Origin of the sequence: Acinetobacter sp. YZS-X1-1, from assembly GCF_000804305.1 — a bacterium.
Classification (GTDB): Bacteria; Pseudomonadota; Gammaproteobacteria; order Pseudomonadales; family Moraxellaceae; genus Acinetobacter; species Acinetobacter variabilis.
The window spans coordinates 1-115,343 of sequence record NZ_JWHB01000002.1; the positions used below are offsets into that span (position 1 = coordinate 1).

The 115,343-nt window shown below is 43.9% G+C and carries 110 protein-coding genes, 3 tRNA genes and 3 pseudogenes (1 of these 116 running past the window's edge); 62 read left to right on the forward strand and 54 right to left on the reverse strand.

The features are described 5' to 3' along the window. The first annotated feature begins 195 nt into the window (after positions 1-195). From RJ01_RS01285 to RJ01_RS01295, 3 genes are read left to right on the forward strand one after another with little or no spacing between them, the layout of a single operon-like run. The gene (locus tag RJ01_RS01285; RefSeq protein ID WP_034169816.1) at positions 196-2,985 is read left to right on the forward strand and encodes a type VI secretion system Vgr family protein; all 2,790 of its coding nucleotides are present in this window, start codon (positions 196-198) and stop codon (positions 2,983-2,985) included. Then, entirely contained in the window at positions 2,982-4,100 is a 1,119-nt protein-coding gene (locus RJ01_RS01290) for a hypothetical protein (protein WP_034169817.1), read from the forward strand. Before RJ01_RS01285 ends, RJ01_RS01290 begins: the two co-directional genes overlap by 4 nt. A gap of 18 nt (positions 4,101-4,118) precedes the next feature. Beyond that, positions 4,119-4,547 carry a hypothetical protein gene (locus RJ01_RS01295; protein ID WP_004781752.1) on the forward strand — a complete coding sequence of 143 codons (429 nt, stop codon included), beginning with the start codon at positions 4,119-4,121 and terminating at the stop codon, positions 4,545-4,547. A 111-nt stretch (positions 4,548-4,658) separates the two neighbouring features. On the opposite strand, the gene RJ01_RS01300 is transcribed toward RJ01_RS01295, so the two are convergent. Then, entirely contained in the window at positions 4,659-6,371 is a 1,713-nt protein-coding gene (locus RJ01_RS01300) for an electron transfer flavoprotein-ubiquinone oxidoreductase (protein ID WP_004781753.1), read from the reverse strand. Positions 6,372-6,558: 187 nt separating this feature from the next. Between RJ01_RS01300 and RJ01_RS01305 the strand changes: the two genes are divergently transcribed. From RJ01_RS01305 to RJ01_RS01325, 5 genes are all read left to right on the forward strand, one after another. Next, on the forward strand, positions 6,559-7,170 hold the full coding sequence (locus RJ01_RS01305; protein ID WP_004781755.1) for a DUF1285 domain-containing protein: 612 nt from the start codon (positions 6,559-6,561) through the stop codon (positions 7,168-7,170). Between the two features lie 49 nt (positions 7,171-7,219). After that, the gene (gene murI / locus RJ01_RS01310) at positions 7,220-8,098 is read left to right on the forward strand and encodes a glutamate racemase (RefSeq protein ID WP_034169818.1); all 879 of its coding nucleotides are present in this window, start codon (positions 7,220-7,222) and stop codon (positions 8,096-8,098) included. Between the two features lie 115 nt (positions 8,099-8,213). Continuing rightward, a complete protein-coding gene (locus tag RJ01_RS01315) occupies positions 8,214-9,242 on the forward strand; it encodes a DUF4062 domain-containing protein (RefSeq protein ID WP_004781759.1) in 1,029 nt (342 codons plus the stop codon). Between the two features lie 65 nt (positions 9,243-9,307). Then, a complete protein-coding gene (gene hemH / locus RJ01_RS01320; protein ID WP_004781761.1) occupies positions 9,308-10,321 on the forward strand; it encodes a ferrochelatase in 1,014 nt (337 codons plus the stop codon). A 21-nt stretch (positions 10,322-10,342) separates the two neighbouring features. Next, complete coding sequence (locus RJ01_RS01325; RefSeq protein ID WP_004781763.1) at positions 10,343-10,987, forward strand: MBL fold metallo-hydrolase; 645 nt, start codon at positions 10,343-10,345, stop codon at positions 10,985-10,987. Positions 10,988-11,019: 32 nt separating this feature from the next. Here RJ01_RS01325 and RJ01_RS01330 read toward each other — a convergent pair whose 3' ends face one another. Further along, positions 11,020-11,202, reverse strand: a complete 183-nt coding sequence (locus tag RJ01_RS01330) for a hypothetical protein (RefSeq protein WP_004781764.1) — start codon at positions 11,200-11,202, stop codon at positions 11,020-11,022. 154 nt (positions 11,203-11,356) lie between these two features. Continuing rightward, positions 11,357-11,533 carry a DNA gyrase inhibitor YacG gene (locus RJ01_RS01335; RefSeq protein ID WP_004781766.1) on the reverse strand — a complete coding sequence of 59 codons (177 nt, stop codon included), beginning with the start codon at positions 11,531-11,533 and terminating at the stop codon, positions 11,357-11,359. Between the two features lie 84 nt (positions 11,534-11,617). On the opposite strand from RJ01_RS01335, the gene RJ01_RS01340 reads away from it, so the two are divergent. Next, positions 11,618-12,262, forward strand: coding sequence for an SAM-dependent methyltransferase (locus tag RJ01_RS01340; protein ID WP_171248445.1), 645 nt, complete (start codon positions 11,618-11,620; stop codon positions 12,260-12,262). A 3-nt stretch (positions 12,263-12,265) separates the two neighbouring features. Further along, positions 12,266-13,468, forward strand: coding sequence for a TIGR03862 family flavoprotein (locus RJ01_RS01345; RefSeq protein WP_034169820.1), 1,203 nt, complete (start codon positions 12,266-12,268; stop codon positions 13,466-13,468). Positions 13,469-13,551: 83 nt separating this feature from the next. Here the strand turns inward: RJ01_RS01345 and RJ01_RS01350 are convergent, their stop codons facing one another. Continuing rightward, complete coding sequence (locus RJ01_RS01350) at positions 13,552-14,130, reverse strand: hypothetical protein (RefSeq protein ID WP_034169821.1); 579 nt, start codon at positions 14,128-14,130, stop codon at positions 13,552-13,554. A 15-nt stretch (positions 14,131-14,145) separates the two neighbouring features. Beyond that, positions 14,146-14,922: a class I SAM-dependent methyltransferase gene (locus RJ01_RS01355; protein ID WP_034169822.1), complete on the reverse strand. Its 777-nt coding sequence runs from the start codon at positions 14,920-14,922 to the stop codon at positions 14,146-14,148. 113 nt (positions 14,923-15,035) lie between these two features. On the opposite strand from RJ01_RS01355, the gene RJ01_RS01360 reads away from it, so the two are divergent. The 3 genes from RJ01_RS01360 to RJ01_RS01370 all read left to right on the forward strand — a co-directional run bounded on the left by RJ01_RS01360 (position 15,036) and on the right by RJ01_RS01370 (position 17,668). Continuing rightward, positions 15,036-16,307, forward strand: a complete 1,272-nt coding sequence (locus tag RJ01_RS01360) for a hypothetical protein (protein WP_034169823.1) — start codon at positions 15,036-15,038, stop codon at positions 16,305-16,307. A 120-nt stretch (positions 16,308-16,427) separates the two neighbouring features. After that, positions 16,428-16,622: a hypothetical protein gene (locus tag RJ01_RS01365; protein WP_034169824.1), complete on the forward strand. Its 195-nt coding sequence runs from the start codon at positions 16,428-16,430 to the stop codon at positions 16,620-16,622. A 92-nt stretch (positions 16,623-16,714) separates the two neighbouring features. Next, positions 16,715-17,668: a 2-hydroxyacid dehydrogenase gene (locus tag RJ01_RS01370; RefSeq protein ID WP_034169825.1), complete on the forward strand. Its 954-nt coding sequence runs from the start codon at positions 16,715-16,717 to the stop codon at positions 17,666-17,668. A 37-nt stretch (positions 17,669-17,705) separates the two neighbouring features. Here the strand turns inward: RJ01_RS01370 and RJ01_RS01375 are convergent, their stop codons facing one another. The 6 genes from RJ01_RS01375 to glyQ form a co-directional block, all read right to left on the reverse strand. Further along, positions 17,706-18,224 (reverse strand): hypothetical protein, encoded by a 519-nt coding sequence (locus tag RJ01_RS01375; RefSeq protein WP_034169826.1) that lies wholly within the window; start codon positions 18,222-18,224, stop codon positions 17,706-17,708. 108 nt (positions 18,225-18,332) lie between these two features. Then, positions 18,333-18,812: a hypothetical protein gene (locus RJ01_RS01380; protein ID WP_034169827.1), complete on the reverse strand. Its 480-nt coding sequence runs from the start codon at positions 18,810-18,812 to the stop codon at positions 18,333-18,335. 233 nt (positions 18,813-19,045) lie between these two features. After that, complete coding sequence (locus RJ01_RS01385; RefSeq protein ID WP_034169828.1) at positions 19,046-19,435, reverse strand: hypothetical protein; 390 nt, start codon at positions 19,433-19,435, stop codon at positions 19,046-19,048. Positions 19,436-19,507: 72 nt separating this feature from the next. Continuing rightward, on the reverse strand, positions 19,508-20,461 hold the full coding sequence (locus RJ01_RS01390; protein WP_171248446.1) for an HrgA protein: 954 nt from the start codon (positions 20,459-20,461) through the stop codon (positions 19,508-19,510). A gap of 65 nt (positions 20,462-20,526) precedes the next feature. Beyond that, positions 20,527-22,596 (reverse strand): glycine--tRNA ligase subunit beta, encoded by a 2,070-nt coding sequence (gene glyS, locus RJ01_RS01395; protein WP_034169830.1) that lies wholly within the window; start codon positions 22,594-22,596, stop codon positions 20,527-20,529. Next, complete coding sequence (glyQ, locus tag RJ01_RS01400) at positions 22,596-23,585, reverse strand: glycine--tRNA ligase subunit alpha (RefSeq protein ID WP_005232423.1); 990 nt, start codon at positions 23,583-23,585, stop codon at positions 22,596-22,598. The genes glyS and glyQ overlap by 1 nt, the downstream gene beginning before the upstream one ends. Positions 23,586-23,899: 314 nt before the next feature. On the opposite strand from glyQ, the gene RJ01_RS01405 reads away from it, so the two are divergent. Together RJ01_RS01405 and RJ01_RS01410 are read left to right on the forward strand one after the other, a co-directional pair. Then, the gene (locus RJ01_RS01405) at positions 23,900-24,727 is read left to right on the forward strand and encodes a transglutaminase family protein (protein WP_034169831.1); all 828 of its coding nucleotides are present in this window, start codon (positions 23,900-23,902) and stop codon (positions 24,725-24,727) included. A 198-nt stretch (positions 24,728-24,925) separates the two neighbouring features. Further along, positions 24,926-26,035, forward strand: coding sequence for an HPP family protein (locus tag RJ01_RS01410; RefSeq protein WP_034169832.1), 1,110 nt, complete (start codon positions 24,926-24,928; stop codon positions 26,033-26,035). A gap of 74 nt (positions 26,036-26,109) precedes the next feature. Here the strand turns inward: RJ01_RS01410 and RJ01_RS01415 are convergent, their stop codons facing one another. The 3 genes from RJ01_RS01415 to RJ01_RS01425 form a co-directional block, all read right to left on the reverse strand. Next, complete coding sequence (locus tag RJ01_RS01415; protein ID WP_034169833.1) at positions 26,110-27,519, reverse strand: DASS family sodium-coupled anion symporter; 1,410 nt, start codon at positions 27,517-27,519, stop codon at positions 26,110-26,112. An 84-nt stretch (positions 27,520-27,603) separates the two neighbouring features. Further along, positions 27,604-28,386 (reverse strand): sulfite exporter TauE/SafE family protein, encoded by a 783-nt coding sequence (locus tag RJ01_RS01420; RefSeq protein ID WP_034169834.1) that lies wholly within the window; start codon positions 28,384-28,386, stop codon positions 27,604-27,606. Between the two features lie 181 nt (positions 28,387-28,567). Beyond that, positions 28,568-28,840, reverse strand: coding sequence for a PspC domain-containing protein (locus tag RJ01_RS01425; protein WP_034169835.1), 273 nt, complete (start codon positions 28,838-28,840; stop codon positions 28,568-28,570). 251 nt (positions 28,841-29,091) lie between these two features. On the opposite strand from RJ01_RS01425, the gene RJ01_RS01430 reads away from it, so the two are divergent. After that, complete coding sequence (locus RJ01_RS01430) at positions 29,092-29,778, forward strand: hypothetical protein (RefSeq protein WP_034169836.1); 687 nt, start codon at positions 29,092-29,094, stop codon at positions 29,776-29,778. Between the two features lie 157 nt (positions 29,779-29,935). Here the strand turns inward: RJ01_RS01430 and RJ01_RS01435 are convergent. The 5 genes from RJ01_RS01435 to RJ01_RS01455 form a co-directional block, all read right to left on the reverse strand. Next, a tRNA-Lys gene (locus tag RJ01_RS01435) sits at positions 29,936-30,011 on the reverse strand. A 57-nt stretch (positions 30,012-30,068) separates the two neighbouring features. Then, positions 30,069-30,144, reverse strand: a tRNA-Lys gene (locus RJ01_RS01440). Positions 30,145-30,165: 21 nt separating this feature from the next. Next, positions 30,166-30,241: transfer RNA gene (locus RJ01_RS01445), tRNA-Lys, on the reverse strand. Positions 30,242-30,439: 198 nt separating this feature from the next. Next, a complete protein-coding gene (locus tag RJ01_RS01450) occupies positions 30,440-32,281 on the reverse strand; it encodes a long-chain-acyl-CoA synthetase (RefSeq protein WP_034169837.1) in 1,842 nt (613 codons plus the stop codon). A gap of 174 nt (positions 32,282-32,455) precedes the next feature. After that, a complete protein-coding gene (locus tag RJ01_RS01455) occupies positions 32,456-35,881 on the reverse strand; it encodes an Rne/Rng family ribonuclease (protein WP_034169838.1) in 3,426 nt (1,141 codons plus the stop codon). Between the two features lie 768 nt (positions 35,882-36,649). Between RJ01_RS01455 and RJ01_RS01460 the strand changes: the two genes are divergently transcribed. The 7 genes from RJ01_RS01460 (at position 36,650) to RJ01_RS01490 (ending at position 44,769) form a co-directional block, all read left to right on the forward strand. Continuing rightward, positions 36,650-37,618, forward strand: coding sequence for an RluA family pseudouridine synthase (locus RJ01_RS01460; RefSeq protein ID WP_005232406.1), 969 nt, complete (start codon positions 36,650-36,652; stop codon positions 37,616-37,618). Between the two features lie 507 nt (positions 37,619-38,125). Next, positions 38,126-38,794: an HAD-IA family hydrolase gene (locus tag RJ01_RS01465; protein ID WP_034169839.1), complete on the forward strand. Its 669-nt coding sequence runs from the start codon at positions 38,126-38,128 to the stop codon at positions 38,792-38,794. Positions 38,795-39,202: 408 nt separating this feature from the next. Beyond that, entirely contained in the window at positions 39,203-40,000 is a 798-nt protein-coding gene (locus RJ01_RS01470) for a 2-keto-4-pentenoate hydratase (protein WP_034169840.1), read from the forward strand. A gap of 22 nt (positions 40,001-40,022) precedes the next feature. Continuing rightward, positions 40,023-40,919, forward strand: a complete 897-nt coding sequence (locus RJ01_RS01475) for an acetaldehyde dehydrogenase (acetylating) (RefSeq protein ID WP_034169841.1) — start codon at positions 40,023-40,025, stop codon at positions 40,917-40,919. 11 nt (positions 40,920-40,930) lie between these two features. Next, positions 40,931-41,950, forward strand: coding sequence for a 4-hydroxy-2-oxovalerate aldolase (gene dmpG, locus RJ01_RS01480; RefSeq protein ID WP_034169842.1), 1,020 nt, complete (start codon positions 40,931-40,933; stop codon positions 41,948-41,950). 415 nt (positions 41,951-42,365) lie between these two features. After that, on the forward strand, positions 42,366-43,625 hold the full coding sequence (locus tag RJ01_RS01485; RefSeq protein WP_034169843.1) for an OprD family outer membrane porin: 1,260 nt from the start codon (positions 42,366-42,368) through the stop codon (positions 43,623-43,625). A 283-nt stretch (positions 43,626-43,908) separates the two neighbouring features. After that, entirely contained in the window at positions 43,909-44,769 is an 861-nt protein-coding gene (locus RJ01_RS01490; protein WP_034169844.1) for an alpha/beta fold hydrolase, read from the forward strand. A gap of 378 nt (positions 44,770-45,147) precedes the next feature. Here the strand turns inward: RJ01_RS01490 and hcaR are convergent, their stop codons facing one another. Further along, entirely contained in the window at positions 45,148-46,056 is a 909-nt protein-coding gene (gene hcaR / locus RJ01_RS01495; RefSeq protein WP_034169845.1) for a DNA-binding transcriptional regulator HcaR, read from the reverse strand. A gap of 280 nt (positions 46,057-46,336) precedes the next feature. On the opposite strand from hcaR, the gene hcaE reads away from it, so the two are divergent. The 7 genes and pseudogenes from hcaE to RJ01_RS01530 all read left to right on the forward strand — a co-directional run bounded on the left by hcaE (position 46,337) and on the right by RJ01_RS01530 (position 52,820). After that, entirely contained in the window at positions 46,337-47,704 is a 1,368-nt protein-coding gene (hcaE, locus tag RJ01_RS01500) for a 3-phenylpropionate/cinnamic acid dioxygenase subunit alpha (protein WP_034169846.1), read from the forward strand. Continuing rightward, positions 47,701-48,219, forward strand: coding sequence for a 3-phenylpropionate/cinnamic acid dioxygenase subunit beta (hcaF, locus tag RJ01_RS01505; protein WP_034169847.1), 519 nt, complete (start codon positions 47,701-47,703; stop codon positions 48,217-48,219). Before hcaE ends, hcaF begins: the two co-directional genes overlap by 4 nt. Continuing rightward, positions 48,219-48,545: a 3-phenylpropionate/cinnamic acid dioxygenase ferredoxin subunit gene (gene hcaC, locus RJ01_RS01510; protein ID WP_034169848.1), complete on the forward strand. Its 327-nt coding sequence runs from the start codon at positions 48,219-48,221 to the stop codon at positions 48,543-48,545. Before hcaF ends, hcaC begins: the two co-directional genes overlap by 1 nt. A gap of 2 nt (positions 48,546-48,547) precedes the next feature. Continuing rightward, positions 48,548-49,363, forward strand: a complete 816-nt coding sequence (gene hcaB, locus RJ01_RS01515) for a 3-phenylpropionate-dihydrodiol/cinnamic acid-dihydrodiol dehydrogenase (RefSeq protein WP_034169849.1) — start codon at positions 48,548-48,550, stop codon at positions 49,361-49,363. A 66-nt stretch (positions 49,364-49,429) separates the two neighbouring features. Beyond that, positions 49,430-50,395: a 3-carboxyethylcatechol 2,3-dioxygenase gene (locus RJ01_RS01520; RefSeq protein WP_034169850.1), complete on the forward strand. Its 966-nt coding sequence runs from the start codon at positions 49,430-49,432 to the stop codon at positions 50,393-50,395. A 4-nt stretch (positions 50,396-50,399) separates the two neighbouring features. Next, positions 50,400-51,644, forward strand: a complete 1,245-nt coding sequence (hcaD, locus tag RJ01_RS01525; protein WP_034169851.1) for a 3-phenylpropionate/cinnamic acid dioxygenase ferredoxin--NAD(+) reductase subunit — start codon at positions 50,400-50,402, stop codon at positions 51,642-51,644. A gap of 286 nt (positions 51,645-51,930) precedes the next feature. After that, positions 51,931-52,820 (forward strand): annotated as a pseudogene (locus RJ01_RS01530) (DMT family transporter). 70 nt (positions 52,821-52,890) lie between these two features. Here the strand turns inward: RJ01_RS01530 and RJ01_RS01535 are convergent. Beyond that, complete coding sequence (locus RJ01_RS01535; RefSeq protein ID WP_034169852.1) at positions 52,891-53,328, reverse strand: GNAT family N-acetyltransferase; 438 nt, start codon at positions 53,326-53,328, stop codon at positions 52,891-52,893. A gap of 131 nt (positions 53,329-53,459) precedes the next feature. Here RJ01_RS01535 and RJ01_RS01540 point away from each other — a divergent pair, with 131 nt between their 5' ends. Both RJ01_RS01540 and RJ01_RS01545 read left to right on the forward strand, forming a co-directional pair. Further along, positions 53,460-54,398, forward strand: a complete 939-nt coding sequence (locus RJ01_RS01540; RefSeq protein ID WP_034169853.1) for a cation diffusion facilitator family transporter — start codon at positions 53,460-53,462, stop codon at positions 54,396-54,398. A 411-nt stretch (positions 54,399-54,809) separates the two neighbouring features. Further along, entirely contained in the window at positions 54,810-55,865 is a 1,056-nt protein-coding gene (locus RJ01_RS01545; RefSeq protein WP_034169854.1) for an MBL fold metallo-hydrolase, read from the forward strand. Here the strand turns inward: RJ01_RS01545 and RJ01_RS01550 are convergent. Further along, a pseudogene (locus RJ01_RS01550) lies at positions 55,855-56,244 on the reverse strand (DoxX-like family protein). The gene RJ01_RS01545 and the pseudogene RJ01_RS01550 sit on opposite strands and share 11 nt — an antisense overlap. A 10-nt stretch (positions 56,245-56,254) precedes the next feature. After that, positions 56,255-56,698, reverse strand: a complete 444-nt coding sequence (locus RJ01_RS01555; protein WP_034169855.1) for a thiol-disulfide oxidoreductase DCC family protein — start codon at positions 56,696-56,698, stop codon at positions 56,255-56,257. 298 nt (positions 56,699-56,996) lie between these two features. Between RJ01_RS01555 and katG the strand changes: the two are divergent. After that, a pseudogene (gene katG / locus RJ01_RS01560) lies at positions 56,997-59,186 on the forward strand (catalase/peroxidase HPI). Positions 59,187-59,283: 97 nt separating this feature from the next. Here katG and RJ01_RS01565 read toward each other — a convergent pair. After that, positions 59,284-60,804, reverse strand: a complete 1,521-nt coding sequence (locus RJ01_RS01565; RefSeq protein ID WP_034169856.1) for a catalase — start codon at positions 60,802-60,804, stop codon at positions 59,284-59,286. A gap of 621 nt (positions 60,805-61,425) precedes the next feature. Between RJ01_RS01565 and RJ01_RS01570 the strand changes: the two genes are divergently transcribed. Next, the gene (locus tag RJ01_RS01570; protein ID WP_005232372.1) at positions 61,426-61,605 is read left to right on the forward strand and encodes a hypothetical protein; all 180 of its coding nucleotides are present in this window, start codon (positions 61,426-61,428) and stop codon (positions 61,603-61,605) included. Between the two features lie 56 nt (positions 61,606-61,661). On the opposite strand, the gene RJ01_RS01575 is transcribed toward RJ01_RS01570, so the two are convergent. The 3 genes from RJ01_RS01575 to RJ01_RS01585 all read right to left on the reverse strand — a co-directional run bounded on the left by RJ01_RS01575 (position 61,662) and on the right by RJ01_RS01585 (position 65,013). Further along, positions 61,662-62,099: a hypothetical protein gene (locus RJ01_RS01575; protein ID WP_005232370.1), complete on the reverse strand. Its 438-nt coding sequence runs from the start codon at positions 62,097-62,099 to the stop codon at positions 61,662-61,664. Positions 62,100-62,141: 42 nt separating this feature from the next. Beyond that, on the reverse strand, positions 62,142-64,439 hold the full coding sequence (gene ptsP, locus RJ01_RS01580; RefSeq protein ID WP_005232368.1) for a phosphoenolpyruvate--protein phosphotransferase: 2,298 nt from the start codon (positions 64,437-64,439) through the stop codon (positions 62,142-62,144). Between the two features lie 91 nt (positions 64,440-64,530). Next, positions 64,531-65,013 (reverse strand): RNA pyrophosphohydrolase, encoded by a 483-nt coding sequence (locus RJ01_RS01585; protein WP_004781838.1) that lies wholly within the window; start codon positions 65,011-65,013, stop codon positions 64,531-64,533. A 182-nt stretch (positions 65,014-65,195) separates the two neighbouring features. On the opposite strand from RJ01_RS01585, the gene RJ01_RS01590 reads away from it, so the two are divergent. Together RJ01_RS01590 and RJ01_RS01595 are read left to right on the forward strand one after the other, a co-directional pair. Then, complete coding sequence (locus tag RJ01_RS01590) at positions 65,196-65,846, forward strand: HAD family phosphatase (RefSeq protein WP_005232364.1); 651 nt, start codon at positions 65,196-65,198, stop codon at positions 65,844-65,846. Positions 65,847-66,002: 156 nt separating this feature from the next. After that, entirely contained in the window at positions 66,003-66,254 is a 252-nt protein-coding gene (locus tag RJ01_RS01595) for a DUF2789 domain-containing protein (RefSeq protein WP_005232362.1), read from the forward strand. Positions 66,255-66,297: 43 nt separating this feature from the next. On the opposite strand, the gene ovoA is transcribed toward RJ01_RS01595, so the two are convergent. The 3 genes from ovoA to RJ01_RS01610 all read right to left on the reverse strand — a co-directional run bounded on the left by ovoA (position 66,298) and on the right by RJ01_RS01610 (position 69,930). Beyond that, entirely contained in the window at positions 66,298-68,421 is a 2,124-nt protein-coding gene (gene ovoA, locus RJ01_RS01600) for a 5-histidylcysteine sulfoxide synthase (RefSeq protein WP_104427024.1), read from the reverse strand. A 217-nt stretch (positions 68,422-68,638) separates the two neighbouring features. Continuing rightward, positions 68,639-69,508: a LysR family transcriptional regulator gene (locus RJ01_RS01605; protein ID WP_004781845.1), complete on the reverse strand. Its 870-nt coding sequence runs from the start codon at positions 69,506-69,508 to the stop codon at positions 68,639-68,641. 185 nt (positions 69,509-69,693) lie between these two features. Then, the gene (locus tag RJ01_RS01610; protein WP_005232356.1) at positions 69,694-69,930 is read right to left on the reverse strand and encodes a DUF2061 domain-containing protein; all 237 of its coding nucleotides are present in this window, start codon (positions 69,928-69,930) and stop codon (positions 69,694-69,696) included. Positions 69,931-70,192: 262 nt separating this feature from the next. On the opposite strand from RJ01_RS01610, the gene leuC reads away from it, so the two are divergent. The 4 genes from leuC to leuB all read left to right on the forward strand — a co-directional run bounded on the left by leuC (position 70,193) and on the right by leuB (position 74,070). Continuing rightward, positions 70,193-71,626 (forward strand): 3-isopropylmalate dehydratase large subunit, encoded by a 1,434-nt coding sequence (gene leuC / locus RJ01_RS01615; protein ID WP_005232354.1) that lies wholly within the window; start codon positions 70,193-70,195, stop codon positions 71,624-71,626. A 21-nt stretch (positions 71,627-71,647) separates the two neighbouring features. Continuing rightward, entirely contained in the window at positions 71,648-72,298 is a 651-nt protein-coding gene (gene leuD / locus RJ01_RS01620; RefSeq protein WP_005232352.1) for a 3-isopropylmalate dehydratase small subunit, read from the forward strand. Between the two features lie 87 nt (positions 72,299-72,385). Beyond that, the gene (locus tag RJ01_RS01625) at positions 72,386-72,949 is read left to right on the forward strand and encodes a hypothetical protein (protein WP_005232350.1); all 564 of its coding nucleotides are present in this window, start codon (positions 72,386-72,388) and stop codon (positions 72,947-72,949) included. 41 nt (positions 72,950-72,990) lie between these two features. Beyond that, on the forward strand, positions 72,991-74,070 hold the full coding sequence (gene leuB / locus RJ01_RS01630; protein WP_005232348.1) for a 3-isopropylmalate dehydrogenase: 1,080 nt from the start codon (positions 72,991-72,993) through the stop codon (positions 74,068-74,070). 64 nt (positions 74,071-74,134) lie between these two features. Here leuB and RJ01_RS01635 read toward each other — a convergent pair whose 3' ends face one another. From RJ01_RS01635 to infA, 4 genes are all read right to left on the reverse strand, one after another. Next, positions 74,135-74,548: a hypothetical protein gene (locus RJ01_RS01635; protein WP_005232345.1), complete on the reverse strand. Its 414-nt coding sequence runs from the start codon at positions 74,546-74,548 to the stop codon at positions 74,135-74,137. A gap of 189 nt (positions 74,549-74,737) precedes the next feature. Continuing rightward, positions 74,738-74,899, reverse strand: a complete 162-nt coding sequence (locus RJ01_RS16265; protein ID WP_158651681.1) for a hypothetical protein — start codon at positions 74,897-74,899, stop codon at positions 74,738-74,740. A 32-nt stretch (positions 74,900-74,931) separates the two neighbouring features. Further along, positions 74,932-75,132, reverse strand: a complete 201-nt coding sequence (locus RJ01_RS16080) for a hypothetical protein (protein ID WP_005232343.1) — start codon at positions 75,130-75,132, stop codon at positions 74,932-74,934. Positions 75,133-75,272: 140 nt separating this feature from the next. Beyond that, positions 75,273-75,494, reverse strand: a complete 222-nt coding sequence (gene infA, locus RJ01_RS01645; RefSeq protein ID WP_001284370.1) for a translation initiation factor IF-1 — start codon at positions 75,492-75,494, stop codon at positions 75,273-75,275. 232 nt (positions 75,495-75,726) lie between these two features. Between infA and RJ01_RS01650 the strand changes: the two genes are divergently transcribed. After that, complete coding sequence (locus RJ01_RS01650; protein ID WP_004781856.1) at positions 75,727-76,734, forward strand: AraC family transcriptional regulator; 1,008 nt, start codon at positions 75,727-75,729, stop codon at positions 76,732-76,734. A gap of 126 nt (positions 76,735-76,860) precedes the next feature. Here the strand turns inward: RJ01_RS01650 and truA are convergent, their stop codons facing one another. The 5 genes from truA to asd form a co-directional block, all read right to left on the reverse strand. Further along, positions 76,861-77,658 (reverse strand): tRNA pseudouridine(38-40) synthase TruA, encoded by a 798-nt coding sequence (gene truA / locus RJ01_RS01655; protein WP_005232340.1) that lies wholly within the window; start codon positions 77,656-77,658, stop codon positions 76,861-76,863. An 18-nt stretch (positions 77,659-77,676) separates the two neighbouring features. Then, positions 77,677-78,648 (reverse strand): asparaginase domain-containing protein, encoded by a 972-nt coding sequence (locus tag RJ01_RS01660; RefSeq protein WP_034169948.1) that lies wholly within the window; start codon positions 78,646-78,648, stop codon positions 77,677-77,679. Between the two features lie 46 nt (positions 78,649-78,694). Further along, positions 78,695-80,023: a fimbrial protein FimV gene (locus tag RJ01_RS01665; RefSeq protein WP_034169857.1), complete on the reverse strand. Its 1,329-nt coding sequence runs from the start codon at positions 80,021-80,023 to the stop codon at positions 78,695-78,697. A 65-nt stretch (positions 80,024-80,088) separates the two neighbouring features. Then, entirely contained in the window at positions 80,089-81,693 is a 1,605-nt protein-coding gene (locus RJ01_RS01670) for a hypothetical protein (RefSeq protein ID WP_034169858.1), read from the reverse strand. Between the two features lie 138 nt (positions 81,694-81,831). Further along, positions 81,832-82,950, reverse strand: coding sequence for an aspartate-semialdehyde dehydrogenase (gene asd, locus RJ01_RS01675; protein WP_034169859.1), 1,119 nt, complete (start codon positions 82,948-82,950; stop codon positions 81,832-81,834). A 188-nt stretch (positions 82,951-83,138) separates the two neighbouring features. Here asd and RJ01_RS01680 point away from each other — a divergent pair, with 188 nt between their 5' ends. Then, positions 83,139-84,269, forward strand: a complete 1,131-nt coding sequence (locus RJ01_RS01680; protein ID WP_034169860.1) for an endonuclease/exonuclease/phosphatase family protein — start codon at positions 83,139-83,141, stop codon at positions 84,267-84,269. Between the two features lie 336 nt (positions 84,270-84,605). Continuing rightward, entirely contained in the window at positions 84,606-85,013 is a 408-nt protein-coding gene (locus RJ01_RS01685; protein ID WP_034169861.1) for a GNAT family N-acetyltransferase, read from the forward strand. Between the two features lie 40 nt (positions 85,014-85,053). Here RJ01_RS01685 and RJ01_RS01690 read toward each other — a convergent pair whose 3' ends face one another. Next, positions 85,054-85,989 carry a lauroyl acyltransferase gene (locus RJ01_RS01690; RefSeq protein ID WP_034169949.1) on the reverse strand — a complete coding sequence of 312 codons (936 nt, stop codon included), beginning with the start codon at positions 85,987-85,989 and terminating at the stop codon, positions 85,054-85,056. A gap of 123 nt (positions 85,990-86,112) precedes the next feature. Then, positions 86,113-88,020 carry an ATP-binding cassette domain-containing protein gene (locus RJ01_RS01695; protein ID WP_034169862.1) on the reverse strand — a complete coding sequence of 636 codons (1,908 nt, stop codon included), beginning with the start codon at positions 88,018-88,020 and terminating at the stop codon, positions 86,113-86,115. A 39-nt stretch (positions 88,021-88,059) separates the two neighbouring features. Between RJ01_RS01695 and RJ01_RS01700 the strand changes: the two genes are divergently transcribed. The 13 genes from RJ01_RS01700 to RJ01_RS01760 all read left to right on the forward strand — a co-directional run bounded on the left by RJ01_RS01700 (position 88,060) and on the right by RJ01_RS01760 (position 100,928). Then, entirely contained in the window at positions 88,060-88,305 is a 246-nt protein-coding gene (locus tag RJ01_RS01700) for a SlyX family protein (RefSeq protein WP_034169863.1), read from the forward strand. Positions 88,306-88,530: 225 nt separating this feature from the next. Continuing rightward, complete coding sequence (locus RJ01_RS01705; protein WP_034169864.1) at positions 88,531-89,532, forward strand: hypothetical protein; 1,002 nt, start codon at positions 88,531-88,533, stop codon at positions 89,530-89,532. A 19-nt stretch (positions 89,533-89,551) separates the two neighbouring features. After that, the gene (locus tag RJ01_RS16270) at positions 89,552-90,949 is read left to right on the forward strand and encodes a DUF4573 domain-containing protein (protein WP_052209060.1); all 1,398 of its coding nucleotides are present in this window, start codon (positions 89,552-89,554) and stop codon (positions 90,947-90,949) included. A gap of 71 nt (positions 90,950-91,020) precedes the next feature. Further along, positions 91,021-91,470 carry an ammonium transporter gene (locus RJ01_RS01715; protein WP_034169865.1) on the forward strand — a complete coding sequence of 150 codons (450 nt, stop codon included), beginning with the start codon at positions 91,021-91,023 and terminating at the stop codon, positions 91,468-91,470. Positions 91,471-91,501: 31 nt separating this feature from the next. Further along, the gene (gene topA, locus RJ01_RS01720) at positions 91,502-94,144 is read left to right on the forward strand and encodes a type I DNA topoisomerase (protein WP_034169866.1); all 2,643 of its coding nucleotides are present in this window, start codon (positions 91,502-91,504) and stop codon (positions 94,142-94,144) included. A gap of 124 nt (positions 94,145-94,268) precedes the next feature. Continuing rightward, positions 94,269-94,466 carry a hypothetical protein gene (locus RJ01_RS01725; protein WP_034169867.1) on the forward strand — a complete coding sequence of 66 codons (198 nt, stop codon included), beginning with the start codon at positions 94,269-94,271 and terminating at the stop codon, positions 94,464-94,466. A 32-nt stretch (positions 94,467-94,498) separates the two neighbouring features. Then, a complete protein-coding gene (locus RJ01_RS01730; RefSeq protein ID WP_005232308.1) occupies positions 94,499-95,257 on the forward strand; it encodes a hypothetical protein in 759 nt (252 codons plus the stop codon). Positions 95,258-95,382: 125 nt separating this feature from the next. Next, positions 95,383-95,955: an HdeD family acid-resistance protein gene (locus RJ01_RS01735; RefSeq protein ID WP_005232306.1), complete on the forward strand. Its 573-nt coding sequence runs from the start codon at positions 95,383-95,385 to the stop codon at positions 95,953-95,955. Between the two features lie 123 nt (positions 95,956-96,078). After that, complete coding sequence (locus tag RJ01_RS01740; protein WP_034169868.1) at positions 96,079-97,212, forward strand: glycerate kinase; 1,134 nt, start codon at positions 96,079-96,081, stop codon at positions 97,210-97,212. A gap of 297 nt (positions 97,213-97,509) precedes the next feature. Continuing rightward, complete coding sequence (locus RJ01_RS01745; protein WP_034169869.1) at positions 97,510-99,498, forward strand: ATP-dependent helicase; 1,989 nt, start codon at positions 97,510-97,512, stop codon at positions 99,496-99,498. A gap of 83 nt (positions 99,499-99,581) precedes the next feature. Beyond that, positions 99,582-99,833 carry an RNA-binding protein gene (locus tag RJ01_RS01750; protein WP_005232301.1) on the forward strand — a complete coding sequence of 84 codons (252 nt, stop codon included), beginning with the start codon at positions 99,582-99,584 and terminating at the stop codon, positions 99,831-99,833. A gap of 208 nt (positions 99,834-100,041) precedes the next feature. Then, positions 100,042-100,545 carry a DUF6586 family protein gene (locus RJ01_RS01755; protein WP_034169870.1) on the forward strand — a complete coding sequence of 168 codons (504 nt, stop codon included), beginning with the start codon at positions 100,042-100,044 and terminating at the stop codon, positions 100,543-100,545. A gap of 104 nt (positions 100,546-100,649) precedes the next feature. Continuing rightward, on the forward strand, positions 100,650-100,928 hold the full coding sequence (locus RJ01_RS01760) for a hypothetical protein (protein ID WP_004781893.1): 279 nt from the start codon (positions 100,650-100,652) through the stop codon (positions 100,926-100,928). 201 nt (positions 100,929-101,129) lie between these two features. Here RJ01_RS01760 and RJ01_RS01765 read toward each other — a convergent pair whose 3' ends face one another. The 4 genes from RJ01_RS01765 to RJ01_RS01780 form a co-directional block, all read right to left on the reverse strand. Next, complete coding sequence (locus RJ01_RS01765; protein WP_034169871.1) at positions 101,130-102,857, reverse strand: cation:proton antiporter; 1,728 nt, start codon at positions 102,855-102,857, stop codon at positions 101,130-101,132. A 153-nt stretch (positions 102,858-103,010) separates the two neighbouring features. Beyond that, positions 103,011-103,166: a 50S ribosomal protein L33 gene (gene rpmG, locus RJ01_RS01770; protein ID WP_001205031.1), complete on the reverse strand. Its 156-nt coding sequence runs from the start codon at positions 103,164-103,166 to the stop codon at positions 103,011-103,013. 16 nt (positions 103,167-103,182) lie between these two features. Beyond that, complete coding sequence (rpmB, locus tag RJ01_RS01775; RefSeq protein ID WP_000048256.1) at positions 103,183-103,419, reverse strand: 50S ribosomal protein L28; 237 nt, start codon at positions 103,417-103,419, stop codon at positions 103,183-103,185. Positions 103,420-103,584: 165 nt separating this feature from the next. Next, positions 103,585-105,033, reverse strand: coding sequence for a coniferyl aldehyde dehydrogenase (locus tag RJ01_RS01780; protein ID WP_034169872.1), 1,449 nt, complete (start codon positions 105,031-105,033; stop codon positions 103,585-103,587). Positions 105,034-105,148: 115 nt separating this feature from the next. Between RJ01_RS01780 and RJ01_RS01785 the strand changes: the two genes are divergently transcribed. The 5 genes from RJ01_RS01785 to RJ01_RS01805 all read left to right on the forward strand — a co-directional run bounded on the left by RJ01_RS01785 (position 105,149) and on the right by RJ01_RS01805 (position 108,813). Further along, positions 105,149-105,880, forward strand: coding sequence for a TetR/AcrR family transcriptional regulator (locus RJ01_RS01785; protein ID WP_034169873.1), 732 nt, complete (start codon positions 105,149-105,151; stop codon positions 105,878-105,880). 49 nt (positions 105,881-105,929) lie between these two features. Then, positions 105,930-106,796, forward strand: a complete 867-nt coding sequence (gene purU, locus RJ01_RS01790) for a formyltetrahydrofolate deformylase (RefSeq protein WP_034169874.1) — start codon at positions 105,930-105,932, stop codon at positions 106,794-106,796. A 193-nt stretch (positions 106,797-106,989) separates the two neighbouring features. Next, positions 106,990-107,760, forward strand: coding sequence for a TonB-dependent receptor (locus tag RJ01_RS01795; RefSeq protein ID WP_034169875.1), 771 nt, complete (start codon positions 106,990-106,992; stop codon positions 107,758-107,760). A 25-nt stretch (positions 107,761-107,785) separates the two neighbouring features. After that, entirely contained in the window at positions 107,786-108,409 is a 624-nt protein-coding gene (locus RJ01_RS01800) for a MotA/TolQ/ExbB proton channel family protein (protein ID WP_004781903.1), read from the forward strand. Then, on the forward strand, positions 108,409-108,813 hold the full coding sequence (locus RJ01_RS01805) for a biopolymer transporter ExbD (RefSeq protein ID WP_004781905.1): 405 nt from the start codon (positions 108,409-108,411) through the stop codon (positions 108,811-108,813). The genes RJ01_RS01800 and RJ01_RS01805 overlap by 1 nt, the downstream gene beginning before the upstream one ends. Before the next feature lie 88 nt (positions 108,814-108,901). Here the strand turns inward: RJ01_RS01805 and msrA are convergent, their stop codons facing one another. The 6 genes from msrA to RJ01_RS01835 form a co-directional block, all read right to left on the reverse strand. Further along, complete coding sequence (gene msrA / locus RJ01_RS01810; RefSeq protein WP_004781907.1) at positions 108,902-109,426, reverse strand: peptide-methionine (S)-S-oxide reductase MsrA; 525 nt, start codon at positions 109,424-109,426, stop codon at positions 108,902-108,904. A gap of 98 nt (positions 109,427-109,524) precedes the next feature. After that, positions 109,525-109,986, reverse strand: coding sequence for an META domain-containing protein (locus tag RJ01_RS01815; RefSeq protein ID WP_034169876.1), 462 nt, complete (start codon positions 109,984-109,986; stop codon positions 109,525-109,527). Between the two features lie 103 nt (positions 109,987-110,089). Beyond that, a complete protein-coding gene (locus RJ01_RS01820) occupies positions 110,090-111,136 on the reverse strand; it encodes a DUF4105 domain-containing protein (protein ID WP_034169877.1) in 1,047 nt (348 codons plus the stop codon). 26 nt (positions 111,137-111,162) lie between these two features. Further along, positions 111,163-111,675: a trimethoprim-resistant dihydrofolate reductase DfrA40 gene (gene dfrA40, locus RJ01_RS01825; protein ID WP_005232285.1), complete on the reverse strand. Its 513-nt coding sequence runs from the start codon at positions 111,673-111,675 to the stop codon at positions 111,163-111,165. Positions 111,676-111,773: 98 nt separating this feature from the next. Further along, on the reverse strand, positions 111,774-112,616 hold the full coding sequence (gene thyA, locus RJ01_RS01830; protein ID WP_034169878.1) for a thymidylate synthase: 843 nt from the start codon (positions 112,614-112,616) through the stop codon (positions 111,774-111,776). 171 nt (positions 112,617-112,787) lie between these two features. Then, positions 112,788-113,279 (reverse strand): lipocalin family protein, encoded by a 492-nt coding sequence (locus RJ01_RS01835; RefSeq protein WP_005232256.1) that lies wholly within the window; start codon positions 113,277-113,279, stop codon positions 112,788-112,790. A gap of 388 nt (positions 113,280-113,667) precedes the next feature. Between RJ01_RS01835 and RJ01_RS01840 the strand changes: the two genes are divergently transcribed. After that, the gene (locus RJ01_RS01840; RefSeq protein ID WP_004781961.1) at positions 113,668-114,213 is read left to right on the forward strand and encodes a CHAP domain-containing protein; all 546 of its coding nucleotides are present in this window, start codon (positions 113,668-113,670) and stop codon (positions 114,211-114,213) included. Positions 114,214-114,262: 49 nt separating this feature from the next. Here RJ01_RS01840 and RJ01_RS01845 read toward each other — a convergent pair whose 3' ends face one another. The 3 genes from RJ01_RS01845 to lgt form a co-directional block, all read right to left on the reverse strand. Then, positions 114,263-114,649 (reverse strand): hypothetical protein, encoded by a 387-nt coding sequence (locus RJ01_RS01845; protein ID WP_034169879.1) that lies wholly within the window; start codon positions 114,647-114,649, stop codon positions 114,263-114,265. Next, the gene (locus tag RJ01_RS01850; RefSeq protein ID WP_034169880.1) at positions 114,642-115,034 is read right to left on the reverse strand and encodes a hypothetical protein; all 393 of its coding nucleotides are present in this window, start codon (positions 115,032-115,034) and stop codon (positions 114,642-114,644) included. The genes RJ01_RS01845 and RJ01_RS01850 overlap by 8 nt, the downstream gene beginning before the upstream one ends. An 89-nt stretch (positions 115,035-115,123) precedes the next feature. Then, positions 115,124-115,343, reverse strand: the 3' portion of a protein-coding gene (gene lgt / locus RJ01_RS01855) for a prolipoprotein diacylglyceryl transferase (RefSeq protein ID WP_034169881.1). It continues 593 nt past the right edge of the window; 220 of the gene's 813 nt are visible here — the last part of the coding sequence; its start codon lies off the right edge, out of view; its stop codon occupies positions 115,124-115,126.

Here is a 115,343-nt window from a genome sequence, read left to right on the forward strand (position 1 = left end):
CCCTAAAATTAAAAAAACTATTTTTTTGAATACTTGATCGGCTTGAAATTCCTGACTTTCAGAAAATAAAAAATTTGATATTCAAGCCTCTTCCAGAATTACAGTGATGAATCGGAACCATGGCCAGACCAATGAACCTAGGCTGGATATAAATAATTCACTATAATGCCGTAAAAATATTTATAACAATTAAAAATGATAAAAAATCATATCGCTCAAGTATTAGAGCAATTGGGTTTTAGTGCACAGAAGCGTGCTTTGCTTGTTCAGTTTTCCCATCAAAAACTTAATTCCGAAGTTTTTCTGCAACGTATTGATGGCCAACATGCCCTGAATCAGGGACTAAAGATTGAGCTGATTTGTGTGTCGACTAATGCCTTGATTCCCCTTAAAGAATTTATTGGAACTCAAGTAGCGATAGATCAGGTTACGGATCAAAGACAGTTATTTCGCAGTTCCGGAATTATTACTGCAGCAACTCAGGGACAGAGTGATGGCGCATTAACGCTTTATAAACTCATCCTAGAAGATGCAACGTCGCTATGGCATAAACGCCGTAATAGTCGTGTGTTCATGGACAAAAGTGTTCGAGAGATTACTGAAATCTTATTCAAAGAATGGCAGCGTAAGAGTCCATTGTTTGCGGCTGCACTCAAGCTGGATTTATCCGGTTTGCAGCAAACTTATGATGTGCGTCCTTTTACTATGCAATTGAATGAAAGCGACTATGACTTTTTAACCCGTTTATGGCGTAGTGAAGGGATTAACTGGTTGATTGATGAGTCTGAGTTTATAGTCGTGCATTCATCTGCACAGATTGCAGCGCAAAAGCTTAGATTAGTTGATGATAATAGCCACTACCAAGCTTTAAGCCGCAGGGCGATCCGTTTCCATCGTTCCAGTGCTACTGAACAAGAAGATAGCATTACCAGTATTATTGCAAAACGACAGTTGCAGCCGACCGCTGTACATATCCAGCGCTGGCATGCCGATCACTTGAATCAGGAAGAAGGCGTTGGTTCAGTACAAAGCAAGCACCAGCAGAGTCAGGTTCAGGATAATGCCAGCCTGGCATTGGAACAGGCCTGGAACATCAGTCCGGCATGGCTCACTGATCTCAGGCATGCAGATCAGGCAACTCCAGCCTCAGATGCACAAATCGAAAAAATAAACCAAAATTTGCAGCATTTCTATGCTGCACAGGCCAAACAATTTTTAGCAACATCCACAGTACGTGATGCCCAAGTGGGTTACTGGTTTCGGCTGGATCAGCATCCTGAAATTGACCAGCATCCAGCAGTAGATAAAGAATTTTTAATCATCTCCAAGAAATTTTATAACCAGAATAATTTGCCTAAAGACTTAAATGAGCAGGTCCATGCTTTAATTCAGCAAAGCTGCTGGAAGATGACAGAATTCAAGGACGCAGGTGAGCGTCAGGCCAACCAGCTAGTCTTACAACGTCGCCATATCCACTTGGTCCCTGAATACCAGCCTTTATTGCAGCGGCCACAGGCCTATCCGCAACGCGCCAAGGTAGTCGGGCCAGAAGATGAAGAAATTTATGTGGATGAATGGGGGCGGATCAAAATCCGTTTTCTGTTCACTCGTCCGAATGACCATGCTCACGATGGTGGCGCAGGCAGCAATGACAGTGATACAGATTCAGCCTGGGTAGATGTTCTGACCCCGTGGGCAAGTATAGGTTATGGGGTCCGTTTCTTGCCACGCATTGGTGAAATTGTGGCCGTCGACTTTTTCGATGGCAATATTGATCGGCCTTTTGTGGTAGGTCGGATTCATGAAGGCCAGCGTTCTCCGACGAAGTTTGATCAAAAAGGACAACTACCAGACACCAAAAAACTCAGTGGTATTCGCTCGCAAGAAGTACAGGGGCAAGGCTTTAACCAGCTACGTTTTGATGATACGACTGGCCAGATCAGTATACAGTTATATAGTAATCAAGCTGCCAGTCAGCTCAATCTGGGTAACTTGAGTCATCCGAAAGAACAGGCGGAAAGTGAAGGACGGGGTGAAGGTTTTGAACTTAGAACTGATCAATCAGGTGCAGTCCGTGCAGGTGAAGGGTTATTGATTTCGGCTCATAAACAGCAAGCTGCAGATGGTTCACATATGGATGCTGAACCAGCGAAAAGCCAGCTTGAATCAGGCTTGCAGATGAGCCAAGCACTGAGTGATGTTGCTAAAAACCAGCAAACTGATCCGCTTGAAATCTTTGAGACCCTAAAAAGCTTTATTGAGCAAATTGAACAGCAAGATCAAGACAAAGCAGCTGCCTTTAAACAGGCAATCATGATTCTGACAGCACCAAAATCCATTGCGCTGAGTACTCAGCAGGATATTCATTTGTTTGCGGAAGGTCAAATTAGCCACCAGGCAGCGGACAGTATTAACCTAAGTTCGCAGAAAAAGATTATTGGTCATGCCTCTTCTAAAGTGAGTCTGTTTGCAGCCCAACAAGGCTTAAGAGCTTATGCCGCAAAAGGCAAAGTTGAACTACAGGCGCAAAATGATGGGATGGATATTAATGCGCGTAAAGGTATCAAAGTTGTTTCTACTGAAGATCAGATCGAAATTACAGCAGCGAAGGAAATTGTTTTAACTGCGGGCGGTTCTCAAATTGAAATCAGTAGTGCCGGAATTTTGCCGACGACAGGTGGTCAGTTTGAGATGAAGGCAGGACAACATCAATTTTTATCAGGGGAAAAGGTAATAAATGATATTCCCTATCTCCCTGCCTCACATAATAGTTCCTATGTTTTAGAGTTCGATGTGCGACATAAAATAAACAATAAATTATTAGAAAGCTCTCCAATTTTTAGTCTTATCGATTCTAAGGAGAATGTACGAACAGGAGAGATTCCCAAAGATGGAATTATTAGAGTTACTTCAGAAAATAAGGAAGAAAAATATACGGTTATGGTGCATAAATATGATGCAGAGATATCGGAGTTAGAAGAATGACTTATACGGCTCGTTTAAAAGTATTCTGTGATAATAAAGACCTTTTATCAAAATTAAGCTATACCTTACTAAATACGACAACTCAAAAAAGTTATGGAGGAAAAATTGATCCGAATGGTTGTACCAAAATCTATAATTGCAATAAATTAGATTTAATCTTTATAGAGTTAATTTTAAATAATTCAAAAATCGCCAGAGTGCGTGTTCCCGCACTAGAAAATGGCGAATTTAATAAATCGATATATAAATTAAAATCAACTACAGGTACAACAAAACAAGCAGAATCAAATAAAGTACCTGTTAAAGTTAAAAATGAATTAGAAATAGCACTTGAAGCTTTACATGGTACAGCACTTTACTTTAGTAATAACTTTTTAGATCATGATAGCTCCTTAAGAATTGCTTATATGAAAGCAATTAAAAAAATGAGTCATGATTACTTAAAGGATGTCGAAAATGGAAGAATGACTGTAAAAGACGCTTCGAAAGAGGCTCATACATTAAGAAATGATATTTTAGAACAGACTAGGAAAAAGAATTCTCCAATCGCGTTAGCAGTATCACAAAAAGAAAAAATAGCGGCTAAAAGTTTAGATCAATTCTTAGAATATTATGCATTGAAATTAAAAGATCCTGATAAATGGAAAAAACTGAAAGATCAGTCAAGACAAACCTTGGATAATTATGTAAAAGCATCAATAGGTACAAGAAATTCATATTTTCAGGCGCTTTCAACAGCAGATAAAAATAAAGTTTTTTATAGTGTAGTTAAAGGATCAGGGTCATCCCATGGAACCTTTGATAAAGCAGCAAAGTATATGAAACCACTAGGCAGAGTAATTGTAGTTATTTCAATTTCCTATGCTTGGTATGAGATTTATTCAGCTGAGAATAAAGAAAAGGAATTTTATAAAGAAGTCGCAACCATAGGCTCAGGAGTGGCAGCTGGCGCTGTGAGCGGCGCTATTGCAGGAGGAATTTGTGGCCCCGGGTCTCCCATATGTTCAACAGTAGGTGTAATAATTGGCAGTCTAGCGGGAGGGTATGGAGCATATAAATTAGTTGAAGCTTATGATGAAGAGTTGGAAGCTTTTACAGAATGGACTTTATTTTAATTCCAGTAGGTAGCCTGTATGTTTAAGTTTTTTAAAAGGTTAGTAAGAAAAGAAGCTAATAAAAATTTAGATGCGAATAATTATAAAACTAAAATTAAAAATTTTAGCCTAGAGCATGATCAGATTGTGGGTGTAAATATAGATGATGTAATAATAAAAATACCTTATATAGACATAGTAAGGATATCTATTATGGTTTATGAGGAAGATTTACTCCCTCAACCAATCTGGACTGTGCAAACAATAAAAGACATTATTGATATACCAAATGAATTAAATAATACAGATAAATTATTTTTTGAGGTTCTTAATAAAAAAATAGAAGGTTACAACTCAGTTCAAACCCAAGCAGAAATATTAAAAGCTATGAATGGTACCCATAACAGCCTATTTCATATTTGGCAGCGCCATGATGCAGATAAAATATTTAAATCTATTAAATACTAATTTTTTCTTGCACAAAAAAATTTAATGATGTTTATTTCATAATCTTATAAATATAAAAAAAGCCTCTAAAGTAATTAATTATTTTAGAGGCTTATGCAAGCTAACTAAGTATTACATATTCGGGTAGTTCGGACCACCGCCACCTTCCGGTGTTACCCAGGTGATATTCTGAGATGGATCTTTGATGTCACAGGTCTTGCAGTGCACACAGTTCGCTGCATTGATCTGGAAACGTTTTGAACCGTCATCATTCTCCATGATTTCGTAAACACCCGCCGGGCAGTAGCGCTGTGCAGGCTCATCCCATTTTGGCAAGTTGACATCTACTGGAATCGAAGCATCGGTCAGTTTTAAATGCGCAGGCTGGTTTTCTTCATGCACCGTATTCGATACAAACACAGAAGACAGACGGTCAAAGGTCAGCTTGCCATCCGGTTTTGGATAGTTCGGCTTGAAGTTCACTGCATCAACCGTTTTCAGAGTTTTAAAGTCTGGCACCAGATCATGCAGGGTGAATGGCACTTTAAACACGTTCTGGTCGATGAAGTTGAATGCACCACCCATCCATTGACCGAACTTGTGCATTGCCGGGCCAAAGTTACGTGCGCTATATAACTCTTCTTTCAGCCAGCTGTTGTTGAACTTGTCTGGATAAGCAGTCAACTCTTTTACAAAGAAGTCTTCACCTTCAGTCACACGTGCAATCGCCAGGTCACCACCTTTTTCCACACCGGCAGCAATCGCTTCAAATACCGCTTCACCGCAGAGCATGCCGGATTTCATGGCAGTATGTGAGCCTTTGATCTTGGCAAAGTTCAGGAAGCCCGCATCATCACCAATGAGTGAACCACCCGGGAAGGTGAATTTCGGCAGAGAGTTAAAGCCACCTTTAGTTACCGCACGCGCACCATAAGAAATACGCTTACCGCCTTCCAAGTACTGTTTAATCAGAGGATGGGTTTTCCAGCGCTGCATTTCCATGAATGGATACATGTGTGGATTTTCATAAGAAAGATCCACAATCATGCCTAACGTCACCTGGTTATTTTCAGCATGGTATAACCACCAGCCACCTGAAGAACCAGTTTCAGATAAAGGCCAGCCAGCACCGTGCATTACCAGGCCTGGTTTATGCTTGGCAGGATCAATTTCCCAGAGTTCTTTAATGCCGATACCGTAGTGCTGTGGATCAGCATCTTTGTCCAGATTGAATTTCTGGATTAGACGTTTGCCTAAGTGACCGCGACAGCCTTCAGCAAAAATGGTGTATTTGGCATGCAACTCATAACCTGGCGCAAAGTTATGTGTTGGTTCGCCATCTTTACCAATCCCCATGTCACCGGTTTGGATACCTTTCACCGTACCATCTTCATGATACAGAATTTCTGAAGCAGCAAAGCCCGGGAAGATCGATACTTCCAGCTCTTCAGCTTTCTGGCCTAACCAGCGCACCACGTTGCCCAGAGAGATGACATAGTTGCCATCATTGTGCATGGTTTTCGGCACCATCCAGTGCGGGGCTTCTTGTGATTTTTCATCTGAAAGAAGGAAGAAAGTTTTATCTTCTGTGACTGGCACATTTAAAGGCGCACCTTCTTCTTTCCAGTTCGGGAACAGCTCGTTCATGGCACGTGGTTCAAGCACAGCACCTGAAAGAATATGTGCACCGACTTCGGAGCCTTTTTCTACGACACAAACGGACAGATCATTTAAATTGTTTTCAATTGCAAGTTGACGGATCTTGATTGCAGCAGACAGGCCGGCAGGACCCGCACCTACGATCACAACGTCAAACTCCATCGATTCACGTTCGATGTGTTCCATGTAGGACTCCTCATATTTCTATTCGGTGGCAACCATAATCGGATGATTGGGTGCTGCCATGAGTGTTCTGAATTCCTAGACACAAAAATAGTAGTGTCTTTAAGCATCTGGGCTAGTATAGTTTTAAACCCAGGTTAAGCCAATTGGCTGAAACATATTATTTTTCCGTCATCAAGGTCTTCTTTATATGAATAAGTCAGCACCCGAGAAAAATCCGACGAAAAAAGTAGCTTCTAGCGATGATAAAAATTTAATGGATATCGCACAATACTTAAAAGATGCACAGGGCAGTCACAAAAGGTCAATCCCGCCTTTGGATCAATGGCAGCCAAAGCATTGTGGGGCAATGGATCTCAAGGTTTTGGCCAATGGAGAATGGTGGCACGAAGGTCAATTGATTAAGCGTCAGCCGATGATAGACCTGTTTTCAACGGTACTCTGGAAAGAAGAAGGAAAATTCTATCTAAAAACGCCGGTTGAAATGATTGAAATCGAGGTCGAAGATGAACCTTTGTTTGTGAATCAGGTGGATCAGGTCGAGATTGAAGGCAAGACTTACCTGCAATTAACCACCACAACTCAGGACATCATTATTGTCGATAGCGAACATCCTATCTTTATGCGTCAGTATCAGGATGAATTGCGTCCTTATGTGCATGTCCGTTTTGGAATCAATGCGCTGATTCAGCGGGCTGCTTTTTTACATCTGGTGGAGATGGGCGAACTCGGTGAAAATGCTGCTGGAGAGACGGTTTTAAGCTTGAAAAGTGGTGATTTAGACTTGCATTTAAGCACCTGAGGTTTAAGCTTTGTCGCAAGGTCATTTGAAACAAGCAACTAGCAACGTTATGAGCGCTATCCAACCGATTTATCCCTTAGTAGATCCCATGCCTAAAGCCAGTGCTGATGCACCTATCGGGATCTTTGATTCTGGTGTAGGAGGGTTATCGGTTGCTTTGGAAATTGCCCGGTATTTGCCCAATGAGCGCTTTGTTTATTATGCCGACACGGCTTACGTACCTTACGGACCGCGTAAAGATCAGGAAATCCGTGACCTGACTGCGCGAGCGATTGAATGGCTGTATCGTGAAGGCTGTAAAGTTGCAGTCGTCGCCTGTAATACCGCTTCTGCTTTTAGCCTGGATTATTTACGTGAGCATTACGGTGAAAACTTTCCGATCATTGGTCTGGTGCCAGCGCTAAAACCTGCAGTCCTCAATACCCAATCCAAAACGGTGGCCGTTCTGGCCACACCTGCAACCTTTCGTGGCCAGCTGATTAAGGATGTCATGACCCGTTTTGCCGAGCCGGCAAAGGTCAAAGTGATTCCGGTGACCTGTCTGGATCTGGTGCCTTTTGTAGAAGCCGGCCAACAGATGAGTCCTGAGTGTCTAGCGACATTAACTCAGATTTTACAACCGGTTGTTGATCAGGGTGCTGATTATTTGGTGCTAGGATGTACACATTACCCCTTCCTAAAATCGTCAATTCAGTATATTTTTGGTCAAAAGCTGACATTAATTGACTCAGGATTCGCGGTTGCGAGACAAACGGCCCGAATTTTGATTAAAAATGGGTTATTATTTGAACATGAGTGCAAGGACAGTCTGAAAATCCGACTTGTGGTTAGTGGTCAAAATGCTGAACAGCTCCAGCCGATTTTAGGGCATCTGATTCCAGCCGATATTAAATGGCAGGTCAGCAATATGGAGACAGAAGTCAGCTAGGCGACCATCACTCATCTTATAATTTTCAAAGATATATTTTTATACTGGGGTCGTCATATTGTGTCAGGGCAGGGTGTAGCCGGCCAGATCAATGCGCAGTAAAAGAGGATAATCAATGCTCGATAAACGTTATCAGGTGTTTATCTCCACCTCTGGTGCAGAAATGCAGCCAGAGCGGATCATCTTGTCACAAACTTTGGTCGGCATGGGTTTCTTTTCCTGGGGGCTGGAACAACGCACTCCTTTAAATACTGCATTTGCGCGTCGCCAGATTGATGACTGTGATTATGTGGTGATTCTGCTGGGTAGCCAGTATGGTGAGCAGTCGGTTTCCGGTGTGGGTTATATGCACCTGGAATATATTTATGCTGTGACCAAGCAGAAACCGATTATTGTATTTATGCATGAAGATCCGGCTTCACGTGATCCTTCATTGCACGATACGAAACCTGAATTACAAGAAAAATTTAAAGAATTTCGTCAGTTATTGCAGCAGGAAGCTGATCAGGTCTTTTGCTATCGCACCTTGCGTGATCTGGAAATGGCGGTACGTTTGAACATGCCGCAAATGCTGGAACGCTATCCGGTAAGTGGCTGGGTACGTCCGCAGAATACTCAAGCCTTGCATGACGAGATTGACCAGCTCAAAGCCAAAGTGGCCCAACTGGAACGCGATGGGGGGACACGTGAAGTGGATCCTTTCCTGAGCCTGCCGAAAGTGTCTATGCATGAAGTTTTCTCTTTCGAATACCGTATGCATGCTTATCAGGATGGTAACTTTAAAGAGCTGAAAGTTGAGAAAAGACTGACCTGGGCACAATTGCTGGCTATTCTTGGTTCTACATTCATTAATCCAACGCCGGAGGAATTTTTCTCCAAGCGTATGAATGAGTATTTGAATGAAACCGGTCTGGCAGATGCACGAGCGGAAATGCCGCGCGCGCATGCTGTAGCCCGTGCCCAGATTAATATCCGTGCCCTGCATAGCCTGAAATTGCAAATGCGCCAGAATGACTGGATTATACCGTCGGGCCGTGATGACCGCCAACGTCTGCTTTGGCAGATTACGCCTAAGGCACAGAAGCTGCTAGACAGTAACTTGCTGGATAAAGATCGTACTTTTCAATATAAGTCAGTGTATTAATCCATATAGAGAATAAGTAAAAAGCTGTTAAAGTAAGCAGGTTGATACTACGACGGGCGTACTGCATGTTTTCTACAGCTAAACCGAAAGTTACGATTATATTGGCAAATTTAGGCACACCTGATGCACCGACTGTGCCGGCAGTACGCGATTTCCTGAAGCAGTTTTTATCTGATCAGCGTGTCATTGAAATTCCCAAGCCAATCTGGCAACTCATCCTGCGTTTATTTATTTTACCGTTCCGTCCTAAGCGGGTTTCCCGTGCCTATGCACAGGTCTGGGGCCAGGATTCACCGATGCGTGAGATTCTGCTGCAGCAGGTAAGTCAAGTAAAGGCTAAGCTCATTGAACAATATCCGCAATTTGAACTGAATGTGGTACCTGCCATGACCTATGGCAATCCCAATATTCAGGCTGTTCTTGATCAGATTTCGGCTCAACCGCAAGATCATATTATTCTGTTTCCGTTATTCCCCCAGTATTCAGCGACTTCTACCGCACCTCTGTATGATGCGGTCGCAAAATGGGTGCTGAAACAGCGCAATCTACCTGGTCTGTCGATTATCCGCGATTATTATCAGCATCCTTTATTTATCCAGTCACTGGCACAAAGTGTTCGGGATTATCAGGCGATTCATGGGCAGCCAGAAAAACTGTTGATGTCATTTCATGGTATCCCGCAGCCCTATGCCGATAAAGGTGATCCTTATGCGGATCGTTGCCGGATCACAGGCAAACTGGTTGCAGAAGCTTTAGGTCTATCTGAAGATCAATATGCAATTAGTTTCCAGTCCCGGTTTGGTAAACAGGAGTGGGTTAAGCCTTATACGGATGCCTTAATTGAAGAGTGGGGCAAACAGGGCGTGAAATCAATTCAGGTGATGAGTCCGGCTTTTTCGGCTGACTGTCTGGAAACACTGGAAGAGCTGGCCATGGAAAATGGGGAGACCTTCAAGGCTAATGGCGGGGAAAGCTACAGTTATATTCCGGCCTTGAACAACCGTGAAGATCATGTGCAATTGCTCAATACGCTGTTACAGGCTAATCTTGAAGCATTAAATCAGACGCTTGCCCATTAATCTTTTGAGGTTTCTTATCCTATGTTACAAGTCAAAATTGTTCCTGTGACTGCATTTCAGCAAAACTGCTCGATTCTTTGGGATAGTGACAGTAAAGAGGCTGTTTTGATTGATGCAGGGGGCGAACCTGAGAAATTAAAAGCGGAAATAGAAGCACTGGGCTTAACAGTCAAGGCTTTATGGCTGACTCATGGTCATCTCGATCATGCTGGAGCAGTTGGTGCTTTAAAAAAAGTTTGGGATGTGCCGGTGATTGGTCCGCATAAGGACGATGCATTCTGGCTGGATATGATTCAGGAAGTGTCTGCCCGTTATGGCTTTCCGATTCCGGAAAAAGTAGAAGTCACGCAATGGCTGGAAGGTGGAGAAGTTCTCAAGCTGGGTGATGAAGAGTTTGAAGTACGTTTTGCCCCAGGCCATACTCCAGGTCATGTAATGTTCTATAACAAGAATCATGCTTTGTTATGGACAGGGGATGTACTGTTTAAAGGTTCAATTGGGCGGACAGATTTCCCGCGTGGCGATCACCAGCAGTTACTCGATTCAATCCAGCGCGAATGTTTTAGCCTGCCGGATGAAACCCAATTTATTTCAGGACATGGTCCGATCAGCAATATTGGTTTTGAAAAGCAGCATAACCCTTTCGTTGCAGGAAAAGCGGGTTAAAGTAGATAAAAAGATCAGCCTAGCTGGTCTTTTTATTTGCTAAAAGGATTATTTAAAGACTGACGGGTTTGTGCGTAGATCAGCCAAGTCATAATGGCAAGGAGAATTCCAACAACAATAAATAAGCCATCCTGTTGGAAAATGCCTATTCCTAATGACAATATCGCAAGTATTCCTACCCCAATTAAAATGATCTTTAGAATAATGTAGCCCATGTTCTTGCTCTAAAATAATGTGATATTTCTGCGTAAGAACATAGTATTAAACTGGCATATGTGCTGTTAACTTGTGTTGGTTTTCTACAAGCCTTTTATAAAAATCATGTAATTATTTAGGATGTGCTTAATGATATGGGATATTTTAAAAAATTCAGTCCTCTTCAGAAGATTCAGCCGCTGGAGCATCTTGGGTTGGCAGTTTGTATTCTTCGCTGGCCCAAGCGCCAAGATCAATCATTTTGCATCGTTCCGAGCAGAAAGGACGAAATTCATTATGTTCCCAAGTGGTCAGTTTGCCACAGCGTGGACATTTTAAAGTGGTCGACATCAGCGCACTCCCTAGAAAAATAAAGCTTCGATTAGGCAAATATAACTGCACTTGTTAGACTTATACAGTTTTTATTAGTTTGATCTGATTATGTCGATTCGTCAATTTCAAGCACAGCGTATGCATGCGCCTCGTGATTTCCAAAGTATCAGTTCTGAACCGGTTTGTGTGGAAATCGGTGCGGGCAAAGGTAAACATGCTTTGCTCTTCACTCAGACCAATCCGAACAGCAAGCTGATTGCGATCGAGCGAACTCGAGAAAAATTTTTAGCCATGCAAAAACAGCATGCACTGGAAGGACAACCGAATTTACAGACGGTTCATGCTGATGCCTTGCCTTGGATTGTGCATGCACTCTATCCAGCGCAAGTCGAACAGTTCTTTATTTTATATCCGAACCCTGAGCCGCATAACCCGGCACAGCGCTGGCTGAATATGCCATTTTTTGAGTTTTTATTATCGCGTTTAAAAACTGGTGGCACGATCACTTTAGCGAGTAATATTCCTGAATATATTGAGGAGGCAGAGCAGCAGGTTCAAAATCTGTGGAAACTGCCTTTCGTTAAAGAAGTCATTGGCCAAGACTCGGCAAGAACTCATTTTGAAATTAAATATCTAGAACGTGGTGAGTTGTGCCAGCAATTGATTATTAGTAAACCGGAAGGCTATACAACGCGTTTTGATGAGTTTCAGCCGCTACAAGGGCAGAATGCGAGTCCAGCGGAATAAGCCATGACGAAGCGCATTGCAATTGTGGGTGCTGGCCCGGCAGGCTTGATGGCTGCAGAAGTTCTGAGTCAGTCTGATTATGAGGTGCATGTTTTTGAACAAAAGCCTTCGGCTGCACGCAAATTTCTGATGGCTGGGAAAACTGGTCTAAATATTTCCCATGCCGAGCTAGTCGAACAGTTTGTGCAGCGTTATGATCAAGTGGACTGGTTAGCGCCATGGATCAAACGCTGGGATGCGATATGGATTCAAAACTGGATGAGAGATCTTGGTATTGAACCTTATATTGGTTCTTCAGGTCGAGTTTTTCCTACGGAAATGAAGGCCGCTCCACTATTGCGTGCCTGGCTAAAACGTCTGACCGAGCATGACATCCAGTTTCATTATCGCCATCAAATTCTAGATCTAAAAAATCATCAGCTACAGATCCATGATTTAAAAAATGATTGCGCATTCACAGAAAACTTTGATGCGCTTGTTTTAGCATGTGGTGCAGTTTCATGGTCAAAACTCGGCAGTGATGGAAAATGGCAAGCATGGCTTGATTGCAGCGAGATTGAACCTTTCCAAGCCAGTAATGCGGGTGTGGAATATCCATGGTCCAAGTTTATGCAGCCGATCTTTGGCCAGCCCCTAAAACGGGTCGAGGCTTGGGTTGATGGCGGCGACAAGACTATGGGTGATATTGTGATCAGTCACTATGGTCTGGAAAGTGGTCTGATCTATAAACAAGGCCGGGGGCTGCGTCAACAGCTGAAACAGGGGCAGCCAATGCAGCTGAATATGGATCTTTTTCCAGATCAAACAGTTGAGCAGCTGGCTAAAAAATTACAGCCAAGTAAAAAGCAGTCTTTGAATAATATCTGGCGGAAAGCAGGTTTAGAGGGTGCAAAAGCTGCTTTGGTGCGTGAACTGGTACCAAAACCACTTTGGCAAGAAGCAGCTGAGCTAGCACAGCAAGTGAAGCATCTAAAAATATTATTAACAGGTTTCCGTCCTATACAGGAAGCGATTAGCTGTGCAGGTGGGGTTAAACGCGAGGTTCTGTCAGAGCAACTTCAGCTTAAATCCAATCCCCATGTGTTCTTATGTGGTGAGATGCTGGACTGGGATGCGCCTACAGGAGGCTATTTACTCACTGCCTGTTTTGCCACTGGACGTGCAGCCGCAGAAGGGGTGCAGCACTATCTGGTTCAAGCTCAATAATACGAATTCTTCAGAAAGTGAAAATTAAATCTTAGTGCTGCTTATAAAATTTCAGGAAGTGCCTGCTTCCTGAACTGTATTATTTATTGTGCTGGGACTTTATTTGCAGTGGTCATCTCTGGATATTGTGAACGCCAACGTTCCAGTTGCTCCTGGGCATGTAGATATTTGCCCAGACCTTTTACATTTTCACTGGCTTCATTTACGGTAGTGGCCTGAGATTTCGGACTATTCACCAGTTTTTCCTGATGTTCCCAGTATTGATACATCAAACCCTGAATATAACGGCCCTGTTCAGTTTTAAGCTCCAGATCTTTGAGCATATTTAGCGAAGACTGGACATGATCGCGTTGACGTTGCTGGACAAATTCCGGAGTCAGATTGTCATCATTGCGCATGCCATTGAGCTCAGCTTCCAGATCCGCGCTCATTTCCTGAAAACGTTCTTCATAGTCATTCAAGACAGCAATATCATGGGGATCATCTTCCGTTTTAGGGAAGTTTTTCACGGGTCCAGTTTTCAATTCCTGCATGATTTCCTCTGATGCAGAGTCTTCTGTTGCTTGCTGTTCTACAGATTGTGAACTTTTCTGGTCACAGGCCATCAAAAACATGGCAGCAGTGAAAAGTGCAGTTCGTGACATCAATTGAATGGTGTGCATGATTGAATCCTGTTCCTAATTATTTTTCTTGAATACATAAACATAGGTGATATAAGGGAAATTAATCATATCTTCTGCACCCTTGTCCGTATAGTTTTTGATAATTTGTTCGAATTGCTGCTTGAGCTGTTGTTGCTGTTCTTTTTGTAGTGCGGCAATAAAGCTGGTTGACAATAAGCGTTTGGAGACTACCTGCTCGACAGGGCCATGCTGCAGCTGGCGCATTTGCGTTTCAGCATAAGGCTGAAAGAGATTCTGTTCTTCAAATACTTTACGCCAGGCACCACTATGATAGCGTGGTGTATCGCCTTCCAGTGGTGCAATATAATCTGCCAGGGCTTTGACCCAGTCGACTGTGATATCACGCTGGTTCCAGACCAGTACCAGAAAGCCTTGAGGTTTAAGTACCCGATCCAGCTCCTTTAAGGTTTCCAGATTGGCAAACCAGTGAAATGACTGTGCACAAAACACGGCATTCACGCTATGATCGGGCAGGGGAAGCTGGTGGCTCATCCCTTCAAGGGTATGAATATCCGGATGTGCCAGTTTTAACTGGGCCAGCATTTCAGGGACAGGATCAATGGCGGTGATGTGGCTGCTGAGCGGACGCAAATAGGGAATAAATTTACCAGTTCCAGTTCCCAAATCGACAAGATTTGCATCTACAGGCAATGACAGTGTCTCGGCGAGCCACGGACTAAGATCTGCCGGATAGTCAGGACGTACCTGCTGATAAAGCTCAGCCGCTGCACTAAACCCCTGTTGAGCTGCAGGATGCAGTGATTGTGTCATATTTTGCGCTTTTTAATCTTTTTCATCGATATAAAATAGCATATTCACTTTTTCGGCCCTATTCATTGAGTGAATTGTTGCCGAAAAGTTAGATTCACCAGCACGGGAAAGTTATGGATAAGCAGATTGTTTTTGAAGATGAGCATATACGCGCAATTTTTATGCCGGGGGCATCTTCAGAATTGATTTTTTCATTTGGAGATTTGATTACCCGTGCCAAGGGCTTGAGCATCAATGCCGAAAAATCATTAGCGAAATTTGAATTTAATGTTTTGGGAATCATGCCCAAACATAAATCCTGGTTTCCAAAAAGTTCCATGTGGAACATGTTGCAAGCCATTGCCGAGCTGATTGCGCCGTTTCAGCAGCGCATTGCCTATGGTGGCTCCATGGGGGGCTATGCCGCGATTAAATATTCCAATCTGCTGAATGTTCAGCGTGTGGTCGCGATGGTGCCGCAATATTCGATCGATCCGGAAGATGTCGAAGATGCCCGCTACAACATGTTTTATCAGCCCGAGCTAAATGAGGGCATGCGGATCGAGGCAGAAGATGTCAGTCCGGAACGGGAATATATTCTGGTTTATGACCCTTATTGTACCGAAGACCGGGCACATTACCTGAAACTGGAAGCCGTACTTCCGCAGCATCATGTACTGCATCTGCCATTTACTGGCCATGATGCCATCGCTGTTCTGGCCAGCTCCGAGCTGCTGTATGACTTTTTATTGCATGAATATGATGAAAGTTATTTCTACCAGAAAATGCGTCGGGTCAAGAAAAACAGCAAGTTCTATTATCGCAAGGTGATTGAGAATATCTTGCCGAGGCATCGTTTTGCTTTAGGACGTATCCTGAAAAATAATGATCTGCTGCTGGATACCCAGTTTTTTGATGCAGCGCAAAAACAGGTGATTTTGCGTGAATTGCTGAGTAATAAACAGGTCGATCAGCAGGATCTGCTCAAGCTTGGGATTCACGTCAATCTGCCGCAGGAAAAGCGTCAGTTATTGCTGGATGCCTATGGTCATGCGCTGGTCTTTAATGTCATCAGCAACAAGATCGAAAGCTATACCGGTGATGCGATTGCACTGAACCATAAATTCCTGATTCCGATTTATGCCAAAGGTAATGGCTTGCTGACCATTAACCTAAATGATGAGCGTTATCTGGTAGTGATGAATGACCGGCATATCATGAAACTGGTCAAGGAGCAGGATGAATTAAATGTAGGCATGCATCCGATTATCATGAAACGCTATGCTGATTTTTATATGTTCAGCTATAAGCATCTAAATTTGCATACAGATGAATACGGCGCTTCCGGTTTCGTTGACGCAAGTGACAAAAATACACAGTTTGTGACACGAAGTGAAATGAACTAACGAAAAATTTTTCTAAAAACAAATACTTGACTTATGTTTGCTAAGGCCTAATATGGTCTTAGGCGGTATGAAAAATAGTCACACCGCTCCTGGTTGTTTATATGACAAGGGAGTAAATATATGCAATCCATACGAGTTACGAGTATTTGTTTTATTCTTGGACTGATGCTGCCTAATTTTGCACACGCGGAAAGTGTGCATCCTGCAATGATCTTGCTCAGTTCTTCTCTTATTTTTCTGATCTTTCTCAGTGTATATGTGATTTATAAGGTGCGCCGTTCTTTGCGTAACCATATTGATAAGTCTGTAGATTAACCACTTCTGACAGTAAGTTGCTTGAAAACCCTGCAGGACTTGTTTTAAATGACAATCAAAATAAATTGCCAAACAAGGTTGAGGGTAGCGCCATGAAAGCCGCTTATTTAGATTATGCTTCTTTAGACCAACAGGATTTGGACTTTCAGGCACTTCATGCAGTATTTGATCAGCTGGTCTTATACCCGGCCACATCGGCTACACAGATTCAGTCCCGTGTGGCCGATGTCGATGTCATCATTACCAACAAAGTCATGATTGACGCGGCAACCATCCAGCAATGTCCTCAACTGAAACTGATCCTGATTTCTGCCACAGGCACCAATAATGTCGATCTGGCTGCGGCCAAGGAACGTGGTATTGTGGTGTGTAACTGTCAGGCTTATGGTACCTCTGCTGTCGCTCAGCATACCCTTATGCTGATGCTCACTCTGGCCACTTCATTTCTGACTTATCAGCGTGCAGTACAGCAGGGTGAATGGCAAAAGGCCAGCCAGTTCTGTCTATTGGGCGCACCTATTGTGGAACTGGCAGGTAAGACCTTAGGCATTGTCGGTTATGGCGAGCTAGGCCATGCAGTTGCCAGACTGGCAGAAGCCTTTGGCATGAAAGTACTGATTGCCGCTTTGCCTAACCGTCCGGCAGATGACTCACGTATTCCATTTGTCGATTTATTGCCACAAGTGGATTTTTTAAGCCTACATTGCCCTTTAACGGAAGATACCCGTCATTTAATTAGTCATGCTGAACTGGATGCGATGAAACCAAGCGCATTTTTAATTAACTGTGCACGTGGCGGAATCGTCGATGAACAGGCCTTGGCTCAGGCCTTATGCGAAGGCAAAATTGCCGGTGCTGCGACGGATGTGCTTACCGTGGAGCCACCGAAAGAGGGTAATGTATTGCTTGATGCCTCAATTCCTAACCTGATTGTCACACCGCACAATGCCTGGGGCAGTGTCGATGCACGTCAACGCATTGTGGATCAGATGGTGGAAAATGTAGCAGCCTTTAAGCAAGGTCAGCTCATCCGTCAGGTAAATTAAAACTACCAAATAAAAACAAAATGCTGATCGAATTCGATCAGCATTTTTTTAGGTTTTCTGGCGTGATGTATTTATCCAACAGTTTTAAAAATTCACTCTGAACCAGTGCAGACCGGGGGTTAAATATAATTTCCTGATAGACGCGCTTAAATTCGGGTACCCGTTCATCGGGACGCTTGTCATAAGATGTTCGATAATGGGTTTCAAACATATAAATCAGATGATTCTGCGAAAAATAAGCGGTTCGATAACTATAAATGTCATCTCCTTGAGTCTCGATTCTTAATTCACACATATCCTTGATCCGATACAGGTCGGCATTATTGCCAGAGGCGGGTCTAAATTCTGCTTCATCAAGGTTTTGAATATGCTGGATTTTTTCGCCTTCGGTTTTATGGTTATAAGAGGCAGCACTAGACAGGCTCGGGATGGAAGATAATTCATCATCAATGGCGGCAAGTGAGGTCACGGTTTCACCTGAAACCAGTAAAGTGATGTACAGGATGGCTACGTCACACAGAATGCCGGCAATAAAGCTGAGGAGAATTTTTTTCATTTTTATTATCTTCTCATGATTTTATTTGAGCTCAGTCTAAAGAAAGACTCAACTATCTTCAATGCTTAAAAGAAAAAGCCCATAATGGGCTTTTTTCAATGCGATGGTTTAAAGATCATCTACTGCATAACTGGTCGCTGTACCGGAACCTGACTGGGGTGGTGATACCGATGAATTTTGAGTTGCGGTAGATGGCTGACTCAAAGGTTGCTGCACGATCGGCGCCTGTTGTGAATTGCCGCGCCAGACTTCTCGGGTTTGCTGAATTTTCTGACCCGTTTGCTGTGCTGCCTGAGTCGCACCCTCATCTACTTTCTGGATGGTATCCGATGCCACAGACTTGGTATTGCCCCAGGCACGGTCTACACCCGGTTTGATTTTGGCAATGCCTTTTTCAGTGACTTCACCTACTTTTTCAGCGGTATTGATAACACCTTCCTGCGCTTTATAGGCAAACACATGCAGCAGGTTCGGATTCTCACCATAAGGCGCAATCGGTTTGGTGGTTTGAGTGGTTTCGGTCTGTGCAAATACAGGTGCGCAGAACATTAAAGCTGTCGTTAAAATAATTGGGGTTTTGATATTCATTATGGATCGACCTCGAATTCGTCAAAGAGCGGTCTGAGTTTGGTTTTCAGTGTAACGGATAATCAGCCAAAAACAATGAATAAGCTGTGAAGAGAGTATAGGTTCAGCGTAGTTTGATGCGAGGATTTATAGTTTTTAAGAAGAAGAAAGGGCAGTTCAAATCGGGCGAAAGATTAAATTCTATTCATTCAAATAAATAGCCCCATTTTCATGATAAAAACAGGGCGATTTGTTTAGTCACATTGAGTCAGGGCATCTTTGGCAAAATGATTGCGCAGAGTTACAAAATTCTTTTGTACCGCCGCATCGTGCAGGTCAAATTTTTGTGCCGTGCTGGTTCCATCGCGCTGGAAAGTTGCTGAGCCGGCATCAATCAGGGTCATGCCCTTAAATGACCATTGTTCAATTGAACGGTTGTTGCCAATGTCGCCAGTAAATTCAATCACGCATTTGTCGAGGAATTTAGTCAGTTTCGCTTTATTGTTGGTTGTTTCTGGAATAACTTCGAGATTTTGTACTTCCTGTAATACACCCAGTTCCAGTTGTGGAATGGTGGGTTGAGATGTACATGCTGTAAGTGCGATACCCGCAAGAGTCGTCATAATGAGTGTTTGAAATTTCATGCGCTTCTTTCTTGTTGAGTGTTGTTGAGATGAGTATATGAAATATATAGGGATATGCCTATAGCAATAAAACTATCGATTCCAGTCTTGAGTTCGAATACGGCCAGTCTGGTAGTAAATCGATACTAGTTCTATAAAATTTTTGAAATCTGAGTTTTCATTTAGAATTCTATTAATTGATTGCCAGTCAACTTCTTGTCGACGTCGTGCAGGCAATAAAATTTCACTTTCAGTTGGATTCTCAGGAATTAAAATTATTACACCAATTCCATGAAGTGCAGAAAGCATCCGAAGTTCTTCTTCAACCTCACTTGTTGATATTGAGGTCGCGACTAAATATCCTTCATTAGCCCAACTTGAATTACTCACAGCTTGGAAAAAGCTACTACGGATATTTGAACTATTTAATTCTTTTTTGACTTCAAAAGACCACAGACAAACATTTTGTCCAGAACTATGTTTTACACAAGTTTTAACAAGGTCATTCCAACGATTATCTAATGCTTGCATGGCAACAATATCAGGGTGTAACCACTGATTTCCATTCTGTCCACGAGTGTTTCTTGAACGTTTTTCATCAATTCTAAGACAATATAGATTAAGTTCCGAATTTAAAAACTCAGTAAGAATTGGATAAAGATCGTGCTCTGATAAGTGATCTAATTTAATTATTGGTAAGTGGACTGCAGTGTCAGTACTTTCAGAAATAACTAAATTATCAATATCTTGTTCTACTTCATAGGTTGAATTAGGATCAAACCAAAATTGTCTTGGTCGAGGTTGATCACGTATATGAATATGTGGTGAAACTTTTAGAATATTGGTTTTTGCGCCACTACTAATTTCACGAACAATTTGTTGTACAAAATCTGCGTCTGATTCAAATCGATCATTTAATCTTTTGAATTCATAATCTTCAGGAAATAATTGGATAATTGCTTCTGCTATTTCTCTTGAAGTAAATTTTTGATTCGGATGTGATTTTAAAAACTCTGCAACTTTCTGTGTCTGTGATAATTTCATTATATTCAAAAAATAAAAACCCCACTAATTTATAGCGGGGTCTTATATGCTTTACAACTAATTAAGACTTAGTGTTGAAGCACTGAAATATCTGCAACTTTAGTGAACAGGTCACGAAGCTGAGCAAGCAGACGTAAACGGTTTGCTTTCAGTTCAGCATCATCAGCCATCACCATGACACCGTCAAAGAACGCATCTACTGGCGCACGTAGGGCAGCCAATGCAGACAACGCAGCAGTGTAATCTTTAGAAGCAAACAGTGGCTCAACCGCTGGTGTGATTTTTTGCAGTTCAGCGAACAATGCTTTTTCAGCATCTTCCACCAGATTGGCTTCAACCACAGCACCTTCAGGTGCAGCTTCTTTGGCAAGAATGTTGGCAACACGTTTGTTCGCAGCAGCAAGTGCAGCAGCTTCAGGCAATGCACGGAAGTGATTTACCGCATTTACACGTTTGTCAAAATCAAGTGGAGATTTTGGTGATAACGCTTGAACTGCTTGAATCACGTCAACATCAACGCCTTGGTCTTCGTATTTCGCACGGTAACGACCTTCAAGGAAGGTAACCGCATCTGCCAAAGTCTTGTCGTGGTCTTTCAATACATCGCCATACGCAGCTAGAGCAAGCTTAATTAGATCTTCAATTGATACATCAAGTTCGTTTTCAGTGACCAGACGCAGAATACCAATTGCAGAACGACGTAGCGCAAACGGGTCTTTAGAACCTGTAGGTGCCTGACCAATACCGAAAATACCAGTTAAAGTATCTAGACGGTCAGCAAGCGCAATCGTTGTACCAGTTTTGGTTTTAGGCAGAACGTCACCTGCGAATTTAGGTAAGTATTGCTCACCTAAAGATTCAGCCACTTCATCATTTTCGCCTTCAAGACGTGCGTAGTAAGTACCCGCGATACCTTGAAGTTCTGGGAATTCACCCACCAGCTCAGAAGTTAAGTCACATTTAGCGAGAAGAGCCGCTTTTTCAGCATCTTCATCTTTTGCTCCCGTAATCGGAGCAAGTGCGACAGCCAGTTTGGCAATACGTTCAGACTTGTTCCACAAAGTACCCAGTTGTGCCTGGAATACCATGTTTGCCAGTTTCTCTTTACGAGAAGCTAATGGCTGTTTCTGATCTTGCAGGAAGAAGAACTCAGCATCTGACAGACGCGGACGAACCACTTTCTCGTTACCTTCAATAATTTGAGTTGGATCTTTAGACTCAATATTTGAAACGGTAATGAAGTAAGGTTGTAATTTGTTTTCGGCATTTACCAAGCAGAAGTATTTCTGGTTATCCTGCATAGTCGTGATTAACGCTTCTTGAGGAACGGCAAGGAAGCGTTCTTCGAAGCTGGCACGTAATGCTACCGGCCATTCAACCAGAGCAGTAACCTCGTCGCGAAGATCAGCAGGAACAATCGCAATCGCATTCACTTCATCAGCCAGCGCTTTGACTTGCTGATCAATGATCGCTTGACGCTCCTCAAAAGATGCAATCACTTTCGCAGCGCGAAGGGCATCCAGATACGCATCTGCATTGGCCAGGATAATCGCTTCAGGCGCATGGAAACGGTGACCATAAGTGACATTGCCTGCTTTGTGATCCTGAATGGTTGCATCAATCACATTGCTGTCTTTTAACAACACAACCCATTTCACCGGACGAACAAATTCGGTACGGCTAGCAGCAGAACGCATGCGTTTTGCGATTGGCAATTGATCCAGAGCATGTTGCAGGATTTGTGGCAGTAAAACGTCCAGACTTTGGCCTTTGACATCTTTCAGGTAGCAGACTTTTTCAACTTTACCGGCTTGGAAAGTAGATACCTGATCAACCGTAATGCCTTGACCGCGCATAAAGCCTTCAAGCGCTTTGGTCGGTTTGCCTTCAGCATCATAAGCCGCTTGCACAGCAGGACCGTCAAAACGTTTTTGCGTATCGGCCTGAGCAGCATCAACGTTGATGATTTTAAGTGCCAGACGACGTGGCGCGGTATAAGCTTCGATTGCATCGAAAGCCAGACCGGCATCTTTTAAGCCTTTCTCAGTTTCAGCTTTTAATGCATCACGTAATTTTTTCAAGCTTTTTGGTGGAAGTTCTTCACAGCCAAGTTCAAATAAAACTGTATGTTTAGACATTATTTGTTCTCCGCTGATTTTTCTGCTTGAGCTGCTTCTGCTTCTACCTGAGCTTTAAGCTGAGCCAGGACTTCGTCACGTAGGTGTGGTTCTGCCATTGGGAAACCAAGTTTCGCACGTGCAGCCACATAGCTGGTCGCGATTGAACGTGCCAGAGTACGCACACGTAAAATATAACGCTGACGTTCAGTCACAGAGATCGCACCACGCGCATCCAGCAGGTTAAAGCTATGAGATGCTTTAATTACTTGCTCATAAGCAGGCAATGGCAGTTCAGCTTCGATTAAACGCGTTGCTTCAGCTTCATAGAAGTCGAACAGTTCGAACATTTTTTCTACTGGTGCGTATTCGAAGTTATAAGTCGATTGTTCTACTTCATTTTGATGGAATACATCGCCATAAGTCACAGTACCGAACTGACCTTTGGTCCAAACCAGATCGTAAACTGAGTCTACACCTTGCAGGTACATTGCTAGACGTTCCAGACCATAAGTGATTTCACCAGTAACTGGGTAGCATTCAACACCACCGACTTGCTGGAAGTAAGTGAACTGAGTCACTTCCATACCGTTTAGCCAAACTTCCCAGCCTAGACCCCACGCGCCCAGTGTTGGAGATTCCCAGTTATCTTCCACGAAACGGATGTCGTGAACTAAAGGATCAATACCGATTGCCTTTAAGGAATCCAGGTACAACTGCTGGATATTGTCCGGGTTTGGCTTAAGCACAACCTGGAACTGGTAGTAGTGTTGCAGACGGTTCGGGTTCTCACCATAACGGCCATCTTTCGGACGGCGTGATGGCTGAACATAAGCGGCATTCCAGGTTTCAGGACCTAGTGCACGAAGGAATGTTGCAGTGTGGAATGTCCCTGCACCCATTTCCATGTCGTAAGGCTGTAACACGACGCAGCCTTGCTCCGCCCAGTAGTTTTGTAAGGCAAGAATTAAGCCTTGGAAGGTATCAATATGCGATATGGCGCGACTCATGGTCATCCACTTAAAATTAGAGAAAAATTGTGCTTGATTATAAGGATTTTACAGGGGAGTGGCAAAGGGTTAATACGCTGAAAATATTTTGGAAAAAATTAAAATGGTCTTCATTCATGCCAGATTTTGCGCGGCTTTGCTGCAATTTTATGCTGGAATAGCAATGGGGTGAGATCTAAAAATCAGGAATAAATCAGATGTATAGCATCCTGGTCACTGAAGCGCGATAAAGTTAAACTGATCTCATACGATTGCGGTCTTAGAATTAGTTTAATCTTCACACAATATAATAATACCTAATAATAAGGAACTTCATGACCACTTACCAAATTCAGTGCCATTTAAAATACAAGATTGTGCAACCTACCGAATTTATTTTTATGGTTCAGGTCGCCCATCATCCCGATCAGAATATTCTCGAAGAACAGCTCACCATGAATATGCCGGTCAAGTGGCATGAATTTCGGGATGCTCAGCATCAAAACCGCCATATCCGGTTGCAACTCGAGCCCTGTGAAGCATTTGAACTGAATTATAGCGCGACAGTTACCCGTCAGCCGTGCATTCCGGTTGATCTGAGGCAAAATCTGAATGAAGTTAAAATTCCAGACCTGCCGGATCAAGTGCTACCTTATTTGCTGGCCAGCCGCTATTGCAATTCAGATTTATTACTTGAAATGGCGAAACGTTCATTTGGCTGGATGACACCCGGCTATACGCGTGTAAAAGCCATTGAACAGTGGATTTATAACAATATTTTTTATGTCTCTGGCTGCTCTGACCAGTTTACGACTGCAACAGATGTACTGGTCCACCGGGCAGGGGTATGCCGTGACTTTGCTCATTTGGGCATTGCGCTGTGCCGTGCTTTGGGCATTCCGGCACGCATGGTGGTCGGTTATGTGGAAATTGAAAAATTTTTACCCGATTTTCATGCCATTTTTGAAGCCTATCTGGAAGGCGGGTGGGTACAGTTTGATCCGACCCGTTTAGCTCCGGTCGACGAGCTGATTCGCATTGGCACCGGGGTAGATGCCGGAGATGTAGCCTTCTCAACCTATTATGGCCAGGTCGAACTGCTCAAAATCGAACCTCTGATTAAACCTGATTCTCATAGCGAAGCTAAGGCTAAAATCACTTGACATGAATTATCTCATTGAAAATTCTATGAGGGATTGAACCGTAAAAGAGAACTAGATGGATGACTGTTGCCTGGAGATAGACTTGGCTTTTTAAACAGCATCCATTTAAGTGTAATTAAAAGATATAAAATGAATACATCTTTAAAGCGACTAGTTTTATAATGCGCAAAATCTGTAAACATTAAAATCAGGCGCGCCGTGTTCCATTCCAATCTCGACTGGCTCAATACCTTAAAACCGAATTTTAAAGTTCTTCCACTCAAAGACCGTTTACTCTGCGGTATTGGGGCACTACTGGGTCTCACGGTATCGTCATTACTGAGTTTATGGATTCTGGGGGATTTTGAAGCCTGGTATATCGCGCCGATGGGGGCGTCATCTGTGCTGCTGTTTGCGGTTCCGGCCAGTCCCTTAGCACAGCCCTGGAATATTCTGGTAGGTAATACTATTGCTGCTGTGGTGGGTGTGACCTGTGCCTTGTTTATTGCCAGTCCGACCGAAGCTTTTAGTCTGGCAGTGGCATTAGCAATCATTTTAATGATGACCACAGATTCCCTGCATCCACCGAGTGGTGCTGTGGCTATTACAGCGGTACTCGGCGGCAATGCGGTGCATGAACTCGGCTATGCTTTTGTTTTCTATCCGGTGCTGCTGAATTCGATTTTATTGATGGTGATTGCGATTGTCTTTAACCGAATGATTGGCAAGCGTTATCCGCAGCAGGCGCAATTAAATACCCGTTCCAAAGATCCGACCCCGACCCAGAAAGTCACCATTCAGCCACAGGATATTCAGGAAGTACTGGATCAGCAAACCGAGCTGCTGGACATTAGTGAATATGACCTGCAAAAGATTATTCTGGAAGCGCAGGACCGAGCCAATGCCCGTGCGGTCAACCAGTTTACCTGTCAGGACATTATGACCAAAGACGTGGTGACCCTGCATGCCAATGATGATATTCAGCATGCACTGGACAAGTTTAAGCAAATGAACCTGATGAGCCTGCCAGTGGTTAATGCGGAAGGCAAGCTGGTGGGAACGCTGGCCATGTATCAGGTGGTAGAATGGTTTAAACGTGCTGCAGATGTGCGCAGCAGCTGGGAACATCAGGTCAAACATATTATGACCCGCAAGGTAGTTACTGTGCAGCCATTACAGCCGATTCAGGATCTGGTGCCCTATTTTGTGGAGCGTTCCTTTAACTATATTCCGGTGGTGAGTGAACAGCGTCTGGTCGGAATTATTAGCCGCGCAGATATCATCGCTGCCCTGAATCAGGAACTGAACCATTTTAAAATGAGAACTTAAGAACTCTTATATAAATAATTCTGAAAAAAGCACCCTTGGGTGCTTTTTTATTTGGAATCTGGATTTATCTCAACTTAGATAAAGAACCAGTAAATAAACAGGGAAACCAAGAAAATACACATGATATTCAGGACAAAGCCGACTTTCATCATTTCACTTTGCTGAATATGACCAGTCCCAAATACAATGGCATTCGGTGGTGTCGCCACAGGTAGCATAAAGGCACAAGAAGCACCGATCCCGATCACAATCACCAGAATCTCTTTAGGCATACCCATCTGGTCGGCAATGGCGGCAAAGACCGGAACCAGTAAGGCAGCCGAGGCAGTATTACTGGTAAATTCAGTCAGGAAGATGATGAAGGTTGCCACCACAAAGATAATCATGAGAGGAGAGGAGTCACCGAAAGCATTCGCCAGCGTCTGACCTAAGACCAGAGAACTCCCTGAATCCTTCAAGACAGCACTTAAGGTCAAGCCGCCACCAAACAGGTAGAGCACACCCCAATCGGTATTTTCAGCAACCTGTTTCCATGTAGCCGTACCCAGAATCACTACCATGCAGGCCGCCAGAATCGCGATCCAGGTATCGGGCTGTGTAATGCCGAAATTTTCAGTCAATTTTTTACTGAAAATCCAGGCAGTCGCGGTACAAAGGAATAAAATCATGGTGGCAATACGGGTCGTAGTCCAGGGAATATTTTCAGTGACAAAATTCACCTTATGATTCAGTTTTGGACGTAGCACCAGATACAGGCTTACTAACATTGCCGGCAGGATAATGAACATCATCGGCAGGCCAACTTTCATCCAGTCGGCGAAGTCATAACCGAGGGCTTTGGCTGCAATCGCATTTGGTGGAGAACCAACGATAGTGCCCAAGCCACCAATACTGGCCGAATAGGCAATCCCGAGCAGAATAAACACAAAGGTTTTACGATCTTTTTCAACATCCAGATGCGAAAGTAAACCCAGCGCTAGGGGCAACATCATGGCTGCGGTGGCGGTATTGGAAATCCACATCGACAGTGCAGCAGTCACTAAAAATATGGCCAGTACCGAAGCACCAAGATGTCCACCGGAGAGCGAGATAATCCATGTGGCAATTTTCTTATCCAGTTTCTGGATATGCAGCGCTGAGGCCAGGGCAAAACCACCAAAGAACAAAAAGATGGTGGGGTCTGCGAAAGTGGTGAGTGCTGCCTGTGTAGTAATTGGCTCCAATTCATCGCCTTTGGCCATGGGCATGGCGAGGACGACTGCCAGTATAGGTACCAGCAGGGCAGTAATGGTGATGTGAATCGCTTCGGTCAGCCATAAAATGGCGATAAAGGTCAGTAGGGCCAATCCCTTATTGGCATTTTCGTCATAAGGTAAAATATGATACAAGCCATAAGAGACCACTGCAGCGATCACAATTAAAATCCAGCCCTTTCGAATTCCTTTCGGCATGGCATCAGTCGGGGTGCGTAAAGGGTCATTCATACAACCTCCTTGCTCAACTTTTTTATTTAAAAGCGTTTTTGAAATTCTTATAAAAGTAAATATGTGGTTTGATTAGAAAAGATATTATTTAAACAGTATAGTAGAGTGTTGTAATAATCCCACACTTTGCCAAAGTGCGTAAATCCCCAGTCCAAATAGAAAAAACAGCACCAGATATTTGAAATGTTGCTGGGAAAGTCGATGACGTATTTTCCCCCCTAACCAGACACCGATGAGAGCAAATAACGTGATTCCAAGCAGGATATGTCGCTGATGGGTTTGCAAAGAAATGAGAATCGGGAAGAGTAAGGTCAACTGCACCAGTTTGCTGGCAATAAAGTTAAGATTACTGATGATGACGATATCAGTTTTGGAGAGCTGACAGCTAAGCAGATACATCATCAGGAAGGGTGCCATGGCATTGGTTGCACCTCCAATCATGCCGGCCAGTAAACCGAATCCCAGCATACTAAGCTGACTGCTACTGACTCGAAGCGGAGTAGAGCGTAACTGATCCAGTACATAGAAAATAATCACCAGACCCAGTAATAATTTAAGATAACCTTCATTGATCCAAATGAGTAATTTGACCCCCAGCACACTACCGACCAGACTGCTGAGCATAAGTGGCCAATAGCGTGAGACATAATAGCGAATGCTCTGCAACAGGCTATATTTTGGATCGCTATTGAGCATCCAAAGGTTCAGTAACAGGCAGGGGAGAATCACCAAGGTGACTGCTGTACTTAAGGCATATTCACTGGATAAGGCAGCCGTACTTAGCATAGGAAAGCCAAAACCACTGACCCCATGCAGTAATGCCGCGATCGCACACAGCCAAAGTACAACCCATTCTGCCTGCGTCATCTGAAATCCATTTCAAGTAGAAAGTATCAACTTATCCTGAATAGGCGAGCAGGGTAAAGCGTAAAATAGTAATAAGACCAAAACCTAAAAATCAGGCAAAAAAAAACCACGATCTTTTGGGGGAAGGACCGTGGCATAAAAATTTCACCATATGAATATTTAGGTGAAAGAGGAAACGATTTTATCGGTAGTCTTTATCCTGATTCACGGTACGCACAGGACGTTCATAATCAGTTCTGCTCGCAGCATAATCAGGCATAGAATTCTTTTTTGGCATCACTAACCATAGAACCAGATAAACTAAGATACCCGGGAAAGCAGCACTCATGACCGAAATAATCACGAAGATCAAGCGTAATAAATTTGCGTTCCAACCAAAACGTTCAGCAATACCACCCATTACACCTGCAATCATGTTTGAGCGGTTAGAGCGATATAAACCAACATTGGCCATCCAAGTCTCCTGATAGAAAAAAATAAGATTGAGTCTAAAAAATGACTCATATTTATAAGAATGGAGTTTTATCTGAATTTTTAAAGTATCTATTGAAAATAAATTCGTTAAGTAATGTTACGGGAGATTAAATAATCCTTAAAAAATCACTAAGATCATAAAAATTCCATTGAATTCATTATTAAAACTTATAAGTTTTCAGTGAGTCGTCTGCCTATATAGATGTGCACCCCTTCAGGTATATTTTTAAAATGAAATCGAATGTATCGCATCATTTAAGTGGTTTATGCCGGCTTGGATTTGTGCTGGGAAGTGTTGCAGGACTGATTGCCTGTGATGATCATCAAAGCAAACCCTTACCTGATACTACGAAAACTTTGGCACAAGATGGCGTAGTCATCTCCGCCGCCAATGAAAGTTATGACACCCGTAATGCTAAATCGCTCACCCAGACTGCAACCTATAATGCATTGCCTGTAGAACCAAATGTCGATCCTAAACCTGTACCGGATTATGCCAAAAGCTATGTCGGGCGTTATCTTACCCAGATTGATTGTGACGGGCGGTTTGCGCCTTGTACGGAAGGGAAGTCGGTATTTATTTTGACTTTATTGCCAGATGGTACAGTGCATCGCAGTATCGTGCATTATGGCAAAGTCTTTGTGAATAATTCCAGACGGGTTCAGACCGAAAGCAATATGACCTATCGTAAGGACCGCTGGACGATTAATCCGGAACAAACTGAACTGATCGTGGACCGTAAAGAAGGAGCAAAGTTCTACTATATGATTAAAAGCCCAACGCATCTGGTCATGAATCTGGAAAAAATTTATGACGAAAAGGAACGGACAAACCAGCAATTATTTGATCAGGGTTATCCTGCGCCTTCTAAAGCGTATGAACTGGTCAAAGATTCTGAATTTAAAATCACTGAATAAAAGCGATAAGGTTTCTAAAGAATTTAAAAACAGCATAAATGAAAATGACGATTTTAAAATTGTCAGGATGAATTGCGCTTAAATAAAAAGAATGAACTGAATAATATAGAAATATTATAAGAATATTGAAAGAAGAAGATAGATATAGAGGGGAGAATGGTGGGCCGTCCGCGACTCGAACGCGGGACCAATGGATTAAAAGTCCACTGCTCTACCAACTGAGCTAACGGCCCATTCGGGTAATCAAAGCTACTTTGATTGAATTTTCTAAAAAGAGATTTTAGAAATGATGGTGGGCCGTCCGCGACTCGAACGCGGGACCAATGGATTAAAAGTCCACTGCTCTACCAACTGAGCTAACGGCCCATCAGGGGATATCAAATTTAATGGTGGGCCGTCCGCGACTCGAACGCGGGACCAATGGATTAAAAGTCCACTGCTCTACCAACTGAGCTAACGGCCCTGAACCAACAATTAAGCAAGACTTAATTGTGCAGTGCAAGAGAAACTAAAAAATTTCTGAAAGCACCACTTTGTTTGATGGAGCGTATTGTAGCAAGATCTCATTGCAGCGCAAGTAAAAAATAACAAAGTTGCCTATGTTTGATTATAAATACAACAATTCTGCTTTATCTAAACAAAAAATAGGCAACTTCGGCACTTAGAAGCGATATTGATAGGCTTGAATGTTCTCAAAAATTTCTTGAGTCAGCTCACAATACGCATCGCTCCCTGGCAATAAAACCAGCAGGCGTTCATCGGTCTTGTTTGGATCAAAAGCCTGTTCTTTCAGTTTGTTTTTCTGATACTTGAAGGTACCGGTCGTTTCTACTTGCTTTTGAATGCGTAGAAAAACCGGAACTGCATATGTAGGCAGACAACGTTTAAAGGTGCTGACCATATTTTTCAGGTCTTGCTCATTTAGGGTGCTTCCCGATTGCAGGGTAATTGCAGCCATGCCTGCACGGCCATTTGTATTCGGAATTTCTACGCCATAAACCACAGCTTCGATAATTTTGTCATACTCGGTCAGCATGTTTTCGACTTCAGTCGTTGAAACATTTTCACCTTTCCAGCGAAAGGTATCACCGAGACGGTCGACAAACTGAGCATGACGGAAACCGATATTACGCACCAGATCGCCCGTATTGAAGTAGGAATCACCTTTGCTGAACACGTCATGCATGGTGACCGCCTTGTTCTTTTCCGGATCGGTATAGCCATCGAAAGGGGAGCGGCGGGTAATTTTACCAATCAATAAACCGGTTTCACCTTTTTTTACTCGTTTGCAGCGGCCTTTGGCATCACGCACAAGCTCATTTTTATCTTTGTCAAATTCGATAATGGCATAAGGCGTTGGTGAGAAACCGACAGTATTGTCAAAGTTAAAGACATTGCTGAAACCGACATTACCTTCACTGGAGGCATACAGTTCCAGTACTTCCTTGATGCCAAAACGGGATTTGAATTTATCCCAGATGTTCGGGCGCATGCCATTACCAATCATCTTGGTAACGCGATGGCCTTTTTCCAGTTCAGACGGTGGTGCATCCATCAGGTAGCGGCAAAGTTCACCGACATAACCAATCGCAGAAGCATCGAACTTTTTGACATCTTTCCAGAAGGAAGAGGTGGAGAATTTACGGCGGATGGCAAAAGTACTGCTTCCGGCAATCACCCCACACCAGCACACCACAATGCCTGTCGCATGATAAAGCGGCAGGGTGCAGTACATCACATCATCTTTATTCAGGTTCAGAACATGACCATAGGTGCCATAGGCGAGTGTCCAGCGGCTATTGGTAAAGACCACCGCTTTAGGTAAGCCAGTAGTACCTGAAGTATAGATATAGAACAGGCCGTCTTTACCCTGTACCGAATGTGTGGTCGGTGTATTGAATTTAGGGAACTGGTCAATCTGCTCTGCCAGGTTAATAAAACCTTCAGGTGCCTGTCCGGCATTTTCTTGTGTGTTCTGATCGGCAAACCAGTGAAAACGGTCAGCGGCAATATTAAGATCATGATGGATTTCATCAACCGCAGCACGGCACTCTTCACCGACAATGACTGCAATCGGTTTCACCAGATTAATACTATGTGTCAGGACTTTGCCGACCTGAGAAGTATTCACCAGCGCAATCGTGATGCCCAGCTTGGCTAGACCAATCACGCTGGCAATAAACTCCGGACGGTTCTCGACCATCACGGCCACCACATCACCTTTCTGTGCACCGAGAGAGAGGTAGAAATGTGCGATCTGGTTCGCCCAGCCATTTAGGTGAGCATAGGTATAGGACTGATCCTCAAAACGTAATGCAATACCTTCAGGATTACGCTGTGTTGCTTTTTCAAAAGCTAAACCCAGGCCTGCGGGCGTATTGGGAGTACGTAAATAAGCCTGTCGCAGTCCGTTCAGCAGATTAGGGACCTTACTGATGAAGGCAGGGATTTTGGCTGCGACATCTGCAATGCCAATAAGATCGGGTTGGTTCGTCTGGGTCATGGGCGTCCTATTATTTTTCGTATCCAATGCGTTTAATTTATATGCAATAAACGGATGATAGCCATCTTTTAGCGTGTTGAAACTAGAGTAATCAACCTATTCTGACAAAATCTAGCAAAAAAAACCTAGCCACCGAAATGACTAGGTTTTTTTAGTTAACTGCAATTGGGTGAATTATGACTCAGTTGCAGTATTGGTTTTTTTCGGTGGACGGCCACGTGGACGACGTGGGCGGGCAGCCGGTTTTTCAGCTTTTGCTACAGTTTCTTCAGCTTTATCGGCTTCCGGAGTTTCAGTAGGCGCAACTTCGTTTTCTGCTGGAGTTGCTTCAGCTGTAGCCGTTTCAGTGGCTTCTTCAGCTGGAACCTGTTCAGCGTTCGCAGTTTCTACAGGCGCTTTAGCAGCTGGCTCAGGAGTTTGAGTCGCTTCAGTTGTATCAGCACTTTCTACTGCGGCTACCGGAGCTTCAGCAGGTGCAGCTTCAGTATTTTCAGCTTTCGCCTCTTCCGCTGGAGCCGTTGCTTCTGCAGCAGGTTCAGCCGCAGTAGATTCTGCTTCAGCTTGTGCTTGCTGTTTAGCCTGCTGTAATGCTTGCTCGGCAGCCAGTTTAGCGAGACGACGACGCTCACGTGGATCATTCGCCACACGTTTCTCTGAAACCGGTGCAGGCGGAGTTAAATCCAGCACAGGTGCAGGTTCTGCTTCAGGTTGTGCTTTGCTGACTTCTACATCACGAGTTACAGGTTTTTTCTCTGTGGTCGCGGTCGAAACCGTTGCTAAAGTCGCATTATATTCCTGCGTGAACTTTTGCAATGCGCGGTTAAACGTTGGCAACAGACCAAACTGTTCAATCAGGACTGAACAGTCTTCGCCATAAACATGGCGAATCAGACTGCCAATGGTGTATTGGCCAAGTGTTGGCACCTGTGATGGTGTGAATTGCTGAGTTTTCGCCTGTTGGCCTTGTGCAGCACGGCGGCGGTCACGACGACGTTGACGTGGGTCATTGCTGGCACGCTGTTTTGATGATGACTGAGCTTCCGGTGCTTTCTCTGCAGGAGCAGATGCAGTCACTTCAGCCAGGAACTCTTTCGCAGCTGGCGCTTCTACAGGAGCATCGGCAGGGGCAGTCACTTCAACAGCAGGTTTTGCAACTGGAGCAGTGTCATTCAATGCCACAATTTCGCTTTTCGCCTCGTCAATATTTACCACCATTGCTGTTGGCATCACTTCTTTACGAGGAGCATCGACCAGTTCTACACGCACTTGCTTTTCATTGACTGCTGGAGCTTCAACGGCAGCAGGTGCTTGAGGTACAGCTTGCTCATTCAGAACACTTGGATCGCGGTGGCGATTTGGACGTTCTGGACGTTGCTGGTTGCGACGGTCACGACGTGGCACGTTTTGCTGTTGCTCATTGCCGTGAGTATCGCTTTGCTGTGCAGACTCGTTGTGGTGCTGACGGCGAGAGTTGCGTTTGTTTTCACGCGCTTCCTGACGAGAAACCTGAACCACTTCTTCATGTATCTGATGTTGTGATACATTATCAGACTGCGCCTGTTCACGTGGCTCTTTGTGCTTGTTGCTACGTGCTTTTTTGTTATGACGCTGTGATTTCTCTTCACGTTCAGTTTTTTCAGACTGATCACGCTCTGGTTTATGGGCTACGGTCGATGGCGCCAGATAAGCATTACCGGTAGTTGCCGGTACTGCAACAGCTGCTGGCTGTGCATGTACTGCTGGTGTTACAGGAGCAACCTGGCCGAACTGACCACGACTCACTGCCCCTCCATTCACCATCTGTTCGATGGCAGCAGCAGCATTGTTCGCTGTGCGAGACTGATCAACAGTAGTTGCCTGTTTTTGTACAAACAGGTTTTCTAACCATGCACATGGGCTGGCTGCAGGTGCTGCAACTTGAGCAGATGCCTGTTGTGCAACAGGTGCTTGCTGTACGTTTTGCTGATTTTGGTTATTGCGGCGTTTATTGTTTTTGCCGTTGTTTTGCTGCTGAGCAGGTGCTGGTGCAGCAGTATGCGTATGTTCTTCTTCTAAATGCCACTCAGAAGACTCATAACCCAGTTCTTTTTCGCTTGAACGGGTTGCTTCAGTACGCTCGTAACTGGTTGGTGCGAAACCTTCAGGGTTATACGAAATTTCGTAGTGAGGCGTTTCCAGGTGTGGATGTGGAAGTACAGTTACGCGTGTATTTGAAGTTTGTTCCAGATATACCAGGCTGTGACGTTTTTCATTCAGCATGAATGCTGCAATTTCTACTGGTACTTCAACCTGAACTTCACCATGGCGTTCACGAAGGGCGATTTCTTCCACTTTACGCATGATTGAAAGTGAAAGAGAACGCAGGTCACGTACCATACCCGTACCATGACAGCGTGGGCAGACATAACCAGTCGCTTCTTCTAATGATGGACGCAGACGTTGACGACTCATTTCCATCAGGCCGAAACGAGACAGTTGGCCAAACTGGATACGTGCGCGGTCGCTTTGAGTCGCTTCACGTAGTTTCGCTTCTACCATACGCTGGTTGCGATCTTTGGTCATGTCGATGAAGTCGATAACAACTAAGCCACCGATATCACGTAAACGTAATTGACGAGCAATTTCTTCAGCAGCTTCAAGGTTGGTATTTAACGCTGTATCTTCAACGTCCTGACCACGAGTTGATTTTGCTGAGTTAATATCGATTGAAACTAAAGCTTCAGTTTGGTCGATCACGATCGAACCACCTGAAGGCAGTTTTACTTCACGTTCATAAGCAGTCTGGATTTGGCTTTCGATACCGAAATGCGCAAACAAAGGCTCATTCAATGTATAAGTTTTCAGCTTATCTAACTGAAGCGGCATTACTGCTTTAACAAAGTTATATGCTTCGTTATAGGCTTGCTCAGAATCAATCAGGATTTCTGCTACATCATCACGCAGGTAATCACGGATCGCACGAGTTACCACACCTGCTTCCTGATGGACTAGCATAGGTGATGGGCCTGAATTTGCAGTGCTTTGAATTTGTGCCCAAAGGTCTAGTAAATGTTGCAGATCAAGCTGTAGTTCTTCTTGAGAACGGCCAATGCCTGCGGTACGAACAATGACGCTCATACCACGTGGCACGTTTAAAGAAGCCAGCATTTCTTTCAGTTCTTCACGTACTGAACCGGAAATCTGACGGCTGATACCGCCACCTTTCGGGTTGTTTGGCATCAGAACCAGATAACGACCAGCTAAAGAGATGAAAGTTGAAAGGGCAGCGCCTTTATTGCCGCGCTCTTCTTTTTCCACCTGAACCAGAAGTTCAGTGCCTTCAGTAATCAGTTCACGGATATTTGAAGTTTGACGAGGATCGGCTTTGTAGTAAGAGTTTGCGATTTCACGCATAGACAGGAAGCCTTGGCGACCTGCGCCGTATTCAACGAATACAGCTTCTAAAGAAGGTTCAACGCGAGTTACGTGACCTTTATAGATATTAGATTTTTTTTGTTCACGGGTACGATTCTCTAAATCGAAATCGTAAAGACGCTGACCAGTGACAAGTGCAACGCGAATTTCTTCGGCATGTGTTGCATTAATCAACATACGTTTCATGGGTGTAACACCTTATAGTGATACACAGCAAAAAATCGCTATTCACGTAGCGAACATCACACATCACGGATCAATGGCCCAGATCTCCAATGAGTTTCATTGTGGTCTGAGTCTTTTATTCCCGGCGTCTACTTGAATATAGATCAGCTTCGGTATTTTGATTCACGTATTGATGATGGCAATACGGCTTCAATCTTTAAACGATTAAAGTCACCTGAACGTTTCACTGGCGGACAAGCGGTGCATTAGATGTGAGTAACTTTCACTGTCACATTGCTCGAAGATCATCCCTTCTTTATAGAAAGTGTCTTGATACGGAATTGTCGTCGTATCTTTACAAACTGTGCAGATCCAATGCATCAAACGCTGTAGCCTGAAGTCGTCTTCAGGGTGCGACTAATCTGATGTGTATCAGTTTACGTTTAAAAACCAACTAGGTTGGCGACATATTTTTTCAGACAAACTGATTTATGTACCTGAGGTACAATTAAACGCAACAGTTTGCTTTGTTTGCCGATATAATAAGCCTTCGGCGTCGGCATAATTCTTTTGGGACCTTCCCGTATCATGTGAGTCTTTAATTGAATAATCAAGTTCAGAGAAATCTGAAATGCTTCAACTTTTACTCACAAACGATGGTTTCCGTGCGCTGACTATACCAAACCTTGCATCATCTGCCTATGGGCTAAGCTTATGTTTCTTGTGTAAAGCATAACCTAAGTGATCATTTTTTAATCAATTTTAGTATTTTTGGGTCATAGTAACTGTATGAATTCTACACAACAATGGCAAAGCGTCACTTGGTTTGAAGTGGATGAACATCAAGATGGACAGCGAATCGATAATTTCCTGTTCAGTCGTCTGAAAGGGGTGCCTAAAAGTCGGATTTATCGTCTGATTCGTGAAGGACAGGTTCGCGTCAATAAAAAACGCATTAAGGCCGAAACCAAACTGGCGATTGGCGACCAGATTCGTGTGGCACCGATTCGTTATGAGCAAAAAGATGAATCAGAAGCGCCGATTTCGGACAAGGTGGCTCAAGGTCTTCTGTCCCGTGTGGTATATGAAGATGAAGGCTTGATGGTCGTCAACAAGCCATCTGGAATTGCCGTGCATGGTGGTAGCGGTGTGGCATATGGTCTGATTGAAGGTTTGCGTGCTGCAACCGGTAAAAAATACCTGGAACTGATTCACCGTATTGACCGTGACACCTCTGGTCTGGTGATGATCTCGAAAAAGCGTAGTACCTTAAAAACGCTACAAGATTTATTACGTGAACATAAAATTAAAAAAACTTATGCCGCTGTCGTGAAAGGACAGGTAACGCTAGATAAACAACTCATTGACGCGCCTTTACACCGTTATGAACTTTCTAATGGTGAGCGTCGTGTACGTGTCTCTAAAGAAGGCAAAGAGTCTAAAACCCAGTGGAATGTAGCAGAGCGTTTTATGCATGCGACACTCGTGTATGCTTCTCCATTGTCTGGTCGTACCCATCAGATTCGTGTACATGGTCTCAGCATCGGTCATCCGCTGGTAGGCGATGAGAAATATGGTCACGAGACTGAATATCGTGGGCCAAAGCCACGCCGCTTATGTCTGCATGCGATGCGTCTGGAAATTCCGGGTTATCCGACCATTGAAGCGCCTTTGCCTGAAGATATGCAGAGTCTTGTGGCTCAGCTTCGTGCGCAAAAGGCGGATAAGGTGGTAACGCCTGCGGAAGATGACGAGTAATTTTTAGCTTTTAAGTTAACCCTCTCCCTGAGCAGTACTGCTGCGCAAGTCTCCTTTCTTGCACGAATTTTAAAAGCAATGCTTTAAAATTCGCTCAGGAGAGGGAACGTTGAGTTCGCATGTGCTAGTGATAAGTCAAAATAGCTAAGAATTTATCTTTATTATTTAGTTACTGTACGTTGTTCAGTAATGAATTCTCCCTCTCCTTTTAGGAGAGGGCTGGGGTGAGGTAAAAGTAAAGCACAGCCGAGTTTTGTAGTTATAAAATCAAATTTTATCGCGTAGGCAGTGTTTTACTTTTGAGGGGGGCAAAAGTAACAAAACCCCTTCTGTTGATCTGATGGCACCTCCCTATGCCACAGATCAACGGCGACATCCATGTCGCCATTGGATAGCCAATAGCTGTTGTGATATCACAATAAAAGTTATTTTGTGATGAAACTCGCCCTCCTTTGAAAAAGGAGGATCGGGGTAGATTAACACTGAATCAAATACTAGGAACCTTATATGAATTCACCTGTAAAATTGGTCATTTTTGATTGGGATGGCACTTTATTTGATTCAGTGGGGCAGATCGTCTCGAGCCTGCAGTTTGCCGCACAACAGTTTCAGCAACCGCTGACCGATGCCGATGCGAAAAGCATTATCGGATTAGGTTTGCCGGAAGTCGCACAGCGACTATTCCCAACTGTACCAGAATTACATGCGGATATTTTGCAGGCCTATTCGGAACATTATGTGGCGAATTCTGTTGAAGATGCCTGGTTTGAGGGCGTGTCTGAAATGCTCTATGCATTAAAGGATGAAGGCATTAAATTAGCAGTCGCTACCGGTAAAAGTCGTAAAGGTTTAGACCGAGTACTCAAACAAACGAATAGCCTGGAACTATTCCATGCCACTCGTGCTGCCAGTGAAACCCGCTCTAAACCCGATCCTTTAATGCTGGCTGAAATTCTGGCTGAAACTGGTATTAGTGCGCATGAAGCGATTATGGTCGGTGACACTTCTTATGATCTGGAAATGGCGATGAATATTGCCATGCCAAGTGTGGGTGTGGCTTATGGCGTGCATACACCGGAAACCTTGGCGCAGTTTAATCCACTGTCGATTGTGAATGATGTCAGCAGTTTGCATGACTTTTTATTGGCTAAAGTCCAATGGAAAGAAGCCATTTAATTCAGTATCTTAGTCATTATCCAAGATCCAGCATTTTCTGAAATAGAAGATGCGGATCAATGCGGTAGATTTGAACAACTGGTCTTATCTTTTAGTCTAAAGTTGTGATTATAGTAGTTTTGTTCTGTCATGATTGTTGAGTTATTTAGTTGGATATAACTTAATTCATAATTATAAGATTATGTTTTTAATTGATTTTTATAAATTTAATTTATAGATAATAGCTATTGCAAAAAATAAAATAACTATTGGCATTCACGTCATATTTTTCCCATCCTAAAACTGTTTATTCATATGCCCGTACTAGGCGCAATTGTTTATTGGAATGATCGAAATGATCAGGTCAGAACATTTTGCCTGTCTTAGTTCTCGGCATAAGCCTCATTTTTGCAGTTTAAGGAAACATTGATGTCGAATTCTGCTGTTGTTGAATCAGTTGCACAAGCATTACGTACTGCTGAACTCTCAAAAACTGCGATCGCACCGATTCGCCCGGAACTTGGTGGTGAAAGTGCTGACGTAGATATTGCCTATGCCGTTCAGGAAGTAAATACCGAGCGTGCTCTGGCGGAAGGTCGCCGTCTGGTAGGTCGTAAAATTGGTTTGACATCGAAAGTGGTTCAAGCACAGCTTGGCGTAGATCAGCCTGACTTCGGTATGTTGTTTGCCGACATGGCCTATGGCGATGGTGAAGCAATCCCTGCAGGTTTGCTGATTCAACCGAAAGTTGAAGCTGAAATTGCATTGGTCATCAAAGAAGACCTGACTAAGGCAAAACACACGTATGCAGACATCATCAGTGCAACTGACTATGCACTTCCTGCTGTAGAAGTGGTCGATAGCCGCATCGAAAACTGGAAAATCAGCCTGATTGATACCGTAGCTGATAACGCATCTTCTGCTGCATTCGTTCTGGGCTCTAAGCCGGTCAAACTGGAAAACCTTGATCTTGTGAACTGCAAGATGGTCATGACACGTGGCGACGAAATCGTTTCTCAAGGCGTGGGTAAAGCATGTCTGGCAAATCCATTAAATGCTGCGGTATGGCTGGCTGATGAAATGGTACGCCGTGGCCGTCCATTATTAAAAGGCGACATTATTTTGACTGGTGCTTTAGGTCCAATGGTCGTGGCTCAGCCGGGCGATGAATTCAAAGTTGAAATTGAAGGCTTTGGTTCAGTAACAGCTGCTTTTGCTGCTGAATAAGGGAATACAAGAGAGTACATTCATGAAAAAGATTAAATGTGCATTGATCGGTCCAGGTAACATTGGTACTGATTTGCTTTATAAACTGCAACGCAGCGAATGGTTAGAACCAGTATGGATGGTGGGGATTGACCCGACTTCTGAAGGTCTGGCGCGTGCAGCGAAAATGGGTCTAAAAACCACGGCTGAAGGAGTAGACGGTTTGCTTCCTCATGTCGTTGAAGATGACATCAAAATCGCATTCGATGCAACTTCTGCTTATGTACACGCTGAAAACAGCCGTAAGCTGAACGAGCTTGGCGTGTTGATGATTGACTTGACTCCAGCTGCAATCGGTCCTTACTGCGTACCACCTGTCAACCTTGAAGCATTGCTTGAACAAGGCGAAGTGCCAAACGTTAACATGGTGACTTGTGGCGGTCAGGCAACTATTCCTATGGTTGCTGCGATTTCTCGCGTTCAGCCTGTGAACTATGGCGAAATTATCGCGACTGTATCTACTAAATCAGTCGGTCCTGGTACGCGTAAAAACATCGACGAATTCACCCGTACTACTGCTGGTGCGATTGAGAAAGTGGGTGGCGCGAAACAAGGTAAAGCGATCATCATTATTAACCCTGCTGAGCCACCACTGATGATGCGTGACACTGTTCACTGTCTAGTAGAAGGTGAGCCAGATCAGGCAGCGATCACTGAATCTGTACATGCGATGATTAAAGAAGTTCAAAAATACGTACCGGGTTACAAACTGGTGAACGGTCCAGTATTTGATGGCAACCGTATATCAATCTTCCTTGAAGTTGAAGGTCTGGGTGACTTCCTGCCTAAATATGCAGGTAACCTCGACATTATGACTGCAGCAGCTGCACGTACCGCAGAAATGTTTGCAGAATGTGTTTTAAATGCAGTTGAAGCTTAAGGAGCACCTTCATGTCTAAGATTATTATTAATGATATGACTTTACGTGATGGTATGCATCCGATGCGCCATCAAACTACACCTGAGCAAATGGTTGCGATCGCAACTGCGCTGGATGATGCAGGTGTACCACTGATCGAAGTCACACATGGTGACGGCCTTGGCGGTAACTCTGTAAACTACGGTTTCGCAGCTGCAACTGATGAAGAATACCTGAAAGCAGTTATTCCAAACCTGAAACAAGCTAAAGTTTCTGCGCTGTTGCTTCCTGGTATTGGTACGGTTGATCACCTGAAAATGGCGCATGATGTAGGTGTAGCAACCATCCGTGTTGCAACTCACTCTACTGAAGCAGATGTTTCTGAACAGCATATTACTGCTGCGCGTAAACTGGGCATGGACACTGTGGGCTTCCTGATGATGGCTCACATGGCAACACCTGAAAAATTACTTGAAGAAGCACAAAAAATGGTGTCATACGGTGCTAACTGTATCTATGTGACTGACTCTGCGGGTTACATGCTTCCGCAAGACGTGACTGACCGTGTAGGTATCTTACGTGCTAACCTGGGTTCAGACATCGAAATTGGTTTCCACGGTCACCATAACCTGGGTATGGGTGTTGCCAACTCTGTTTCTGCTGTACAAGCAGGTGCAACACGTGTTGACTTGGCATCAGCTGGTCTAGGTGCTGGTGCGGGTAATACTCCACTTGAACTGTTTGTTGCGGTTGCAAACCGTATGCAAATGGAAACTGGTGTTGACCTGTTTAAAGTACAAGACGTTGCAGAAGATCTGATCATTCCAATGATGACTCATCAGATCCGTGCTGACCGTGATGCTGCAACTTTAGGTTATGCGGGTGTTTATTCTTCATTTCTATTGTTCGCTAAACGTGCTGAAGCAAAATATGGCGTATCTGCTCGTGAAATTCTGCTTGAGCTTGGTCGTCGTGGTACCGTTGGTGGTCAGGAAGATATGATTGAAGATTTAGCATGGACTATGTCTAAAGCGAAAGAGCTTCAAGCATAATAGTTAAAAGCTAAATTTTAAAAAAAGCGTCCGAAAGGGCGCTTTTTTTATTTATTTGAATAAAATGAATAAGATATTAAAACGATGGAATAAGATATTTTAATTATTACTATTTATTTTAAGAAAATAATCACGCACATTTCCTTAAACATAAAAACGATAAATAAAAAGTTATTTTTAAATAATAAAAAATAATAGCTGTTTATATAATAGAAAACATGGATTTATATTGATTATCTGGTTAATTTTTTATTTTAGTTAATTGTTTATAAATATAAGTCTTTTTCAAATTTCAGCATACTTATTCTATCTATAGAGATTAATAGAAAAATTTTAATACTGTAGTCGGATTTTTAAAAAAACTGGAGTTGAGCATGATAGCGGCATAGCTTAATTTGATTACTAGGAATAAGCCATGCGTCGTCAAAACTTATGGATAGCAATGCTTGCTGCAACAGCAAGTTTAGGAACAACTGCAGCGAATGCAGATTTTATTGACGATAGTAATGTCCAGCTTAAATTTAAAAACTTTTATCTAGATCGTCAGTATCAAGATGATTTTTCTTCACGTAATAGGGGTTCTTGGTCTCAAGGCGTGACTTTGGATGCCAAATCAGGCTATCACGATATCGGTGGTGGGATGCAGGTTGGTGCAGATGTTCTGGTTCAACATGCAGTTAAACTTAAAGGCCGTGATCAAAATCCGGATTGGGTGTTACCTCACGATGGCAAAGAGTCTAAAGATCATTTTGGTAAAGTTGGCGCAACCTTAAAAGCTAAAGTGTCTGAGACTGAGCTGAAAGTGGGTGAGTTATTGCCTGTATCTCCAGTACTGGTATTTGATCCATCCCGTCAGCTCATCACTACTTATAGCGGTGCATGTTTAGAATCTAAAGAGATTAAAGATACCAAACTGACTTTGGCGTATGTCGACAAGATTAACAACCGTTATGACAATCAATTTCGTGACTTAACATTGTTTGCGCCTGCGAAAGGTAAAAATTATTACGATAATGGGGAAGCATCTGATGGTATGTGGATTGCCGGTGTAGATCATCAGTTCACGCCCCAAATTGGTGGTAGCTACTGGTATGCAGATGTTCAAGATATCTACCAACAGCATTACTTGGGTGTGAATTACAAAACTGCGCTAGGCGAAAAAACCAAATTAGATAGCCATGTGCGTTATTTTGATAACTCGGAGTCAGGTGACAAACTGTATGGTGAGATTGATAATCAGGCACTGTCAGTAGGGGCAAAAGTTAATCATGGTGCGCATACTGTAGGTCTGGGTTATCAACAAATGTTTGGTGATACTGCATTTCCAACACTTGGCGGCTGGGTGCCACAGCCTTATCTGGTGAACTGGGGCGTTGCAACCTTTACTGCACCAGAAGAAAAGTCATGGAATGTTTCTTATGGCTATGACTTCTCTGAAATGGGTGCCAAAGGCTTAAACGCAACTGCAGTTTATTTCAAAGGTTATGATGCTAAATCAGGTGATCAAAACTTCAATACTGATGAGCTAAATCTGATTGCGAATTACACTGTTCCAGAGGGTAAGTTAAAAGGTTTAGGCATCCAAGCGATGTATATTGATGTAAATTTTGCAAATCCTACTAAACCAGATCTTCAGGAATACCGCGTAGCGACGATTTATACCCATAAATTCTAAGTTAAGCGCATTTTAAGGGCAGTCAGTATTCTGACTGCTTTTTTTTGAGTTAAGAACTTAATCAAAGCCTTAAATTAAACAGGGTTTTAAATTTAAAATAATTTATTAAAACAAATACTTAAATAATATATTTTTTGTAGTATGCAATCGTAATTTTATATCAGTTGAAGACAGTAGAGCGGTTAATATAAGACTGTAAAAAGATTATTTTTAATGAGTCAACTTGACGTCGAGTTCTCGTCATCGAGGAACACGCAAGCAAGAAACTGTAAGAGGAATCATGATGAGCACTGTTCAAATCCCTGATTATAAAACAGATCCCTTCTTCGGCTTAGAAGACAAATGGATTGAAACTGCAGAAGGTGAGTTGACTCACTACCATGAAATTGGTGAAGGTACACCTATTCTGTTCCTGCACGGTTCAGGTACGGGTGTGTCTGCTGCGGCTAACTGGTGGTTAAACCTGCTTTCAATTGGTGAACAAGCACACTGTATCGCGATCGATACCATTGGTTATGGCCAAACTGTGGTTGCACCAGGTACTGCTTATGGTATCCGTGCATGGGTGGATCATGCTGTACGTACTCTAGATGCTTTAGGTATCGAAAAAACCTGGTTAGTGGGTAACTCTTTGGGTGGCTGGTTGGCATTCCAGATGGCACTTGATTATCCTGAACGTGTTCTAGGTATCGTGTCTATGGGTACTGGCGGTGCAAAACAGACTGCTGCGCTGAAAGCACACGCAAACCCTGTTCTGACTGAAGAAGGTATCAAGAAAACCCTGTCTATGTTCGTGGTGAACAAAGACCTGATCACTGACGAACTGGTTAAAGTACGTTTTGCTTCTGCTGCAAATGACTATGCATCAAATCGTTTGATGGATGTAGTGGGTGCACGTGACCGTGACCGTTTCGAATTCCCATTAGACTTCGAAAAAATGAAAGACATCACTGTACCTGTATTATTGATTCATGGTACTCAAGACGTGGTGATTCCGGTTTCTCGTACTTGGGATATTCTGAACATCGTGCCAAATGCTGATGCACATATCTTCAGTCAATGTGGTCACTGGTCTCAAGTTGAAAAATCAGATGAGTTCAACACTGTGATCAAAAACTACCTGGCTGTACACGGCGTAAAATAAGTCGTACTCAGTTTGAAAAAAAGGATGGCTTCGCTCATCCTTTTTTTCTTTCTAAAATATTTGATTTATAGCTGCCAAATGAACACCATTTCATTCAGTGAATTTTTTAAACATTTTTAATGCTTTTTAGCTATTAATCAGAATTTCAAAAATTAAAATGAGCCTTAGACTTCTTATTAGACTTAAGTTGTAAAAGAAGCCTAATTTGAGCAAAAATTAAACCTAATAAGCCATGGTCGGAGATGTTGGAAGCCAAGCTAGGTGTGGTCTGTCATAGGAAAAATGAATATAAAATGAAATTTTGATCAGAAAAAATAAAAACAAAAAAGCACACGTATTCTCAGAGGAAATTACGTGTGCTGCTATAAGAATAGAAAATTAATGTGGTTCGTCGCGGTTAATGTCTAGGTAGAATACGCGAGTCAGAAGTTCTAGGAACTTCTTCACTGCGACTAAATTGCTATCCTTACGATAGCTAACATACAGATTTAAAAAGGGAAGTTCTACATCCAGCGGGCGGATCACGGTATTGTTCATGGTCAATGGTGCGATATAGCCTGGCAGGATGGTACAGCCCAAGCCCATACCAATCGAGTTGATATTGAACAGAATATTATCCGCCTTTTGGACAAGATTAAATTCAATCCCGTTGGCTTTGGCAAAATCCAGAATAGTATGATGCAGGGTCTGTGACTGTTCTGCAGATGGAATAATAAAATCTATACCATTCAGCAATTTAACTGGAATTCGATCGTATTTTGCTAAAGGATGATCTTTCGGCAAAATGAAGATCAATGGCTCACGAATCACAAACTGACTTTCGATTTCATCACTATGGAAATTGTGACGGGTAAAGGTCAGATCCAGTTCGCCTTTCTTCAATAATCGCATTTGCTCATTATTGTTCAGACTGAGCAATTCAATTTTTAAATCAGGATTTTGCACGCGCAGATTCGGCAAGATATAGGGGAAGATTTTCATCTCTGCGACAGGGACGAAACCGATGCGCAGCATCTGCTGCTTGGCTTGTGAGACCTGACGGGCCATGGCAATCGCCTTATCAGCCTGCGCCAACGTCAGGCGGGCCTGTTCTAGGAATACAGCACCTTCTTCGGTCAGTTCGACTTTACGCTTGGTACGGTGTAGCAGTTTGACACCGACATCTTCTTCCAAATCTTTGATTTGCTGACTAAGTGATGGCTGAGCCGTGTAAAGTTTGAGTGCTGCCTTACTGAAGTTGAGTTCTTCAGCGACAGTAATGAAGTAGCGGAGGTGTCGTAATTCCATATCATCAGCCCGTCGAGTAATCCAAAAAATGTCTTACTATAATTTCAGAAGAGTATAATCTATAAACAACTATGTCGTGAAGATTATTTTGTCATTTAGAAAGTAAATGCCTTGGAGAGATTGATTAGTGTTTTAATATAAAAATACACGCCTAGAATAATTGCTTAAAACTATTAATTGAAACAAAAAAAATATTTCTCCAAAACCACCCTAAAATCCATCATCGTTGAAAAGTTGAGTCTATTACTTTGTGCCATAACTGGTCACAGGAGAGCTTTTCATGAGTGGAAAAATTGATGTGCGCGAAATCGACGCTTTAGTCGATGCACAAAATGGACGTATCACGCCATCTATCTATACAGATCCTGACATTTACGAATTAGAACTTGAACGTGTCTTCGGTCGTACATGGTTATTCCTTTGCCATGAAAGCCAAATTCCTAAGGCTGGCGATTTCTTCAATACCTACATGGGTGAAGATCCAATCATCGTGATACGTCAAAAAGATGGCTCAATCAAAGCATTCTTAAACCAATGCCGTCACCGTTCTATGCGCGTAAGCTTCGCAGACTGTGGTAACACACGTGCGTTCACTTGCCCATACCACGGCTGGTCATACGGTATTGACGGTTTTCTAAAAGACATCCCGCTTGAAGAGCGTGCTTACCCACATGGTGCATGTAAAGAGCAATGGGGTCTGGTTGAAGTTAATCGTGTTAAATCATACAAAGGCCTGATCTTCGGTTGCTGGGATGAAACGACTCCTGACCTAGAAGAATACATGGGCGATATCGCTTGGTACCTCGATGGTGTTGTTGACCGTCGTCCGGGTGGTACTGAAATCATCGGTGGTGTACACAAGTGGGAAATCGAGTGTAACTGGAAATTTGCAGCGGAACAGTTCGCATCTGACCAATACCACGCACTGTTCTCTCACGCTTCTGCGATTCAGGTGCTGGGTGCAAAACCAGATGACGAATCTTCTAAGAAATTAGGTGCTGCACAAACTGCTCGTCCAGTTTGGGAAACTGCCAAAGACGCGATCCAATACGGTTCACGCGGTCACGGTTCAGGCTTCTTCTTCACAGAGAAACCAGATGCAAACGTATGGGTGGACGGTGAAGTAGCGAACTACTTCCGTGAAACTTACGAAGAAGTGAAAGAACGCCTAGGTGAAACTCGTGCACTGCGTCTTGCAGGTCATAACACCATGTTCCCTACATTGTCTTGGTTGAACGGTACTGCGACTCTTCGGGTATGGCACCCACGTGGTCCAAACAAAACTGAAGTTTGGGCATTCTGTATCTGTGATGCGGACGCGCCAGAAGATGTACAAGCAGCATTTGAACGTTCTGCAACTCGTGCCTTCGGTCCTGCAGGCTTCCTGGAGCAAGATGACTCTGAAAACTGGATCGAAATCCAAAAAGTTTTACGTGGTTACAAAGCACGTCAAAACAAATTGATCGTTGAGATGGGTAAAGGCAACGAAAAAGTACGTGAAGATGGTATCCCGGGTATCACCAACTACATTTTCTCTGAAACTGCAGCACGTGGTATGTACCGCCGTTGGGCAGATTTATTGATTCATGAAAAATGGGAAGACGTGGAAAAAGCGGCTGACGAATATGAGAAGGAGCTTATGAAATGAGTCAAATCAGCTTAGAACTTCATCACCAGATTAGTCAGTTCCTCTATCGTGAAGCGAAATTGCTTGATGACTGGAAATTCCGCGAATGGTTAGACACGCTGGCTGAAGATATTTCTTACACGCTACGTACTACACCAAACGCTCAAACGCGTGACCGTCGTCGTTCAGTTGAACCACCTACTACCTGGGTATTCAACGATACGAAAGATCTTCTGGAACGTCGTGTTGCTCGTCTGGAAACAGGTATGGCTTGGGCTGAAGAGCCTCCATCACGTACCACTCACATGGTGAGCAACGTGATTGTTGAGCCGACTGAAGTTGAAGGCGAATACGATGTGTATGTGAAATACCTTTTGTACCGTACCCAGAAAGAGAAAGACGTTACGATTTATTGTGGTAAACGTCATGACAAGATCCGCAAAGTTGAAGGCGGCCTGGGCTTCCAGATCTTCAACCGTAAGATCACTCTTGACCAAGTTACCTATAACTCACATAACCTGAGTGTGTTCTTCTAATGAATAAGATTTTTGTTTGCCAAGTTGACGAATTAGACGAAGGCGAAGCGTTAAAAGTGGATTGCGGCGTAAACGGTATCGAAGCGCTTGCAGTATTCAACAACGGTGGCGAATTCTTCGCAATGAACGACCGCTGTTCACACGGTAATGCTTCAATGTCTGAAGGCTACCTTGAAGACGACGGTACAGTGGAATGTCCACTTCATGCAGCTCGCTTCTGTTTGAAAACAGGTCAGGCACTTTGCTTACCAGCAACTGACCCAGTTCAAACATTCCCAGTTGTACTTGAAGATGGTGCGTTATACGTAGAGATAGCAGGAGAGTAATCATGGGTTGGCTACAAGGCGAAGTTGCACTGATCACTGGTGGTGGTTCAGGTCTCGGTTGGGCACTGGTAGAACGTTTCCTGGAAGAGGGCGCACAAGTGGCCGTTCTTCAACGTTCACAGTCTAAAGTCGATTCACTGAACGCACATTTTGGTGACCGTGTGCTGGCAATCGCAGGTGATGTGGCCAGCTATGAAGACAACGTCCGCGCTGTTAAAGCGACTGTAGAGCGTTACGGTAAACTCGACTGTTTCGTGGGTAATGCTGGTATCTGGGATCACTACGCTGATATCGTCAATACTTCAGGCGAGCAGCTGGAAAAAGCCTTTGATGAGATCATGGGGATTAACACCAAATCTCTGATCTTAGGTGCGAAAGCTGCACTGGATGAGCTCGTTAAATCTGAAGGTTCGATCATTTTCACATTGTCAAATTCTGCACTTTACTCTGCAGGTGGCGGTCCGGTTTACACTGCATCAAAACATGCGGGTGTAGGCATTATGAAAGAACTGGCTTACGAACTTGCACCTAAAGTCCGAGTCAATGCCGTTGCGCCATCAGGTATGAATGTGAACATCAAAGGTGCTGCATCTTTAGGTCAAGAAAATCTTGGCCTGCTCGATGCACGTGATCCTGAAAAAATCGCACGTGGTATGCCACTGAACTTCTTACCTGAGCCGGAAGATATGACGGGTTCATATGCGCTCTTAGCATCTCGTCAAAATAACCGCCCGCTGACTGGTGTTCTGATTAACGCAGAATGCGGCCTGGGCATCCGTGGTTTACGTCAACCACGTGCAGGTTTCTTTGACGAATAAAAATCTAGTCTGAAATGGACTTTTCGGCAGCCTGTTCTTGGCTGCCTTCCTTTTAAGGAGTCTCTCATGGCCGTTAAACTTATTTGTGCTTCGCACAGTCCTTTAATGGAATTTGCTTCACCGCAGGAAAAACGCAAAGAACAGGCTGTTCGTGAAGCGTTTGAAAAACTGTCTGCTGAAGTAAAAGCTTACGACCCAACCCTGATCATTACCTTTGGTCCTGACCATTTCAATGGTTTCTTCTACGATCTTATGCCAAGTTTCTGTGTGGGCATCCGTGCAAAAGCAGCAGGCGATTGGGACTATGGTAAAGACAATGCACACATTGATGTACCTGAAGACAAAGCATTGGGCTTGGTTCGTCGTGTACTCGATGAGGGCGTGGATGTTGCGTATTCTTACCGTATGCAAGCCGACCATGGCGTGACTCAGCCATTGCACTTCCTGTGCAACGGCAAACTTGATCGTTATCCAACGATCCCAGTTTTCATTAATGGTGCTGCAGCACCGATGCCGACCACCAAGCGTACCATCGCTTTAGGTCGTGCTGTAGGCCAGTTCATTAAATCTCTGAACCTTGAAAATGAGCGTGTACTTGTCCTGGGTGCAGGCGGTCTTTCTCATGATCCACCGACACCACAAATGGGTTCAGTGCCACCAGAAGTAGAAGAGTTCCTGATTGCTGGTCGTAACCCGACACCTGAAGCACGTAACGCACGTCAGTCAAAAATCATTGCAGTCGGCCAGAAACTGGCAGCAGGCGACACTTCTGTTGCAGTTCCATTGAGCCCAGAATGGGACATCGCACTGCTTGAGAAATTCAAGAATGCTGACTTCGCTGCACTTGAAGCGATGACTGAAGCTGAAATCCGCCGTGATGGTGGCCGTGGTGGTCAGGAAGTTCGTTCGTGGATGGCAGCATTTGCTGCTTTTAGCGAAATGGGCGAGTACGAAATGACAACGCACTGTTATGAAGAAATCAGTGAATGGATTGCGGGCTTCGGCATCGTATCTGCAGAGTTAAAAGGTTAAAGACATGAGCAACATCGAAACCATCGTAATTGTAGGTGCTGGCCAGGCAGGTGCAAGTGCCATTTTAGAACTTCGTGGCAACAAATACGAAGGTAAAATCATTCTGATCGGTGATGAAACGCATCTTCCTTATGAGCGTCCACCACTGTCTAAAGACGTGATTCTAAAACCTGAAGAAACCAAGATTGAAATTTTGTCAGAAGAAAAACTGGCGGAACTTGGTGTAGAAACCATTCGTGGCAATGGCGTGAAAAAAATCAACGCTGAAGCGAAAACGGTTGAACTTCAAAATGGGGATGTTGTTGTTGCTTATGACAAACTGTTGCTTGCCACTGGCGGCGCAGCACGTCGTCTGCCAAACTTCGATGCGCTGGGTAAACACGTTTATACGCTGCGTAACCTGGAAGATTCGCAAGCACTGGTGCCTGTATTGCAATCAGGCCGTCGTATTGTCTTGATTGGTGGTGGCGTGATCGGTCTGGAACTGGCTTCTTCTGCACGTTTCAAAGAATGCCAAGTAACTGTGATCGAAATGGGGCCTATGGTCATGGGCCGTTGTTCACCACGTATTCTGAGCGAGTTCCTGTTAGAACAACAACGTTTGGCAGGTATCGATGTTCGTCTGGAAACCAAGATTGCAGACTGCCGACTTGAACAAAATCAAGACGGTGAAGAAGTTGTGATTACCCTTGAGGGTGGTGAAGAGCTTCGTACTGATGCTGTAGTTTATGGTATCGGTATCGTGCCAAATGCACAATTGGCTGTAGAAGCTGGCCTGGATGTTGATTTCGCGATTAAAGTGAATGAAAACTGCCAGACTTCAAATGCAGATATTTATGCAGCGGGTGACGTGGCAACTCAATTACGTAACTGTGGTAACCACCGTCGTGTAGAAACTTGGGAAAATGCCAACCTGCAAGCAGGGATCTTTGCGCGCCATGTGATGGGCGTTGAACATCCGACGCCTAATCCAGCTTGGTTCTGGACAGATCAGTTGGACATCAACTACCAGTTCGTGGGTGATATGGCTGCTGCTGAATGGCAAGTTCGCGGTGAAATCAATCCAGAACTTCGCGCTGAATCATCATTCGTGATGTTTGGTGTGACTGATGGCGTTATTGTTGGTGGTATTACTGTAAATGCGGCAAAAGAAATGCGTCACCTGAAAAAACTGATCAGTAAGAATGCAGCGTTTGAAGCAGACAAATATTTAGATCTCAATCAAGATCTACGTAAACTTGTAAAATAATCTGAGTTTACAAAAGGGCAGACCTTGGGCAACTTGGGTCTGCTTTTTTATGGCTACTGTTTTAGTAAAATCACTGCCGCAAATTGCATTGTAAATGGACATTCGTATGTGTAGGCAATTTTTACTTTTCAAAGATGAAAAGTAACAAAAATCTTTTGCTAAACTGAGGATATATCCCTATATCCCAGTTTAGCGGCGGCATCCCTGCCTCCATCAGTATTGTTGATTGTGAATTTGAGCGAGAAGTTAGTTCAATTCTTTCTGAAAAAATTTAATTGAGTCTTTTATGAATTCAAATTCATCTCCCATGCTGGTGACGGCAAGTATTTATGCCTTGCTGGTGCTGATCTGGGCAGCAACGCCATTGGCGATCGTCTGGAGCGTGCAGGAAGTGCATCCGATGTGGGTGCTAATCATCCGTTATTTCGGCGCTTCTGTGCTGGCGTTGGTGATCTTGGCTGCCATGCGTAATCCATTGCCATTTGATCGAACCTCCATGATGAGCTATGTGGCAGGCAGTCTGAATCTGATCGGCGCGCAGCTTTTTATCTATCTGGCGGCGAATTATTTGACCTCTGGATTAATGGCACTGATCTTTGGTTTCTCACCGCTGGTTGCAGGTCTGATCGGGCATGTCATCTTGAAAACTAATCGCCTGGTCTGGCTACAATGGGCTGGTATGGCAGTTGCTGTCGGTGGTTTAAGTTTTGTCTTTGCGGAGTCAGCAGATAGTAAGGTGAATCCGTGGGGGTGGTCCTGATGCTGATTAGTATGGTGTCTTATATCAGCTCGATTTTTTGGGTAAAACAGATCAATGCGCCGTTAAAACCGATGTCCCAAGCCACCGGTTCTTTGATTGTTTCTTCATTGGGATCATTACTAATCATTCTTTTTATCTGGCAATCTTTCCCAACACAAATGCCAAGTATGCAGGCGCTATTCGGCTTTGGTTTTACCATGATCCTGTCTTCGATTGTGGCGATGCTGTGTTACTTCTGGCTGATTCGCCGTTTAGCCGCATCCACCGTATCCCTCAGTAATGTGATGACGCCAATCATTGCCCTGATTCTCGGTGCAACCTTGAATAATGAAATCATCAGCAGTCATGCCTTTGCCGGTATTGCGGTAGTGATGTTCGGGATCGTGATGTACTTCTGGAAAGAATGGCGCGAGTAGTATTTTTCTAAATCTTAAGATTAATTAGTTAGGGTAAATTCATACATAAAAGGAAGCCATGGCTTCCTTTTTAGTTTTTCAATTGTAGATGCAGAATCGGGTAGGGATTCCCTTCGCTATCGGTTTCTGAGCGGCTGATGATCTCGAAACCATATTTTAAATAGAAAGTAATCGCATCGGAGTTCTGCTCATTCACATCAACTTCAGTCACATCCAGAGTAAGCGCATGTTGCAATAACTGGCTGCCAATACCTTGCCGGAAGGCCAAAGGAAAAATAAACAGCATTTCCAGTTTGCTGCCTGCAATGCCCATAAAACCCAGAATCTGCTGCTGATGTTCCACATGGTACAGTTGCACCTGATCAAAATAACCATGCTGGATAATCTGCTGGCGAATCTTCATAATTTGCTCGTCATTCAGGAAATGATGCGAAGCCCGGACAGATTGCTCCCACAGTTCTAGGAGCTGAGGATGCCGATCGGCAGAAGTAAGGACAATCACAGCCATAAAGTTTCCGATTAAAAATGAGAACAACAAAACAATAAACAATTTATGTCAGCAGTTTATTAAGATGCAAAGAGATAAAATGAAAAATCAAATAGATCCGTCTGTTTGAGGAAAAACTAGGACAACTTTGAATGTCATCTGAATCTAATAAAATTGTGGTCTATGCAGCGTTATTTGGCAACCTCGCTATTGCACTGGTTAAATTCGTCGCAGCCTATATTACCAATAGTTCTGCGATGCTCAGTGAAGCGATTCACTCGGTGGTCGATACTTTAAATGAAATTCTGCTTCTTTACGGCATGAAAAAGGCAGAGCAGCGCCCAGATGCCCACCATCCTTTTGGCTATGGCCGTGAACTGTATTTCTGGGCCTTTATTGTGGCCTTGATGGTCTTTGCACTGGGTGCGATTGTATCCATCTATCAAGGCATCCTGCACATCATTCATCCTGAAGAAATGCAGGATCCGATGATCAACTATATTGTCCTGGGTATTGCGATTCTGTGTGAAGGATTCTCCTGGACAGTGGCTTTAAGAACCTTCCGTAAAATGAAAGGCAAGATGGGCTATTTCGAAGCCTTTAGACGTAGTAAAGATCCGACCACCTTTACCGTATTATTTGAAGATACTGCTGCGCTAGTAGGTCTTTTTATTGCCCTGATCGGGATTTTCTTGGCTCATCAACTGAATATTCCTGAACTGGATGGTGCTGCCTCTATTCTGATTGGTGTCGTGTTGGCGGTATCAGCCTGGTTACTGGCACGTGAAACCAAAGGCTTATTGCTGGGTGAAACAGCAGATCCTAGACTGCGTGAAAATGTACTTAACATTGCCCAGCAGGATGCTGCGGTCTATAGCGCCAATGGTGTATTAACCGAGCAAATGGGTGCACATCAGGTAATTGCCTCCTTAAGTCTGGAATTCAAAGACGATCTGACTTCTGATGAAATTGAAGCTTGCGTTAACCGGATTGAAGCGCAAATCAAACAGCTACACCCAGAAATTATTACTCTATTTGTGAAACCTCAAACCAAAGCGGTATGGCTGGAACGGACTCAAGGTCGTATTTAAGGAAATGAAGTTTTCAGCAGTTAACTTTCGTCGGATAGTCAGAAGGGCATCAAGCGTGATTACGTGAATACGGGATAAAAATTTAGGTCATGAAATCATGTACAGTCAGGTATGGAGTGAGAATTATCGGATGAATATCGATCATTCTCCTGTCTTTTTAGAAAGCAGAATGGGCACAAACTTGATCACCAGTATTTATTTTTTTAGAAGATTTTCATCGGTTTTGGTCTTTCCATTGGCTCGATGTTTTGCTAAAAATAACAAAAACATAAATGAATCTTAGGCACGTATTTCATACTATGCTGGAATACCGAAGTATATAAGTTTGTATGCGATTTAAAGAGATGCTCCGTTTGAAAATTCCAGGTGGATGCTGTCTTGCATATAACAAATAATAAATAGTGGATATTTATGCAAGATCTTTTCAAGACTAAAAAAATTCAGCTTGAGACTGAGTCCAGTTGGAAACATCTCTGGTCCAAGCCGGTATTTGATTATCTACATTCCGATCATTTTGATGGTGAGCGGTTTAAGAACCTGGAGCATCATTCGCTCGAGCAGAGTCGCTTTGACTTGTATAAATGGTTATTCACCAGAAAATCCAGCACCTGGGAAGTGAATCTGGAACAGGAACGTGCCGATTTTTTTTCACGTCCGCGTGCCTTGCCACAAAACCGGCCGGAAGCCACTTTAGATGACTGGCAAATCTGGTTTATTGGGCATGCCACCGCTCTGATCCAGATCGGGCCGTATAATTTTCTGACTGATCCGGTCTGGTGTGAATATGCCAGTCCTTTTGCATCCCGAGGGCCACAGCGCGTTATTCCTGCTGGCATTGCCCTGGATGAGCTGCCGCATATTGATGCCGTATTGCTCAGCCATAACCATTATGATCATATGGATCTGGCGACCTTGGCCTGGCTGCATCAAACCTATCAAATGCCGCTCTATACTGGTCTTGGCAATGGCTGGTACCTGCCTAAAGACTATAATGTCATTGAAATGGACTGGTGGGAAAATGCATTTTTTGAAGATATCCAGATTGTCTATTCGCCAGCACAGCACGCTTCAGGACGTGGAATGCGCGATCAGAACTGTGCATTATGGGGCGGTTTTTCCTTATTGAATGGCAAGGATCATTGCTATTTTGCTGGGGATAGCGGTTATGCGCTGCATTTCAAGGAAATTCGAAAACGCCTTGGGCCACCACGAATTGCGCTGTTGCCGATCGGTGCCTATGAACCACGTGAATTGATGCGCAATATTCACATGAATCCGGAAGATGCTTTTCATGCCCATCAGGACTTAATGGCACGTTGTTCAATGGCGATCCATTATCGAACCTTCCAGCTCACCGATGAAGCACGTGACCAGCCTGAAAATGAACTGCAGCATATTATCCAGCATTCATCCAAGCTGATTAACCCGTTTTACTGTATTCGTGAAGGCAAACGGATTATTGTCTAAGGGCTTCTCTTTGTTCTTGTTGAATTATTTGAATGGCGATAACAAAAAGCATCAGCATCGCGATATTCATTACTACAGGATTAAAGGCGGCTATAAGCTGTAAAGGGTCGGTGAGTACGATCAGCAGTAATAATCCGCCCAGTCCAGCAATATTCAAACCATGTAATAGAAGGGATTTGTTCCATTTTAAAAAGCACAAACCAAACAGTATCTCACACAACCCAGATAAGCCTACCAAGCTTTTAGCGAGCAGTAGGCTAACCCCCATATTTTGCCAGATTTACAGTTCAGCAGTAGATTGGAACAGAATTTTTGGAACTAAGCCCTGATACAGCCAGAGTGCAGCTAAGGCAAACTGGGTTGTACGCAGCGGTTGCATTAATACAGAATCAGAATTCACGGACAGCCTCTTCCAGAAAATGGCATTTATTTTCGTGAGAAGGAATCAGACAAGAATCGGTTTTGCCAAATAGCTTATAGCGGTTTAAAGCCACCAGACGATATAGAAAATCGCGAATAAAACGTGGAATGAAATAGCCAGCATTCATCAAAGAAAATGGAAAACCGAGATGCTGCATCACCTTCGGTAAAGCAGTAGATTCGGTATAAAGTTTGCCATCCTTAATGACTACCATGGTGGTGTAATGCTCTGTCGACATCTGGTAGTGTTTAAGCAGGGCAGTGCCCAGTTCCGATTGTGCAGAGACCAGTTTAAACTGGATTTTTTTATCGTATTTAATCAGAAATTTTGCCCAGCCATTACAAATCACACAAACCGTATCAAATAAAATGATGTCATGGCTTTGAATGATATCTTCAATATTTTTGCTCATCGTTATACTTCTTTTTTGTGATATAGCTTTGATAGTGTAGTGCTACAAGCATCAATATAAAACTTCTTAACAAGGATGTTCGTCACTTTAAATTCTTTGGCTCATTTGAAAATAAAAATGGGAGTGATCAACTTTTCTTAATTGGATGGCTACTACAATATTATGGCTTGGCATCAGGATTGTAGTGTTTGGTGAGTCTATCTTTAAGCTCTGTAAAAAAGCCAGTAAGGTGAAATAGCTCATAATGGAGATAGCTTGGAAAAACAAGCAGGTTAACTATAAAGCTGGAGAAGCCTTCATGAATAAGCCTACACAACCTGGCACAAGTAAATGTCCCTTCTATCAAGGTGCGCATACTGTCGCTGGTGGCTCGAATATAGACTGGTGGCCCAATGCACTGAATCTGGATATTTTGCATCAGCATGACCGCAAAACGAACCCCATGGACCCTGATTTTGACTACGCTAAAGCCTTTAGCGAACTAGATCTGGAAGCAATTAAACAGGATCTAAAAGAACTGATAACCTCCAGCCGGGACTGGTGGCCCGCGGACTGGGGCAGCTATATTGGCATGATGGTGCGTACCGCCTGGTATCGGGCCGGAACCTACCGTAAACAGGATGGACGTGGGGGCAAATACCGGCAATCAGCGTTTTGCACCTTTGAATAGCTGGCCAGATAACGTCAATACCGACAAAGGCCGCCGTCTGTTATGGCCAGTGAAAAAGAAATATGGCAATAAAATTTCCTGGGGGATTTGATTATTCTGGCTGGTACGGTCGCATATGAAGTTGCCGGGTTAAAAACCTTTGGTTATGCCGGTGGGCGTGAAGATATCTGGCATCCAGAAAAAGATATTTACTGGGGTGCAGAGCATAAATGGCTGGATGCGACCCGCGAACGTTATAACAATGAAGAAGACCGGAATACGCTGGAAAATCCTCTTGCTGCAGTACAAATGGGACTGGTTTATGTCAATCCGGAAGGGGTGGACGGCAAACCGGATCCGTTAAAAACCGCACAGGATATGCGTACCACCTTCGACCGTATGGCCATGAATGATGAAGAAACCGTCGCTCTGACGGCAGGTGGACATACCGTCGGGCAAGCACATGGAAATGATAAGGCAGATGTACTTGGACCGGAGCCAGAAGCTGCACCACTCGAATTACAGGGTTTGGGCTGGAATAACCCGGAAGAAACCGGTAATGCCGCCTATGCCATGGTAAGTGGTCTGGAAGATGCTTGGACGACTAACCCGAACCGCTGGGACAATGAATTCTTTTATCTGCTACTGACCTATGACTGGGAGCTAAAAAAGAGCCCGGCCAGCGTATGGCAATGGGAGCCGATCAATATTAAAGAAGAAGATCGCCCATTGGATGCGCATACCACCAATGTGTGCCGTAATCCGATCATGACCGATGCTGATACAGCGCTGAAAATCGATCCGGGATATCGGGAAATTTCCGAAAAATTCTATCGTGATCCGGAGTATTTTTCCGAAACTTTTGCCCGTGCCTAGTACAAATTGACCCATCGTGATTTAGGGCCGAAATCTCGTTATCTGGGGCCGGATGTACCGGAAGAAGACCTGATCTGGCAAGATCCAATTCCATCAGTAGATTACACCTTAAATGAGAGCGAAATTGCGGACCTGAAAGAAAAACTGCTGGATAGCGGCTTGAGTCGCTTTGAGCTGATCAATACCGCTTGGGACAGTGCACGGACTTATCGTGGTGGGGCCAATGGTGCCCGTATTCGTTTACAGCCACAACGTGAATGGGCTGGTAATGAACCGGAACGCTTGAATAAAGTTCTGAACAAACTTGAAGAAATTCAGGCAGGTCTAGAGAAAAAAGTCAGTATCGCTGACCTGATTGTACTGGGCGGATCGGCCGCAGTAGAAAAAGCAGCACAGGAAGCTGGGGTAGATATTCAGGTGCCATTTATTCCAAGCCGAGGAAATGCGACTCAAGAACAAACCGATGTCTATTCATTTAAAGATCTGGAACCGTTGCATGATGGCTACCGTAACTGGTTAAAACAGAACTACTCCGCTCAGCCAGAAGAAATGCTGGTCGATCGTACTCAATTGATGGGACTTACAGCACCAGAAATGACAGTATTAATTGGTGGAATGCGGGTCCTAGGTGCTAATCATGGTGGAAGCAAGCATGGCGTACTGACTGATCGGGTCGGTGTATTGAGCAATGATTTCTTTGTGAACCTGATGGATATGAATAATGTCTGGGTGCCGGTAGAAGAAAATCTTTACGAAACCCGTGACCGTCAAACGCATGACCTGAAATGGACTGCAACCCGTGTCGATCTGGTCTTCGGTTCTAACTCAATTTTACCTGCCTATTCTGAAGTCTATGCTCAGGCTGACAATAAGGAAAAATTTGTAAGTGACTTTGTCAAAGCCTGGACCAAAGTCATGAACGCTGACCGTTATGATGTTAAACATCAACGTGAAGCCGCTTAAATTGAACTACAATTCATATTCCTGATGCTTTAATTTAACACCAATAAAAAACCACCCTCGGGTGGTTTTTTTATTCACTCAGTTCAAGCTGAAAAACTTAGAGAAAGCTTGGTAGGCCTTTGGCTGGATCAGTTGCTCGAGCCATCTGGGCATCAGCTACGCTCATCCCAAGAGCTTGGGCAACACCTTCACCATAGGCTGGATCACAAGCATAACAGTTACGGATATGACGGTACTTGATGAAATCAAGCGCATCACCCATTGCGGCTGCGGTATTATTAAATAGAGCCTGTTTCTGCTCATCATTCATCAGGTTGAACAGGGCACGTGGCTGGCTGAAGTAGTCATTATCATCTTTGCGATAATCCCAGAAATCTGCATCACCCGTGATTTTGAGTGGTGGCTCTCTGAATTCTGGCTGTTCCTGCCACTGGCTGAAACTGTTCGGCTCATAATGCGGCAATGAACCATAGTTGCCGTCCATACGGCCCAAACCATCACGATGATTTGAATGTACCGGACAACGTGCAGCATTGACCGGAATCTGGGCATGATTCACGCCCACGCGGTAACGTGCAGCATCAGCATAGTTGACTAAGCGTGCCTGTAGCATACGATCCGGTGAGTAACTAATGCCTGGCACCAGATTGCTTGGCGCAAAAGCTGCTTGTTCTACGTCCTGGAAATAGTTTTCCGGATTACGGTTGAGTTCGAATTCACCTACTTCAATCAGCGGATAATCACCTTTCGGCCAGACTTTGGTCAGGTCAAACGGATGATAAGGCACTTTCTCGGCATCGGTTTCAGGCATGATCTGAACGTACATTTTCCATTTCGGATAATCACCACGTTCAATCGCATCAAACAGGTCAGTCTGGCTGCTTTCACGGTCTTTAGCAATTAGCTCTGCTGCCTCAGCATCAGTCAGGTTTTTGATGCCTTGCTGGGTACGCATATGGAATTTTACCCAGAAGCGTTCATTTTGGGCATTGATAAAACTGTAGGTATGACTGCCGAAACCGTGCATATGACGGTAACCAGCCGGAATCCCACGATCCGACATCACAATGGTGACCTGATGTAGAGCTTCCGGCAATAAAGTCCAGAAATCCCAGTTATTGGTGGCGCTACGCTTATTGGTTTTCGGATCGCGTTTTACTGCTTTGTTTAAGTCAGGGAATTTGCGTGGATCACGCAGGAAGAATACCGGCGTATTGTTACCGACTAGGTCCCAGTTACCTTCTTCAGTATAGAACTTCAGGGCAAAACCACGAATATCACGCTCTGCATCAGCTGCACCACGTTCACCGGCGACGGTCGAAAAACGGGCAAACATTTCGGTTTTTTTGCCAACTTCCGAGAAAATTTTTGCACGGGTGTACTCAGTAATGTCATTGGTCACAGTAAAAGTACCAAATGCACCTGAACCTTTTGCGTGCATACGGCGCTCAGGAATCACTTCACGAACAAAGTTAGCCAGTTTTTCATTCAGCCATAAATCCTGAGCAAGTAAAGGTCCACGCGCACCTGCCGTCATACTGTTCTGGTTGTCGACCACAGGCGCACCAGCTTCAGTGGTCAGGTGGGTGACAGGGCATTTTTTAAAATCTTGGCTCATCTTTCCTCTCCAAGTTTTGAATATCTTGTGTCGTTTATCTAGTATTCATAAAATATTGAAATATATGCTAATCAGATCAGGTTTCACTATATTTACAATATCTTTAAATAAAGGGTGTGACAGCACAAAATGGAATTCAGGATATAATTGAGTGAGCTCACTCAAAAAATATTTTTAAAGTTAATAAAGTTTAAAATATTGAAAATTAAATGGTTACTCTTAAAAAAAGTAACGGGTTTTCCACTCTCTGACAATATCAAATTCTATATATTTTGAATAACTCGAATAATGAATGGGATTAAACGAAAATAACAATATCTAAGTCCATAATATGTTTTTATCAAAGGATAAAAATAATAAGTGAAAAGTGGTATTTAAAATGAATTTTATAACTGGTTTATTTTAAATGGTTTTTTAATTGAGTTTTGTTTGGCTGAAGAAACCCATAACAATAATGAATGGAATAAGGGTATTTTCTGGTTATAGCTCGCATTGTTGCATACAGAAAATCCTAGCTAAATGGGCTTTATTTTTTAAAAAGCATTGGCAAATATGCTTGAAAATTAGTCAGTCAGCCCTATAATTATCTCACTCCTTCCTCCAAGTCACATAGAGAGCAAAATGGCCAAGAAAAAAACAGCCAAGCAGGTGGTGATCCACAATTTTGTGGCAAAACACATGCATGAAGTCAACAAAAGCCAGGTTTTTGTAGACCGGAAGAAAAATGCAAAACGTGGTTATACCAAGCACAAACAAGGGCGATATCAACAAGATGATCGCCCTTTTTTATGGGCGGCTTAGGGCGGCCAGGAAGACGTAGATCTGTTTTGGGCAGAAGCTGATTTTAAGGGATTCTGTCAGGTATAGTTAAAAGATGAATTTCTTTTCGAAGAATGCGGTGAAGTCCTCCGGGTGGTTGAAGAAGCTTCTTCGGGAAACATATTTTGAAAAAAACGAGGCAGGGTCGCAGAACTCGAAGATCTATTTCGATCAGCATCAGCCATAGGCCGAGTCTGCTGAAAACTGGCAAATTTTCCTAGCTGTTGCCGATACAGTTTTGCCGCAATGACCGATGGATCATTCTTGCCTAAACGCCGTTGCTGGCTACGAGAAATTTCAATTCCCCATAAGGGACAGGCTTTAGGACGTTCAGTTTCACGGATATACTGGTGACTGGTACTTGTATTATTACGACCACCAGAAGATGTATATCTGGATTTTTGCGAACGTAAGGCCGGTGCAATAATAAAATAAAATGCTGCAGCCAGCATAAGCAGGATAAGTACAAATTCCATAAGTACCTCGACTGATGCAGAGGAACCTGGAAAAGTTCCTCCTTAAGCGCTGACCATACGGGTGGTGGATTTCACCATATCTCCTAAACCATGTGTTCTAAAATAATGCTCCATCCAGCTTTTTACCATGAGTGGATTGTCCAGTTTTAGTACATGTTTGAGTAATTCCTGTGCATCCGGCATCGGTACATGACAGATCGTTTTTCGGACTCTCAAAATATTGCTAGAACTCATGGACAAGGTATTAAATCCCATGGCCATTAATAGTACGGCCGATAGAGGATCACCAGCCATTTCACCACAGATACTGATCGGTTTGTTATTACGGTGACAATCCTCTACCAGACGGGTCAGAGCACGCAGAATCGCTGGATGCAAATGTGAATAGACATTGGCCACACGTGGGTTATTACGGTCGACAGCAAGTAAATATTGGGTCAAATCGTTAGAACCGACCGAGAAGAAATCAACCAGTTCAGAAAACTCATCAATCTGATGCAGTACGCTCGGCACTTCCACCATAATCCCGATTTGCGGCTTGGTAATTTTGACCTGTTCTTCTTCCTGAACGGCATGATGATCACGTTCTAACAGATACAGTGCTTCTTCAACTTCACTGACACTGGTCACCATCGGCAACAGGATATGCAGATTGTTCAGACCGATACTGGCTTTCAGCATGGCGCGAATTTGTGAAGAGAAGATTTCAGGATGATCCAGCGTAAAACGAATTCCGCGCCAGCCCAATGCTGAATTTTCTTCCTTAATCGAGAAATATGGCAGGTCTTTATCTGCACCAATATCCAGCGTTCGCATGACTACCGGTTTATTGGCAAAGTGACTCAGTTGCTGCCGGTAAATGGCACGTTGTTCCTCTTCTCCCGGGAAGCGGTCACGTAGCATGAACGGGATTTCCGAACGGTATAGGCCAACACCTTTGGCACCACGCTGTACACCACGAACCACATCAATCATCAGGCCGGTATTTACAAACAGACGTACAGCGGTACCATCTGGCGTAATTGCATCTTTGGTCTCGTATTGACGTAGATCTTTGGCAATCTGTTCTTCTTCTTTCTGAATTTCTTTATAGCGGGTACGCAGACGACGTGGTGGATTGATAAAGATACGGCCCTGATGCGCATCGACAATCATCTCGACGTCATCCAGAGTATTGATGGGCAGTTCAGTCACACCCACGACAGTCGGAATACCGAGTGCGCGTGCCACAATCACCATGTGCGAATTCATGGCACCTTCAGTGGTGACAATCGCGGCAATCTTATCAACAGGCAGTTCCACCAGTGCAGCCGTTGAAATTTCTTCACCAATCAGGATGCTTTCATCGGTCAGTTCGCGATGGCTTTCATCGGCTTCCTGCAACTTGGCCAAAATACGACGTCCCAGATCTTTTAGATCAGCGACACGTTCACGCAGGTAATCATCCTCCATCTGGACAAACTGCGCCACATGGTTATCAATCACGATGCGAACCGCACCTTGTGCCCAGTGACCATCACGAATCAGTGCTTTAATTTCTGATGGCAGGGCATTTTCATCCAGCATACGCAGGAATACACTGAACAAAGCACGTTCTTCGGCCATCAGCGCATCCTGCATTTTGTCATCCAGGAACTGAATTTCTTCACGCACCGAATTTAAAGCATTATCTAGCAAAGCCAGTTCTTCGCTAATATTATCTGCTTCACGATCCGGAACAGCGCCTAGATCTGCAGGGGGATAAAGCACAATGGCGCGACCAAGTGCGATCCCGCCAGAACCGGATACGCCCTGGAAGGTTTTATATGCCGGTAAATTATTTGGTTTTCGGAATACATCAATATTGCCGACTGCATGTGCATGAGCGATTACGCCCGAAAGCTGAGCACATAGCGTAACCAGGAAAGATTCGGCTGCTTCACTAAAATCCTGGGATTCTTGATTTTGGACAACCAGTACGCCCATGACTTTACGGCGGTACATGACCGGAACGCCCAGAAAGGAATTATAAATTTCTTCGCCCGTTTCCGGTAAATACAGAAAACGATCATGCTTAGGGGCATTGTCGAGGTTAACGATTTCCTCACGCTGACCGACCAGACCAACCAGGCCTTCACCGGTATGTAGAGAAACATGACCGACAGCTTCGGGCTTCAGGCCTTTAGATGCCATTAATAGATAACGCTGGTTGCGTTCATCGAGCAGATAAATGGAGCAAACATCCACATGCATGGCCTCAGCGACCTGATTGACCATAATATCGAGTGATTCATGCAAACTGGTAGACGCATTAATCTCTTGGACAATGCGTCTCAGGGTATCCAGTTGCATATTCGACATGGGTGCTGCTCCGTATTTTTTTAGAAGTCCGGTAATTTAGTTTATTTATAACAATAGCCGAGCAAAAAATCTGCACATGCACGCGATTTTTTTAAGGTTTTTGTTGTGGTAATTGCTGACAGAGTTCAATCATGGCCTTGCGATAAACATCGCGTTTAAAATTCACCACTTGGCCTAATGGATACCAGTAACTGACCCATTGCCATTGATCAAATTCGGGCGGATCGGACAGATCAAGCTGAATGTTCTGTACGGGTGCCGTCAGTTTGAGTAAAAACCACTTCTGTTTTTGACCGATACATACCGGATCTGAATCCGTGCGAATGTATCGATACGGCAAACGATAACGCAACCATCCTTTGGTCTGCGCGATAATCTGGACGTGTTCAGGCAGTAAGCCAACTTCTTCTCTCAGCTCACGATAAAGTGCCTGCTCAGGGGTTTCTCCATATTGGATACCTCCTTGTGGAAATTGCCATGCATTATGACCAATGCGTTTTGCCCATAAAACCTGTCCAGCATCGTTTGCCAAAATGATCCCGACATTCGGTCGGAAACCTTCTGAGTCGATCATTTGGCTACCTAAAATTGTTTAATTTATGCCTTTGCTTTCGGGGAATATTATTTCTTTATCCAACTCGAAAAAAAGCAAAGTTTAAAAATGTTAAAATTGCTATGATCTTAACGAATTTCTATCGACTAGCGGAGATAGATTTACAATTTTTTTCTTAAATTTCAGTTTTTACGAGTATTTTCATGAAATTGGCGCTATTTGATCTCGATCACACCCTGTTAAACACCGATTCGGATCATTCCTGGGGGGAATTCCTGGTCAATGAAGGCCTGGTGGATCCCGTTCATCACCGCGCCATGAATGACAAGTTCTATGAGGACTATAAAAAGGGTCAACTGGATCCTTATGCCTATAATGAATTTGTATTCCAGTTTTTGACTCAACATGACCATGATTATCTGACCGAATTACATCAACTGTTCATGCAAAAAGTCATTCGCCCACAGATGCGTCCGGAAGGTTTTAAAGCGATTCAGCGCCATAAAGATGCAGGGCATGAAATTGTCGGCATTACTGCAACTTCGGACTTTATTACTGCACCGATTTTCCGTGAGTTTGGGATTACTGAAATTATTGCCACCAATGCTGAAGTCATTGACGGTAAATATACCGGTAAGGTGACCAATATCGCCTGCTATCAGCAAGGTAAACTGACCCGTCTGGAACAATGGCTGGCTGGTCGTGAGGTGACCGAGTCTTGGGCCTATTCAGATTCAATCAATGACCGTTTTCTGCTGGAACATGCAGATCATGCCATTGCTGTGAATCCGGATGATCGTCTGGAAGCACTGGCTAAAGAACAGGGCTGGGAAATTCAGAACTGGTCGATTTAAGTAATTCTTTCGATTTAATCAGGCACAACTTTGGTTGTGCTTTTTTATAAGCAGAAGAGGCTACTTTTTGACATGCCTGTTGCTGCATAAACATGCTATGCTCAGAGCAAATAAAGCAAGTCGACAATAACGATAGCAAGCGCCGAGGTAATGAAAATGACCCAAGTTAGACCGCGTATGACTCATCTATTTGCACAGTTAGGTCTGGATTCAAGTGCAGAAGGGATTGCCCAATTTATTCATGAGCATCAATTACCCAAAGATGTAAACCTGATGGAGGCGCCGTACTGGTCAGATGCGCAGCGCCAGTTCCTGGCTGAAAAAATTGCTTCAGATGGAGAATGGGCCATTGTGGTAGATCAGCTCAATGAATCTCTGCACGAGGATGCCACTAGCGGAATTGAGTAGTGAACAAAAAGCCAATCAGTTGATTGGCTTTTTCATTTGGGTATTACTGTGTTCGTTTCCATAAAGTTACTTGGGACAGGGTATGTTGATATTTACGCGCTGTTTCCCGAATCACAAAAGGCACATCCACAGGTTCGTCTAGCATTTCAAAATGTGAACTAAGTAAAGCCTTGATGCCCTCTAAGGTACTCAGGTTTTCTCCTGCCTGCTTAAATCCGCCGATCCATTCACTGCGTGCTGTATGTTCTTCCAGCCAGGTATAAGGCGAGGCCAGCATCAAAATGCCGCCCATATTCAGGCGCTTATGAATCTCACTCAGAAAAGCTTTAGGATGATGCAGACGATCAATCAGGTTAGCTGCCAGAATAAAATCATAATCTGTAAACTGAGGTTTCAGGTTGCAGGCATCGGCCTGATAAAACTCGACCTTATTGGCAGCCTGCTCAAGTCCAAGTTCTGCCAGTGAGCAGGATTTATATTCCACCAGTTCGCCCTCAACAGGAATGCTATAGCGCAGGGTCTCTCCTTGGGCCAGTACTACGCCTTGCTGAATAAAACGGGCAGAAAAATCTAGACCGGTGACCTGATCAAAATCTTGAGCCAGTTCAAAGCTGGCACGTCCAGTCGCACACCCGATATCCAGTGCTTTATGGCATGGAATGTTCTGAAAATAAGGACGGGCTAGTTTGATGAGGCTTTGTGCAAAGTTTGGAACACCGAAATATTCCGCCCCATACTGGAATTCCAGATATTGGGAAATCAGCTGATCGCTTTCATATTGCGAGTGAAACTGCAGTGATGTCTCTTCCGCGGCAACATAGCGAAAACCGGCATGCTGGAAAAAATGTCGCCGGAATGCATAGCGTGAACTGTGCAGGGCTTCATTACCGGCCGAAATCCAGGAACCGCCTTTAATCAGATGATGTTGGCCATCGAAGGTAGGGGTACTAAAATCATCATAGAAGGGATGGACTTGAAAGCCTTCGAAAGGATAAATCGGGGTCTCGGTCCATTGCCAGACATTGCCCTGAACATCATAAAAATCGCCATGCTGAAAATGATCCACCGGACAAGAGCTAGGGCCATATTTTAATTCAATATTGGCTTGCTCAGGACTTGGTAATTTGGGATCCAGTCCTGAAACTGCATACAGTCGATACCATTCATCTTCAGTTGGCAGGCGAATGGACTCTCCGGTCTGTACTGATTTCCAGTTACAGAAAGCCTTGGCTTCATGATAATTCACTTCGACTGGCCAGTCCCAAGGCATCGGAACTTCTTCCAGCATCAGTCTTAAGGACCAACCCAGTTCAGTTTTGATCCAGAAGGTAGGATGTGTGGCTTGAGAAAATGCCAACCATTGCTGGCCTTCTTCAGTCCAGTAGTTAGCTGTCTGATAACCCTCTGCTTCCACAAAGGCTAAAAACTCCTGATTGGATACCAGATATTTAGAGGCTTCGAATTCTTCAATTTCGGCATGATGGTGGCCGTATTCATTGTCCCAGCCATAAAAAGCATGTTCGAAATTTTTATGTAAATTGACCTGACCTGCCGGTACCTTTACCAGACTATTTTCAGGTGCAATACCGGTAATGACATTGGCACGCCACTGCGGATGATTTTGTACATAACGTAACTGATGCTGGCGGATTAAAACCGAAGACGTTTCCAGATGAATCCGTTCATGCTCAATGCCCATGATGATGGTCCACCAGGGATTGTGCCAGTTTAGTGGAAGTTGTAGCGGCGCATGTTCTATCACTTTCAAGACCAGGGCACGTACCTGATGCCGGTAATCACGTACCGCTTGAATGCTAGGCCAGTGATAGTTCTGTTCATCCAGATCATCCCAGCTCATTTCATCTACACCAATCGCAAATATGCTTTCCATATGCGGATTTAAACGTTCCGGAATCAGTTGAGCCAGCAACAGCTTATTGATAAAAAAAGTGGCAGTATGACCAAAATAAAAGATCAGTGGATGACGTAAGGCAATCGGTTTGACATAAAAGGCTTCTTCATTCTTCAGACAGTCAAACAGTTGCTCATAGGTGTCAAAGGTATTTAGAAAATAATTACGTAATACGGCACGCGTCGTCGGTTCATCTTCAAAATCAAGGTTGGGAGTAGGCTGTAGCGTTGGTTTAAGCGGTTTCCATAAACCCATTTCTTCGAGCAGGTCATGAGAAGAAGATAATAAAGTTTTGGAATCAGAAGATTTGATCTGCATTCTGTGCTTCCTTGAGTACGTTTTAATTTTTCATCTTCAGGAAAATGAATTTGATGCTTTTAAAAGTACTTGAAAGGAAGTGACAGATGCGATGTATTTAGGTAACAAAATGCTGCACCGATATTGATGCAGCAGAGAAATGTGAAAATTAGTTTTAAATTGACGGGCCTTGCATCAGTTGAACCAATGCTTCAGCTGCCTTGGATTGAGTACGACCCGGATGCCAGACCATACCGAGCTGACGGTTCATTTCCAGATTCAGATCCAGTTCTTGCAGGTCATGATTGACCAGGGTTTTGGGTAAGACTGACCAGCCTAAACCAATCGAAACCAGCATCCGGATGGATTCAAGCGGGTTATTGCTCATGGTCGTTTTCGGCTTGATACCCTGTTTTTCAAACTCGGCCATAGTAATCTGCGTGGTATAGGTCTGCGCAGAAGGCAGCAGGCTTGGGTAATTCACCAGATCTTCAAGAGACAGGTTTTTTTGCTGAGCCAGCGGATGGAACGGCGCTACCACAAAAACCAGAGGATCATTCCAGATGGTGACATATTTCAGACGTTCATCACCATGCGGTGGCAAGGTCAGGAAAGCCAGTTCCAGATCACCCGCAATCACCTGTTCATGTGCCTGTTCTGAATCTACAAAATGTACATCTAGCGTCACATTTGGATATTGCTGTACATATTCACGCAGATGGCTCGGTAAATGATGCAGGCCAATATGATGACTGGTGCCAATTTTCAGTTTACCTTGTACCTGACCCTGTTCATGACTCAGGGTATAGTGAATATCACCCAGCTCGTTCAGCCAGTTTTTTACCTTAGGCAGCAGGGAATGCGCCGCATGAGTGGCCTGTACACCACGGCCCGCAGATTCAAATAATTTCACCCCGAAATATTCTTCCAGACTGTGAATACGTTTGGTCACAGCCGGTTGGGTAATAAAAAGCTGATCTGCAGCCAGAGAAATCGAACCTGTTTCCATGACTTTTACAAAGGCTTCAAAAGCTGCGAGATTCATCTTGATCACCTATAAAGTTTTTTTATGCTTAAGTTTATTATTGTAATAATTTAAGAATAAATCAAAGTAAAAATATAGAACTCTTGGTTTAATGTTGAATTAATACACATTTTTAAATGTTTTATTTTATGTCATAAAAAAAGCCACCGAGGGTAGGTGGCTAAAAGAGGAAGATCGACAAAAAATTATGCGGTGATTTCCTCATCCTGTTGCTGGCGTTTTGCTTCCCAGATTTTCTCGTGGAAGAAGAAAGCAACCGCCTGTACAGTCGGTTCTAATAAACTCAAGGCAATCGCCATGGTTAAACTGCCTGTGACAAAATAGCCCACTAACATCGCAACGGTGATGTGCATGATGTAATAGCTAAATGTCTTTTTGAACATGCGCTGATTGTTTTCTACGAAACGTTGAATATGTGCCATGTGGATCTTCCTCAAAACAGATAATTTGTGCCGATGAGGAAATAATAATAATTCTCATTTAATTTGTAAAAACGAATATTTTTAATAAAACGATCGGAAAATTAGATTTATAAAAAGAGAGCTAAACTATGATTTAATTTAAGTTTTAAAAGATTCCAAAAAGTTTTTTAACTAATAAAAATGATAAATTAGATTTATGTGAATGCAGCGATATAATCAAAATTAGCGAAAGAATTTACCCAGTCCAGTGGAGCACATCGACATGGCAGGCGAGACCCAAACAGCAAAAACATTATACGATAAGTTATGGGATGATCATTTAGTAAAACAACGAGATGATGGTTCAGCTCTACTTTATATCGACCGTCATTTATTGCATGAAGTGACTTCACCACAAGCCTTTGAAGGCTTGCAACTTGCTGGCCGTAAGCCATGGCGTTTAAGTGCCAACATCGCAACACCTGACCATAACGTACCGACCTCTAAAAAAGAGCGTGAGCAGGGCGTGGCTGGGATTGAAGATGATACTTCACGTATCCAGGTACAAACCTTGGATGACAACTGTAAGACGTTCGATATTGTTGAATTTGATATTAACGATATTCGTCAAGGGATCGCGCACGTTGTTGGTCCTGAGCAAGGCTTAACCTTGCCAGGTATGACGGTTGTATGTGGTGACTCACATACCGCGACACATGGTGCATTCGGCTGCTTGGCACACGGGATCGGGACTTCAGAAGTTGAACATGTATTGGCAACCCAATGCCTGGTTCAAAAGAAAATGAAAAACATGTTGGTACGCGTTGACGGTAAATTAGGTCAGGGCGTAACACCGAAAGATGTGGTTTTAGCCATTATCGGTAAAATCGGAACTGCTGGCGGTACAGGTCACGCAATTGAATTTGGTGGCCAGGTATTCCGTGACATGTCGATCGAAGGCCGTATGACCGTATGTAACATGGCAATTGAAGCGGGTGCACGTGTCGGTATGGTCGCAGTCGATGAAAAAACCATTGAGTATGTCAAAGACCGTCCATATGCACCGAAAGGCGAGCAATGGGATCAGGCGGTTGCGTACTGGAATACCTTGCATTCTGATGAAGGCGCGCACTTCGATACAGTTGTGGTGTTGCAAGGTGAAGAGATTGAACCACAAGTCTCTTGGGGGACTTCTCCTGAGATGGTGATTCCGGTGTCTCAAGCGGTCCCAACTTTGGAACAGGCCAAAGATGATGTACAGCGCAATGACTGGAACCGTGCTTATCAATATATGGGCTTAACTGCAGGTCAGGCTTTAGCAGATATTCAGTTAGACCGTGTATTCATCGGTTCCTGCACCAATTCACGTATCGAAGATATTCGTGCTGCGGCTGAAGTGATCAAAGGTCGTAAAGTGGCTTCTAGCATTAAACAGGCCATGATCGTTCCGGGTTCGGGTTTGGTGAAACAGCAGGCAGAATCTGAAGGTTTGGACAAAGTCTTTATCGAAGCTGGTTTTGAATGGCGTGAACCAGGTTGTTCTATGTGCTTGGCAATGAATGCTGACAAATTGCAGCCAGGCGAGCATTGTGCCTCAACTTCAAACCGTAACTTTGAAGGTCGTCAGGGTAATGGCGGTCGTACCCATTTGGTGAGCCCAGCCATGGCTGCTGCTGCAGCGATTGCCGGTCACTTTGTTGATGTCCGTTCATTTTAATTGGTACGCAGGAGCAGAAATATGAAAGCTTATACCGTTGAACAAGGTATTGTTGCACCCTTAGACCGTGCCAATGTCGATACAGATTTAATTATTCCAAAACAGTTTTTGAAATCGATCAAACGTACCGGTTTCGGTGAAAACCTGTTTGATGAATTGCGTTATTTGGATGAAGGTTATCCAGGTCAGGACAACTCGGTTCGTCCGATTAACCCGGACTTCGTATTAAACCAGCCACGTTATCAAGGTGCATCGATCTTAATTTCACGTGCTAACTTCGGTTGCGGTTCAAGCCGTGAGCATGCGCCCTGGGCCTTGAATGAATACGGTTTCCGTACTGTGATTGCGCCAAGCTTTGCTGATATTTTCTTTAATAACTGTTTTAAAAATGGCATGTTGCCGGTGATCTTGCCGGAAGAAACGGTTGATCAGTTATTCAAGGAATGTGCAGCAGCTGAAGGTTATCAGTTAACGATTGATCTGGAAGCGCAGGAAGTTCGTACACCAAATGGCGAAAGCTTCAAGTTTGAAGTGGACCCATTCCGTAAGCATTGTTTGTTAAATGGTTTGGATGATATTGGCTTAACTTTGCAGGCGGCAGATGATATTCGGGCCTACGAAGAAAAAACCAAACAATCACGCCCATGGGTATTTGCTGAAATTCATTCATAAAACAGCAAAAATTGTCATGGCATGACTGCGAAGGCCTTGCTAATATCAGAAGATTATTAATTTTTTTGATAGGTTAATACAGACATCATGGCAACGTATTGGAAACAGTGGCTTGCTCTAAGTGCAGTATCAGTGCTGATGACCGCGTGTCAGAGCATTGATACCTTCAAACTTAAACATGCCAAAGAAGATGCAGAAAGCAAATCCAATGCTTTGATTTATTGTGCAGGCACACCGGATTGTCAGTTTGAACGTTTAGATCGGACCATGATTGTGGATGAGTCCACCAAGCGAATCAGCCCAGAAGCGCTAGATCAGCGTCTGGTTCGTTTGCAGGCCAAAAACCTGAAACAGGATAATCCGATTTATTTATCTGTGCCGGAAGGGCAGCATGAACTGGTGGTGCGTTTCTATCCGATTAGCAAGGATAAGGCTGAGACCTTGCATCTGTTCCAGCAGTTTAAGGCGAATAAACGCTATACCTTGAAAATGTTCCGTGACCGAAATGCACGTAGCACCAGTTTATTAAATGCCTCTGCACCTGATCCATTGTGTGTGGACCTGTTGCAAGAGCAGAAAGTGATTCGTCGTTTTTGCAAACCCTATAATGTCATCAATGGCATTGCAGAGTTTGTAGAAAAAAAAATTTAACCTAGTCAGGTGGATGCCTGACCTTATAAATGGAAAAGCTCATGTCTAAACAAATTTTGATTTTAGCTGGTGACGGTATTGGCCCTGAGATTGTAAAAGCCGCAGAACAGGTGCTTACACGAGTTAATGAAAAATTCAATCTGGGTTTAACATGGGAACAAGGTCTTTTAGGTGGTGCTGCGATTGATGCACACGGTTCACCTTATCCAGAGGTAACCTCTGAACAGGCGAAAAAAGCAGATGCAATTCTGCTCGGCGCTGTAGGCGGTCCAAAATGGGATACGATTGAGCGTTCAATCCGTCCAGAACGTGGCCTGTTAAAACTACGTAGTGAGTTGAATCTGTTTGCGAACTTACGTCCAGCGATTCTTTATCCACAATTGGCTGATGCCTCTAGCTTGAAACCGGAAATTGTCTCTGGTCTGGATATCTTGATCGTACGTGAATTGACCGGCGGTATTTACTTCGGTCAGCCACGCGGGATCCGTGAACTGGAAAATGGCGAAAAACAAGGTTTTAACACTGACGTTTATGCAGAATCTGAAATCAAGCGTATTGCCAAAGTTGCGTTCGAACTTGCTGGCCTGCGTGACGGTAAAGTATGTTCAGTCGATAAAGCCAACGTGCTTGAAGTGACTGAGCTTTGGAAACAAACCGTGACTGCACTGAAAGAAGAGCAATATCCAGACATTAACTTGTCTCATATGTATGTAGACAATGCTGCGATGCAATTAGTACGTGCGCCTAAGCAGTTTGATGTGATTGTGACTTCAAACCTGTTCGGTGACATCCTGTCTGATGAAGCTGCAATGCTGACTGGTTCAATCGGTATGTTGCCATCAGCTTCATTGGATGAAAATGGTAAAGGGATGTACGAACCTTGCCATGGTTCTGCACCAGATATCGCAGGTCAAAACCTGGCAAACCCATTGGCAACCATTCTGTCTGTAGCCATGATGCTGCGTTATACCTTCCGTGAAGAAGCGGCTGCAAAAGCTATTGAAGATGCGGTAGGTAATGTTTTAGACCAAGGTCTGCGTACGGCTGACATCATGTCTGAAGGCATGACTAAAGTGGGTACGGTGGAAATGGGTCAGGCAGTTGTGACTGCATTGAATTAAGTTACTCAGTATTTCTACGTAAAAAACGCAGCCTTGAGCTGCGTTTTTTTATGACTGATTTTGATTAACAGGTTCGACCCGTAAGGCTGACAGAAGTTGCAATATTGTCTTTAAGCAAAAAGGTAATCTTGCATTGCAAATTCACATCATACCCTGATGCAGGACTCACAGTGACTGGAACCGGAACTGTGCCTGTACCTGCTGCCGGAAATTGGGCAATCGGTAAGGGCACGGTCACAGGACGTTCTACGACATAGCTGAGCTGTTGGGAGCTGAGCTCAGGTTCACTGATTTGCTGATAACCCAAACGTTTCAAATCTAAATTGCGATCAATATACTGGCTGCTCTGGCCAATAAATTGCTGTAAATAAGCTTCACGGTCGGCCTGGCTGATCGTGGGTGTCTGTGCACACCCTGACAGACCGAGCAACAGGATGCTCAAGCCCAATACCAGAGGAGTCCCTTTGCTTAACAACATCACATCACTCCTACTCAAGGAACGCTTAAAAACAGTGTAGTAGCAAAGTGTGAGAGGAACTGTTGTAATTTATTATTAGGTAAGACAACAATAATCAGGCAGTTAGATGTTAGCTGTAGCCATCAAATCCAAGACAACTTAGAATGTTCTTATATTCACTTCAAAATGAATAAAAAGCAAAAATGAGTATTAACAGGCACGTCCGCTATATTGCACGGATTGGGCAGTCCCTTGTTCTAGCTGTAAATGAATCTGACAAGGCATTTCAACCTGATAACCCGGGCCGGGTGCAGTTGCGAGTCGTACAGGGGCACCTATACTGACACTTTGCTGAATGGCGGGTGTTCCCAACGGAAGTTAAATGGTGCGAAGTACGGTATAACTCAGACGTTTTCCGTTTGTACAGGTGCTTTTGAGGTCTTAAAACCGAGTGCAGTTAAATCCAGATCCTTGCGAATTGACTCTGCAGATTGGCCGATATATTGCTGTAGTTGCTGATCTAGTTGTCGTGATTTTGTCGAATTGGTAGTGGCGCAGGCACTCAGGCTGATTCCTAGGATCAGAGAAAACAAGATTTTTTGCATGAATGATTCACTGTTTTTATTAGAGGAAAAATAGAAATGATTATCTTCGAATGCAGTATAGGGAATGTGCAGGGGAATTGATATAAAAGAAAAGGCAATAAAAAAGCCACTGGATGAGTGGCTTTTGCTTCCGCTAAAACTTAGCGCGCACGGTATGTGATACGACCCTTAGTCAAATCATAAGGAGTCATTTCGACCTTCACGCTATCGCCAGTCAAAATACGAATATAGTGTTTACGCATTTTACCAGAAATATGGGCAATTACTTCGTGACCGTTTTCTAAACGTACACGGAACATAGTATTAGGAAGCGTCTCGGTGACAACGCCTTCGAACTCGATGAGTTCCTCTTTATTGGCCATAGCCTACCTGAATGAATAAATTGGAAAGGCGCAAATTATAGTCAATTTTTTCGCAAAACACAAGGTGTAATGGGCGTTAGACTGATCATCTGTCAGTAAAATAAGCGAAGTATGAGTTTAAACTTTTTTAACTAAAAAGCGTATGGTATCTGTTGTCAGTTTGGTCAATCACAGTTAATCTAATTTCAATCTTTTTAAGTATAAATGAAGTACATACAAGGAAGGTTTTTGAGTGAGTCAGCTAACGGATGCATCAGTCGTATTGCGTTTAGGCTATCAGGCGATTCGTCGTGCAGGTTTGCCAACAGAAGAACTTCTGACGAAAGCAGGAGTTGCTTTAAATCAGGTGGAGACCAATGACCGTACTCCGCTTAGTGCTCAGTATGCCTTCTGGGTTGCCGCAGAAGAGGTCAGTAAGGACCCGGATATCGGATTGCATCTGGGTGAACATTTGCCACTCTATCGCGGACAGGTGATTGAGCATCTGTTTATTTCATCAGAGAATTTTGGTGAAGGCTTGAAACGTGCACTGGCTTATCAGCGTCTGATCAGTGATGCCTTTCATGCCAAGCTGGTGGTCGAAGATGATCGCTGCTATCTGACCAATGGTGAACAGCCTTTTGCTGAAAGTCTGGTCAATCGTCACTTTACCGAATGTGCGATGTCAGGTGTGTTGCGTTTCTTTAAATTTATTACTGAAGGCCGTTTTGAACCGATCTATATCGATTTTAATTTTTCCAAAGGCGCGGCAGATGAAGAATATTTCCGGGTTTATGAATGTCCGGTAAGTTTGGGGCAGAAAGAAACCCGTTTGTATTTTGATCCAAGTATTCTGGATTTTCCACTTTGGCAGGCAGAACCGGAACTGTTGCAGCTACATGAACAGCTGGCGATTGAAAAATTACAGGAACTGGCTCGTTACGATTTAGTCGGGGAAGTGCGTCGTGCAATCGGTTCTACTTTAGAAAGCGGTGAAACGACTTTGGAAACTGTAGCCGCTCAACTGAATATTACTCCACGTCGTCTACGTACCCAGCTCAGTGAGGCTAATACTAGTTTCCAGCAGATTCTGTCCGATTATCGCTGTCGTCTGGCTAAACGTTTATTAGCGAGTACCAATGAAAGTGTGGAGCGTATTGTTTATCTGACTGGATTCTCGGAACCGAGTACCTTCTACCGTGCCTTTAAACGCTGGACCAATGAAACACCAGTGGAATATCGGAAGCGGAAGCAGCGTTAATTACCATCCTAAGTCCCTCCTTTCTTGCGCTTCAGCTTAAAGCAGTGCTTAAGCTTTGCTCAGGAGGAGAGTTCCTCCCTTTTTAAAGGGAGGTTAGGAGGGATTTAAAAATTAAAAATAATTAGCTTATTCCGGCATATTCAACCAATATGGACCCAAAGGTATTTTGGGTAAGTCAAAATGCTCTGGATATTCAGCCTGAATAAAATACAGACCGTCCGGTGGTGCGGTAACTCCGGCTGCTTTACGATCTTCTGCTGCAAAAATATGGTCAATATGGTCAACCTCATACATGCCTTGACCGATTTCCAGTAAACAGCCCATGATATTGCGTACCATATGATGCAGGAAGCCATCCGCCTGAATATCTAGAATCAGATAAGGCCCATGCTGGATCAGGCGGCAATGACGTACATGACGTACCGGCTGATTGGACTGGCAGGCTGCTGCACGGAAACTTTCAAAGTTATGCGTGCCTTCAAACTTTGCAGCTGCCTCAATCATCTTTTTGACATCAAGTGGATAGTAAATATGCGTGACCTGTTTATGCAGCAAGGCAGGGCGTACCGGATGGTTATAGACAATATAGCGATAACGGCGTGCCTGTGCTTTAAAGCGTGCATGGAAGCCATTATCCATCTCCTTGATCCATTGGATCGAGATATCCTTAGGTAACTGGCTATTTGAGCCCATTAACCAGCCTCGTTCAGAACGCAAGGCATGGGTATCAAAATGTGCAACCATATTCGTCGCATGCACGCCGGCATCGGTTCGGCCTGCACCATGCAGAATAATCGGTTTATCGGCAATTTTGCTGAGTACCTTCTCGATGGTTTCCTGAACACTGATTACGCCCGGCTGTTGAGTCTGCCAACCTCGATAATTCGTTCCACAAAACTCAATTCCCACTGCAAAACGCTGCATAATGACCTCAAAACCTGACTAATCGTACCAATGGGCATGCCATTGCTCTACCGTGTCATATTGTAAATACATTTTTAGGGCTTTTGCATAAAGATCAGCATGGCCATAACTTTCATTGAGCAGAATTTTGCAATCATGCACCCATTCAGCAATGGCATAACGCTGATCGGTGGCACCAAAAGGCACTTGAGTAGTTAAGACCGAGATACAGCCTTTGGCATAGAGCTGATTGATGAAATCTACGATCTCTGGATTGACGGCCAGATTGCCGGTTCCAAAACCTTGCAGGAATAGGAAGTGTGGCGGATGGGCTAAAATATTTTTCAGATTATTGAACTGTTGGACTAAATCAATCGGCTGCATCATCAAGCTCATGCAGTTAAAATCTGGAGCTTTGGTAATATCGTCTGCCGTAACCTGACAACTTTGCTGGTTGGCCCGAATAGCGATATGAGCGTCCAGACCAGTAAAGGCATTCAGCTCAGTGGTATGCTGCTTTAAGGCAGTTTGAGCATGAATCAGTTGCTGATGAAAAGCTAGATAAACATTTGCATTACACTGAGTTACTGAAGCGAGCGCAAAGCTCAGATTGTCCATGGCATCGCTAAATTCGCGTTGCGCATCGCCTTCAGCATTCAGGAGGGGATACTGGCTGCCAGTCAGCACAATATGAGCTGAATTCCCCATAAAATGTGCCAATACTGCACTGGCATAGCTCAGGGTATCTGTCCCGTGAATAATCACAAAATGTTGTATCTGCTGTTCAGATTGCAGATTTTGGATAAATTGCACCAGTTCTAACCAGTCTGTAGCAGTACAGGCACTACTGTCCTTAATCACAGGAGCGCAGTAATACTGAATCAACGGTTGATCCGTAGCAAGCAGCTGTTCCAGTTTTGGAATAAATAAATCGGCAGACATAGGGGAGAGCGGGTCACCGACACAGCCAAAGGTGCCGCCCATATAAATCAGTGCAATATCTTTCATCATAAAAAAAGCAGCCAAATGTGACTGCTTTAGTGTAAAGGGAAATTGATTAAGATGCGATTTGATTCAGCAACTGATCGGCTTGCTGACGTTGTGCTGCTGTATATTCAGCTTCACGTTCAGCAATGACTTCACGGGCAGCTGCATAAGCGCCTAACTGGATATATTGCTGTGCCAGCTCCAGGTTAAGGTTCGCTTCATTAACTTCCATCAGCTCCGGGAAAGACTGCACCAATGGATCATGTTGATCGGTTGCTGTAGTTACTGGCGCTGTCGGAATCTCAAAATTCACCCCTGTAGAAACAGGAGCTTCTTTTACAGCTTCGATATTATCAAGTTTGAAATCTAGTCCAGATGTTTCAGTCGTAGCAGGCGTTTCAGTTGCAGGCGTTGCAATATCAAGGCCAGAAAGATCAAACTCAGTCGCAGGTTCGGCTGTTTTTTCCGCAGCAGGTGCTGGAGTGTCTAGAGAGAAAGAAAAATCTAAAGGCTGGATTTCTTCTGTTGTTGCAGGCGCTGATTCTGTTTCTAAAGATACAGATGGTTCAAGCTCAAGCTTAAAATTCAGAACCGGTGCTGACTCAGTTGCTGCTGTTGGAGCAGTCTGGGTTTCAGCAGTACTCATCTGAAGATCAAATTCAACTGAATTATCTGATACAGGCGAAGCTTCTTCCGTTTTTACTGGCTCAGCCGCTGGAATCTTCGGTTCAAAGTTGAACTCTAAGGGTTGGATATCAGGTACTGGTTCCGCTACAGCAGCTGGTTTGCTTGGTTGCAGTTCCTGTTGTAATGCATCAAATGCCTGTTCGTTTGAAGCAGGAGTGGCAACCAGGTCTGCAAAGGCATCTGTAGAAGGTTTGCTTTCCTGTACAGGAGGGGTTTGTGGCTGAGCACTTGGGAAATCAATAGTATCCTGAACAGCGACCGAAGAGTTTTCAAACTCACGCTTTTTGACCTCAGCCTGAGCCAGAATATCTTCCAGTTCCAGAGAGCGAACATGGTTAATCAGCTGTGAAATCGCAAATTCATCTTTTTGCAGGATATGAATGTCGAGTAGCAGTAAATATAACTCATGTTGAGAATTATCGCGATTCAGTGCCTGATTGATTTGAGCTTCAGCTGCAAAGAAATTACGTTCCTGAATCAGACCTTCAATTTTCTTGCGTATTTCTTCTGATAGAGGCGTTGCTGATTTTTTAACGACTCCGGCTGGCTCGACCACTTTGGTTCTTTGTGAAGTGGATTTTGACGCAGCGCCAGGTTTTTTCGCTTTTACAGTTTTAGTTTTTGCTTTATCTGATTCTTGAGCATCTTGTCGTTTTTTTACGACAATTAATACGATGATCAATATCACTAATGGAATCACATAAATCAGCATGTTTTACCCCTTGGGGATAGAGTCCTTAAGTTCGCCTATCCCAATAAATCGTCATGTGTAACTTTTTAATTAATTGGCTTTTTATCTGCCTGTTGTGCTTTAAGCTGCTGCTGCAGCTGGGCAAGACGAGCATTTAATAATTGAATTCTGTGATCCTTCTGATTGAGTGCCAATTCTAGTTCAGTTACGTTTCTCTTTAATTTAACGGTTTTTTCACGGGCTGTCATAACTTTTAATGACAACTCTTTCGAAGTTCGATTTTCTTTTGTGTTTGAGTTGGCAGAAACCTGGCCGGAATCACGCTGATTCTCGGCAACCAGGCTCATTTCTGCCTCATTCAGACGATATTTGGTTTTTGCAGCAGGTTTGGAGGGTACTTGAACAGACTTAGTCGCTGCGGCCTGTATCGGAGTTTTCGCAGTATGAATGGTCGCTAAATTAAGCGCTACACCTTTACGCAAGCGGTTGGCATCACCCCCAATAAAAGCATGTTCATTTTCACGCTTGATCTGCTGCATGACCTCACTCACTGGACGCTGCTGTTCATTGGCAATCCTGGAGGCAATGCCCCAAAGCGACTCATTTGACTGTACCACATAGGTCGGTTTGACCTGGGTTGAGGTGCTTTGCTTGATGGCTGCCAGCTGTGCCTGAGTTTTAGCCGCTAAATTTGGTTTGTCCTGTGCAGTGGTAGATGCCGCCTGCTTGCGTGCCTGCTGTTCTGCATATTTTTTGACAAGTGGATCACTGGACACCATCTGGTTTTCAGTGTTTGTCGGTGCAGAAGCTTGCGCTGAGGCTGTATTTTTATTTGTTGGGACTACTGCAACTTCAGCTGGTTTTGTTTCAGCCTGAACTTTTGTCGCTGCAGCCTGTAAGTTTGGCGTTACATCTACTTGAGTTACAGCCGTGTTGATTGCTTTGGATGGAGTATTCACTGGCGCAGTGTTTACAGTACCAGCTTGCTGTGAACTATGACTTGTCGCTGCTACCGCAGTTTCAGTATTAAGTTTTGTTGGGCTTGTGACTTGAGCTGCAATACTCGATGTCGGCTCATGGGTCACAGCAGCTATCGCGGTTTTAGAGATAGAGCTGGCTGATAATGCAGGAGGTGCTGTGTTTTGCAAGGCTAACGGTTTTTCTGCCCCAAACGAGGTGGCTGGCTTGGATTGAGCATTGGTATAGCGCGTACTCACCGGTAAGTTTAGGGCAATATCTTTTTCACTCACGACTACGACAGGCGCGAGTGGCTGTTCATTCTGTTTCAGGCTGGCCTGTAACAAATCAGTTTTAGGTCTTAATGCAGTACGGATATGCTGTAGGCGTGCTGCATTGCCTTCCTTGATTTTTACAATGATATTTAATTCACGATCAGTGACCGGGCGCGAGGAGGTAATGGTAATAACCCCAGTACCATTACTGTTGCGACGGGTGAAAAAATTCAAATGACCCGGTGGCTGATGCGATGCACCCAGAGAAATCAGGTCTTCTGGCGAGGCTAAACTTACCTCAATGGGCAAGTTAATATCTGATTGACGGAAATTCATTTCCGCATAAAGCAATTCCCCAGGTGCAGACTGGATTTGTACCGGATCTACATTAATCGCATAAATATTTTGTGAAGCAACAATGGCTAAAATGGCAAGCTTTAATTTGTTATATACAGTCATCTGTGAGCTCAGTCATTATCGCATAGCGAAAATTATAGATTAACGGGATGTTTGTTTTTTGTAAAATACTTACGCAATAGTTACACAAAAAAGCCGATCAATAAAGATCGGCTTTGTGCTGTATTTCCTGACGGAAACTTAAGAATTTTTATAATCAATCAAGATACGCAGCATACGGCGTAAAGGTTCTGCAGCACCCCAAAGTAACTGGTCACCCACTGTGAATGCACCTAGGTATTCTTTACCCATGTTCAGTTTACGCAGACGACCAACAGGTACAGTTAATGTACCAGTGACTGCGACAGGAGTCAGATCAGTCATTGATGCTTCACGAGTGTTTGGCACAACTTTAGACCAGTCATTTGCATTTGCAATGATATCTTCGATCTCATCCAGTGAAACGTCTTTGCGAAGTTTCAGCGTTAATGCCTGAGAGTGACAACGCATTGCGCCGATACGTACACAGTGGCCATCAATCGGTACGATCTGCTGGTTACCCAGGATCTTGTTGGTTTCAGCCTGACCTTTCCATTCTTCTTTAGACTGGCCGCTTTCCAGCTGCTTGTCGATGTATGGAATCAGAGAACCCGCTAAAGGTACACCGAAGTTTGCAGACGGGAAGCCTTCACCACGTTGCAATTCAGCAATTTTAGAATCAATGTCCAGAATTGGAGAACGTGGATCATCTAGCAAGTCTTTGGTATTATTATATAAATAACCCATACCAGTAATCAGCTCACGCATGTTTTGCGCGCCCGCACCCGAAGCTGCCTGATAAGTCATTGAAGTTGCCCATTCCACCAGATTGTTCTGGAACAGACCGCCTAAGCCCATCAACATCAGAGAAACGGTACAGTTACCGCCCACGAAAGTTTTGGTGCCTTTGACCAGACCGTCTTTGATCACATGCATGTTCACCGGATCAAGTACGATGATTGCTTCATCATCCATACGCAGGGTAGATGCTGCATCAATCCAGTAGCCATCCCAGCCTTCAGCTTTCATTTTCGGGAAAACTTCAGTGGTATAATCGCCACCTTGACAGGTAATAATGACATCCATTTGCTTCAGACTGTTAATGTCTGTTGCATCCATAAGTGCTGGGGCAGTCTTACCACCAAATGCCGGAGCTTCACCACCCGCATTACTGGTAGAAAAATAGAATGGCTCAAAATGAGCAAAATCATTCTCTTCAACCATACGTTGCATAAGGACGGAACCCACCATCCCGCGCCAACCGACCAGACCTACTTTCATGTCACTTTGCCTCGGTGCGTTAAAAAATCAAAAGGGATTCGAGTGTATCAAAAAGGGACGTGACTGCAAGAGCTACACAATCAAAACATCAATATTCTTGAGCGAAATATCTGCTTTATGATACATACAAAATTGATAAAGCAATTTTTCTTTTAGAAAAAATAATAACTTAGTAAAGAGTGTATCTTATGGTAGGGTTTATCCAGATCATGGCAATCGTGGTCATCTGGTTAAGTTTCTGGTCGCTGATTCCCCGAGATGAATGGTGGATTCGTGGTGCAGATTTTCCACGTTTACAGATTCTGGTTTTGGGCTTCATTGCCTTTGTACTTTTTCTCCTCGTCGATCACCCATGGACGGCCTTCAATCAGCTGCTTTTTGTCGGCCTGATCGCTGCTTTGGCGTATCAGCTGAAAATGGTCTTGCCTTATACCTTTGTTTGGAAAAAACAGGTCAAGCAGGTCAAGCAGGATCAGCTGGATCCGGATCGTCAGATTTCCCTGATTGTCTCAAATGTCCTCACCACCAATACCAAATATCATTTACTGATTGAACAGATCCAGACCCATCAGCCAGACTTGGTCTTAACGCTGGAAACCGATAAGGCATGGCAGGATGCACTGGCCGTCATTGAGCCAGATTATCCCTATCGGGTGCCCGTACCTCTGGATAATCTGTATGGCATGCATCTGTACAGCAAACTTGAGCTGAGTGAAACCGAGGTTAAATTTATTCTGAGTGATGAAATTCCCTCGATTCATACCAAAGTCATGTTACGTTCCGGACAGCCGGTACAGCTTTATTGTCTGCATCCGAAACCGCCAAGCCCAACTGAAGCTAAAGATTCAACCTTACGTGATGCGGAACTACTGATTGTAGGGGATCAGATTAAGGATCTGGATGAAAGCTGCATTGTGATGGGAGATCTAAATGATGTGGCCTGGTCACGCACGACACGTTTATTCCAGCGTATCAGCGGTTTGCTGGATCCACGTGTCGGTCGACGCTATGTAAATACCTTCCATGCCGATTATCCTTTATTACGCTGGTCGCTTGACCATGTGTTTCACAGCACCGATTTCGCTCTGGTGCATATGGAGCGTTTAAAACACGTCGGGTCAGATCATTTTCCGGTTTATCTGGTTTTACAAACTGGGCGGGTATTTGAGCATCATCAGGAAGCGCTGGAAGAAACGGATCAGGATGATCAGGAAGCCAAAGAAGCGATTCAGGAAGGAATTGAAAAGGCAGAGAAAGAAGAGAAAAAAGTCACTGATAAGATTGCGATGGCTTATAAGAATGAGGGGAAATTCTTATAGTTTTAGCTGAAAAGTGTACGATATTGCTTACAGCAGTTTCCGCTTCTTGCGAATGGGCAGTACAGAGGAATCCACGTATTCTAAGCTCATCAGCACAGGGAGTCGAGAAAGGATATTCTCATAAGGAAGACGAAGCTGAATGAAAACATCATGGAAATGATGCTGAAAGGGAAATCACAACAACGAAGAAGCAATTATAATATATGAAAGCACAACCTCATTAACCCGGGTTTTACAGGATGTAGAACTCGGGTTAAATTATTTTTGGTTCATTTTTTTATTATAATTATTTGATTATTAAAATAAAATTTAAATTAAAAAATGGATATTACCTGAATGGAAGTTATGATTCCCGATCATGATTCAGTTAATGAATCCGAAGTGCTACAGCTCTATCTAGTCAATCAATGGTCAGCCGCAGAAAAACCTCAATTACTTTTACAGGCTTTGCAGCATTCTCATAGTCTGGTGACGGCACGTATCAACGGTCGGCTGTTCGGCTTGGGAAATGCGATTTCAGACGGTTATCTGGTGGTGTATTTCCCGCATTTATTGGTTCACCCAGAGGTGCAGCGACAGGGCATTGGTCGTCTGATCATGCAAGAAATGCTGCAACGTTATTCAGGATTTCATCAGAAAATTCTGGTAGCTGATCAGCATGCCACTGAATTTTATAAAACTCTAGGTTTTGAGCGTGCAGGGCATACACAAGCAATGTGGATTTATCAGGGAACCGATCATTGATTTTTCTTGCCAATAATACCGTTCATATTAATTCTAGTTCTTAATAGATTTTATCGTAGCCTTCAGGACGGGTCTTAAAGCGACGATGGAACCACATATATTGCGTCGGTGCAATGCGCAACTGGCGTTCAATAATCAGATTTACCCGGGTTGCATCATTGACTTCATCCGCACTTGGCAAATTCTCTACCGCAGGTTCGATCAATACACAGTAGCGTGGATTTTTAATATCCCCAGTCCGGTAAAAATAGAGTGGAATGGCAGCAGCTTTGGTTATTTTGAGTAAGCGACGATGTGCAGTTACTGTGGCTGCAGGTACCCCAAAAAAGGGCGCCATTACGCCTTGTTTTAAACCAAAATCCTGATCCGGACTGTACCAGATAGCATGGCCATTTTTCAGGTTACGCACCAGACCGCGCATATCATCATGGTCAATCTGGTTGACATAAATGGTGGCACGGCAGCGGTAAATCAGCATATCGAGCAAGGGATTATTTTGTGGTCGATACACCACATCCGGCTCAAAATACTGTGCACATAAATAACCGCCGGCATCCAGTAAAGTCGAGTGGGTGCCAAGCAATAAAGCCCCTTTACCTTCTGCCTGAGCCTGCTGGATATGTTCCAGCCCTTCAATCTGTACCCGGCCTTTAAACCATTTTGGGCAATACCAGGCATTCAAGGTCTCAAATACACCGAGCATCTGGTCAATAAAGACCATACGGGCATTGTCCTGAACTTCTTGAGCTGACCATTCCGGGAAACAGACTTCCAGATTGCGAAGCGTGGTTTCACGGCGAGATTTCAAATATTTAAATGCCATCTGGCCGAGTAGATCTGCCAGACGATGCTGAATCGCCCAAGGTAAGATGGCCAGAATCATCAGAAATACAATACCCACCCAGATACCCCAGTATTGCGGTAACAGGAATGACCATTGAAATTCACCGGGTTGGTATTCTGGCGTTCGACTCATAAATTCAATATTTAAAATCAAAGATGTCAGCAGTGTAGCAGAAGAGCTTTTTGAAATAAAAAACTGCAAAATAAAAAAGCACCTGTATGAATACAGATGCTTAGTGACTAGGCGATTTAAAGATTAACCTTTGGTCATATTTTCCAGTTCGTCCCAACGTTCCATTTTTTCCAGCAAAATCTCATCAATTTCGCCTAAACGTTCAGAGGCTTTGGTCGCTGCTGCGGCATCTGTGACAAACCACGAGCCATCCGCCAGTTTGTCGGAAAGTTCAGCTTGTTCTTTTTCCAGTGCTTCAATTTCAGCCGGTAACAGTTCCAGTTCACGCTGATCTTTGTAGCTAAGTTTTTTCTTTGGCGCAGGTGCTACAGGTGCAACCGCTGCTTCAGCCTTGGCTTGAGCTTTTTTGACTGCCATTTTCTGGTCAACCACAGTCTGATCTGGACGTTGTTCCAGATAATCCTGATAGCCACCGACATATTCATCAATATTACCTTTGCCATCAAAGACCCAAGTCGATGTGACGACATTGTCCATGAAGGCACGGTCATGCGAGATCAGTAGCAGGGTGCCTTTGTATTCCGCTAGCATTTCTTCCAGCAGTTCCAGCGTTACCATATCCAGATCGTTGGTCGGTTCATCCATCACGATCAGATTTGATGGTTTCAGTAACAGTTTGGCGAGCAGAATACGGTTACGTTCACCGCCAGATAGAGCTTTAACTGGCGTACGGGCACGTTCTGGCGAGAACAGGAAGTCTTGCAGATAGCTGTAGATATGACGACGTTGGCCATTCACATCGACATGATCTGAACCTTCCGAAACGTTATCTTTAACTGATTTTTCCAGATCCAGCACATTACGTAGCTGGTCAAAATAAGCAATTTCCAGCTGGGTTCCGGTTTTGACTGTACCGCCATGCTCGATTTCTCCCAGAATGGCTTTGATTAGTGTGGTTTTACCGACACCATTATCACCTACCAGACCAATACGATCACCACGCATTACAAGCGCCGAGAAATCATTAATAATCGGTGCATTGTCACCAAACTTCACGCTCAGATGTTCAATCTCGAACACCACTTTACCTGAACGCTGTGCTTCCTGAGTTGACATGTTGACTTTGCCTTGCTGGAAACGGCGTGCTTTAGACTCTTCACGTAATTCTTTCAGAGCACGAACACGACCTTCGTTACGGGTACGGCGCGCTTTAATACCTTGACGAATCCAGGCTTCTTCTTCAGCCAGTTTTTTCTCGAACAGGGCATTTTGTTTTTCTTCTGCTTCCAACTGCTGAGCTTTTAGGTCGAGGTAACGTGAATAATTGCCTTCATAGCTACGCAAAATGCCACGATCCAGCTCGACAATACGGGTCGCAATACTGTCCACAAAGGCACGGTCATGCGAAATAAACAGTAAGGTCAGGTTATTCTGTTCTAGCAGGAATTTTTCCAGCCATTCAATACTTTCGACATCCAGATGGTTCGTTGGTTCGTCGAGTAACAGCACATCAGGTTGAGTGAGCAGGGCACGTGCCAACAGAACACGGCGTTTACGGCCACCGGATAAATCAGCAAGATCCGCTTCCGGATCCAATCCCATTTTACTCAGGATTGAATTAACCTTAGTTTCCAAAGCCCAGCCATCCAGCTGATCCATCTGATGCTGCAAATGTCCCATGCGGTCACAGGCTTCCATATCACCGAGCACGCAAGCTTCACTGGCTTCATGATAGGCACGCAACACTTCTGAAGCTTCACCGGCGCCATCAGCAACAATATCTGCAACCTTGCCAGAATCCATTGGCACGTCTTGGGCCAGCATGGAAATGGTGATGCCATTTTGTAACGAAACTTCACCACTATCCGGGAGTAAACTTCCTTCAATCAGTTTAAGTAAGGTAGACTTACCCTCACCATTACGGCCAATCAAACATACTCGTTCACCGCGTTCCAAATTAAAGTTGGCGCCGTCGAGCAAGGCAGGTCCGCCAAATGCCAGTTGGACATCCCTTAAAGTAATATAGGCCATAATGTTAATGTTTCCTGAAATCCCAAATGAGGACTTAAAATGACTAAACAACAAAATCTAAATGATCAGGCGTCATTTTCCGCACCCATTGAAGATTTGCAAGTGCGAATTGCATTTTTAGATGATTTAGTTGAAGAGCTGAATCAGCAGGTCACTCGCCAGAGTCTGGAAATTGCCGATTTAAAAAAACAAATGCAGTTGTTATATCAACGTGTTGAGTCTGCAGATTTGTCCGAAGGGATTGATGCTTTTGATCCGGTCACCAACCGTCCACCGCATTATTAATTTACAAATAATTTTTAAAAAGAAAGCAAAAAGAAAGCCCTCCAGTCGTGAGGGTTTTCTTTTAAGCAGGTGAAGCTCGATAAACCTAAACCAAGTCACCACTTTTACTTCGTCCAAGATGATCTTTAAAATCTAAATATCGTCATGGAAGGTGGAAACTATTTGACCTTTCACACACTTCCTACTCTAATAGTATTTTTCTAGCTCAGTTTTTAATCTTGCCTTATGCACCAAAAAGTTGTCCTTCTTGATCTCGAAAATAACTTTCCTACAGCCAAACTGTTACGTGACATCGTTGAACATTATCCGACCTTGTATCTGTTTAACTGTGCCGGAAAATTCGAGTTTGCTCTAGAAGAACTGACTGAGTTGGCCAGCTGGATCAGCAGCGGACAAATTATTATTCTGGATGTCCCGGAAGCAGAGCATAAAGAATATGAATATGCCGTGATTGTGGGTCAGCTGATGGCTTTGCTGGAAGCAGATACTCATGTCGAGCTGATTTCAGCCATGGATAGCAGTGAAATGCTGATGAAAATGCTTCAGGCTTCGGATATTGATTGCAGCCTGATTCAGGTGCTGCCAGAGGATGCATCTACAGGGGCTCAAGATAAACCTAAAATCCAGTTGCCAAGTATTGAAGCCATTAAAGCAAAACCGGCTTTGCAGCTGGTGAAAAAGTACTGTGATGCGCTCGGCAAGATGAGTGGTAAACCGACCACGCTCGAAACCTTAAAAAATTCAGTCACCAATATTCTGCAAGTTTTACCAGGCAAAGCGCAGCATGTAGTTGGCATGCTGATTAATCTGAAAATAGTCAAACGTTATGACGAGCAGATCAGTTTCCGTAAAAAAGTTTTGAAACAGTGGGTGCAACTAGATCTCAATGACAACCAACCTGCTGAAAAACGAGCTTTGGATCAGGTAGTCTCGAAGCTCAATACTGAAGAGCCTGTTGTTGAACCTGCTCAATCTCCAATCCAGTCTGCCCAGCAAGGTCTGTTCAAAAACTTTAATAAAATTGATCTGGTACAGCTCGAAGTCGCACGCAAGCTGTGCGAATTACAGGGAAATAAGCCTAAAGATATTTATGAATTACGTGATTTGCTCGAGCAGTTATTTCCACAGTCAGATGTCCGTCTTTTACTTAAAGAGTTGATTGAAAAAGGATATATTTATTGGAATGGTCATGAAGTGTTATATAGTCATGAGATGTTTCTAAATTAGAATAATCTCATGAGGGCATATGAAAAAAATACTGTTATTGGATATTGAAAACTTACCCAAAACTGAAACAGAGCTCCTTCAATATCTTGCCCAATATCAATATGTTTATCTGGTCTATGCCAAAACGCCCATGGGGTTTAGTCTAGACGGTGTCGTCAGGCTTGCACCTGCAATCAGTGCAGGAAAACTAAAAGTCCTGAAGATGCCTAAAATAGGTAAAGACGCTGCTGATTTTGGCCTATGTTTTATTGCTGGACAGCTTTCTACCCAATATAAAAGCTCTGAAGTTTGCTTCGAGATTATGTCGAATGACTTTTCTATGGAATATGTGGCGGACTTACTTAAAATTGCCAAATTTCAGGCTAAAGTTATTTCAGCTAAACCATTAGTCAATTCAAATATTGCTCAGCAAATAAAAGCAGAAATAGACATTCAAAAACTGATTTTTCAATACTGCTCCAATTTAGTAAGAAGTAACTTTTCTAAGCCTGCAAAAGTAGAAACTTTAATCAACTCGCTTAAAGCCAATTTAAAAGTGGAAGAAAAATGTGCTCAGCTTTTAGTAGATGAGTTAATTAGAATAAAAATTATTAAAAATCAGTCTAGTAAGCTTCAATATCAGACTGCAGCAATTGAAAAATTTTATAAACAGCATTTAGTTACCGTCGAAACCGTCGAAACCGTCGAAACCGTCGAAACCGTCGAAACCGTCGAAACCGTCGAAACCGTCGAAACCGTCGAAACCGTCGAAACCGTCGAAACCGTCGAAACCGTCGAAACCGTCGAAACCGTCGAAACCGTCGAAACCGTCGAAACCGTCGAAACCGTCGAAACCGTCGAAACCGTCGAAACCGTCGAAACCGTCGAAACCGTCGAAACCGTCGAAACCGTCGAAACCGTCGAAACCGTCGAAACCGTCGAAACCGTCGAAACCGTCGAAACCGTCGAAACCGTCGAAACCGTCGAAACCGTCGAAACCGTCGAAACCGTCGAAACCGTCGAAACCGTCGAAACCGTCGAAACCGTCGAAACCGTCGAAACCGTCGAAACCGTCGAAACCGTCGAAACCGTCGAAACCGTCGAAACCGTCGAAACCGTCGAAACCGTCGAAACCGTCGAAACCGTCGAAACCGTCGAAACCGTCGAAACCGTCGAAACCGTCGAAACCGTCGAAACCGTCGAAACTCAAGATGAAGTGACTGAAAGAAAATTAAGTCATTTACGTCTGCGCCTGATGCCTTATCTCAATGTTGTTGCAGAACGTCGGCCTAAATTTATTGCCAGTTTCGAGGTGTTACTAGAGCGATGCGTGCCTAAGGAAGAGGTCCGAGAATCATTCAATTTACTCATCAAACATCAGCTAATACAGTTAAATAAACGGGAAATTATTTATAGTCCGCAGCTGCTGGGAAATTAAATTTATCCAGCGGTGCTTGCCTTTTATAGTGGGCTTATGCAAATCTAATATAAGAACATAAAGGTTGAACTATGGAAAATACCGGAATCTGGGTGGCAGTAGTCATCATCGTTTTCGTACTGGGGTCTATTTTTGGTCTGCGTGTGAGTCCTAGAGAAAAGGCATTAGGACTCATGCGTGATAAAGCCCGCAAGATGGGCTTACATCCACGTTTGGTGGTTGCACCTGACTGGACTAATATTCCCAAGGTGACTGAAAGTCGTGCCAGTATGGTGGCCTATTATAGTGTGCTGCTTCCAGATGCCCGTTTACCGCTGATGCGTGCCCGCGTAGTTGATAACAAACTTGAACTGGTGCATGGGGAGGACAAATTTAAAGATTTTCCCATTGCATTAAAGGGCATTTATGCTATTGATATGCAGGCAAACTGTGTAGGACTCTATTGGGATGAAGAATCTGATCTTAGAGCCACACAACTTGATGACATCAAGGCACTATTACATTCTTTGGCTGAACTTTAATTTTAGAAATAAACAGGATTAAACGGTTAATATGGCGAACGCTCCTCGGTCCACATCAAAAAGCAGCACGGCGAAGTCTTCCGACGCTGGAAGTAAACGTGCCTTGGTGATTGTGGAGTCGCCTGCAAAAGCGAAAACAATCAACAAGTATCTCGGTTCAAACTACATCGTGAAATCCTCGGTGGGTCATGTGCGTGACTTGCCGACGGGCGGCTCTGCGAAAACTGCAGAGAAAAAACCGGTGACCCGAACCAAGCTGACTGAAGCAGAAAAAGCAGAAAAATCACAGCAGGCGTTGATTAACCGGATGGGTGTCGATCCAGAACATGACTGGAAAGCCAAATATGAAGTCCTTCCGGGCAAGGAAGGCGTAGTCGCTGAACTAAAAAAACTGGCATCGCAAGTCGATGAAGTGTATCTCGCAACGGATTTGGACCGTGAAGGGGAAGCGATTGCCTGGCACTTAAAAGAAGTGATCGGCGGCGATGATTCACGCTACCAGCGTGTAGTCTTTAACGAAATTACCAAAAATGCCATTCAGGAAGCGTTTAAGCAACCATCTCGTCTAGATACCAATAAGGTCAATGCCCAGCAGGCGCGCCGTTTCTTAGACCGTGTCGTCGGCTTCATGATTTCACCACTGCTCTGGGAAAAAATTGCCCGTGGTCTGTCTGCGGGACGTGTACAGTCTGTCGCTGTAAAGCTGGTCGTGGAACGCGAACGTGAAATTCGTAAGTTCATTCCTGAAGAATACTGGCAGGTTTTTGCAGATACCAAATCCAAGAAAGATGATATTCGTCTGGAAGCGGTCAAGCAAAATGGCAAGACTTTAAAGCTGCATAATAAAGCTGAAACTGACGCTTTACTAAATCTGATTAAAGACGCCGAATATAAAGTTATTAGCCGTGAAGATAAACCGACCAAGGTCAATCCAAGTGCGCCGTATATCACGTCTACCTTGCAACAGGCCGCAAGTACTCGTTTAGGTTTCTCGGTCAAGAAAACCATGATGCTGGCGCAGCGCCTGTATGAAGCTGGTTTTATTACCTATATGCGTACTGACTCCACCTTCCTGAGTGATGATGCAGTCAACATGGTGCGCGGTCATATCGAGTCTGAATACGGCGAGAAATATCTGCCAGCCAAGCCGAACCGTTATGGTAATAAAGCCGGTGCGCAGGAAGCTCACGAAGCCATTCGTCCTTCCAATGTGGCACTGAAAGGCGATAGCCTGGCTGGAGTGGAACGTGATGCACAGCGTCTGTATGACCTGATCTGGCGTCAGTTTGTGGCCTGTCAGATGACACCAGCAGAATACTTGTCATCGACTATTTTAGTGGATGCGAATGGTGTCGAGCTGAAAGCCAAAGGTCGTACCTTAGTATTTGATGGTTTCACCAAAGTTCGTGGTCAGAACAAATCTGATGATGATGTATTGTTACCGGCAGTGAAAGTCGGTGAAGTGCTGAAGCTGGAAAAACTAGATCCATCTCAACATTTTACCAAGCCACCGGCACGTTTTACTGAAGCATCTTTAGTCAAAGAGCTTGAGAAAAAAGGTATTGGTCGCCCTTCGACTTATGCTGCCATTATCTCGACCATTCAGGATCGTGGTTACGTAAAACTGGAGAACCGTCGTCTCTTTGCCGAGAAGATGGGTGAGATCGTTACTGACCGTCTGGATGAAAGTTTCAATAATCTGATGAACTACGACTTTACTGCAGACCTTGAAGGTCAGCTGGATAAAGTGGCAGATGGTGAGCGCAACTGGAAAGATCTGTTAGACAGCTTCTATGGTGATTTCAAGAAACGTCTAACCAATGCTCAGGGTGAAAACGGCATGCGCCGCAATCAGCCTGTAGAAGTTGAAGCAGTCCATTGTAAAGAATGTGACCGTCCGATGCAGATCCGTACCGGCACAACAGGTGTCTTCCTGGGCTGTTCAGGTTATAACCTGCCACCGAAAAAACGTTGTAAAGGTACATTGAACCTGACTCCGGTTGAATCTCTGGCAGCACTGTCTGATGATGATGCCGCTGAAACCGCTGACCTGATGTCGAAGAAACGTTGTCCAGTCTGTGGCACTGCAATGGACAGCTATGTGATTGATGGCGGCCGTAAACTGCATATTTGTGGTAATAACCCGGACTGTACAGGTTATGAGCTGGAAGAAGGCGAATTCAAGATTAAGGGTTATGATGGCCCAACCATTCCATGTGACAAATGTGATGGTGAAATGCAGCTGAAAACTGGCCGTTTTGGTCCATATTTTGCCTGTACCAGCTGTGAGAATACCCGTAAAGTCTTGAAAAATGGTCAGCCTGCACCTCCGCGCGTTGATCCGATCAAGATGGAACACCTGCGTTCAACCAAGCATGATGATTTCTTTGTTCTGCGTGATGGTGCAGCAGGTCTGTTCCTGGCAGCCAGCAAGTTCCCGAAAGTCCGTGAAACTCGCGCACCAAAGGTCGCAGAACTGCGTACTGTAGCGGATCAGTTGGATCCAAAATATCAGTTTATTTTGCAGGCGCCAGATGTGGATCCTGAAGGGAATCCAACCTTGGTGAAATTCAGTCGTAAGAACCAGTCTCAATATATTGGATCAGAAACCCCTGAAGGCAAGCAAACCAAATGGTCGCTGGTCTATCAGGATGGCAAATGGGTTGAGGCCTAAGCTATCAGACATCAAGGAAATGCTGACGAAAGTCGGCATTTTTTTATAACTAAGTATTTTTGATCAACACAGTTCTAGGATATTCTAGGCGTTAAATAATAAAAGATTAAAATAGGAATCATCGATGACTTGGCTAGATAAATTCCTGTTCTTAAGTATCGGATTAGGATCTATCCTGTATTTCATGCTTGGAAAGATTAATGAAATGGGTATTCCTATGGATCGCGGAATGATGATTATTCTGGTGATTATTATGTCGCTGGTTACTTTGAGCTGTGTTTTATATCTGCGCTCTGAAGATCAAAAAACGAAACAAAAATAACTTTTAAATAAACTATATATTGGCATGTTCATATGTGGAAAAAAATCCGAATCCTGATTTTATTGATGATTTTATTTGTGGTGGCAGTAAATGCTTATCGAGATCAGAATCAGGACTGGAACAAACCAATCTTTGTTCTGTTGCATCCGATCAATGCAGATGGATTGGCGACTACACAGCAATATATCCAGCAATTGTCTGCTCAGGATCTAAAAGGGACACAAGAATATCTGGAAAAAGCGGCCCAGCAGTACCGTGGACAGCCCACTTATTTTTATTTTAATCTGGGACATGAACTCAAAGAATTGCCACCTAAAGTGCCGGAGCAGGCCTCCTTACTTGGCACCATTTTATGGAGTCTGAAATTCCGTTTCTATGCCTGGCAACAGCAGCAAGGTTCAGATCCTTCCTCGAACGTTACTCTCTTTTTAAATTATTATGATCCTGCACACACCCAGCAATTAAAACATTCTACGGCTCTGCAAAAAGGCCGGATTGGTTCAGTCAATCTATTTGCTTCAAGCAGACAGTCTGACCAGAATAAGATTGTGCTGGTGCATGAATTACTGCATACCTTTGGTGCTTCAGATAAATATGATCTCACTACAGGCCAGCCGATATACCCCGTCGGTTATGCTAATCCCAATCAGCAGCCTTTATTTCCCCAAACCAAAGCTGAGCTAATGGCAGGGCACATTCCAGTATCGCAAAGCACCAGTAAAATGCCAGAATCTTTAAATCAGACTCTGATTAATGAAATCACGGCGATTGAACTTGGCTGGAAAAAATAATTAACGAAGTGCTGAATAAACCGGCATAAGTTACTATTTTTATAGATAAACTCAGTCAATTTCTAACAAATTTCTCCATGATTTAAGAGCATAATCAGAGTCATAGCCAATTACTTGAGAAGAATATGAAGACTGTTGGAAATGATCTGGTTCGGCATCAATTGCATGAAAACCGTAAATGGTATTTAGGCCTGGGTGCCTTATTAGTGTTATTTGGAATTGTACTGTTAGCGTCGCTGCCTTTTGCCACCTTATCTGTAGTATTCCTGTTTGGGGTCCTGATGATGATAGGTGGGGTAGTTCATCTGATTGCCGGGATTAAAATCTTCGATGGGACATTTCGCTGGCTCTGGCTGCTATTCGGTATCATCTATTTTATTGCGGGATATTATGCTTTTAGCACGCCAGCGAAAACTGCGATTGTACTGACCAATCTGCTTGCGATTGCTTTGATTGTGGCGGGAATAATTCGCGTCTTGAATGCTTTTATCTTTAAAGCATTTCGCGGCTGGGGTTGGACTTTATTTTCCGGGATTTTAACTTTAGCTACAGGTATCCTGATTCTATTGTCACCGAATGCACCGTTCTGGGTTCTAGGTGCTTTTCTGGCAATCGATATTTTGTTCCAAGGGATTAATTATCTGACTTTAGCTTCCTATATCAAGCATCGTGTTCCAAAAAGCTCCGCAGATATTTAAGTAAGACCAGTATAAAAAAGAGTGCAATGAGCGCTCTTTTTTTATTGGTATGTTCAGCTTTGCCTGTAAGATGGGTATGCATTTCAAATTAGTATAAAACCTATAACGCGGCCGATCATATTCATGAAAATCTTTGTTCTAGCTCCCGATTCATTTAAGGAAAGTATGACTGCCGAACAGGCCTGTCAGGCGATGCAGCGTGGTATTTTGCAGGTCTTTCCTGATGCAAATTGTATTACTTTACCAATGGCAGATGGTGGTGAAGGAACTGTAGATGCATTAATTTTAAGCCTAAAGGGTGAACGAGTAACGTGCCAAGTCACTGGACCATTAGCCAGTCAGTCGATCGAAACTTACTTTGGCTTGGTTGATGCTGCTCAGACCGCAGTGATTGAAATGGCCAAGGCTAATGGCATTCATTTATTAGCAAGTTCCCAACGTAATCCCATGTTGACCTCGACTTATGGCACAGGGGAAATGATCAAACAGGCGCTGGAGCTTGGCGTAAAGAAAATCATTATCGGGCTCGGTGGTAGTGTGACCAATGACGGTGGTGCTGGAATGGCTCAGGCTTTAGGAGCCCGATTCTTAAATACTGCGGGAGAATCAATTCAGGTCTGTGGTGGTAATCTGGATCAGATTGATCAAATTGATTTTTCCCAACTCGATACTCGTTTAAACAATACAGAAATCCTGATTGCTTCAGATGTGAATAATCCACTGTGTGGACCGAATGGTGCTTCAGCGATCTTTGGGCCGCAGAAAGGTGCAACATTGGAAATGGTGCAACAACTGGATCGGAACTTGAGTCATTTCGCTGATCTGGTTGAAACAAGCTTAGATATTTCTTTTAAAAACTTTCCCGGCGCAGGGGCAGCCGGTGGGTTAGGTTTTGGGTTGATGGTGTTTGCAGGAGCAAAGCTGCAATCCGGCGTAACGTTAATTATGGAACAAAATAGACTAGCGGAAAAAATTGCAGATGCAGATTATGTTCTTACTGGCGAGGGCAAGATCGATCATCAGACCGCTTTAGGAAAAACCCCATTTGGTGTGGCTCAGGTCGCCCAGCAATTGAATAAACCGTTAATTGCGTTTGCAGGTTTGGTCGGTGAAGGGATTGAGTCACTGTATCAGACTGGATTTAGCCAGATTGTCGGAATTAATCCACCAGATTGTTTATTGGAAGAAGCCTTAAAGAATGCAGAAATTAATCTGGAAAAAGCAGTTGTTCAAACCGTTCAAAATATTCAGGAATAGGGTGTTTGAGTAAGATGGTCATTGCCACAAAAGCTTGATAAAAAGACAAATATAAACGCATAAGCAGATTTTACTTTTCAAGGATGAGAATCCTCAAAATATATTTTGAGTTCGCAAGGTAACACAAATCCTTTGCTAGGTTGAGGGTATATCCCATACCCCAATCCAGCAGATGGCATTCATGCCGTCAACCCTATAGCGAATTAAGAATAAAAGTTCGGTCTGTTTCAGAGCAGCTCAAAGCTATAATAAGAGTGATCTGTTAAACTACACCTATCCACAAGTTGATGAGTGACCATGAGTTTAGCCTCCCTGATAGATGAACTGAATCCGCAACAAAAGCAAGCTGCAACAACAGAAGCAAAGCACAGTTTGGTTTTGGCTGGGGCGGGCTGTGGCAAGACCAAAACTATCGTGGCGCGTGCAGCTTATCTGATTGATCAGGGTGTACCAGCGAATCAGATTCAGATTCTGACCTTTACTCGTCGTGCGGCGAGTGAAATCGTGGCACGAGTGGAACTGGCACTCGGTGAACAGGCCAAAGGCTTACGTGCATCGACGTTTCATACCTTCTGTATGTATCTGCTGCGCCGAATTCCAAAGGCTTTTGGTCTGGAACAGTTTTCAATTATTGACCGTGATGATCAGCTGATGATGTTCCGTCTGATTCGCGGGCGTGATGACAAGAAAAATCCGAATTACCTGCCAAAGCCACAAGAACTCTGTGATTTATATTCTTTTGCGCGGAATACCCGGCAAAAACTGAGTCTGTCTTTGGAAAAGCAGATGCCGGAATATCTGGCACTCAAAGACCAGATTGCCGACATTATGAAGGAATATGAAGCACGTAAGCGTGCGCGTAGCTTTCTGGATTATGACGATATCCTCGCTGTGGTGGCGACTGCTTTGGCACAGTCTGAAGGTCTGGTGGACTATGTGGCTTCGATCTGTCGACATATGCTGGTGGATGAAATGCAAGATACCAATCCACTGCAATGGGCATTGCTGGAACCTCTCAAAGAACATATTAGCCTATTCTGTGTTGGGGATGATGCGCAGTCGATTTATGGTTTCCGCGGTGCCGATTTTGAAAATATTCACCATTTCAAAGAGCGTGTGCCGGATGCAAAAATTTTTAAACTAGAAAAGAATTACCGATCAACCCAGGAAATTCTGGACCTGTCCAATTGGTTACTGGATAAGTCCGAAATCAAATATGACAAACGTCTGGATGCGCATCGTGGTGAAGGCATTAAGCCGAAGATGCACATTTTCCCGAATGAATTTGATGAAGCCAAATGGATCGCGATTGATATAAAAGAGCGCCATTATCTGCAAGGCAGCAAATGGTCCGATCATATGGTGCTGGTACGTTCCAGTTATGCAGCGCGACATATTGAAGCAGCCTGCATCGCGGCCAATGTTCCGTATCGATTCATTGGCGGGATGAAACTGTTAGAAACTGCACATGTAAAAGATCTGCTCAGCCTGTTGCGTGTGGTGGCGAACCCGCTGGATGATATTGCCTGGATGCGCTTTTTGACATTATGGAATGGTGTCGGTGATGTCGGTGCAAGCAAACTGTCACAGCAGCTTTTAGCTGAGCCAGAGATGGAAAAGATTGCCGACAAGCTGGAAAAATTTGGCAAGATCCCGCTAGAAACCATTTTGATCATGAAGCAAATGGCGGTACTCAAAACCGAAGTACAGGCCTGTGTTGGTCTGGCAGTCCAAGCCATTGAAGCACAACTGGCCGAGAACTATAAAAAGGACTGGAATCGCCGTCAGGGTGATTTTGAATTGGTTAAACAGCTAGCTTCTAAACATGCTCAAGTGAGTGAATTTCTGGAAGAATATGTGCTCGATCCGGTCTCTATTTCTGAAATTGAACGCCAGTCGGATACGGATGTAGTGACCCTCATTACCATTCACTCGGCCAAGGGTACGGAACAGAAAGTCTGTTATGTGGCCAATGTCACGCCGGGACAATATCCGCATGCACGTGCGCAAGGAGATTTCGATGATGTCGAGGAAGAGCGTCGTGTGCTGTATGTGGCGCTGACTCGTGCACAGAATGAGCTGATTCTGACCAAGCAAAACCTCAATCACTGGGCGCGTGAAACGGTAGATGAGCAGGGACGTAAAATTGAAAGCTATTTTCTTAATAATCTGAACCGTAATTTATGTGTTACAGAAACTCATTACAAAACCCGTCAACAGACTGTGAAAAGTGCTTTAATGGAGCGCCAGTCGATTAATTTAGATTTTGGGATTGATCTCGATTAAACTATCCTTTCTGGGTTTGACGCAAAAAGTAGAGTAGGCACGTGCTTTTTGATTATTTTTGCCTATCTTCTTAAGGTTATCCGATGAAAATTTTAGTTCGTAACTTGGCACGCACTGTAACAGAAGCTGAATTGCTGACCCTGTTTCAGCAATACGGTACTGTTGAATCTTGTGCGCTAGTCATGGATGCAGAAACAGGCAAGTCTAAAGGTTTTGCTTTCGTAGAAATGCCGCATGGCCGTGAAGCTGTTAAAGCAATTAAAGGTTTAAATACACTGCGCTTGCATGGTCAGGGGATTCGTGTGAAGCAAGCTGAAGAAAAGCCACAGGCTTAATAATACCTTATAAAAAAGAGCATGTGTGATGCTCTTTTTTTTGCCCTTAAAAAGGTTTGGATTTTTACTGAAGAGTCAATATCAGCAGTCTGAAGTATCAAGATCATGCAGAATAGATCGACAGCGTAGACAATCTTGCATTGCGTAATGCGAACGTACGTTTTACTTTATAAGAGCCAAAATTTGTTTTAATGCTTAGGAAATCTCGATGACACGAGTTGCTCGCTATCATGCGGACCGTACCAATCAAAAACTTTATTTCGCTCGTCTGGCCTGTCAGCAGGCTGAACAGACTGATCATGTGCAGCAGGCACAAGCTCATCGTGAAGCTGCTGTATTCCATCTGCATGGGGCACTGCTGGCCTTTTTACAAGAACTGGTACGCTATTACCGTCTGAATGACCTGAGTCCGACGCTGAAATCAATTGAAGAGCTTATGGCGGCTAAGGGTCAGGTGTCACCTGAAGTGACCGTATTACAGCATTTATCCAAAGATGGTTTTTTGGCTGAACTGAAACGTGCTTACCGTCTCTGCCAATATGCGCCAGAGCCAAGTTCGCCACAACCCGAAGACGAAACTTCTTCAAATCTCATCATTAAAGTCACACAGACACCACAAGCCTGGTTACCTGATACTGCTATATTACGAGAATGGCATCGTGACCTGACGCAGCTTATTGATGGTTTTCGTAATGAGATGGTTGAATTTTAATCTGATCAGCTGTACTTGAAATTGCGATTATTAACCCTATATCAATTACTCTAATGATGCAAAGTGCAATTGCTCTTTGCCACCATGTTGAACATGGAGGATATATGTCTATAGAACAGTTGAAAGATTTATTTGGTAATCAAGACGCGATTTTGGAACTCGTTCAACTTGAAGGTGGCGCGTTGGCATTACGAAATGCGGGCTCAAAAAAACAGCCATTAGTCATGATTCAGTTTAATGACGAGGTGAAAGCCCTGTTGGGTGATCAAACGCCTGTGATTGCACAACACATGATTCAGGCCGCTTTATATGGTTTGCTGGAACAGCAGGTCAATGAATGGCAAGCTGAAGTTGTGGATGAAGAGCCCAAATATATGAGTTAAATTGCCTACCCTGGCGAGCAGGAAAGCACACTTGAAGTGTGCTTTTTTTGTGTTTATAAAATGAGAAAAATAGAGAATAAGAGAAAAATTAAGTCTATTAAACAGAAAAGTAATCTGAAATTTTATGGTTTGCCGATATGATAAATTTCAGTCCAATCAATAAAAAAAGAAGTTGCCAATTCTGACAACTTCTTTAAAAAATCAGCCTGAATAATGCGTAGGTGGATGGTTATGCGCAATCTCGATCTGGTTCAAAATATGATTGCTCATATTTCTCGCCATCTCCTCTTTGGCATAGTACACCTCGCCAATATTGTCACGGCGAATCACTTCAGCTTCTTCCTTGCTTTCCGCACATAGCAGAATCTGAATAGCAGGATTTAGGGTCTTGGCAATATCCACGATTTTGTGGATATCAATAATATCCATTGGTGAGATCACCAGTAGACGTGCATGCTGAATATGAGCTTGAATCAGCACACCAGGTTCAGTTGCGACACCAGAAACTGCTGCAATGCCTTTTTTACGCAAGTTCTCTACGATCTCACGATTTTCTTCGGCAATAACTACCTTAATATTTTGTTTCATTAAGGATAGGGTAATCCGACGACCGACTTCACCATGCCCGACAATCACCACCTGATCGCGCAGATAGTCCTGCGAGACTTCATCCGGTAGCATGGCAAGCGGATCACCACTACGCTCCAATAAACGCGCGAGAGACGAACGTTCGCGAATCCATTTTTGTACTGGTTCTACTGCAGAGAAAATAAATGAGTTCAGGGTGATCGAAATCAGGGCGCCGGCCAGAATCAGGTTTTGCCCATCGAGTGACAATAGATTTAGTGATACGCCAAGCGCGGCCAGAATAAAGGAGAATTCACCGATTTGTGCCAGAGAAGCACCGACGGTAAGCGCCGTATTAATCGGATAGCGGAAGAACAGCACCAGTGCCATCGCTGCGATGGTTTTACCGATCATAATAATACCGAGCACCGCCAATACATGAAACGGCTGATCCATCAGAATACGCGGATCAAACAGCATACCAACCGAAACAAAGAACAGAATCGAGAAGATTTCACGCAACGGTAAGGTTTCTTCCTCAGCACGGTGGCTGAAGTCGGACTCTTTGACCACCATCCCGGCAAAGAATGCACCGAGTGCCATGGACACGCCAAAGACCTTATAAGCTCCAAAAGCTATTGATACGGCCGCAGCTACGACGGTTAAGGTAAATAGCTCACGAGAGCCTAAGCGTGCCACCACCTGCATAATCATCGGCACTAAACGTTTACCAATAATGAGCATGAAGGCAATGAAACCGGCTACTTTAAGTAGGGTAATGCCTAAGGTGATCCAGACGTTCTGATCGCTACTACTGCCTTCCAGGGCCTGACCACCGAGCAGTACTGCAGTTGCAGGTAATAATACCAGTGCCAGCACCATGACCAGATCTTCAACCAGCAGCCAGCCGACTGCAATTTTCCCGTTAATGGATTCGAGCAGGCCACGATCACCCAGGGCTTTAAGAAGCACGACGGTACTGGCGCAAGACAGGCTTAAACCAAAGATCAGGGCGGAGCCAAAATTCCAGCCCCAGAGCATAGAGACTCCGACTCCGAGCAGTGTTGCGACTACAATCTGCAATACCGCACCCGGCAAGGCAATACGCCTGACCTGCATCAGGTCATTGAGGGAAAAGTGCATCCCGACACCAAACATCAGGAACATGACGCCAAGTTCGGCCAGCTGGTTCGCCAGATGCACATCTCCGACCACGCCTGGGGTGTTCGGGCTAATCAGAATCCCGGCAACCAGATAACCAATCAGTGGGGGAAGGCGTAGACGTGCAGCGATATAGCCAAAAACCAGGGCCAAGCCAAAACCGACAGCTAACAGGATAATGAGCTCTACGTCATGTGGCACTAAACACTCCTTTAAAATAAATTTTATGAAATTTCAGTTTTTTATGGGAAATAAGCACAGAAAATGCCAGAAGAGACAGAAAGTTTATCAAGCCGCATAAAAAAAATGCAAAAAAAAACGACCGGGAAGGTCGCTTTTTTCAAAAAACTAAAATTATTTGATTTTAGCTTCTTTGAAGATTACGTGTTGACGGATTTTTGGATCAAATTTTTTGATTTCCATTTTTTCCGGCATAGTACGTTTGTTCTTAGTAGTGGTATAGAAATAACCTGTACCAGCTGAAGAAACTAAGCGAATCTTATCACGCATTGTCCTGACTCCTTACTTAGATCTTTTGACCTTGAGCACGAAGGTCAGCAACAACCTTTTCAATGCCCAATTTGTCGATAATACGCATACCTTTAGTGGTTAAACGAAGACGTACAAAACGTTTTTCGCTTTCTAACCAGAAACGGTGGTGGTGCAGGTTCGGCTCGAACCGGCGCTTAGTTTTGTTGTTGGCGTGTGAGACGTTGTTACCAACGACTGGACGCTTGCCGGTAACTTGGCAAACCTTAGACATGGTGTAACTCCATTGATTTAGCCAACAGCAAATCTGTATGGCCAGTCAAAAATAAACGGATTGAATTCATTCAAGGGGCGTTTTATATCAAAAATGCGCTTAAAAGACAAGCGATTTTATCTAAAACGAAGCATGAGCCCGTGTGATAGCTCATGCCTTGATCATTTATCGAAGAAGTGTCTTCGAAATCAGCTTATGGATCGGCTTATTAAACGGAGGCAGAATGTATTTCAAGCTATACAGCTTAGGATTCGACATTACTGACCGTTCATGCGACAAACTGAAGAAGCCTTCTGGCCCATGATATTTACCCATACCGGAAGCACCGACACCACCAAATGGCAGATCGTCCTGTGCGACATGGGTTAATACAGTATTTTGCCCGAAATGCCCTGAATGGGTACGCTGTGCGACATAATCAGCACGCGCCTGATCAAAGTCGAAATAGTATAATGCAAGTGGACGCGGACGGCTATTAATAAAGTCGATGACGTCGTCAATTTGATCATATTCCATGATCGGCAGGAGCGGCCCAAAGATTTCATGCTGCATGATCTGCATGCTTGGCATGACATTGGTCACAATAGTCGGTGCAATTTTACGCAGGGCTGCTGGCGATTCATTACGCGGATTGATTTCAATAATCTGCGCACCTTGCTCACGGGCATCATCTAGATAACCTTGCAAGCGGTTGTACTGTTTGTCATTGATAATCGAGGTGTAATCCTGATTATGGCTGATGTCCGGATACATGTTTTCGACACAGGCTTTAAAATGATCGATAAACTCGGCAGTTTTGCCACGTGGCAGGAACATATAATCCGGCGCTACGCAGGTCTGTCCGGCATTCCAGAGCTTGCCCACGGCAATACGCTGAGCCACATCACGCAGGTCAATCGATGGATGCACCAGTACAGGGGACTTGCCACCCAGTTCCAGGATTACTGGTACCAGATTTTCAGCAGCCGCTGCCATCACGGTTTTACCGACAGCTGTTGAACCGGTAAAGATCATCTTGTCAAAAACCAGCCGGCAGAAGGCATCAGATACCGTACCGCCACCATTCACCACGGCAACCAGTTCTTTAGGAAAAGCTTCAGCTAAGGCTTTTTCCAATACCTTGCCAAAAGCAGCCGATGAACTAGAAATTTTGATCATGGCATGGTTACCCGCAGCCAACGCACAGATCAGAGGGCCGATGGATAATAATAAAGGGTAGTTCCACGGCGCGATGATGCCGATCACGCCTAGAGGCTGATACTGTACCCAGGCTTTTGCCGGCTGGTGAATAATACCAACATGACGCTTGGACGGTTTCATCCAGCCGGTCAGGTTTTTGCTGTAATATTTAATATGTTCAAGACAAGTCAGTAACTCACCAATTTTGGTTTCCCCCACAGAGCGGTTACCATAGTCCTGATTAATTGCATCGGCAAATTGATCTTGATACTTAACTAAGATACGCTTAAGCCGAGCTAAACGATCGATACGTTCCTTTGCAGTCGGCAGTGGGTAGCGTAAGTAGGCGTGTTTTTGTTGAGCCAGAATTTCATTGAGGTACTGGCTATCAAGAAAATGTGGTGTCATTGAAGTTGTTTTTGTGTGACTGTTCATGCCGCACTACCATTATTCAAAATCGATTAATTAATTTTTAGAGCAAATACTCTAATTAGTCAAGTTACTTTGTGTGTTAGCCTTGCTAATGCATGAACTGAATGGTTATTTTAGGATGTCCCAAACCAAAACGTTAAAAACCAAAGAGCGTATCTTACAGCTCAGCTTGCAGTTGTTTAATGAACGTGGCGAACGATCTGTAACCACCAATCATATTGCTGCTGAACTCGGCATGAGTCCAGGTAATCTGTATTACCATTTCCGTAATAAAAATGAAATTATCAAGGAACTGATGGAGCAGTATCAGCATCAGACGCTGGAAATGCTGGCACTTCCGGAAGATCGTGCTCTGGATGCCAATGATAAGATTCATTATTTTCAGGTACTGAGCAGTCAGCTTTGGGCTTATCGTTTTCTGCATCGTGATGTTTATCATCTGGTCGAAAATAACGAAGATTTCCGCAAGCTTTATCCACGCTTTGCCGGACAGGTCATGCAGCAGGGACAAAAAATTTATAAAGCCTTCGTAAATGCCGGCTTGATGGAAATGACCGATTCAGAAATTGAAGCGCTGATCATTAACCTCTGGATTGTACTGACCAACTGGACCAACTTCCTGTATATGTCGGGGCATATTACCGATTCCAACACTCTGGAAGAAAAATGGGTCTGGCAAGCACTGCGTCAGATGGTGTTTCTGGAAGGTGCTTACCTGCGCGGTGAAAGCCGTCAAACGTATGAAAGCCTGCTCAATTCGTTTGGTTCTTCAGAGCTGTTTGCCAGTCTATCGTCGCCTAAACCACCTGAATCTGAACAAACTATTCAGAATATCCAAGAAACGCGTTAGAATACTCGGCTTATTTTTTTAATTTAACTAATTAGTGACCTTAACCAACATGAATATGACGACTGCTAATACCGCACGTTTATTGATTACTTGTGAAGACAAGCCGGGCATCGTGCAGGCTGTTTCAAGCTTCTTGTATCATCAGGGTGCCAACATTACGGCGCTTGATCAATACGCGACAGCAGCGCAGGGCGGACGTTACTTCATGCGTGTTGAGTTTGAACTGGACAATCTGCAAAGCCGCAAAGAAAGCCTGTTGCAGACTTTTGCTGTTAATGTTGCAGAGCGCTATGGCATGCACTGGCGTCTGGCACTGGTCAGTGATGTGAAGAAGGTCGGTATTCTGGTTTCTAAAGTCGACCATGCGTTGCTTGAACTGCTATGGCGTCATGCACGCGGCGGTCTGCCATGTGAAATCACTAAAGTAGTATCTAACCACGAGACTCTACGTGAATCAGTCGAAAACTTCGGTATTCCGTTTGAAGTGGTTCCGGTGACCAAAGAGAACAAACGTGAAGCTTATGCACAGATCGATGAACTGATGCAGGGCAACGATCTCCTGGTATTAGCCCGTTATATGCAGATTCTCGATGAAGAGTTCGTAAGTAAATGGGAAATGAAAGTGATCAATATTCACCATTCATTCCTGCCAGCGTTCGTGGGTGCCAATCCTTACAAACAGGCTTATGACAAAGGTGTAAAACTGATCGGTGCAACTGCACACTATGTGACAGCTGATCTGGATCAGGGTCCAATCATCGAGCAGGATGTAGAGCGTGTGAACCATGACTTTACTGTGGAACAGCTGCGTGAACTGGGTCAGGACGTTGAACGTAATGTACTGGCACGTGCAGTGAGATGGCATCTGGAAGACCGTGTCATTGTCGACGGCAATAAAACTGTCGTGTTCCAATAAGCGCTTGCATCTCTGTTTAAAAAAGGCATACTTTAAGTATGCCTTTTTTGTTTGAAACAAAAATAATGGAGAAAAGTGGGATTAGTAGTTGCAAATGAAAACACTTCTCATTTATTATTGGCATACTTTAATTGTGCTAACCGATGAGCTTGATAGTTTGTTTCGTATCATCTCTTCGAGGTAAATAGATTTAATGAGTCAAGTTGCTGCTCCCATGACACCACCACCGTCAAATCAGATGAAAAAGAAAGTCGTTTCTATTCTGGCGGCGGTTCTGGTTGGACACGTGGGTCTTTTATGGGCAGTCAGCCAGATGAAAGCACCTGAACTGAAACCAGTCGATAAAGAGCCTCTAAAAGTCCGTTTCGTCAAACTTCAGGAAGCACCAAAACCTTTACCACCGAAGCCAAAGCCGCCAGAGCCTAAACAAGAGCCACCAAAGCCGAAAGAAGTTAAAATTGTAGAAAAACCGCTGCCACCGCCACCCAAAAAAGTAGAAAAAATTGAGCAGGTGAAGAAAGCAGAAACGCCTAAACCTGTTACTGCACCGCCAGTTGAAGCCAAACCGGCACCAAGCCCAGTGGTTCCTGCGGTCGTGAGTGAAACTAAAAAAGTGGCACCTGCGCCGGTTGCTCCACCAGCACCTGTCGCACCGCCGACTCCACCTGCACCGCCAGCACCGAAAAGTGTTGCAATTGGCGGCGGCGTATCCTGGCAGCGTGCACCAAAAGTGTCGCTCTCGGCAGGAGAGTTAAAATCAGCCTGTTCATTGGTGGTGGATGTATCTGCAAATGAGCAGGGGAAAGTGGTCTCTGCGACCGCACGAAATTCGAGTTGTAGTCCGGCCGTTACGCGCAAAGTTGAATCAGCGGTACGTCGTGCACAACTGACCAAATATGTTGAAAATGGTGTGGCTTATCCAACCCGAGTGGAACAGCCTTTCGATTTTCAGATTACCAAATAACGGCTAACCCATTAGGAGTTCGAATATGAACTTTTCAGTTTATTGGCAACATGCTGATGCAGTCAGTAAGACACTGTATTTCGTGTTATTGGCAATGTCGATTGCGACATGGACCATTTTTGTGCTGCGTTTGATGGGCACTCGCCAACTTAAACAGATTGCCTATGCTCAGTTATCTAAAGCATTAGGACAATTGAAAAATAAAATGACTCCTTTGGCATTTGAACAACGTAAAGCTGTAGCTGAGCAGGCTTTATTGCGTCAGATCGCATTAGAAAAAGGCAATGCAGAAAAAGGTGTATCTGTCTTGGGTACCATCGCTTCAATTTCACCCTTTGTCGGTCTGTTCGGTACAGTATGGGGGATCTTTCACGCACTGGTTGCCGTGGGTAAGAGTGGTCAGGCAGGTCTGGCACAAGTAGCCACTCCAGTGGGTGAAGCGCTAATTATGACCGGTCTAGGTCTGGCTGTGGCAATTCCTGCGGTACTTGCATATAACATCTGTGTACGTGTTAACCGTACTTTAAGCAATGAATTGCAAGACCATGCGCATAGCTTATTGATTGATACCATGTTGCAACAGGATTCTTCTGCAAAGAAGGCTGATGCAAAAGTAGCACAAGACAGTTTAGTTGGAGGTCAAGCTTAATGGCTTTTCAATTGGGTGAAGACAACGATACAGGCATGAATGAGATGAACCTCATTCCCTTGATCGACATCATGTTGGTATTGATGATCATCTTTCTGGTGACAGCGACCGTTGCGAACCCATCAATTCCATTAACTTTGCCGCAAACCACTGCAGAAATTATTGATCTGCCACCTGAAAATGTCACCATTAGCATCAATGCCAAAGGTGATGTAGCGTGGAATGGCGATGTACTGACCCTGGATCAACTTGAAACCCGTTTCAATGAGGCGAGCCAGGCACAGCGTCAACCAACCATCGTATTGAAAGCAGATAAAGAGTCACGTTATGACACCGTTGCTCAAGTGATGTCACGCGCGAGTGGAGCCGGACTCAGCGATATTGCCTTTGCAACCGATAATTAATTTTTTGCTCTCCATGAAAAAAGCGACTGATCTCAGTCGCTTTTTTATTGCCTTAATTTAATAGGGCATTCGATCAAGCAGAACCAGTTTAATGAGTTTTAAGCAGCGTCATAAACTTGTGTTGTAATTTGTTCAGCTTGGGCGGAATCGCGAAATTACAGTAGCCCTGATTCGGATTCTTGGCAAAGAAATTCTGGTGATATTCTTCGGCAGGGTAGAAAGTCGGTGCAGGGCTAAGTTCAGTCACAATATTCAGTCCTTCAGCTTTCAATGAATCTATTGTGAGCTGTGCAGTTTCTTTTTGCTCATCATTAAAATAATAAATTACAGAACGATATTGCGTGCCGACATCATTGCCCTGACGGTTTAATGTCGTTGGATCATGGGTTGCGAAAAAGACTTCGAGCAACTGACTATACGTAATCTGATTTTCATCAAAATCGATCAGGATCACTTCGGCATGATTGGTATCACCGCCACAGACTTGCTCATAGGTCGGATTAGGATTTTGTCCACCCGCATAGCCGCTGACGACCTTCTGTACGCCCTGAAGCTGTAAGAATACTGCTTCGGTACACCAAAAGCATCCACCACCAAATAGTGCTTGTTGCATGGTTAAGTCCTCATCATTGTAGAATGCTGATTATTGAATGTTCATATGAGTATGAAAGATATAAAGCCTGCACGACACAGGCTTTTTGTAGTCAGAACTTAGCGAGGCTGTACTGCATTTTCTAACTGAATGAGTAAATTGCCATGACGGTCCATTAATTTCAGGGTTTTACCATAGACCTGATAATGGGTCACTTTGCTCAGTGCCTCCTTAAATTTTTGATCCAGACCGTCATTATCCAGACAAGCCATTTCGGTACTCGCCATCTGGCTTAAGTTGAGAGTATCTTTACCGGCAGTGTAGCTGCCCATGATACGGTTACAGCCATCTGCGCCAGACACGCGTTGAGTCGCTGCATCGAATTGCAGACTTGGAATATTGCGTGCTGTCGGTGCTGTAGTAATTTCGGTATTACCAATCTGGTTCACAATCCAGGTACGATTTTGTAGGAGCTGTAAATTATTTTCAGTTTTGACTGATGAGGTACTAGGTACGGTTTCACAACCTGACATAGCAAAGACTGAACCTAAAATCATGATTGCTGTTAATTTTTTTAGCATGAGAGAGACTCTAATTCTGAATTAGCTATTTGTATATAAACAAAAAAATTAAATATATGCCAGTTGATTTTGTATCTTTCTTTAAGTTAGATAACTTGGAAAATTATCTGGAATTCGACTCAGGTAGGCCTTGACGCAGGCGTTGTGAATACTCCTGACTGGAGATCTGACCGGTATCTCTAACTCGTGGATTAACATGTGCACGCTGATACCAGGTTTGTATATCCCAGCGCTGATCTAGCGCTTTTAAATCATATAAATAATCAGGTAAATACCCAGAAGCCAGCAAGCGGTAATCTGAAGGAAGCTGTTGCTGAGATACTGCCTGAGCCATATCAAAGACCAGCGTCGTGCAGTTACTGCTCAGGGTGTTATACCATTTAGGCGCTTTGGCCAGTTCATCAGCCTTACGCAGATATTCTTTAAATAGGGCTTGAGCTTCTGCTTGTGGCATTTTTACCGGAAAAAAGTAAACCTGCTCGCCACGAATATTGCTACGCGTATATACAATGTCTTTTTCATCTGAGGCGATCAGACTTAGTTCATATTTTCGGAAGAAGCCGCCAATGGCAGAAAATTTCTCATCCTTTTCTTTGCGAATTTCGATCGAGAAGGCGAGTGGTTTCTGATTGGCAAAATCAAAACTGACTAGCGTATGGGCAATTTTAGGCCCCATCCAGTAGGAGGTAATGATGTTTACCCCAGTAATGTCGTTCAGATCAAAACTGCGGCTTTCCCAGCGTTCGGTATATTGCCCCTCTCCTTGCCAGTCAAAATTACGGATATTGTGCAAGGTGACTTGATTGCCTTGCTGCTCATAGGAGAGCAGTCGGGAAACTTCAGGATTCCAGTCACGATCCTGACGAGGCTCCATGCTTAAATAAGCCAGTAAGCTGACCAGAAAGGCCAGCAAATAAAGCACTGTATCCACCTGGCGGGAAATCAGATGCTTGGTGAAATAAATGCCCAAGACCACACAGGCAAACACAAGCCAGAGCCCAATCAGAATGATGCTGCCAATTTTGCCCAAGGGTTGTTGTACCCAGAGCATCAGGCTCAGCCAAAGGCTTGAACACAGGACAAATACACTAAACAGACTCCCTAATAACCACAGGCTCCAATGCTTTTCTGAATTTTCTTGTCCTTGCATGTTCGATCTTTTATAGAAAATAGGCTTTATTTTCTGTATGTTGCGAACTCAAATGCAATACCGGTTTTGTCATCGATATGTTGTTCTGACGCAACTTTTTTGAACTCGGCCGGAATTTCCGGATAGTAGGCATGACCCTGTACATCCAGTTCAACATGGGTCAGTTCCAGACGATCAGCGATCTCCAGAGTCTGTTTAAAGATTTCACCGCCGCCAATGATAAAAATAGCATTCGGTTTTTCTGAAGCCTGCACATCGGCCACGGCTTGAGTCAAGGCATCTTCAATCGTATGCGCGACTTTGACGCCTTCAAAGGACCAGTCAGGATCGCGGGTAATCACCCAGTTCACACGTTTAGGCAGCGCACGGCCCATCGACTCAAGCGTTTTACGGCCCATGACAATTACGCCGCCTTGAGTGATTTCCTTAAAGTGCTTGAGATCTGCTGAGATATGCCAAGGCAGGTCATTGTCCTTACCAATACAGCGCTGCTGATCCATTGCCACGACATGAACGACTTCTAAATCCTGAAATGCCATACCCATACTCAAAAACAGATAAAAATTATTGCTATTAAAATGCAAAATCCCACTTTAAGCAAAGTGGGATTTGAATATTTTCCGGGGTTTAACAGGAATTAAACTGCAACTGGCGCTTTAATTCCTGGATGTGATTCATAACCCACAATTTCAATATCCTCGAATTTGAAATCAAACAGGTCTTTAACTTCAGGATTCAGTTTTAACTGGCACAGGCCTAAAGGCTCACGACTCAATTGAAGTTTAGCCTGTTCAAAATGATTGGCATATAAATGCGTATCACCACCCGTCCAGACAAAATCGCCTACATCCAGATCACACACCTGCGCAATCATATGAGTCAGCAGGGCATAGCTGGCAATATTAAATGGAACGCCAAGAAATACGTCAGCACTACGTTGATAAAGCTGGCAAGACAGTTTGCCATTATGTACAAAGAACTGGAACAGGGTATGGCAAGGCGGTAAAGCCACCTGACTCGCTTCATTCGGATTCCAGCCAGACACAATCAGACGGCGTGAATTTGGATTGGTCTTGATCTCATTGATCAGCCATTTGATCTGGTCAAAACCATCCTGATTGTAGCTGCCATCTGCATTTTGAGTGGCACCAAAATTACGCCATTGATGGCCATAGACTGGACCAAGTTCACCTTCTGGACGACCAAAGCGTGCGGTCTGTTCCGCAGTGGCCCATTCATCCCAGATGGTCACTTTATTATCCTGAAGATACTTTACATGGGTATCACCTTTCAGGAACCACAGCAGTTCAATCACGATCGAACGGAAATGAACTTTTTTAGTGGTAAGTAAAGGGAAGCCCTTGGAAAGATCAAAGCGCATCTGATGACCAAATACCGAACGTGTACCTGTGCCGGTACGATCGCCTTTATCGCCGCCGTTGTCGAGGATATGTTGTAAAAGGTCAAGATATTGGCGCATAGGTCTCTCTTAAAATCTGTTGCAAATTGCTTTTCTTTGAATTGGGCAATTTAAAATTGCGCTCATCATAACATTTTTTTGAGCACTTCCGCATAGCAGTGAAAATGATTAAACATGAGAGAAAAGGGCATAAAAAAGCACCCATGATGGATGCTTTTTTATTATCTTTTTTTAAGCCGTTGGCTTACCGGTATGTACCGTATGGATCAGATCGGACAGGTCATAACCCAGCGATTCAGCATAGGCCAGATATTCCTGTTTGGTCGTTTCATCCAGTGTCGGCTTACGATGCAGGAGCCATAAATATTTCATGTTTGGCTCACCGACCAAGGCGGTCTCATACTTGTCATCCAGTTTGAGAATCCAGTAATCCCCTTTGGTAAAAGGTACCCAGTGCAAACCTTCAGGCAAGAAACTGACTTTCAGTTTGCCATGTTCTGCATCAACAATAGTGGCTTCCCCAATAGATTCATCGAGTTTGCCCGCACCATCTAGACAACGGTTCTGGACGCGGACTGTGCCATTTTCATTCAGGCTGTAGGCTGCGGAAATATCAGTACTGTCTTCAGGTTGGTGTTTCATAGGCAGACGGGCAATTTCGTACCAGATCCCTAAATATTGTTCTAAATTGAAATTTGAAATAGTCTTTACATCATGACTCATATTTTTCTTCCTCATCATCTCAATTTAAATTTACTAAATCAGTCTAATACGAGAGTTGTTAGCCAGAATGATGTAATCCCGTAGTGAAATGTTGACTTTATTATCGTGAGTAAAATTACAGATTTAGTCAGAAAGGCGCTCAAATATTGATTTAGAAATAGTCTGAGCAGAATTGCTAATTAATTTGAAAAGTAGTGAATTTATAACTTTTTTGTGAAAATTGTAAATTTTATAAATCTAAAAGAAATAACAAGTTAAGTAAAATTAAATAAATGCGGAAAAATATATTTACATTTTTAACGTGAAAAGTAACATTTAACCGTCTAGTATTCACCGCGTGTTGAAGATTTGAAAGCCAAACTTACAGGCGAGGAGTACTTGGTCCAATATGATTTATGATCATCAAGTGAATATGAGCGAAGTGCATGCTCCTGTTCAAGCGAACGTCATAATTCGTTCCCAATCGGGACAAAATTCCAAACGTCAGCCTCAGCGCTATACCTCTGCGTCAGCTCGTAACAAAAACTCTGAATCTCGCAAGACTTTCGGTGCAATGAACGGCCAGCGTTTCGATATTGAAAAATTCACCAGCTACCTGCAAGGCATTACCCGCAGTACCAGTACACAGAAATGTGCACGCAGTATTCGCGTCGGATTGCAGTCTTCAGGCGCAAAAATTGTGAATCATCCTGTTGCCGCAGCTGACTGGGGTAACACCCTGCAGCAATTGGGCTATCGAAAAATCAACCTGTCTTTTGACCGTCCGAAAAAAGGTGATATCTATATTATCGACCGGACTTCACAGCATCAGTATGGTCATATTGCAGCGTATTCTGGTTCAGCCTGGGTTTCTGATTTTAAACAGAATGGCTATGCGGTCTATCGTAATTCCAATGTGAAATATACGTATTACCGTCTGGATTCCTATCTTTAAATCCGACGCTGAAAATTTCAGAACTTAAAAATGAAAGTCGCGAAATGGTTCAATCTTCGAAGCGTTTCGCACGTTGATTATAAATCGACACGATAAACAGTCCAATCGCCACAAAGCCTAAGCATTGTAGACCTAGCGCTACAGTTTTCCAGAGCTCACCCGTTTTGGGTAAATAACCGATCAGGCTAATTACTGCCACAATCGGAATCGCCATCGTTAAAGCACGAAAACCTTCGGCATAAGGATTTTCAGGAGCAAGCTTTAATCTGAATTCACGCAAGACGTGTATCAGCATTCCAATCGCCAGACTGATTCCAACAAATATCGGACCCAGTTTCGCTACAGTCGATGCTATGTAAATTACGATACATACCGCAATAATAATGATGAGCTTGAGCTGACGGTTGCAGCGTTCGGAGTACCAGAACTCAAGCATGTGGGGAACCTGAATCCGACTTGTTCTGATTAAGCAAAGACAGAGGCGAAAACAGGCAGATTGTCAAAGCCATAAAGGCAATTCCCTGAGCGCCTGGCAGCAAGATTTCACCCTGTTTCATGTTCATAAAAATCAGGCTGATTAATAAGGCAATCGGAATCCAGGTCAGGACACGATAGAACAGGCCAGTCGGATTTTTTGCTGCGAAATGAATTTTGCAGTAACGACAAATCAGAAAAATAATTCCGGTACCGGCAAACATCAGGATGGCATCTAAAGGCAAAGGTTCCATCCAGTACAGACCTACGGCAATTGCAGCAATCACAACAAAGAACAGCAGTTTTTTCAGGAGCGACACCTGCGGATTGAACCAGAACTCAAGCATGATGATGTATGAACAGAAAAGATAAAAAGCACTTTAGCATATTTTAAATATAAAAAAGCGAGGCAGAGGCCTCGCAATATTTAGGAAAATTATCCGTTATTTTTCTGTGGACCCCAGTCATAAATTTTCTTCTGATAAGCGTACCACAACATCCACAGACCAATCAGGATCATTGGCAGGCTCAGGAATTGTCCTTTACTCATCCAACCAATAAATAGCTGACCATTATCTGGTTCACGGAAGAACTCGACGATAAAACGGGCTAGACCATAGCCGGTCAGGAATACCGCAGAAACTGCCATACGTGGA

Coding starts and splice junctions, on each gene's coding strand:
- ovoA (WP_104427024.1), bottom strand. CDS start 68,421: ATGGGTTTATGGAAACCGCTTAAACCAACGCTACAGCCTACTCCCAAC.
- thyA (WP_034169878.1), bottom strand. CDS start 112,616: ATGCGCCAATATCTTGACCTTTTACAACATATCCTCGACAACGGCGGC.
- infA (WP_001284370.1), bottom strand. CDS start 75,494: ATGGCCAATAAAGAGGAACTCATCGAGTTCGAAGGCGTTGTCACCGAG.
- RJ01_RS01780 (WP_034169872.1), bottom strand. CDS start 105,033: ATGAACAGTCACACAAAAACAACTTCAATGACACCACATTTTCTTGAT.
- RJ01_RS01850 (WP_034169880.1), bottom strand. CDS start 115,034: ATGCTTGAGTTCTGGTTCAATCCGCAGGTGTCGCTCCTGAAAAAACTG.
- truA (WP_005232340.1), bottom strand. CDS start 77,658: ATGCAGCGTTTTGCAGTGGGAATTGAGTTTTGTGGAACGAATTATCGA.
- RJ01_RS01460 (WP_005232406.1), top strand. CDS start 36,650: ATGAATTCTACACAACAATGGCAAAGCGTCACTTGGTTTGAAGTGGAT.
- RJ01_RS01815 (WP_034169876.1), bottom strand. CDS start 109,986: ATGCTAAAAAAATTAACAGCAATCATGATTTTAGGTTCAGTCTTTGCT.
- RJ01_RS01705 (WP_034169864.1), top strand. CDS start 88,531: ATGCACCAAAAAGTTGTCCTTCTTGATCTCGAAAATAACTTTCCTACA.
- RJ01_RS01465 (WP_034169839.1), top strand. CDS start 38,126: ATGAATTCACCTGTAAAATTGGTCATTTTTGATTGGGATGGCACTTTA.
- RJ01_RS01680 (WP_034169860.1), top strand. CDS start 83,139: ATGGTAGGGTTTATCCAGATCATGGCAATCGTGGTCATCTGGTTAAGT.
- hcaR (WP_034169845.1), bottom strand. CDS start 46,056: ATGGAATTACGACACCTCCGCTACTTCATTACTGTCGCTGAAGAACTC.
- hcaD (WP_034169851.1), top strand. CDS start 50,400: ATGAGCAACATCGAAACCATCGTAATTGTAGGTGCTGGCCAGGCAGGT.
- RJ01_RS01755 (WP_034169870.1), top strand. CDS start 100,042: ATGACACGAGTTGCTCGCTATCATGCGGACCGTACCAATCAAAAACTT.
- RJ01_RS01820 (WP_034169877.1), bottom strand. CDS start 111,136: ATGCAAGGACAAGAAAATTCAGAAAAGCATTGGAGCCTGTGGTTATTA.
- RJ01_RS01355 (WP_034169822.1), bottom strand. CDS start 14,922: ATGACACAATCACTGCATCCTGCAGCTCAACAGGGGTTTAGTGCAGCG.
- RJ01_RS01795 (WP_034169875.1), top strand. CDS start 106,990: ATGAGTCAAGTTGCTGCTCCCATGACACCACCACCGTCAAATCAGATG.
- RJ01_RS01425 (WP_034169835.1), bottom strand. CDS start 28,840: ATGGCCAATGTTGGTTTATATCGCTCTAACCGCTCAAACATGATTGCA.
- glyS (WP_034169830.1), bottom strand. CDS start 22,596: ATGTCTAAACATACAGTTTTATTTGAACTTGGCTGTGAAGAACTTCCA.
- RJ01_RS01570 (WP_005232372.1), top strand. CDS start 61,426: ATGGCCAAGAAAAAAACAGCCAAGCAGGTGGTGATCCACAATTTTGTG.
- RJ01_RS01325 (WP_004781763.1), top strand. CDS start 10,343: ATGTTACAAGTCAAAATTGTTCCTGTGACTGCATTTCAGCAAAACTGC.
- RJ01_RS01305 (WP_004781755.1), top strand. CDS start 6,559: ATGAATAAGTCAGCACCCGAGAAAAATCCGACGAAAAAAGTAGCTTCT.
- RJ01_RS01370 (WP_034169825.1), top strand. CDS start 16,715: ATGAAAGCCGCTTATTTAGATTATGCTTCTTTAGACCAACAGGATTTG.
- RJ01_RS01470 (WP_034169840.1), top strand. CDS start 39,203: ATGTCGAATTCTGCTGTTGTTGAATCAGTTGCACAAGCATTACGTACT.
- RJ01_RS01760 (WP_004781893.1), top strand. CDS start 100,650: ATGTCTATAGAACAGTTGAAAGATTTATTTGGTAATCAAGACGCGATT.
- RJ01_RS01380 (WP_034169827.1), bottom strand. CDS start 18,812: ATGAATATCAAAACCCCAATTATTTTAACGACAGCTTTAATGTTCTGC.
- RJ01_RS01635 (WP_005232345.1), bottom strand. CDS start 74,548: ATGTTGTTAAGCAAAGGGACTCCTCTGGTATTGGGCTTGAGCATCCTG.
- murI (WP_034169818.1), top strand. CDS start 7,220: ATGAGCGCTATCCAACCGATTTATCCCTTAGTAGATCCCATGCCTAAA.
- RJ01_RS01695 (WP_034169862.1), bottom strand. CDS start 88,020: ATGGCCTATATTACTTTAAGGGATGTCCAACTGGCATTTGGCGGACCT.
- RJ01_RS01450 (WP_034169837.1), bottom strand. CDS start 32,281: ATGACCCAGACGAACCAACCCGATCTTATTGGCATTGCAGATGTCGCA.
- RJ01_RS01350 (WP_034169821.1), bottom strand. CDS start 14,130: ATGCACACCATTCAATTGATGTCACGAACTGCACTTTTCACTGCTGCC.
- hcaB (WP_034169849.1), top strand. CDS start 48,548: ATGGGTTGGCTACAAGGCGAAGTTGCACTGATCACTGGTGGTGGTTCA.
- RJ01_RS01660 (WP_034169948.1), bottom strand. CDS start 78,648: ATGATGAAAGATATTGCACTGATTTATATGGGCGGCACCTTTGGCTGT.
- dfrA40 (WP_005232285.1), bottom strand. CDS start 111,675: ATGGCATTTCAGGATTTAGAAGTCGTTCATGTCGTGGCAATGGATCAG.
- RJ01_RS01610 (WP_005232356.1), bottom strand. CDS start 69,930: ATGGCACATATTCAACGTTTCGTAGAAAACAATCAGCGCATGTTCAAA.
- RJ01_RS01595 (WP_005232362.1), top strand. CDS start 66,003: ATGACCCAAGTTAGACCGCGTATGACTCATCTATTTGCACAGTTAGGT.
- RJ01_RS01785 (WP_034169873.1), top strand. CDS start 105,149: ATGTCCCAAACCAAAACGTTAAAAACCAAAGAGCGTATCTTACAGCTC.
- RJ01_RS01835 (WP_005232256.1), bottom strand. CDS start 113,279: ATGAGTCATGATGTAAAGACTATTTCAAATTTCAATTTAGAACAATAT.
- leuB (WP_005232348.1), top strand. CDS start 72,991: ATGTCTAAACAAATTTTGATTTTAGCTGGTGACGGTATTGGCCCTGAG.
- RJ01_RS01345 (WP_034169820.1), top strand. CDS start 12,266: ATGACGAAGCGCATTGCAATTGTGGGTGCTGGCCCGGCAGGCTTGATG.
- RJ01_RS01520 (WP_034169850.1), top strand. CDS start 49,430: ATGGCCGTTAAACTTATTTGTGCTTCGCACAGTCCTTTAATGGAATTT.
- RJ01_RS01845 (WP_034169879.1), bottom strand. CDS start 114,649: ATGCTTGAGTTCTGGTACTCCGAACGCTGCAACCGTCAGCTCAAGCTC.
- RJ01_RS01535 (WP_034169852.1), bottom strand. CDS start 53,328: ATGGCTGTGATTGTCCTTACTTCTGCCGATCGGCATCCTCAGCTCCTA.
- RJ01_RS01455 (WP_034169838.1), bottom strand. CDS start 35,881: ATGAAACGTATGTTGATTAATGCAACACATGCCGAAGAAATTCGCGTT.
- RJ01_RS01475 (WP_034169841.1), top strand. CDS start 40,023: ATGAAAAAGATTAAATGTGCATTGATCGGTCCAGGTAACATTGGTACT.
- RJ01_RS16080 (WP_005232343.1), bottom strand. CDS start 75,132: ATGCAAAAAATCTTGTTTTCTCTGATCCTAGGAATCAGCCTGAGTGCC.
- RJ01_RS01430 (WP_034169836.1), top strand. CDS start 29,092: ATGAAATCGAATGTATCGCATCATTTAAGTGGTTTATGCCGGCTTGGA.
- RJ01_RS01375 (WP_034169826.1), bottom strand. CDS start 18,224: ATGAAAAAAATTCTCCTCAGCTTTATTGCCGGCATTCTGTGTGACGTA.
- rpmG (WP_001205031.1), bottom strand. CDS start 103,166: ATGCGTGATAAGATTCGCTTAGTTTCTTCAGCTGGTACAGGTTATTTC.
- RJ01_RS01365 (WP_034169824.1), top strand. CDS start 16,428: ATGCAATCCATACGAGTTACGAGTATTTGTTTTATTCTTGGACTGATG.
- glyQ (WP_005232423.1), bottom strand. CDS start 23,585: ATGAGTCGCGCCATATCGCATATTGATACCTTCCAAGGCTTAATTCTT.
- RJ01_RS01665 (WP_034169857.1), bottom strand. CDS start 80,023: ATGCTGATTTATGTGATTCCATTAGTGATATTGATCATCGTATTAATT.
- asd (WP_034169859.1), bottom strand. CDS start 82,950: ATGAAAGTAGGTCTGGTCGGTTGGCGCGGGATGGTGGGTTCCGTCCTT.
- hcaF (WP_034169847.1), top strand. CDS start 47,701: ATGAGTCAAATCAGCTTAGAACTTCATCACCAGATTAGTCAGTTCCTC.
- RJ01_RS01800 (WP_004781903.1), top strand. CDS start 107,786: ATGAACTTTTCAGTTTATTGGCAACATGCTGATGCAGTCAGTAAGACA.
- RJ01_RS01405 (WP_034169831.1), top strand. CDS start 23,900: ATGACCACTTACCAAATTCAGTGCCATTTAAAATACAAGATTGTGCAA.
- purU (WP_034169874.1), top strand. CDS start 105,930: ATGAATATGACGACTGCTAATACCGCACGTTTATTGATTACTTGTGAA.
- RJ01_RS01540 (WP_034169853.1), top strand. CDS start 53,460: ATGTCATCTGAATCTAATAAAATTGTGGTCTATGCAGCGTTATTTGGC.
- RJ01_RS01485 (WP_034169843.1), top strand. CDS start 42,366: ATGCGTCGTCAAAACTTATGGATAGCAATGCTTGCTGCAACAGCAAGT.
- RJ01_RS01750 (WP_005232301.1), top strand. CDS start 99,582: ATGAAAATTTTAGTTCGTAACTTGGCACGCACTGTAACAGAAGCTGAA.
- topA (WP_034169866.1), top strand. CDS start 91,502: ATGGCGAACGCTCCTCGGTCCACATCAAAAAGCAGCACGGCGAAGTCT.
- RJ01_RS01330 (WP_004781764.1), bottom strand. CDS start 11,202: ATGGGCTACATTATTCTAAAGATCATTTTAATTGGGGTAGGAATACTT.
- RJ01_RS01735 (WP_005232306.1), top strand. CDS start 95,383: ATGAAGACTGTTGGAAATGATCTGGTTCGGCATCAATTGCATGAAAAC.
- RJ01_RS01625 (WP_005232350.1), top strand. CDS start 72,386: ATGGCAACGTATTGGAAACAGTGGCTTGCTCTAAGTGCAGTATCAGTG.
- RJ01_RS01590 (WP_005232364.1), top strand. CDS start 65,196: ATGAAATTGGCGCTATTTGATCTCGATCACACCCTGTTAAACACCGAT.
- RJ01_RS01740 (WP_034169868.1), top strand. CDS start 96,079: ATGAAAATCTTTGTTCTAGCTCCCGATTCATTTAAGGAAAGTATGACT.
- RJ01_RS01415 (WP_034169833.1), bottom strand. CDS start 27,519: ATGAATGACCCTTTACGCACCCCGACTGATGCCATGCCGAAAGGAATT.
- RJ01_RS01285 (WP_034169816.1), top strand. CDS start 196: ATGATAAAAAATCATATCGCTCAAGTATTAGAGCAATTGGGTTTTAGT.
- RJ01_RS01730 (WP_005232308.1), top strand. CDS start 94,499: ATGTGGAAAAAAATCCGAATCCTGATTTTATTGATGATTTTATTTGTG.
- hcaE (WP_034169846.1), top strand. CDS start 46,337: ATGAGTGGAAAAATTGATGTGCGCGAAATCGACGCTTTAGTCGATGCA.
- RJ01_RS01295 (WP_004781752.1), top strand. CDS start 4,119: ATGTTTAAGTTTTTTAAAAGGTTAGTAAGAAAAGAAGCTAATAAAAAT.
- RJ01_RS01585 (WP_004781838.1), bottom strand. CDS start 65,013: ATGATCGACTCAGAAGGTTTCCGACCGAATGTCGGGATCATTTTGGCA.
- leuD (WP_005232352.1), top strand. CDS start 71,648: ATGAAAGCTTATACCGTTGAACAAGGTATTGTTGCACCCTTAGACCGT.
- hemH (WP_004781761.1), top strand. CDS start 9,308: ATGTTTTCTACAGCTAAACCGAAAGTTACGATTATATTGGCAAATTTA.
- RJ01_RS01715 (WP_034169865.1), top strand. CDS start 91,021: ATGGAAAATACCGGAATCTGGGTGGCAGTAGTCATCATCGTTTTCGTA.
- RJ01_RS01685 (WP_034169861.1), top strand. CDS start 84,606: ATGGAAGTTATGATTCCCGATCATGATTCAGTTAATGAATCCGAAGTG.
- RJ01_RS16270 (WP_052209060.1), top strand. CDS start 89,552: ATGAAAAAAATACTGTTATTGGATATTGAAAACTTACCCAAAACTGAA.
- leuC (WP_005232354.1), top strand. CDS start 70,193: ATGGCAGGCGAGACCCAAACAGCAAAAACATTATACGATAAGTTATGG.
- ptsP (WP_005232368.1), bottom strand. CDS start 64,439: ATGTCGAATATGCAACTGGATACCCTGAGACGCATTGTCCAAGAGATT.
- RJ01_RS01670 (WP_034169858.1), bottom strand. CDS start 81,693: ATGACTGTATATAACAAATTAAAGCTTGCCATTTTAGCCATTGTTGCT.
- RJ01_RS01565 (WP_034169856.1), bottom strand. CDS start 60,804: ATGAGCCAAGATTTTAAAAAATGCCCTGTCACCCACCTGACCACTGAA.
- RJ01_RS01690 (WP_034169949.1), bottom strand. CDS start 85,989: ATGAGTCGAACGCCAGAATACCAACCCGGTGAATTTCAATGGTCATTC.
- RJ01_RS01745 (WP_034169869.1), top strand. CDS start 97,510: ATGAGTTTAGCCTCCCTGATAGATGAACTGAATCCGCAACAAAAGCAA.
- RJ01_RS01545 (WP_034169854.1), top strand. CDS start 54,810: ATGCAAGATCTTTTCAAGACTAAAAAAATTCAGCTTGAGACTGAGTCC.
- RJ01_RS01420 (WP_034169834.1), bottom strand. CDS start 28,386: ATGACGCAGGCAGAATGGGTTGTACTTTGGCTGTGTGCGATCGCGGCA.
- msrA (WP_004781907.1), bottom strand. CDS start 109,426: ATGCAACAAGCACTATTTGGTGGTGGATGCTTTTGGTGTACCGAAGCA.
- RJ01_RS01490 (WP_034169844.1), top strand. CDS start 43,909: ATGAGCACTGTTCAAATCCCTGATTATAAAACAGATCCCTTCTTCGGC.
- RJ01_RS01725 (WP_034169867.1), top strand. CDS start 94,269: ATGACTTGGCTAGATAAATTCCTGTTCTTAAGTATCGGATTAGGATCT.
- dmpG (WP_034169842.1), top strand. CDS start 40,931: ATGTCTAAGATTATTATTAATGATATGACTTTACGTGATGGTATGCAT.
- RJ01_RS01605 (WP_004781845.1), bottom strand. CDS start 69,508: ATGAATCTCGCAGCTTTTGAAGCCTTTGTAAAAGTCATGGAAACAGGT.
- RJ01_RS01555 (WP_034169855.1), bottom strand. CDS start 56,698: ATGAGCAAAAATATTGAAGATATCATTCAAAGCCATGACATCATTTTA.
- RJ01_RS01300 (WP_004781753.1), bottom strand. CDS start 6,371: ATGGAACACATCGAACGTGAATCGATGGAGTTTGACGTTGTGATCGTA.
- RJ01_RS01575 (WP_005232370.1), bottom strand. CDS start 62,099: ATGGAATTTGTACTTATCCTGCTTATGCTGGCTGCAGCATTTTATTTT.
- RJ01_RS01290 (WP_034169817.1), top strand. CDS start 2,982: ATGACTTATACGGCTCGTTTAAAAGTATTCTGTGATAATAAAGACCTT.
- RJ01_RS01840 (WP_004781961.1), top strand. CDS start 113,668: ATGATTTATGATCATCAAGTGAATATGAGCGAAGTGCATGCTCCTGTT.
- RJ01_RS01315 (WP_004781759.1), top strand. CDS start 8,214: ATGCTCGATAAACGTTATCAGGTGTTTATCTCCACCTCTGGTGCAGAA.
- RJ01_RS01700 (WP_034169863.1), top strand. CDS start 88,060: ATGACTAAACAACAAAATCTAAATGATCAGGCGTCATTTTCCGCACCC.
- RJ01_RS01385 (WP_034169828.1), bottom strand. CDS start 19,435: ATGAAATTTCAAACACTCATTATGACGACTCTTGCGGGTATCGCACTT.
- RJ01_RS01335 (WP_004781766.1), bottom strand. CDS start 11,533: ATGTCGACCACTTTAAAATGTCCACGCTGTGGCAAACTGACCACTTGG.
- hcaC (WP_034169848.1), top strand. CDS start 48,219: ATGAATAAGATTTTTGTTTGCCAAGTTGACGAATTAGACGAAGGCGAA.
- RJ01_RS01805 (WP_004781905.1), top strand. CDS start 108,409: ATGGCTTTTCAATTGGGTGAAGACAACGATACAGGCATGAATGAGATG.
- rpmB (WP_000048256.1), bottom strand. CDS start 103,419: ATGTCTAAGGTTTGCCAAGTTACCGGCAAGCGTCCAGTCGTTGGTAAC.
- RJ01_RS01360 (WP_034169823.1), top strand. CDS start 15,036: ATGGATAAGCAGATTGTTTTTGAAGATGAGCATATACGCGCAATTTTT.